A 115,343-nucleotide genomic window follows, 5' to 3' on the forward strand; every position below is an offset into this window, starting at 1 on the left:
TGCCAAGCTTCAGTTTGCTCTGCTGTTCGAGAGGTCAAAGTCAAACGAGAAACCGAACTGATACTCGCTAATGCCTCGCCACGAAAACCAAAACTTAAAATTGCATCTAAGTCATCTAAAGTACTCAACTTTGAAGTTGCATGCCTTGATAGCGCTAAATTCAGTTCTGACTTAGGGATCCCAGAGCCATTGTCTTGGATTTTTATTAGCTTACTGCCACCCTTATCGATCTCAATATCGACACGGGTAGCCCCAGCGTCTAGGCTATTTTCAACCAACTCTTTAATCACCGAAGCGGGTCGCTCGACAACCTCCCCAGCAGCGATCTGGTTTGCCAATTGTGGTGACAGTATCTGTATAGTCATATCGTTTTAATCTTAAATAGTTAAGTTTAAGAGGTAAACTCACCTCCAAGCCTACAGCAAACTACGCCCTAGGAATAACCAACTTTTGGCCTATTCTTAAGGTATTAGATTTTAAGCCATTAGCCCGTTTTATACTGGCAATCGACACTTGATATTTATGCGCTATCACAGATAGTGACTCACCTTTACGGACATTATGCTTAAACGAACCCTTACTGGCCATCAAGGAGTTAACCGGCGGGTTAGCCTCAAAATATTTCAGCACACCTTTATGTACCGCCTTAGCAATATTATTTTGATGCTCTCGCTGCGAGAGTAACCGCTCCTCTTTGTGGTTCGAAATAAATCCTGTTTCGACCAAAATTGAGGGAATATCAGGAGATTTCAATACCGCAAAACTCGCCGACTCCGGCTTATGTTTATGCAACTTGGTCACTCTTCCTAAATTTGACAGTACATCATCAGCAATATTGTGGCTGATCGCCATAGAGCGATCCATGGACATGTCGAGCAGCGTCATCGCTAAATATTGCTCGTTATCCGTATTCTGGATTATCTCACCTGCGCCACCAAGCAACTCTGAATGCTTCTCTTTATGCTCAAGCCAACGACCGATCTCACTGTTAGCACGCCTCATAGACAAAACCCACACAGAAGCTCCTCTAGGTTGAGGCGAAGTGAAGGCATCCGCGTGAATAGACACAAGTAGATCGGCTTTACTGGTACGGGCGATTTCAGAACGTTTATTAAGATTAACGAAGTAATCTCCGGTACGCGTCATTACAGCCCTCATACCCGGCGTAGCATTGATTTTCGCCTCGACCTTCTTAGCGATCTCTAACACCACTTTTTTCTCATAAATTCCCGAAGGTCCAATTGATCCAGGATCATCACCACCATGACCCGCATCAATGGCAACCACTACATCTCTGAGCTTGGCTTTAGGCTGACTAGTCTGAACTACCTTCTTTGAGCCGCTATCATCAAGATCAACAACTAACCTATTACCATAAGGGGCCGTTGGAGGCAGAGAAAACAGGTTTGATTTAACAGGCTTTGTCAGATCAATAACCAGCCTTAAAGTGCCCTTCGAGGGTGGCTTACTAATGCGAACTCTTTTGACTAATTTACTATTATTTGCAAGTTTGCTGAGATTAACTGAGGTGGAGGTCCCCTTCAGGTCAACAACAAGTCGATAGGGACCAGTTAACGTGAAATAACTGAAATCAGGAGCCTTATTCAGGTCAAAAACGACTCGAGTCGACTCAGGTGCAGCCCAAATTCTCACTCCATCCAGTTTATTAGCACTATGGACAAAGAAAGATGAGCACAAGGTCACCGACAATAGAAAAAATTGTAAAAACGACGCTATTTTTATCATTATTATTTGAATTTACTTAGTAACAACTGCCCTTTTTCAGATCCTGAAACTATCTCAACCTCACGACCTGCATCCAGATATTTTATGTGACAACTTATATCTGCTTCGGGCATTAACCCATGACCACGATCAGGCCACTCAACGATACAGATACTATTTTCGGTGAAATAATCTCTGATCCCCATAAACTCTAACTCTTCAGGATCGCTTAAACGATAAAGATCGAAATGAAATAGATCGATGCCAGCTAGCTCATAGGGCTCTACTAAAGCATAAGTAGGACTCTTTACCGCACCTTGATGGCCAAAAGCCTGTATCAATCCACGACTTAAGGTCGTTTTACCTGCACCAAGCTCACCCGATAGGTTTAAGATCAATGGAGGCGTAATGATTGCCGCTAATCGCTTCCCTAACTCGACCATATCTTGCTCATTATCTAAGTAGACTTTAACTGATGTCATGGTATCTATCTTTAACACTCTAAAGTTAATTCGAACCCGTTACTTTATATTAAATAGCTTACTAGCTAAACAGCTTTCACTCAATTGCAGTTAAACTTTACTAAAATACTAAAGATTATTAACTAAGTGTCTAATATGTGGCATTAAGTCACTTGCTAACATTCCTCTTTCCCCCTCTAATGCTGCGCGATCAGCTGCCTCACCATGGATAACCACTCCCATCTTGGCTGCGGTGAAGGAGTCGAAGTCTTGAGCCATAAGCGCTGAAATAACACCTCCTAAGGCATCACCAGCTCCACCACTTGCTAAGCCTGGGTTTCCTACTGGTGCGACAACACACTCTTTAGCGCCACAAATCAATGTGCCGGGCCCCTTCAGCACCGCCACACCACCATATTTAGTCTGTATTGCTTTAACAGCCGCAAACCTATCTTGCTCCACCTCACCAGTCGTAATACCTAAAAGCTTTGCCGCTTCAGCAGAATGTGGCGTCAATACCCACTTTTCCTGTTTATAGGGCTCACGGCTTAACATATTTAATGCATCGGCATCCAATACGCAGGGCTTATCACTTAATCCTACAGCTTTAAGTAAATTATAGCCCCAATCTTGCTGTCCAAGTCCGGGGCCAATCAAGAGAACATCCGCCCAACCTAGTTTGAGGTAAACCTCCATATCAACCAGATCACAACCCCAGAACATCAATTCAGGTCGAGTCGCGTTAACTGCTAATTGGTGTGCAGGCTTTGAGATAACCGTAACCAACCCACTACCAGCTCTTAAACAAGCTTCAGCTGCAAGCCTAACCGCTCCAGCCATGCCTGTATCGCCACCTATGATAGAAACCTTACCCGAGTCCCCTTTATGAGAGTCCCTTGCTCTGGGAGCAATCTGCTCCCTTACAAAGTCTAAAGAGATCATTTTTGATGATGGCGGAGATAAATACTCAGTTAAACCGATATCAGCGAACAACAGCTCTCCCACGCAGACTCTTGCTCGGCCAGTTAATAGTCCCTGCTTTACTGCCCCAAAGGTAAGCGTGACATTTGCGATAACAGCCCCCTCTCCCGCTCCAGTGTCAGGGTTCAGTCCAGAGGGGATATCTAAGCTGAAAACCTTAGCTTTACTTAGGTTTACCGCCTCTATTATCGGCTTAAACTGCCCTCTTAATTCCCCTTTACACCCGACTCCTAGCAGACCATCAACAATGATTGACGCTGAAAGGATTTTATCGATATCAGAACACTCTACTCTACCGCCCACTCTACGAAACTCAGACTGAGCAGATAACACTTCAGTTCCCATCTGTGTTTTATCAAGCCCCATTAAGGAGATCTGATAACCCGCTTCAATCAATAAACGAGCACAAACATAGGTATCAGCGCCGTTATTACCGTAGCCTGCCAGTAACAGTATTGGGGAAGCTCTGTCTATTGATGAGGAGAGTAGCTCGAAAGCTTTGGTTCCAGCAGCCTCCACTAATTGATTTATGCTTATATCTTTAGCTCCAACAAAGGCTTTTTCCGCATCTTCCACCTGAGAAGCGAGAAACAGATTAACGGGTAAATGAATCATAGAAGTGTGTATCCCTGCCTCGTTAAAATTTGATTAAAAAATATAAACAATTGAATTGAGTCTTAGATTCGTAAAGATTAGCAAGTATCACTACACTATAAGTAAGAGATACTTGACCTCAAATTTTTCACTCAATTGGAGCAAATGGATGAAGCTCTTTACCTTAGCTATTTTAGCACTGTCTCTATTGCTAATTAGCTTGCCATTACAGTCAAATATTTTAATACAGGCACTACTACTTATCTGCATAATATTAGTGGCTTTAGGTATATATAAAGCTTTAATTCAGCTAGATAGTGACAAAGATCAAGATTAAATTTAGATAGATAGCTTTCATTATCAACCAGCCCTACGACTTTAAAGCAATAAAAAAGGCACCCTAAAGGTACCTCATTGCGAGTAACACATACTTAATCTAGCGCAAATTAGTTAAAGATCATCCATTCTAATTGAGCTATGTACTAAACGCTGTTGCTGGATTTTTTCGACGCGTACCAAGTCATTTAATGCCCCTGATATCTCACTTGATGAGGAGTGTTCCGCAGTTTTTTGCAACAGATCAATGAGGCGATTATCCAGATCCAGATGCGCTTCTAAGATATCCTCCTCAGACATATTTGCAGTCAGCGTTAACTCATGACACCTTTTGATAAAATCTTCAAAAGTAATATCTTTATACCAGGTATCCAATACCTTCTTAGGCGCTTCATCAATATAGTCTTCTAACTGCTCTGCCACAGCCTGTTGATGCTGCTTAAAGTACTCAAGCATCATCTTCACACGTGAAGAGTCTGCATCACTCAGCAGTCTTCCGTATAGCTGAGACATTTCATGTCGGCAAGTAGCAACATAGCCTAGCAGTTCTCTTAGTTGTTGAAATCGCATTATATCCTCTCCCAAATACTCGCCAAATGCTTTGGCTAAATTGATCAGTGGATTCATTATGCGGTCAAAAAATATGGGAATATTTGAACAAGCTCAAACTTTAAGATCTTTCAAAAGCACTACATTAGGCCTTGTTAAAGAAATCACTAGCTCATCACGCTATACCTAATAAAGTGAGCTAAGTTCTAATAATTAAGGAAGTTTGAATCAGGAAGGAGATTGGAGCGATCATTCTTTTGTAAAGAGTGGTTCGAACCGGCTTTGGGTTTAACGAGAAGCTATACCTTGGCAAAAAAGAGGGTATCAACTCATTCTAAGAGCACAACTGAGCTAATGTCGCGTAATCTTTTAACATTATCTGAGGTCTATTGGAATTTGTTGGAAGTTTGAAACAAGAGAGGAGATTGGAGCGACCTTTCTTTTCATAAAGAGTGGTTCGAACCGGCTTTGGGTTTAACAAGAAGCTATACCTTGGCAAAAAAGAGGATATCAACTCATTCTAAGAGCACAACTGAGCTAATGTCGCATAATCTTTTAACATTATCTGAGGTCTATTGGAATTTGTTGGAAGTTTGAAACAAGAAAGGAGATTGGAGCGACCTTTCTTTTCATAAAGAGTGGTTCGAACCGGCTTTGGGTTTAACAAGAAGCTATACCTTGGCAAAAAAGAGGATATCAACTCATTCTAAGAGCACAACTGAGCTAATGTCGCGTAATCTTTTAACATTATCTGAGGTCTATTTGAATTTGTTGGAAGTTTGAAACAAGAAAGGAGATTGGAGCGACATATCGGGTTCGAACCGATGACCTATACCTTGGCAAGGTATCGCTCTACCAACTGAGCTAATGTCGCGTAACCTTTGCTATTTAAAGAGTTTGGTAAACCTTTAAACTTTAATTTGGAGCGACATATCGGGTTCGAACCGATGACCTATACCTTGGCAAGGTATCGCTCTACCAACTGAGCTAATGTCGCAAATTTTTCTAACAACTTTAACTGTAACCATTGCCCAAAGGTATCGTATTTTCACCTTTAGCAACTGAGCTAATGTCGCGTAATCTTTGCTATTTAAAGAGTTTGGTAAATCTTTAAATTTTAATTTGGAGCGACATATCGGGTTCGAACCGATGACCTATACCTTGGCAAGGTATCGCTCTACCAACTGAGCTAATGTCGCGTAATCTTTGCTATTTAAAGAGTTTGGTAAGTCTTTAAATTTTAATTTGGAGCGACATATCGGGTTCGAACCGATGACCTATACCTTGGCAAGGTATCGCTCTACCAACTGAGCTAATGTCGCAAAAATTATTTCTAAGTGAAGTAACTGTATCGCCAGTTAGTCACTTATATCAACTCTAATCTGCTACAGCAGTAAAGTTGAGGCCGCATTATATGAGAATTTCATATTGCTGCAACCCCTTCTTGAAAATAAAATGACTGATCGGTCAAATTTTAAATACTTTTGCTCGATAATACTGCAATTCAGCGATAGATTCCTGAATATCGATCAATGCTTTGTGGGTACCTAGCTTGGAAAAGCCGTTCATTACCTCTGGGTCCCAGCGGCGAACTAGCTCTTTTACTGTACTGACGTCTATATTTCGGTAATGGAAAAAATCTTCCAGCTCCCGCATATATAGAGTCATAAAACGACGGTCTTGCCCAACACTGTTGCCACACATAGGAGAAGATCCCTTGGTGACATGCTGAGAAAGAAACTCAATAGTCATAGCGACAGCTTGCGCTTCGCTATATTGACTCGAACGAACTCTATCCACTAAACCTGATTCACCATGATGTTTTTTATTCCAATCATCCATCTTGGCCAATTGTTCATCAGATTGATGAATAGCAATGACAGGTCCCTCTGCAATAATATTGAGTTCTTTATCTGTCACAATTGTTGCAATCTCAATAATTCTGTCAACGTCAGGCTCAAGCCCGGTCATCTCCAAGTCGACCCAAATGAGATTGTTTGCGTCTGCAGCCATAAATCTGCCTTTTTCCCTATTTGCCTAAATTCAGGCTTTTTTGTTTAAGACCGTGTATCATACTGCTTTTTTAAGCGACACAAAATCACCTTATTTAACGATGACAAAACTGTGAGTAAAAAGAAACCCCTAAGTCAAGGTCAGCGACGCCGTATGCGAGCTAATCAAGAGAAAAGACTCCAACGGCAAGATTCAGGTAACAATGCCCCTGAGTTACAGGATAGTTCACTTGGGCCAGAACAGCTCGGAACTGTTATATCTCGTTTTGGTCAACATGCCGATATAGAAACAGAATCTGGCCAAATTGTCCGCTGTAATATGCGTCGAAATATACAAAGTTTGGTCACTGGCGATAAGGTTATTGCCAGACTAGCTCAGGATATTGAAACAGGCATAGCTGGAGTGGTAGAAGCCGTTCATCCGCGCCATTCCTCACTTTCACGCCCTGATTTGTATGATGGAATTAAAATAATTGCAGCCAATATTGACCAAATATTGATTGTCTCCTCTGTTGTTCCAAGCTTTACCACACAGATAATAGATCGCTATCTGGTTGCGGCTGAAGACACAGGAATTACCCCTGTAATTATTTTAAATAAAATTGATCTCATCTCTGACGAAGAGCGAACGTCCATTGAAGAGGCGTTGCAAAGGTATCGTGATATTGGCTACCCAGTTCTAAAGGTTAGCAGTAAAACAGGTGAAGGAATCGATCAAATAAAAGCACTACTTAATGCGAAAGTGAGTGTTTTTGTTGGCCAATCGGGTGTTGGAAAATCTTCACTGATCAACTCAATGATGCCTGATGCGGAACTGTTAATCGGAGACGTTTCTGAAAACTCAGGATTAGGGCAACACACGACAACGACTGCAAAGTTACTTCACTTTGCCAGTGGTGGAGACTTAATTGATTCTCCAGGCGTTCGTGAGTTTGCACTTTGGCACTTACCCGCTGAACGAGTAGGTTGGTGCTTTATCGAGTTCAGAGACTACTTAGGTACCTGTAAATTTAGAGACTGCAAACATCAAAACGATCCTGGCTGCGCAATCACCCAAGCCTTCAATGAAGGGAAGATCACCGAAGATAGATATAATAACTACCACAGAATCATCGCCAGTCTAGATGAGCAACGTCACGCTCGCCATTTTAGAAGTGATACAGATCTGTAACTCGGTTAGCAACAGAAAAATTAGGGAAGTAAAAAAGTGGATAAAATAAAAATCGCGCTGCAGTATATGATGCCTAAACATTTAATCTCACGCCTTGTTGGTAAACTAGCAGCGGCAGAGATGGGAAGTGTCACCACAGCAGCAATCAAGTGGTTTATTAAACAATACAAAATAGATATGAGTGAAGCGGCTCAAAGCTCACCAGAGGCGTACAGCACGTTTAATGACTTCTTCACCCGCGCTCTTAAGCCGGGCATCCGCCCTATTTCAGATAAAAAAGACTACATAGTTCACCCTGTTGATGGTGCTGTGAGCCAATGTGGTCCGATAAAACATGGACAGATATTTCAAGCTAAAGGACATGAATATTCATCACTTGCGCTTTTAGGCGATCGAGCTGATGATGCAAAACGGTTCGAAGATGGTGACTTTGCAACTATCTATCTGGCACCGAAGGATTACCACAGAATTCATATGCCAATTAAAGGAACCTTGTCAAAAATGACCTATGTTCCTGGCGAACTGTTTTCAGTCAACCCGCTAACAGCGGAAAACGTTCCTGGTCTATTTGCTAGAAACGAGCGCGTCGTGGCAATCTTCGAAACCGAGATAGGTCCAATGGCGATGGTATTAGTTGGTGCAACAATCGTTGCCAGCATAGAAACTATTTGGGCAGGCACAGTTACACCGCCAACAGGTAAGAAAGTATTTACTTGGGATTATCCAACCGAAGGACCTGCTGCACTTACCTTAGACAAAGGTGCAGAGATGGGCCGATTTAAGTTAGGTAGTACGGTTGTCATGCTATTTGCCAAAGATGCTTTAGATGACTTTGCTGATGATGTCACTCCGAAAGCCGTCACACGTATGGGACAGCCTTTCGCAAAAATCGAAGATTAATGACCCAAGCTGAGAGCAATAGACAATCAGGTTTATTAGAGTTACACATCGCAGTGCTGCTTTTTGGTGGCACTGCACTCTTCTCAAAACTCATTCCTCTTGGCGCATTGGATATCACTCTACTGCGCTGTCTCATCGCTGCGACAGCCTTAGCTTTACTTGTTAAAGCCAGTAAAAGTAGATTACGACTCGACTCATCAAAAGACTATTTTATCGCCATTGGACTAGGCATTGTCGTCAGCCTTCACTGGGTCACTTACTTTGCTTCAATGCAACTATCCTCAGTCGCTATCGGCATGATAGCTTTCTTCACTTACCCAGTTATGACTGTGTTAGTGGAGCCTTTTTTTACTGGGAGTCCTATTAAAAAGGTCGATATCATTAGTGGTCTAGTTGTACTTACTGGCGTAATACTCCTGATCCCTGAGGCTAACTTAGGCAACGATGTGACCTTAGGAATTGCGATAGGTATTCTGTCTGCTATCTTTTTCACCGTCAGAAACTTACTACACAAACGGTACTTTTCAGCCTACTCTGGCTCTAAAGCCATGTTCTATCAAACAGCTGTTGCCGTTATTTTTTTAGCTCCTTGGCATACGATAGAGCTAGGCCAGATAGAGCAAAATGTGTGGTGGATGATACTTCTATTAGGCGTCGTTTTTACCGCTGCACCCCACGCACTTTTTACCGCAGCACTAAGACACCTAAGTGCTAAAACAGTCAGTTTAGTCTCTTGTCTTCAGCCTTTTTACGGAGCTATGCTAGCCTTATTATTTCTTGGAGAGACCTTAGATCTAAAAACAACAATAGGCGGGTTCTTAGTCGTGGCAACCTCTATATTTGAAACACAACAGAGTCGAAAACAACCTAAAGTGGCCCCCTCTAAAAATTAAATAGAAGCGCGCTAAAACAGAGCCAGAAGATAAACCGGTAGCTTTGAATTAAATTTATTTGAAAATAGATCACCAGCGATTTCAATCTTCCATTTTATTGGTACTATACACGAGTCGCTTTCTCAACCAGCACTAGGCTATGTTTCAAACTATCCGCGCAATTTTACTGCTTACCTTTTTCCTCTTCACCTTGAGTGCTCACTCTGCAAATCCTTTAGATTTAAACAAAAAATTAGGGATAAATCAGACGCAAGGCGAAAACCTAACCGCGGAAGAGAAACTCGCTCACATAGAGCGCAATACCAATGAACTAGCCGAAGTAGAGAAGAACTATATTGATTTAATCAATAACTATGAGAGTCATAAGCTCAATATTGAACATCAACTACAGGAAGCACAAGCTCCATTAATCTGGTCTAAAAACCAGGGGTTAACACAACAAGCCTCATTTGCTTACTTGCGCTTATCTGAATTAAAAGAGATAGAGGCTGAACTTCACGGCAAAATCACCCTTCTATTAAAAGAGCATAATCAACTTCCAAGTAAGATCATCAGTGCAAGAAAAGCACTCACCGCCCACAGCAAGAATAAGATCAAAGAAACAGGCAATATTGAAGAGAAACTTCTGGTTGCGCAACGCCAACTCTATACTCAAAGCCTATCGACACTTGAAGCTGAGCTTGCCAGTAGTCAAAAGCGAATCAACCTCAATCAGCAGCAGATGCAACTTGTTAGGAAACAGCTCTCTCAACAAGAGAGCCTCATTGAGTCGATTAATAGCGAGATGGCACAACAACGCCAACACAAAACAGACTCAACCATTGCCAAGAGTCTGATCGAAACGGCTAACGAACAGAACCCACTGACACAAGAGCTAAGCCAGAAAAATCGTGAATACGCAGATGAGCTAAAAAAATTAACTCTCCTAACTAATGAGGCCATTAAGCAGCAAGAGAAGGCTGAAAACCTTTACCAACAACAAGCAAAACAACTAACAAATATCCAGCAACAGATCAGTTGGATTAAATTAAGCTCAGCCTTTGGCGAACGCTTTTTACAGATACTGCAATCGCTCCCCTCTGTACCAGATCAAGAGAAGCTACAAACTAAAATAGCCAATAGCAGACTGATAAAATATCAATTAGAGCAAGATCAAACATTAAATGGCCAACAGCTACAGTCAATAGGCTCCTTTACTCTCATTCAGAATCAGTTACTTAATTCACAACATGATCTATTGGTGCAACTGCTTCAAGGTTACGATCTCTATCTGAGTGAGCTTGCCGATCTTAGAGTTATTTATGAGCAACTAACTCAGCAAAATTTAACCATAAAAAGTACTCTTAATGAGCACCTATTTTGGGTCCCTAATGCAAACTCAATAGGCAAGTTATGGTTCACTGATCTGCTGCAAAGCACTCAATGGTTGATTGCTCAACAGCCATTAACTCAAGTATCAGCCTCGATCAGTACCCAAAGTACCCTATGGTCATGGTGGCTTATTCTTTTAATTGTTAGCTTAATTGCTCAAGACATTCTGACACCCAAGTTTAATAAAACCTTAGAGCAAGATGCAGCCTTTGTGGGGAACGTGACTCAAGATAGCTTTTTCTACACTTTAAGAGCACTCGTTAATACCTTTATCTACAGTATCTTTAAGCCATCTCCCATTGTACTCGCTGGTATCATCATGCTGAAGTCAGAGCAAAATATGGTATCAGCAATTGGCATGGGGGTCTTAGTCATCGGCTTAGTCTATCTGCTATATCGTTTCTCTTACTTACTTGCACTCAATAATGGCTTATTAATTAGTCACTTTAAAGGTCATGAAGCGCTCATACGTAAGGGGCAGCTCAAGCTAAAGGCGTTTACACTCACCACGATTCCTTTCTTCGGAATTATGGGAGTCACTGAGGTTATCAATAACTCAGTCTTGAGAAACAGCATAGGAAGAGGCGCCTTTATTATATTCTGTATCTTACTGTTTATGTTCTATAAAGAGATACTGTCAATTTCCAAACGTGAATATCATGCCCATCAGGATGGCAAGAATAAGAAACTATTACAGCGGTTGTTATGGGCAATTCTTCTACTCGTTCCGCCTGTTTGTGCCGTTTTAGCTTTCAAGGGGTACTACTACACAGCCTTTCAAATGCTGCTGCAGTTACAGATCTCACTCCTGCTCTCTCTCGGCTTCATGTTGCTTTACCAGTTAACTAAACGCTGGATGTTAATCGAACGCCGGCGCATTGCATTCGATCGCGCTAAAGCTCGACGAGCAGAGATACTGTCACAGCGAGAAAGGGGGGAAGAAACACAAAGCAGCAGTGATCCTTTAGATACCTATGAGGAGCCTCAGGTCGATTTAGAGACAATTTCAAGCCAATCCCTTGGTTTGGTTCGTTCCTTGTTGATTTTAGCCTTCCTGGTGAGCTTAGTGGGCCTATGGACTCAAACTCATACAGCATTGTTCTCTTTACTCGATGGGATCACTCTCTGGACCAGTAATACAACTATTAATGGCATAGAACAACCTCTACCAATAACCCTTAAATCTCTGCTGCTAGGACTGATAATCGTCGGCTTCTCACTCATGATAGCCACCAATTTACCCGGCCTCATAGAGTTAACCATTTTACAGCGGCTGGATCTGACCCAAGGAACTGGCTTTGCTATCACCACGGTCAGCCGCTATTTAGTTATCTTCTTTGGTATTTTAAGTGGCTTCTCCACCTTAGGAATGGAGTGGTCGAAGCTTCAATGGCTCATTGCTGCGCTCTCTCTTGGCTTAGGTTTTGGTCTACAGGAGATCTTTGCCAACTTTATCTCCGGTCTGATAATTCTATTTGAAAAGCCAGTACGTATTGGCGATACCGTCACTATTAGGGATCTCACCGGAACCGTAAGTAAAATTCAGATCCGTGCAACAACCATTATCGATTGGGATAGAAAGGAGATAATTATCCCCAATAAGGCGTTTATTACCGAGCAGTTGATTAACTGGTCTCTCTCCGATCCTATAACTCGAGTGATTGTTTATGTCTCAGTAGCTCGAGATTCTGATCCCGCTCGTGTTGAAGCCTCGCTTTACCAAGCTGTCAAAGAGTGCGATGAGGCTTTGGAGATCCCAGAGCCTGAAGTCTGGTTTGCTGGCTTTGGTAAACACACCCAAGATTATGAAGTTCGAGCGTACGCTAAAGATATGAATACCCGATGGCCACTTCGTCATAAACTCCATAAAGAGATCAGTAAAAAACTGAGGGAAAATAATCTGGAATTAGCCTTCCCACAACTGGAAGTTCATATCAGCAACACCCACAATAAAGACACTCAAGGACTGATAAGAACCTAATGATTATTTTTGCTCACAGAGGCGCTAGTGGCTACGCTCCCGAAAACACCTTAGCTGCGATGAAAAAAGCCATCGAGCTGGGTTGTCGCGCCATCGAGCTGGATATTCACAGTGTCGAGGGGGAGCTGTATGTTTTTCACGACAGAAGGTTAGATCACAAAAGCGATGGCAAAGGTGTGATTGACCAAGTCTCTCAACAGTACCTGAATACTGTTTCAGTGCAAAATGAGCCAATCCCGACACTTTGGGAGGTGATGGCATTCCTGAGTAAATATGATTGCATCGTCAACATTGAGCTCAAGGGGATGACCTGTTTAACGCCATTTATTTCACTTTATCCCAGACTCTTAAATGAGCTAAACTTCACACCAGATCAACTACTCATCTCATCTTTTCACCACGGTTTTTTACAACAGTTTCGCCAATCATATTCAGATGCCTACATTGCTCCCCTAATCGAGGGAGTACAACTTGATAACACCCACACAGCATCACTTCTGAACGCTTACTCAATCCACTTGAGCCTAAGTTTTATTAATCAGGCGCTTATTGATGAGGCTCATGCTAAAGGATTGAAAGTTTTTGTTTACACTGTCGACCATATTGATGATGTAAAAATGTTATCAAACATGGGGATCGATGGTATATTTAGCAATTATCCTGATAGGGCGTCCAAAATCCTAGAGGAAAGTGGCATTCGCGCCTAAGCTTTATCTAGGTAAAGTCAAACTTGGCGATTTTTCTGTGCCCAACTACCAATTAGTAAAAAAACCAAGATCACAGACCATAACAGCCAAGGAGCAGGCAGTTTAGCCATGCTCCTAGCCAGTAGTGGGCTGACGGTCACGATCAACATGCCATAACCAAAAGCATTAACTAAAACAAAGGTAAATGTACGCAGAATAAAGGAACGACCTAATAATTTCCGTCTTAGGAAACGGTTGATATCAGCACCAAAGGCCACAAGGAAACAGGCTATAATTGCGGTAGCGACCTCATTCAGCCAAGGGTATAACAAGCTACCAACTTGATGAAAAATTGAAATAATTTGTTCCATATTAGGGTCCATTAACAAAAAATCGAGTTAAGAATAAGCGGAGTAAGTATGAGACACAAGTTACTATTACTAACCAGTAAAAATGAACGTTATAGGGAGTTGCTTGCTTCTTGCCACCTTCCTGAGATCGTTTTACTTGGTGACGAACCTAGTAGCATTTTAGAGGCTAATGTTTGGCTGGCAGAACCAGCATTGGCAGCCCCCCTACTTCCTCATGCTAACAATTTAACTTGGATGCAATCGACCATGGCTGGAGTCGATGCCCTAGTCAAACCTCGCCAACGAAAAGATTATCAACTCACAAATGTTAGAGGCATATTTGGCCCATTAATGAGTGAATACCTTTTTGGATACCTGTTAGCCCACCAACGTGAACATCAAAAATATAAAACCCAGCAAGCTGAAAAAATCTGGCTTCCTGGCAGTTTTAAAACACTGCAAGGTCAAAACCTACTACTTTTAGGGACAGGAAATATAGCAAAACACTTGGCTCAAACAGCAAAACACTTTGGTATGCATGTCACAGGGATAAACCGCGGCGCTAAGCCAACCAAAGGGTTTGATAAAGTTGATACGCTAGCCAATATCTCACAACACCTTGCACAAGCAGATGCCGTCGCCAGCATCTTACCTAGTACCCCTCAAACAAGAGGGGCTCTCAATGCTGAGCTGCTCTCTATGATGAAACCTGGCGCTATCTTTTTTAACTTAGGCCGTGGTGACGTGCTAGATCTAGACGCCCTCTACATGCAGTTAATAGAGAACAGTGACCAACATGCTATTTTAGATGTGTTCAATCAGGAGCCTTTACCAAAAGAGCACCCCATCTGGACACTGGATAATGTGATTATTACCCCCCATATTGCCGCACCTAGTTTTCCAGAGCAGGTAGTTGAGATATTTTCAAATAACTACCACAAACTGCTTCAGGGAGAGCAGCTCACTCATGCAGTAAACTTTGCTCGAGGCTATTAAGCACAATCTACAAAACTGATATTCGCCGTATAGAAAAGGACGACTAGCGGCAAATAACACTCTTAAATGAGCCCCCTCTTATGTGCACCTCCTCCTTTGAGCCTCATACAGTTACCTCTTTAAGGTTTTAGACCACTAACTATATAAAAAAGGGAGGCCTAAGCCTCCCCTTTTGTTGTTATTAGTAGTGCTATAAAGCTTGCTTCTGACTCCGTTTAAGGAACTGCTCTACCAAGGCCTTCTGCGAGTTAATATTGGTCACCACTACATGATTTAAACCTATCATCTCATCGCCTAAATCATTGGATGAGCCATTCAGTTGAGAGATGTTAACCATACTGCGATTCACCTCATTAGAGACGCTTGATTGCTCCTCAACTGCACTGGCGATATGGTGAGTCATATCTGAAATAGAGGTAATAGCCTCTTTAATTGTCCTCAATGCATTACCCGCTTGAGCCGCTTGATCAACACATTGTGAAGCTGAATCTGCACCTTGATGCATACTCTGCACAGCTTTTTCTGTTCCCTGCTGCAGCAGATTAATCATATTCTGAATCTCAGTTGTTGAATCATGAGTTCGTTTGGCCAGTGCTCGTACTTCATCAGCAACAACCGCAAAACCACGACCTTGCTCACCGGCCCTTGCAGCCTCAATGGCAGCATTTAATGCCAGTAGATTTGTTTGCTCTGCAATACTTTGGATCACGTCTAAAACCGTTCCAATCCCTTTGCTCTGCTCCTCCAAATCTTTAATGACTAATGATGTTTCAGTGAGCTGGGAAGACATTAACTCTATTGAAGATATTGTTTGAGTCACAATAGCATCACCTGCATTTGCTTCATCAGAGGCAGATTGAGATGAGTTAGCAGCATCTGAACAGTTTGAAGCCATATCACCTAAAGTCGCGGTCATCTCTTGCATCGCCGTTGCAACCTGTTCAACCTCACGAGTTAAGGAGTCACTGTTATTTTTCACTTCCTCCCCCTTAGTCACAGATTCACTTGCTTTACATGCAGACTGCTCACAGGAGTCAAGAGCACGACCTAACATCGCTTTCATCTCAGATGACTGCATTCTCAATGCTAATTCAATTTGGGCTATATCATCTGTATGGCCAGTATATAGGTAGGACATTAAGGGACTAGTGTAAATAGCCTTACAATGATCAACGATTGCTTTATACCTTGAAAACAGCATATTTAAACCAAGAAGCAACACGAGTGCTGTTACGACAAACAGGCCTATTCCGAGTAATCCAGATTGAAGCGCAATATATAGCATAGGTAGCAATGCAATCACCGAAAGGGCCATAATTTTATTCGGCAAGCTCATAACACGCTTTAGCTTGGCAATGCTGCCCTTCTCGTTAAGCTCTTTATAGGACTCTTCTGCTCGGGTTATCTGTTCAGATGAAGGCTTAGTTCGAACAGATTGATACTCTACGACCTTTCCGCCTTCTGAGATCGGAGTAACAAAAGCATCAACCCAGTAATGATCGCCATTGGCACAACGATTTTTAACCATCCCCTTCCAAGGGTGACCGCCTTTGATAGTTGTCCACATATCTTCGAAGGCTGCTGGCGGCATATCAGGGTGGCGCACCATATTATGAGGTTCGCCAACCATTTCATCTAACTGGTAACCAGCAACTTCACAAAATGACGGATTTGCATATTTTATGATACTACTGGTATCAGTAGTCGAAAGTAGTATCCAATCTGCTGGGTAATCATAATTTTTCTGAGTGACAGGTAAATTTTGTCTCATGCCATGACTCCACTAATATAGTGTTCTTTTTAATCATTTACCTGTCAGAGTAGCTGCCACAGGCTCAAAAAACGATACTAAAAGCCAAATTAACAGAAAAAACAACTTATAGCGCTATAAACAGGTTTAAGTTCAACTTTTTGCTATTAAATAAATATAGCTCACACTTTTTAATAACGAGTAACTAGTTTTTTGTTTTTAATAATAATGAGCAGTTATTAGCATTGAGAATCGTTTTCATTTATACTTACAACAATCCAAATTGCAGGTTTAACTAAATGTACGTTTGTCTTTGCCATGCTGTAACCGATACTCAAATCAAAGAAGCTGTCAGCCAAGGTGACATCTCTCTCAATGATGTAAAAAAGCGCCTAGGTGTAGGCGATCAATGTGGCAAATGTGTAAAAATGGCGACTCAGATAATTCAAAGACAACTGGATGTTGAACCTAACTATTATGAAGTTGCCTAATGATTATGAAGCAGCCTAGTTAACAGACATAAAAAAAGCTGCGTATAGCAGCTTTTTTTATGTCTAGCATTAATCAATCACTATTCTGTTATAGCTTGTTGTGTCCCTTCACCGAGCTCCACACTATCAACACGCTGTAACCCTCTTGGAAGCTTAGCACCACGTCTGCCTCGTTCACCTCTATAGTGTTCAAGATCGCTCGGCTTAAGGGTGAGCTTTCGCTTACCGGCCCAAAGAGTCACACTGGTATCTTCTGGTACAACATAAAGATGAATTAAGAGCTCCTCACGCGCTTTAGCACGCTCACCAGGAATGCCGATAATCTTATTGCCTTTACCTTTAGATAGCTGTGGCAGTGCTTCCATAGAAAACAGCAACATTCGCCCTTCGTTGGTAATAGCCAGAATAGACTCAGGTCTTGACCTATCAACCAGCTTAGGAGAGATCACTTTCGAATTAGCAGGTAAGGTCAATAGTGCCTTACCAGCTTTATTCCTTGAGATCATATCTTTGTAGGAGCCGACAAAACCATAACCAGCATCAGAAGCCAATAGGTAATATTTATCTTCATCGCCCAGCAGCACATGCTCCATGATCTCACCAGGAGAGAGATTAAATCGCGTTGTAATTGGCTCTCCCTGACTTCTAGCCGATGGCAAGGTATGTGTTTCAGTTGCAAATGCACGACCAGTGGAGCCAATAAAGACACTCGGTTGATTACTCCGACCGGTGGCTGAACACAGGAAGCTATCACCCGCTTTATAGGACAAGGCTTTAGCGTCTATATCATGCCCCTTAGCACAGCGAACCCAGCCCTTCTCAGACAGAACGACGGTAACAGCCTCAACAGGTGCAAGTTCATGCTCAGTTAACGCTTTGGACTCACTTCGCTCAATTAAGGGTGAACGTCTATCATCACCATAAGTTTCAGCATCTTGCTTCAACTCTTTCTTAATCAAAGTCTTCATTCTTCTGTCAGAGCTTAGCAGTAGCTGTAACTTATCACGTTCAGCTTCAAGTTCACTCTGCTCAGTTTTAATCTTAAACTCTTCTAGCTTGGCTAAATGACGTAGTTTAAGATCCAAAATGGCGTCGGCTTGCTTATCAGATAAGTTATAGCGCGACATCAATTCAGCTTTGGGATCTTCCTCATAACGGATGATCTCAATCACTTCATCAATATTCAAAAATGCAATCATTAACGCATCAAGAATATGTAATCTTGCGAGTATTTTATCAAGTCGGTATTGAACTCGGCGAGTAACCGTTTGGAAACGGTACTCCAACCATTCATTCAATATCTGCAGTAGCCCCTTAACTTGGGGGCGGCCGTTTAAACCAAGAATATTCAGGTTAACCCGAAAAGACTTCTCAAGATCTGTAGTTGCAAACAGGTGAGCCATCACTTGATCGCAATCTATACGATTAGAGCGAGGAACGATGACGATACGAACTGGGCTCTCATGATCAGACTCATCCCTAAGGTCAACAACCATAGGAAGCTTTTTAGCCTGCATTTGAGCTGCAATCTGCTCTAATATCTTTCCGCCACTGGCTTGATGTGGAAGCGCTGTGATCACAATCTCGCCATTCTCAACCGCATAAACCGCACGGGCCTTTATCGAGCCGCGACCAGTGGTATAGATCTTAACAATATCAGCAGCAGGTGTGATGATCTCAGCTTCAGTTGGGTAATCTGGCCCAGGAACATGCTCCATAATCTCAGCAAGCTCGGCTTTGGGGTTATCCAAAAGCTCAATACAAGCAGACACGAGCTCTCGTGTGTTATGAGGCGGTACATCGGTTGCCATGCCTACAGCAATACCGGTAATACCGTTGAGCAAAATATGGGGTAAACGAGATGGAAGGACTAAAGGTTCCTTCATGGTACCGTCGAAATTCACGCCCCAATCGACCGTCCCCTGACCTAACTCGCTGAGTAATACCTCGGAAAACTTAGATAAGCGAGCTTCGGTATAACGCATTGCAGCGAAAGACTTAGGATCATCTGGCGCCCCCCAGTTACCTTGACCATCAACTAAAGGATAACGATAGGAGAATGGCTGTGCCATCAACACCATAGCTTCATAACAGGCGCTATCACCGTGGGGATGATATTTACCCAATACATCACCAACGGTACGAGCTGACTTCTTATGCTTTGACTGTGAAGTTAATCCTAACTCACTCATTGCATAGATTATTCGACGTTGAACTGGCTTAAGGCCATCACCAATATGGGGTAAAGCTCGATCCATGATGACGTACATGGAGTAGTTTAGGTATGCATCTTCCGTGAAGCGGCGCATCGGCATCTGCTCAACGCCATCAAGACTTAAATCTATCGCATCACTCATTATTCATTATCCTGTTCTGGCTCAGGTTCACTCTTTTCATTGATAGTTTCTTTATAATACAAACGATAGATGTTGCCTTTCAGATCATCTGAAATATACATAGCGCCATCAGGGGCGGTTAATACCGAGTAAGGCCTGGCGACTGGAAACTCTCCATCTAAAAAGCTAACAACTGGACTTCGTTTGATGACTTTATTGTTCTCAATTTCCAGCATCACGACTTGATAGCCAATTTTACTGGATCGGTTCCAAGAACCATTTTCCGCTACAAACATCTGATTATGATATCTAGGCGGGAACTGCTCGCCGCGGTAAAAATGTAACCCCATTGGAGCGACATGAGCAGGCAGCTCATAATTAGGTAAAGTGATCTTTAGGTTCTTAGGTTTCTCATAGGCAGGTTCAAGTACAGATTTTGCGTGTAGATAGGGGAAGCCATAATGGCCACCTACAGTTTCAACACGGTTAATCTCATCAGGCGGTAGCCTGTCTCCCATCCAATCTCTGCCGAGATCGGCGAACCATAAGCTTTGATCTTGAGGAGACCAATCAAAACCAGTGACGTTACGGATCCCAGAAGCTATCTGTTCACTGCTACCAGTTTCTATATCGATAGCAATAATACTACCAAAGGGGTCTTCTGCTTCACAGACGTTACAAGGCGCACCTATAGAGACATACAAACGCCCGTCAGGCCCAAAATTTAACGCTCTATGGCTCTTGTTTGTCTTACCTGGCAAGCGGTCATATACCTCTTTGCCACGCCCTGGCCGTCTCAAACGATTTTCAATATCTTTAAAACGTATGATCCGTTCGTCTACTGCAGCATAAAGATCACCATTATAAAATGCGATCGCTTCGGGATTATCTAAGCCTTTTGCTACCACATAACGTTTATCAACCCGGCCATCTTGATTACTATCAACTAGCGCAAGTATGGTCCCTTTTCTATGGGACCCAACAAACAGTGTACCTTTATCGCCTAACGCCATCTGTTTAGCATCACCCAAATCCGATGCATAGAGAGTGAGACCAAAGCCTTTAGATACCGTAATCATTTTAGGCTGCGAAGCGGCTTGTACCGAAAAGCTAAAAAGCCCTGAGATACAAGCCCAAAACATGCAGATCCATTTGTGATTCTTTGTCTGATTCAACAACATTATTATTATAAAGCCTACTTAAATATAGATTGGCATATAAGCTAACTTGGTCTAAAAGTCTGCCAGATCACCCTTAGTTTCTAACCAGGTTTTTCTATCTCCAGAACGCTTCTTAGCAAGCAGCATATCCATTACTGCCATTGTATCTTCTACATCATCAATCGTTAACTGAACGAGTCTACGGGTATTAGGATCCATGGTGGTCTCTCTTAACTGAAGAGGATTCATCTCACCTAGTCCTTTAAATCGGGTAACCTGCACTTTGCCTTTCTTCTTTTCAGCCGTGATCCGGTCTAAAATGCCATCTTTTTCCGCCTCATCCAGCGCGTAAAAAACCTCTTTACCTACATCAACACGGAACAGTGGCGGCATAGCAACATAAACATGGCCATGCTCAACCAACACCTTATAATGCTTCATAAACAGTGCGCACAGCAAGGTCGCAATATGCAGCCCATCAGAATCAGCATCCGCTAATATACATATTTTACCGTATCTAAGCTCGGAAATATCTTCACAATCTGGATCGCAGCCTATTGCCACAGAGATATCATGAACCTCTTGCGACGCTAACACTTGGCTTGCATCCACCTCCCACGTGTTTAAGATCTTACCACGAAGGGGCATAATTGCCTGAAATTCACGATCTCGCGCCTGTTTTGCACTTCCGCCAGCAGAGTCTCCTTCCACAAGGAAGAGCTCCCCACGCATTGGGTCTTGGCCACTACAATCAGTTAATTTACCCGGTAGTGCAGGACCAGATGTCACCTTCTTTCGCGCAACCTTTTTAGCAGACTTTAAACGCTTCTGTGCGTTGTTAATACACATCTCAGCGAGGGCTGCTGCTTGGTCTGTATGGGTATTGAGCCACAAACTAAAGGCATCTCTTACGATACCCGATACAAATGCCGCACTTTGACGGCTTGAAAGCTTCTCTTTAGTTTGACCTGCAAATTGAGGATCTTGCATCTTCACCGACAAGATAAAGCTACTACGATCCCAGATATCTTCTGGGGTTAACTTTATTCCTCTGGGAATAAGGTTGCGAAACTCACAAAACTCACGCATCGAGTCCAATAAGCCCTGCCTGAAACCGTTAACATGGGTGCCACCTAGAGGCGTAGGGATCAGGTTAACATAACTTTCATTAAGGTAATCCCCGCCCTCTGGTAACCAAGTAATAGCCCAATCAACCGCCTCTTGATTTCCCTTCATCGAGCCCACAAAAGGATCTTCAGGTAGCATCAAGGAGTCTTTTACCGAGGAGATAAGGTAATCGGTCAGGCCACTTTCATAGTGCCATTCTGTTGTCTCATCGGTCTGTTTATTGACAAACTTAATCTTAAGCCCAGGGCATAAGACAGCCTTTGCTCTTAACAGGTAGGTCAGCTTGGGAATGGAGAAATTAGCGGAGTCGAAATAGCTAGGGGTTGGCCAAAAATGCACTCGAGTACCTGTATTACGTCGACCACAAGTGCCAGTCTCAGTTAGATCTTCAACCTTATCACCATGCTCAAAAGCCATATCATAAACAAGGCCATTTCGGCGTACAGTTATCTCTACTCGGTTAGATAAAGCGTTAACGACTGAGATACCTACACCGTGTAAACCACCTGAAAACTGATAGTTGTCGTTAGAGAACTTACCGCCAGCATGAAGTTTGGTTAAGATAAGTTCGACACCAGGGATCCCCTCTTCAGGGTGGATATCGATCGGCATACCACGGCCATCATCGATAACTTCAAGAGAGTTATCTTTATGCAAAATAACATCAATTTTAGTTGCATGCCCCGCCAGAGCTTCATCGACACTGTTATCAATAACCTCTTGTCCTAAATGGTTCGGACGCGTGGTGTCGGTATACATACCAGGGCGGCGTTTTACAGGATCCAGTCCATTAAGGACTTCAATTGCATCAGAGGTATATTGATTTGTCATGGCACACATATTTTATAGTTATTAAGGCCATGTTGCGGCCCTGTATGGTTATTTGTCAAGAAACAGAAACTGACAGATCCTTTTCAACTTCTTATCATAGCCAACAAAGCTATGGTCACCGCCAGCCTCAAGTAGTAATTGGCAACAGTGATATTTCTGAACGGCTTGTCGATAATCGAGGACTTCGTCACCCGATTGCAGTAGGACTAAAAATCGATCAGGATTTAAAATAGCCTCTGTATTAAACGCTTTTACATCATCTTTATGCTGCGCAACCACTTGATAATGCTCGTCTGTATAGGGGTTATATTGAGACCCTATAAATTCATCAAACAGTTCAAACGGTTTTACTGCTGGATTAATCAGTACTGCTCGGCCACCATATTTCTCAACTAAGTAACTGGCATAGTAACCACCAAGAGATGAGCCAATAAAATTCAGCGTCTCACCTTGCGCTAATGCTGACTCTACGATCGATGATAACAGTGTCACGCCATCAGTTGGGTCTGGAGGTAGTTGAGGCTGATGGAAAGTAATATCAGGGTAAAATTCAGCCATAAACTGGGCTGTCACTATCCCCTTTTCCGATAGAGGGGAGCTATTAAACCCATGGATATAAAGCAGCATAATTCCTCATATATAAGATTATGCAAACACCCTATAATCTTAAGATATCAATTTAATTGAATTTTAAAAACTCATAAAACGATCGATTGAATGCTAACACTTGCTAGGGTTTCTACCAAGTACAATGGCCGAAATATGTCACTTAGAACCATTATATCGCTCAATTTGCGTTAAGTTAACGCCAGTTTAGCTCGAGGGTAAAATAACTCCTCTTAGCAAAGACCACTAAGCCTGATGTATCTAATACCCGCTAGCACTTTTATCCGGAGAGAAAAGCTCACCAGGAACTCGGTATACATTCGTTAAGATATTGCCATCGGCTTTAAGCTCAAGCAGACGATAGCCTGGCTGAACGGCATCCAATGCAAAATAGGAAGATTTAGGTTTGAACTGAATGCAAGTTGAGGGCGTAGCCATCAACTTTATCGGGCCGTGGTGCCCAGAATACTCTTGATCTATCTGTTGGTGTACATGCCCCCATAGCAGACCTTTAACTTGCGGGATCTTAGCAACCAATTCAAGAAACTCACTGCCGTTACTCATCCAGTGCTGATCCAGCCAAGCACAGCCCACTAAAATAGGATTATGATGCATAGCAAGTAAGATATGACGATCTGGTTGATCCTCAGCGGCCGCTTTAATAAGCTCAAACTCCGCATCAGACATGTAACCACCAGGCTTACCACGAACAGTTGAGTCCAACATGATAACCTGCCAGCTGCCGACCAAAATACGTCTATGACCAAAAATCTTAGGCCCCTGCATATTCAATCGCATGATCCTAGGGTCATCATGATTTCCAGGTAAGTAATGGCAAGGTAGGCCGAGAGGAGAGATCGCTTTAACAAAGTTATGATATGACTCAGCTGAGTAATCTTGACTAATATCGCCAGATGCCAACATAAAATCCGCTGGATAGTGAACAGCATCAATCGTATTCAGAACCGCACGCAAACTCTGGGCTGTATTGACACCTAATAGCTGTGCATCGTGATCGGCAAACAGATGTGGATCCGTAACTTGTACGATCTTCACGCTAGCTTCAACATCAATGGAATAAGAGATAGCCTCTTCTAACACATTCTAACCCTAAGATTCTGACAGACAAATGGCACTCATATGGCCACCTATCTTTAATAACTCTTCTAGAAAAGCATTCACTTGATACTTTTCGTCTCGATGGTACATACGTATATTTGGATAATCATATACTGGACTTAACCGAGAAATCTGTCGACTAGTTAACACTTCTGCTAATTTAGCATCATGATAAACACGAACTGATACGCAAGGTGAATGAATATAATCAGATTTACCTACGCACCTAGAGATCTCAATAAGCTGGGTATAACTGGTATTTTCGAGTAATCGTACATTCAGGCAACCAATACCCTCTTCAACCACCCAAGCATCTCCTTGGCTAGCATCACTAGGTAACCACCTTAAGATATGGAAATAATTTCGACCACAAAGTGATAAAAATTTATTGATATCAGGTTGGTATCTCTTAGTATTTAAATTTCCATTAAGAGGGCGCGCCATCTTACTCACTACTCGTTCCTTCAATACGACAAAAGTTTTAGGGTTATTTTTGCAAATTCTGATAGTTCAGTTCAAGCCATTGAAGCCCAATAACAGTAGATGCATTATTGATTATACCATCTTTAACTAAAGTAAATGCTTGTTCGCGGCTCATTACATGCACTTGAATATCTTCATCCTCCTCATCAAGCCCATGAACGCCTTGCGCTAAACTGGCATCCACTTCAGCCCAAAAGAAGTCAAACTTCTCACTTGTGCCACCAGGACTTGAAAAATAGCTAGAGATTAAATTGACCTGTTTGGCTTTAAGTCCCGACTCCTCCAGTAATTCTCGATGTGCAACATCAAGGGCTACTTCATTGGGTTCTATCATCCCCGCCACTAACTCTAATAACCAAGGGGTTTGCCCCGAGCGGATAACAGGGATACGGATCTGCTCTATCAACACAACTTGATCTGTAACGGGATCATAGGGAAGTACCACGACAGCATCCCCACGCTCAAACACCTCTCTTTTTACCTCACCACTCCAACCACCTTTAAACAATTTATGCTTAAATCGATATTCATCCATGGTAAAGAAACCATTAAATATACTCTTCACTTCCAACAGTTCGATATCTTGGCGATTGAATTTCTGTTTCATTCCTATCCCTCTATTTAATCTGGTTACAACAAGCCAGAATAAAAAATAATATAATAAGTCCTTAGTATTAAGAGTAGAGCCAATTTTAAGAGAAAAAACATAATTAAAATTAAAAACTGTTACACTTCCGAGTTGACTTAAAAACTGGTAATTTCTTAATATCTATCTTTAAAAGATTACCACCATTAAGTTTAGATGTATCGGGAAGCGTCGGGAAGCGCAAACCGCCTCGCATTGATGTGCAAGGTATCATTTAGCTCTAACAAGTTAATTTGCTCCTCCAGTGGAGGATTTTGTCTAAAAAGGACAACTAATGAAATTCAAGATCCGAACGATATGTGCAGCCCTAACGCTTGCAGCAACCTCTTCAGCGGTTCAAGCCGATGACTTATTGCAGATATATCAACAGGCGCTAACAAGCGATCCCGTTGCGCTACAAGCTCAGGCTCAACGTGATTCACTGTATGAACAGATAGAAGAGAATCGTGCACCTTTACTTCCAACAATCAGTGCAAGCGTTGGTTACGGTAAAAGCTGGCGTGATGAGCAAACTCTACCTCAAACAGACTCTAGCGGGCTCAAGGCTGCTATCAGTTTAAACCAAGTGATCTATGATCACAGCGCTTGGGTAGGATTAAGCTTAGCAGAGCTAGCCGCTTCTCAGGCTGACTCTATTTACGCATCCACCTTACAAACCTTAATTATCCGTGTAACTACGGCATACTTCGATGTGCTTTCTGCAAAAGATAATTTCGAGTTTAAAGGCTCTGAAAAACGTGCAATTGAGCGTCAGTTAGAGCAAACAAAGCAAAGATTTGCTGTAGGTCTAACTGCAATTACCGATGTACATGAAGCTCAGGCTCAATACGATTTAGCCCGCGCATCTGAGATTTTAGCTGAAAACCAGCTTATCAATAGTTACGAAGCCTTACGTGAAATCACTGGTATCGATCATAAGTCTATCAATATTCTAGACACTAACCGTTTCACCGCTGTCACCCCGACACCAACACTATCGAGTGATTGGTTAAAGATGGCTGAAACAAACAGTGTCGATCTGATGACTAATCGCATCGGTAAAGATATCGCCCAAGAGACGATTACGCTTTATAAAGCTGGCCATATGCCCTCTTTAAGCTTAAATGCTGGTTATGATACCAACATTGAGCAGGAGAACCAAAATGGCTCTCAAAATGATTTTGATAATGCCAATGTAGCATTACAGCTTAGTATTCCTATTTTTGAAGGCTTTAAAGTCAGCTCAAAAGTGAATCAGGCTCAATACCAGTTTGTTGAAGCAAGTGAGAAGATGGAGCAGACCTACCGTAAAGTGGTTAAAGATGTCCGCAACAACTTTAATAACGTCGGTGCTTCAATCAGTTCAATCAAGGCTTATGAGCAATCTGTCGTTTCATCTGAGAGTGCACTCAGTGCTACCCAAGCAGGTTTTGAAGTGGGTACTCGTACAATTGTCGATGTACTAAACCGTACTCGTGATCTATATGACTCTAAGCGTCAGCTATCCGATGCAAGATACAGTTATATCAAATCAATTCTCGCGCTAAAGCAAGCGGCTGGAACCTTGAATGAAGATGATGTAATCGCCATCAACAATGGCCTAATAGCTCAAACTACAAACCCATAGGTCATAATCAGCTTGGCTGTGACAGCAAGCTGTCTTATACCGATTGATATTAAATAAAAAACCGCCAGTTAATCAGATTAACTGGCGGTTTTTTTAATGTTAAAACATTAGAAAACCAGTTCAACACCAGCGAAGTAACCTTTGAATTGAGAGTTTGTGCTCACACCATCAAAGTCATTCACATCGAAGCTAAAATCACGGTAACCTAGGCGCACCTTAGTATCGAGTGCTACGCCATCAAACTGCCAGCCTAGACCCACAGAGTAATCGTAAACACTTGTCTCATCGACACCTAGCATCACCTCAGCAAAACCATAAAGTCCAAGACCTGGCACGCCAACTTGTGCATCTGCGTAAGCCATTACGATACCGCTATCTAGATCTTTCTCTGCAGAGACACGACCTTGAGTCTCTGTATGGTTAACACGCAGTGAGCCATGCATCTTCTTATAAGCTGCACCTAAATCTAGTGCCACTAAGTCGTTGTCTAACAACTCATAGTAAAGAACGAAGTCAGTATTGCTTAAGTTAGTACTCGTGCTCACAGCACCATCAAAAGTGGTTCCACCAAACTCAAAGCCATCAACAGTCGCACTACCGTTATCATCCAAACGGTTTTCTCTAATTTTCACATTAGGAACCAATGGAATAGGATGCTCTACTGCAACCCAGATACTGCCCTGAGAAGATGAGCTGTAGTTAAAATCTTGTTGAGGTTGACCGCTCTCAGCAAAAGTACCACTGGTATCAGCTTGCCAGTAGTCACCACCAACTTTAAAGCCGACAAGAGTTGAAGCCTGTGCAGAAGTTGCAGCCAATGAACCCAATAGCGCACACGCTAGTAATGTTTTTTTCATTTTGAAATTAACCTTTAGTTAATAAGTTAGTTAGATCAATCACCGCAGCGTTCGCGCGGGAAATATAGTTAGCCATCACTAAAGAGTGATTAGCCACAACACCAAATCCAGAACCATTTAAAACAATAGGACTCCAAACCGCTTGCTGTGTCTCCTCCAGTTCACGAATAATTTGCTGCAAACTGACCTCGGCATTCTTTTTACGCAGTACATCAGCGAAATCGACCTCAATCGCCTTCATAAAGTTCAGCAGAGCCCAAGTGGCACCACGAGTCTCATAAAAGACATCATCAATTTTCCACCAACTTGTTTTAATCTGCATACTGGCAAGATTAGGGGTAGATTGCGACGCCTCGCTGTCACCAGCAAGATCGGTATTTAAGCGCTCCTGACCAACACTTGCAGATAGTCGTTGTGACATGCTACCAAGGCGCTTCTGCACCTCTTTAAGCCACTCATTTAAGTTGTCTGCACGGGCATAAAACTGTGCATCTTGATTATTCACATCGGCAATTTTTGCACGATAAACCTTAAGCAGCTTAATCGCATCTTTATACTCACCTTCTGCACTAGGAACAAGCCAGCTGGTGTGCTCAATATTCAGTTTAGAATGTGCGGCAAGCAAGTCTGCATCAGCAGCAGACTGGGATTGAGAGCGGCTAAACTCTTTACGCATAATAAGTGCAAGATCTCTGGCTTGCTCTAACGCACCAAACTCAAACGCCGGCATATTATCCATAAAGATTGAAGGGGGCAAAACATCATTGGATAGCCAACCGCCACTTTTTCCTAAAAGTGTCTCCATCGTCAAAATTAACGATGTCGTTGTTGCATAGCCAACCACCTCATGATTGCTCTGACTTCTTAGCTCTTGAGGCTTAATCGTATCAGGCTCAATGCTCCACCAAACACTAATAAAGTAACCAATTAACAATATAAGCACTGCAATTCCAGCACCTTTTTTCCATGTCATCTGCATCTGTTGCGCTCCTTATCTATATCCAAAATTCAATTAATGGTGATGATCATGACTGTGCATTTTAGCCATTCCTTGCTTACTCACCACTAAGTTGATGGGGAGTTTACTACCATCATCAAAGATTAAAACTAGCTCAAGAGTTTCACCGGAAACCAACGGCTGCTTCAACCCCATCAGCATCACATGTTCACCAGACTCATTTAGGGCTAACGTGCCGTGCTTAGGGATCTCAAAGCTAGATACCTGACGCATCTTAACCATGCCATCCTCATCTAACACCGTATGTAATTGAGCCTCATCAGTAAAAGTAGTCTCAACACCAACTAGTTTTATGCTTGGGCCATGATTCATCAAGGTAAAGTAAGCTGCGCTGTTTGGTACACTAGGTGGCATCGCTCTGATATGCCCATCCACTAACATTACACTAGCTAGAGAGGAGAAAGAGATTGACATCAGGACGAGCAAATTAAACACTTGTTTGAATATCTGTTTCAATGTATTAAACTCCATTTAACCCCATTCGTCTAAGAGGATATAACGAAATGAGTACAATTCAGGTTCAGGATGAGCAAGGCGTTAGAATAATTACAATTAATCGCCCCGAAAAGCGTAACGCACTCAGCCTTGAGATGTACACTAGCCTCACAGAATACCTTATCCAAGGTGAGTCGGACAACGCAATTCATGCCTTTTTAATCAAAGGGCAAGCAGAATGTTTCACCTCAGGCAATGATGTTGCAGACTTTTTAACAAATAGTAATCTGGACGCAGAACATCCTGCTTTTCGTTTCTTGTTCACGCTACTGGATCTAACAAAACCAATTGTTGCCGCAGTAACAGGAGCTGCAGTGGGGATCGGCACCACCTTATTACTCCACTGCGATCTTGTTTACGCCGCGCCCTCTGCAAAATTTCAACTACCTTTTATTAACTTAGCCCTTGTACCTGAAGCTGGGGCAAGCTTATTACTTCCTCAACTCGTTGGTTTGCAGAAAGCCTCTGAACTTTTGCTCCTTGGCGAGAGTTTTGGGCCAGAAACGGCTAAATCACTCAATATCATTAATGAGTTAGTGCCCGGTGATAAAGTATTTGAACACTCACTCTCTAAAGCAAAAAAATTAGCTAGCCAGCCACCTCAAGCACTCCAAGCAACACGTGCGCTACTTCGTCCCAATAAAGAACAGATACGGGATCAGATGAAGATGGAACTTAAAGAGTTTGAGACAAGATTGAAAAGTGATGAAGCTAAAATGCGCTTTCAGGCTTTTCTAAAAAAATAATAAAACTCTCGATAAAAAACTAGATATTGAACGGAAAAGTTAGGCTAGTCTATTTGGCTAGCTTGGCTTACACCCCAAGTCGCGAGCAGAAGAAGTAACACTGGCCACAATAGTGAAAAACCAGTAAAAATCATAACTAGCGCAGCTGCAATACACAGCGCAGAAACCAAAGCGATAACACTAAATGCTAAGGTTAACCAAAGCAGTACAATCAGTAATATCACACCAGCAAAGAGTAAACTCCACACACTAAAACCCATCCAGAATACAGGTTCAGCACCTAAAACGACGCCAGTAAATAGCTCAGCAGTTCCCCAAGTTTGTACCGCCGCGATTAAGATACTCACAGCCAAAATGACGATACTAAATCCAATCAGTAGATCCAAAATTCTTTTCATTGTTATGCTTCGCTTTAACTTCATAGAGGCGTACGCTGAATTAGCATAGCGATGTTCCATGAATGATTAAGCCTATTCTCAGTAGCCACTTTTTTGCCATTTAGGTAATACCAAAGCTAATACAAAGTAGACTAACAGTCCCAAACCAGGATTCATGATCACAGCTAATGCCCAAACTACCCTCGTCCACAAGCATGACCAATCAAACTTATCAGCCATCATGGCTGCCATACCACATACTAGCGTATCGGGCTGCTTCATCCTTGAAATATAGCCACTTAACGAATCTAAACTACTCATAAATTTCTCCATACATTAAAAATATCTTGCTAGAAAGCTCAGTTACCAGTCTTAAACTTTGTGCCAATTAAATCTGCATACTATTAAGGCACAAAGCGCAAAACTAAATACAGGGGTCAATAACAGGGCCACAATGTCCGACGTAAATAACATATTTATTCCTTAACCATGGCACTTGTAATTGCGAGTTCAGTTGGCTCTTGAGCAAGTTGCTCTGCTTCATCTGACTCTTCTGCATCGAACATGCTTGAAGAAAGTTGTGCTTGTAGTGAGATGCTTAACTCTCTTTGAGCTACCTGCATCATATCTTGCATCTGTGCAGCAATATTCTGCTCAAGATTACTGGTTAAATCTGTAGGAATAAGTGTGTCGGCATTTGCTGTTGCACTTGCTCCCATTAATACTGCTACGACTAAAGATGACTTTGCTATTTTGCTGATAGTTGAATTAAACATGATTCCTTCCTCTCTATGATTTAAGTAATTTGTAGAGTGATTAACTCTTTGACATAGAAGGTATTGCGAGGAGCGTGCCAACTTTTTAATAACAAGGTAAATAACTGTAAAGTAACAACAATTATCATAAATAAGGATAAGGTAAAACAAAGTTGCAACTGAGATTATTTAGGTTTTGGTGAATTTCACTATGGGCTAGTGAAATTCACCAAGTAAATAAGATGATTGCAAAATAAATGGAGACGAAAACAAAAAAACCGCCTTTATTGGCGGTTTTTATTTAGCAATTACACTTAAGAAGTCATATTTTTTCTTGCTTGTTCAATGACTTCTATACCGGAACCTGGCTTATGCGCATTTTCACTTATATAGCGCCTCCAGATCCTAGAACCCACTTCCCCTTGAAACAATCCAGTCATATGGCGAGTAATATGATTCAAACGACCACCGGCTTGCAGGTGTTTCTCTATATAGGGAATAAATTTCTCTAAAACAGCATCTCGGCTTAATACAGGTTTATCTAATCCACAAAGCTGCTGATCGACCTTAGCCAAAATATAGGGGTTTTGATACGCTTCACGCCCAACCATCACACCATCTAATTTCACCAAATGAACCTTGCACTCCTCTAATGACTTCACACCGCCATTAATAGAGATGCTTAAATCGGGGTAATCACGCTTAAGTTGATATACTCTATCGTAGTCCAGTGGTGGGATCTCACGGTTCTCTTTTGGACTTAAGCCCTGCAACCAAGCTTTTCTGGCATGAACAATAAAGGTGTCGCAACCTGCATCTCTAACTGTTTCTACAAACTCAGTTAAAAACTCATAACTATCTTGTTCATCGATACCAATACGCGTCTTTACGGTCACCGGAATATCAGCCACTGCCCGCATAGCCGTCACACATTCAGCAACTAATGAAGGCTCTGCCATCAGGCAAGCACCAAAACGCCCACTCTGTACACGATCTGAAGGACAACCAACATTTAAGTTGATCTCATCATAGCCTCGCTCAACTGCCTGTTTGGCACAAATCGCCAAATCATGTGGATTAGAACCGCCGAGTTGCAAGGCTAAAGGGTGTTCCTCCTCGTTATACGCGAGGTAATCTCCCTTACCATGAATAATTGCCCCTGTGGTGACCATCTCAGTGTAAAGAAGCAGTTCTGCTGACATCAAACGAGCTAGATAACGATAGTGACGATCGGTCCAATCCAGCATGGGCGCGATTGAGAAGGTGCGATTGAGAGGTTTTACTGATGATTTTGTGTTTTGCGACGACATATGACTAACCAATAAATAAACAGAGCAGAACGAGCATAGCCGCGCATTTTACACTGACAGAGGAGAAATGCACAGCGGATTCCCCCATTGCAATCCCATAGTCTGTAGTCGTTAAAAGGCTGTCATAGATTCTTTATCAGCCGATTAGCACTTGTTTTTTAGCATAAGAGAGTGATTTTACCGCACTACTTTTCATTACAGAATACAACTTTAAAGCTGAACTCTAGTCCAAAATAGCCTAACCTTTACTAGAGCAGCGGAAAAATATCACTATCATCGCCATACCATTTTTTAATTAGGGGATAATGAATATATGAATGTTAATTTTATCAACCCTTTTCTTGAGTCGTTAATTAACGTCATCTCTACCATGGCCAATATGCAGTTAACACCGGGTAAACCTGGGTTAAAACAGGGTAACTTAGCTAAAGGAGATGTTTCAGGCCTTATCGGTATGGTGGGCCCACAAACAAAAGGCTCACTCTCTATCACCTTCGAACTCAACCTTGTGCTTGAGATCATGCAAAATATGCTGGGGGAAAATCCCGGTATGATGAATGAAGAGATCACAGATCTTGTTGGCGAGATCACCAATATGGTGACAGGAGGTGCTAAAAATAAACTAGGCGATAAAGGCTACGAGTTTGATATGGCGACGCCCATTGTCGTATCGGGAATAGGCCACACCATCTCTCATAAAGCCAACGGTAAAAAAATTATCATGCCTTTTACCAGTCCACATGGCGCTGCTTATATTGAGATCTGCTTCGAAGATGTCAATAAAACACCAGAAGCAACTTCGACCGATGCCGAGCCAAATGAAGCCGAAAATGATGAGGCTAAAAGTGAAAGCGACAACAAAGCTGCCACTAATGAAGATACCAATAGTAAAGATAACACTGACGAAGAGGCAGCTCCCAAATCTTAATGACTCAATAAGAGGTGCCTCAGTACATAAAGGTGGAGTAACTTAAAAGGGTTGATTTACCATGACCCAAAACTGGCTTTCCTCACCGCTATAGGCAAACTCAGTTCTCACCACCACACTTTCAACTTCAAATCGAACCCCCGCTCCTAAAGTCCACTTCATATCTTGATGTAGCTCATTAAAGCTAAACTTGTCACTCACTTGTCCAGTTTCTGCAAACACAACCCACTGCCACCAAGGAACATTATATAGATTAAATACAGGTAAGCTTTGTAGCGGTTGCCACTTCGGCTGCACTCTATATTCAGCGGAGTAAAGCACTGCACTGCGCCCTACAAATTCATCACTAGAATACCCCCGCAAACTATCGAAACCACCTAAGCTGATCCCAGCAAAAGCCGGGGGTCGATGATACTCACCAGTTATATAATCTCCATCATTCCAAGTTGGAGTGTCGGCTAAATAAAGGTTGAGCGCTAATGTTTGCTGCTCGAACCAGCTATTATTACCTATCGAAAGAAAAGCACTCTGCTCAAACTCCCAAGTTGTCCAGCTTTGACGATCATCGGCGTTTCTGCCAGAGTCCCCACCAAAATCGCGACTCAGGGTAAAACTGGTGCGACCGCCGCTATGGCTATTTTTACCATTGTCTCTGTTATCCCAATCCAGCTTTAACTTGAGCCCCTGTGCCTTGGTTGGCAAATCATCAAAGCCTGTAAGGTCTTGGGTTTGGATAAAAGGAGTTAAGGTAATACTCGACACACCTGACTCTCTAGGATCCCAGCTAATAGCTCCCCCTTTAGCAAGCAGACTTCTGGCCGCCCCTTGTGAGCCTCTGCCCCATGGCAACACATACTTAAGATGTAACTTGGCATAGGTCTCATCGCCAACAGTGACCACCTTATCAGTCGGCAATCCCACATTATGGTGGGGTTCTTCACCATTAGGGACAAAATAGATCCCTTGTTTATAACTCGCTCTATAGTACTCAGCAGAAAAAAGCCACCGCTCTAAACTAGGCAGTTGATAGTTATACGCACCTAAGTATGTCAGCCAACTGTCATTCTTACTGTAGAGGCCAATTCCCAATAAAGAGGCTTGCACCTGCCCAGCGTGTTTAAGTACTCCAGCACCACCTACGGTGGTACTTAAGGTTTCAGTAGAAAAGATAAAAGGAACCGCCTCAAAGTCAGCTTTGTACTCCCTTTTCTCATCGTATTGTGAAGAAGTTTGCTCAATCTCGACAATGGGGTCTAGCACAGAACCTGCAGTTGGAGAGTCTGACTCAGCGGCTTTAGTAGACGATAAATTAAAGGCGCAATAAAGCGCCAATATCACTTGGTAATTCAATATTTTTTTCAACAATACTTCCACTCAATAATAGGTAACAGACCTAAAAAATTGATACAACTAAGAAGATAAGTATATCTAAATAAGCGACTTATTTTTATATTGCTAGTCTAAGCAAACAGCGACTCTAGGAGTGAGCTTAGTGACCAACTCGTAGGCAATCGTGCCAATATGTTCAGCCACCTCCTCAACGGGCAACTCCTTTCCCCATAAGACGACATCATCACCAATACTATCTTTGGCATCGATGCCAAGATCCACTGTCAACATATCCATAGAGACTCGCCCCACAACAGGAACGCGGCGGCCATTGACCCAAACGGGCGTTCCCTCAGGGGCATTACGGGGATAGCCGTCGCCATAGCCTATTGCGACGACACCTAGTCGAGTATCGGCTTTTGCATGCCAAAAGCAGCCATAGCCAACAGGTTGACCCGCTTTATGTTCTCTGACCGCAATGAGCTGAGACACAAGCTTCATGGCAGGTTCTAAACCATGATTACGTCCAAGATCCCCGATAACAGGGGAAACACCATAAAGCGCAATACCAGGCCTTATCCAATCAGCTTGGCTATCAGGCCAATACAGAGTGCCGGCAGAGTTTGCCAGTGTACGGTAGCCCTTTGAATTTTTTGTCAACGCCTCAAAAACCTGTAGCTGCTCCTGTGTCATCGGATTATCGGGTTCATCGGCGCAGGCAAAGTGAGACATGATATTGATAGGTTTGGCCACTTGAGGACACGCTTCAAGGCGTGCGTAGACCTGTGCAAACTGCTCAGGTGTAAAGCCAAGTCTGTGCATACCAGAATCTAATTTTAACCATACCGTGACAGGCTTAGAGAGGGAGGCATTTTCCAACATATCCAACTGCACTTCGTTATGGATAACGGTATCGATACCATGCTCAACCAAAGTAGTGAGATCCACCTGTCTGAAAAAGCCCTCCAGCAAAACAAGTTTTGCCTTCACGCCACCTGCTCTTAACGCTAACGCTTCCTCTAGCCGAGCAAGCCCGAAACCATCAGCCTCGGTAAGGCAGCTAGCGACATTGAGTAAACCATGGCCATAACCATTCGCCTTTACCACCGCCATAACACTGCTATTGGGCGCAATTTGGCGAAGGCGCGATAAGTTATTTTTTAATGCTTGCGCACTGATCTCTGCACGGGGAAAGGGTTTCAAGCCATAACCTTAATCTTCTTCAAACTGCGGACCTGCATAATTGTCAAAACGAGAAAACTGACCTTGGAAAGTTAAAGGTACGCGCCCAATAGGGCCGTTACGTTGCTTACCAATAATGATCTCAGCAACACCTTTATGTTCAGAATCATCATTATAAACCTCATCACGATAGATAAACATGATGAGGTCGGCATCTTGCTCAATCGCTCCAGATTCACGAAGATCCGAGTTTACTGGACGTTTATCCGCACGTTGCTCCAAAGAACGGTTAAGCTGAGAAAGCGCAATAACTGGGATCTCCAGCTCCTTAGCAAGCGCCTTAAGCGAGCGGGAAATCTCGGAGATCTCTAAGGTACGGTTGTCTTTTAGCGCGGGTACCTGCATCAACTGAAGGTAATCGATCATGATCATAGACAGGCCACCATGTTCACGGGCAATTCGCCTAGCACGACTTCGAACTTCCGTCGGTGTTAAACCTGAGCCATCATCGATATACATCTTACCCTGTTCGAGCATAATCCCCATGGTAGAGGACACTCGGGCCCAATCATCATCATCGAGTTGACCGGTACGAATTTTAGTTTGGTCAACGCGGCCCAATGAGGCCAACATACGCATCATGATCTGTTCTGAAGGCATCTCCAGACTGAAAATAAGCACAGGTTTGTCTTCATTAAGGGCGGCGGCTTCACACAGGTTCATCGCAAAGGTGGTTTTCCCCATAGATGGACGGGCAGCCACAATAATCAAGTCACCGGATTGGAAACCCGCAGTCATCTTATCAAGATCACCAAAACCACTTGAAACCCCTGTCACACCGCCAGTTGGGTTGTTATATAGTGCTTCAATCTTATCCACAGTCTTTTCGAGGATCACCTTGATCCCTTCGGGACCTTCATTGGCATTGGCGCGAGATTCGGCAATCTTAAAGACTTTAGTTTCAGCAAGGTCGAGCAGTTCACTTGAGTTACGCCCTTCTGGATTAAAACCTGCATCGGCTATCTCATTGGCAACCTTGATCATGTCGCGAACCACCGCTCGCTCACGAACAATGTCACCATAGGAGAGAATGTTACCTGCACTTGGCGTATTCTTAGCAATCTCGCCTAAATACGCGAAACCACCCGCTTCTTCGAGTTGATCTTCAACCTCTAACTGCTCAGAAACGGTGATCAAATCCAGAGGTTGACCGGCAGCAATCAAGGCTTCCATCGCATTGAAGATCATTCGATGAGAGCGTGAATAGAAATCTTCCGCCACAACCGCTTCGGCCACTCGATCCCAAGCATCGGAATCTAGCATGAGTCCACCCAGTACAGACTGCTCCGCTTCTAATGAATGCGGCGGCATCTTGAGTGCATCCATCTGGATATCTCTAGGCTTCTTTTTGGCCTTGAAGGCACCTTGTTGTGACATTTAATCTCCAAATTCCCAACGGTTAAGCAAAATATGGTATAAAACCGAGTCAAGCAAAAGGAACCTTATGTTCCCATCCATACAACAACTAAAATAAGGAAAGAACATGCGCAATGCATTGATCTCAGCAGTCTTGCTGTCATCTGGTGTCGTATTGGCATCGAGTGACGCATCTGCCGATGAGGGCCAGTGGCAACCGTATCAGATGCCATCCATCGCTGATAAACTCAGTGAACGTGGCATTAAGATCCCAGCTAAGCAACTTGCCGACCTCACACAATACCCGATGAATGCTGTTGTCGGACTCGGGTATTGTACCGCCAGTTTCGTATCACCCCAAGGCTTAGTTGTCACAAACCATCACTGTGCATATCGCGCCATCCAATATAACAGCAAAAAAGAGCATAATTACATCGCTAATGGCTTTTTAGCCAAGAGTAAAGAGCAGGAGCCAAGTGCGGGTCCCAACGAACGTCTTTACATTACCGAAGCGGTAACCGATGTTTCTGCACTGGTAACCCAAGGGTTAAGCCAAGCTCCCTTAATTCGATATGAAGAGATCCAGTCCAAGCGTAAGGCACTCATTAAAGAGTGTGAAAGCGATGAAAACTACCGCTGCTCGGTTCGTAGCTTTCATAGCGGACTCGAATACTACCTCATCAAACAGCTAATCATTCGCGATGTTCGCCTCGTCTATGCACCACCAAACAGTGTCGGCGCTTTTGGCGGAGATATCGACAACTATGAGTACCCTCGCCACTCTGGCGATTTTACCTTCCTTCGTGCCTATGTCGGTAAAGATGGCAAGCCTGCCGCCTACTCAACAGAGAATGTGCCCTTTACACCTAAGAGCTACCTAAAGATTAATGCCGATGGCGTGAAAGCGGGTGATGGCGTCTTTGCTGCAGGCTACCCCGGTTCTACCAGCCGTTACCGCTTAACCAGTGAACTTAAATTTGCCAGTGACTGGCTCTACCCAACATCAGCCGAGCGCTATCAATTGCGAATAGACACCATCAAGGCGATGGGTGACGCAGATAGTGATATCGCCATAAAATATGCGGGCACTTTGGCGTCTATGGCCAACCGCATGAAGAAATATAATGGTCTGCTAGATGGATTCAAAGCCACCGATATCATAGGCATTAAACAGAGCCGTGAAGATGATTTTCTAACTTGGCTCGCTGGCGATAGCACCTATCAGTCATACCGCACTCAATTCGATCAACTTGAAACTCTATTAGAGAGAAAGCGTATCGGCATGCAAAGCCGTCACTACTTCAACAATGCCCAATCGAGTGATCTACTTAATGCAGCCAATAAACTGTATCGCTTAGCTAAAGAGAAGAGTAAGCCCGATAGCGAACGTGAAGAGGGCTATCAAGAGCGCGATATGAAAATGTTTACAGCGCGCCTAAAGCGCATCGACTCAAGCTTTGATGTCTCTGTTGATAAAACACTTTGGCAGCAAGACCTAGAAGCTTATATGGCCCAAGAGCACCGTGTTGCCGCCTTAGATAAGATGCTCAATGAAGAGGGAAGCTCAAGTATATCCGATAGACTCGATGGGCTCTACGCACTTACCTCTTTAACAAACCAAGAGAAACGTCTGGCTTGGATAGATGCCGATGCCAACGCATTTGAAACCAGCTCAGATCCTTTTATCAGGCTCGCGGTCGCACTCTACCAAACTAATATGGCTCAAGAGAAAGAGAATAAGACACTTCTGGGTGAACTCTCTCAAGCCAGGCCTGGTTTTATGAAAGCCATTATCGCCTATAACACGGCCAAAGGTTGGCCTGTTTATCCAGATGCCAACGGTACATTACGTATCACCTACGGCATGGTCGATGGCTATCAATCACGTGACGCTCTCTATAAGCAACCATTCACCCGACTTGAAGGGATCACTGCCAAGCACACAGGTATTGAACCCTTTAATGCACCTACAAAGATGTTAGATGCTATTAATGAGCAGCGTTATGGCAGCCACAAAGTTGCATCGGTAATTGAAGACCCAAGCAGCTGGATCTGTAGACTCTTTTCATGTCTTGATAAACCAGAAGAGTTTAACTCAGTGCCAGTCAACTTCCTCTCCAGTGTCGATACCACGGGAGGTAACTCAGGCTCCCCCGTATTTAATGGCAAAGGTGAGCTGGTAGGGCTTAACTTCGACTCCACCTATGAGGCGATCACCAAGGACTGGTTCTTCAACCCAACTATCACACGTGCTGTCCACGTCGATATTCGCTATATTCTTTGGATGATGGATGAAGTCGACCATGCTGATAACTTACTTGAAGAGTTGGAACTGGTCAGGAATTAAGGTTGAAGGGGCTAGAGCTCAGGTTCTAGTCCCCAGCCTTTAGTTCCTAGGTTCTAGGTTCTAGAAGCTTTTCTACAAACATAAAAAAACACCGCCTAATCAGATTAGTGCGGTGTTCTCTTTTAAAGCTTCATCTCAACGCCTAAGCATTAATACTCGGCTTTAAACTAATATTAGTCTTCTGCAACAACAGAAAGCTTAACAATAGCTTTAACTTCAGTGTGAACCTGAACTTCAACTTCGAATTCACCAGTAGTACGTAAAGCACCTAGTGGAAGACGAACTTCGCTCTTAGCAAGTTCAACACCAGCAGCTGTAACTGCATCAGCGATATCACGGTTACCAATTGAACCGAATAGCTTGCCTTCGTCACCAGCTTTAGAAGCGATAACAACAGACTCAAGTGCGTTGATTTTATCAGCGCGCTCAGTAGCAACCGCTAGATCAGCAGCTAACTTAGCTTCTAGTTCAGCACGACGTGCTTCAAAAACTTCAGTGTTAGCAGCATTAGCAACAACAGCCTTACCTTGTGGCAGAAGGAAGTTACGTGCGTAACCAGCTTTAACTGCAACTTGGTCACCTAGATTTCCTAGGTTAGCGATTTTATCAAGTAAAATAACGTTCATTATTAATTCCTCTAAATTGTTGCGTATTACTGATGTAAATCAGTGTACGGCAGTAGAGAAAGATAACGAGCACGCTTAATAGCGCGAGCTAGTTGACGTTGATATTTAGCATTTGTACCAGTGATACGACTTGGAACAATTTTACCACTTTCAGTGATATAGTTCTTCAAAGTAACGATATCTTTGTAATCGATCTCGGTAACACCTTCTGCAGTGAAACGGCAGAACTTGCGACGACGGAAATAACGTGCCATGTGACAGTCTCCTAAGTTTTCAATTCGACATTTTCAGCGTGTAATACCAAACGGTTTTGACCATTTCGACTCTGTTGAAGAGCGATAAAGCCTTGCACTTCGATATCCACACCAATTTTCAGTTTATCTGTAACGCTTTCAAAGCGTTCGCCACTCAAAATCACTTGCATCTGACAGTATACGTTTCGAAGCATCTCTGCTTCATAACACTGAGATTTGTGTTCCAACATGATCACACTATGCGCGATACCTGATGGGCTATGAAAGCTTCTAGAACGCGTAATGGTTCCCGATAACACCAAATGGTTTGTGGCCACAAAAAAACTTACTCAGCTGTTTTTTCAGCGGCTTCTGTAACTTCTTCAGTTGCTTCAGCTGGCGCACTACGACGCTCGCCTTCGCTAGCACGGCGTGAATCACGCTCGTCTTTAGCTTTAGCCATTGGAGATGCTTCAGTGATAGCAGCTTTAGTACGCATAACCATGTTACGCAGTACAGCGTCGTTGAAACGGAAAGCTGTCTCAAGTTCTTCAACCGACTCAGCAGTTGCTTCTACGTTCATAAGAACATAGTGAGCTTTATGCAGTTCGATTATTGGGTAAGCCAGTTGACGACGGCCCCAATCTTCTAAACGATGGATTTGACCGCCAGCTTGGGTAAGAATACCCGTGTAACGCTCAATCATGCCAGGTACTTGTTCACTCTGATCAGGGTGAACCAAAAATACGATCTCATAATGACGCATTTTTTGCTCCTTACGGTTATCTAGCCTCGTTGTTGGCTCAGTCAGACCAAATAGAGGCAAGGAACTAATTAAAGTGACTGATTTAAGCCGCGGAATAATACATAAGAAATCAAACCAACTCAAGCTAAATCGTTTATATAATCACTTTACCCATTAGCGGCATTGTAGGTATGATGTTGGCTCGCCAAAATAGATCCTCACCACATTAAAAAACAATAGTAAGAATAAGAATAATGTTTAGAGCTATCGCAGTACTATTTTTAACTTTCCCCATGACAGCTTGGGCCTTAGTACCACCTGATTATCAAGAGCCGCCAAGCGACTTCACCGCTGAGATTGAAGCAGGCTTTCAGCTCAATACAGGTAACACAGATTCGAGCAGCTTTAACGGTCGCACTAAACTGGTGTACGACACTAAGCAAACTAAGCAGGAAGCGACCTTTAAAGCGTACTTCGCCTCAGATGATGAGAAGACCACATCCGAGAAGTACGATATTCAGCTACAGTCTAACTACAAGTTACAGAGTGACTGGGGCGGCTATGTTTTTGGCCGAGGTGACTTCACCTCTGACAGATTTGGTAGTTACACTCAAATATCCACGGTATCGACCGGTTACGGTTTCGATGCCATTTCAGATATCGATACTAAGCTCAGCTTAGAGATAGGCCCAGGTTATCGATATAATATGCCCATAGAAACAGAAGCTGAGCCAGACCCTGAAGCCAATGCCGATGTGATCATACGTACCGCAATAAAGTTCGAGCAGAAACTGCAAGAGTACACTAGCTTAAATGCCGATCTGACCGCCGAAGCAGGTGAAGACAACAGTACATTAACTCTCGATATGAACTACAAGAATACGCTTTTCCAAGACTGGGCATTTAAGATAGGCGTTAACGTCAAGTACACAGATGTAGTGCCAGAGGGCACTAAGCAGACAGATACCATCACCACATTTAACTTACTCTACACCTTCCAATAAGCTGTAAAATCTAAGTAAAAAAATGCCATTAGATAATGAAATCTAATGGCATTGTTATCCAGTAAAACTACACTAATCAGCCTTTTGATTCGGCCAAATCAAGTCATTACTTTTTCTCTAAACGCTTTTTAAGGTTAAGTGCAGCATCGGCCGCCAATAAGCGCATAAACTCAGAGCCATTACTCTGCTCACCCTGTCCACCACCTATCATGATCTCAGGCACCAAACGGCTATTGCCTAAGCTATTAAACAGCGCAGTCTGAATTTTTATCTCAGCCTTTAATGTTTCATCGAACACATATTTAGGATCCAGTGCAGCAGACTTCGCACGTTGACGCGCTTCAGCGAGTACATCCATCCCCATCGCTTCGAGGCGCTGCTGCTTAAGGATCTCGGCTTGCTCTAACGCTAATTGCGCTTTTACTTCAACACGTTGCTGGGCCGAGATAATCGCATTAGCCTTAACCCTCTCAGCATCGATCTGCTCCTTAATCTTCAGCTTTTCAGATTCTGCTCTCTGCTTAGCGATAGCCTGCTCACCCAGTGCCACTTCAGTGCGCGCTTGCTGCTCAGCCTTCTTCAGATTTTGCCTTGCCAGCGCTTCATCTGCTGCAGCTTGTTTTTGCGCTTCAAGCCTAGAGTTCACTTTACTCTCGTAGTCGATATCGATAATACTCGCATCAACAACTGTGATCCCATAAGCTCCTAAAATCGGTGCATTACGTAGCTTCTTGCCGTTGCTGCCCTCTTTTATCTTAATCGTGACACGCTGCTGCTTACTTAGATTACTCAGCTCCTCAGATTTCTCATTGCTACTGGTACCAAATATCTGCTCAGTAACAAAAATACCGTTCACTAGCTGATCGGAGAAATCTTGACTTAGTTGACCATTACCACCTGAGTAGTGCTGCTCAACCGACATCATTCTGGCTGATGCTTTTACATTCTCTGTGGTTGCACGCAGTAGCAGGTTCGAAACTAATGTTTCTTGTGAGCCAAACTCCTCATGAATTTTAAGTAGCCCTCTTAACTGTCCCGACTCAGTAGCAGGCACATTACCTGGTAGCCTAAAGCGAGCCACCCCTCTTGCATCACCAGTCGTTGTATCAAGAAAGCGGATAGGAATTAATGGCACCAAGGCACTCGCCTTAGCCGCGCTATTACCCGTAAAGTTAATCGAGATAACCTTGTTATAAGCTGAAACAGTACCAAAGGCTTTAAAATAGGGGCCAGCCTGATTAATCACAGTGAGGTTACCGGTAAACGCCGATTGATGAACCAATCGTTCATCGGCTTCATTCCACGCGATCATCTGCGAAATTAAGGTCGCAATCACGACTAATACGGTAACAAATGCCGAAATTAAGATGATATTGCGACGGCCAATTCGCCTTACTAAGCTTCCTTTAGTCTCTTGCACTTGACTCTCCATGTGTACTGCTCTCCAGATTTAATTTCTTTTTGACAAAATAGATGATCTCTTCTTCGCTCAAGTGAGCGCAGAAACTGCCGGACCTATGTAGGTCGATAAAGGTCGCCAGTATGTCCTCTTTACTTTGTGCTGTTTTATCTTCATTTTCTTGATGTTGATTCTTCTCGATAAGTTGCGTGATTAACTCATCAACAACCGTATCTTCATCAAATAACACATTATACTCTTTCGCCCTCTTTACCCGACCGCTATGCATATTGCGGTAGATAACATAAAGCGCGGCGCACAAGATAATAATGAGTACACTTAACCCTGTAATATAAAAAAACATAATGTCTACTTATGGTGTTTTGAATATTTGGTGTTGCCGAACAGCGCTACATTAACGCACATATGTTACGACAAACACCATTTTACAGGTTTAAAATGTAAAAAACAGGTTGTAACTGGTATACCCTACTGATTAACAATGGAAATCAATATCTCCATCAGCCGACTGGAGTTTAAGGGGAGAGGATGTTGCCCTATCTAACAAATTTAATGACTTGTCAGATAACAAGTTTCAAGTATCTTTTTAAGTTTGTTTCATTGAGCGAACTTGATACCTAGTTCGTTTACCAAGGCTCAATTCTTCATTGATGTTTATCGCCTGCAGCGTGCAAAGGTGCTCCATGCACGGCAAGTGATAGCTCACAATAAAGGTGAGACCTTCAACAGTCTTATGCAATTCTAAGTCAGATCATGGTTTCAACCGAAAGCAATCACTCACCATAGATCCTGAGACAAGTTCAGGATAACGGATGAAGAGAACTAACACAGTATTAGCTAAAGGGGTCATAGCGTATTAGCTGATGGTAAAATCAAAGAGGTAACCTTCTTGGAAATCAACCAGTGTAGATGCAGCTGCGAGCTTCGATTTCAGGGATGAAATCGCAGAGCGTATAGGGATATATTTACAGCGGCTCGCTGAAGTATCTACACATTAGCACGCTGCAGGCGATTAATACCAATATGGGCACGGCATCCAATCCACCATCAAGTAACTAATAACCAGACACAAAAATGCCGATGAGGACTACTCCACATCGGCACTCAATAACGCTAACTAACACCTAACGAGCTTGCCAAAACCGAATTAACCTAGTCGAATTCGCGACTATAAACGCTGGCGTACAGCCTCAAACAAACAGATACCTGTTGCAACCGAAACGTTCAAGCTTGAAACAGATCCAGCCATAGGGATAGAGGCAATCGAGTCGCAGCTCTCACGTGTTAAGCGGCGTAGGCCTTTATCTTCTGCGCCCATTGCAATCGCCAGTGGGCCCTTAAGATCTGTCTTGTATAGGTCACTATCCGCTTCACCAGCGGCACCCACTATCCACACACCTTTCTCTTGTAAACTCTTCATGGTGCGCGCTAAATTGGTCACCTGAAACAGGGGCACCACTTCTGCAGCACCACAGGCGACTTTACTCACTGTTGGTGTTAAACCTACTGAGTTATCACGTGGCACGATAACGCCGTGCACACCTGCGGCATCAGCATTACGTAGGCATGCGCCTAAGTTATGTGGGTCTGTCACACCATCAAGAATCAAAAAAAACGGCGTTTCTGTCTTCTCAACTAATGAAAGTAGATCGTTGTCATTAAGTTGTTTCACCGCTTTTACACGGGCTAAAACCCCTTGGTGTTGACCACTGTCTGATTTGTCATCCAATACTTTACGTGCAGCTTTTTGTACGGAAATACCATACTCGGCAGCCATCTGAAGAAGTGATGCCAGACGTTGATCATCACGACCCGCCTGCACCCACATCTCGATAACTCTTTCAGGGCTATGCTTTAGTACTGCTTCAACAGCGTGGATCCCGAAGGTGATATCTTGTTTTTTCATCTAATACTGTCTCTACTCTACGACTTACTGACTTTAGCTTTGCGCTTAGCCGAACTCTTTTTCGTTGAAGACTTTTTCGCCTTCGACTTCTTAGCTGCTGACTTTGCTTTACCTGCAGAGCTTTTGGCTCCACCGCTTTTATCTGTTTTAAAGCTCTTTTCACCCGTGGCTTTAGCAGCACCAGACTTTGAGCGCGAACCGCGACGTTTAGGCTTATCACTCTTATCCGCCTTGGCGAGTTTTGCTCCCTCGGCATTTACACGCTCTCGTGCAGTCATCGGCTTCTTACCACGATTTGGGCGTTTTGATCTGCCCTCTTCGCCCGCCATCATCAGATCAATTTGACGATCATCAAGATTAACGCCTGCGACCTTAACCGTGACAGAATCGCCCAGTTGATAGGTTTGGCCTGAAGCCTCGCCCACAAGGCGCTGACGCATATTATCATATTGATAGTAATCGCTGCCTAGACTTGAGATATGCACTAAGCCATCGATAAACAGCTTATCGAGACGAACGAACATGCCAAAGTGAGTCACGGAAGCGATGACAGCCTCGAACGTATCACCAACATGATCGCGCATAAATTCACACTTAAGCCAGTCGCTCACATCACGAGTCGCTTCATCGGCGCGGCGCTCAGTGGTTGAACACTCTTCGCCTAACAGATCTAACTCCTCAATCTGATAGTTGTAGCCACCATCTGGCGTCCACTTCTCTTTGGCTTCTCCACGCTCTTTCGCCAGCAGATAACGGATCACTCGGTGTAAAATAAGATCCGGGTAACGGCGAATAGGCGATGTAAAGTGGGAGTATGCTTCAAGTGCTAAACCAAAGTGCCCCTCGTTATCTGGGGTATAGGTCGCCTGCTTCATAGAGCGAAGCAACATGATCTGAATAAGCTCAGCATCTGGCCTGTCAGCAACTTGCTCCATAATCGCTTGATAGTCTTTAGGAGTTGGCTCTAAGCCTCCCTCCATCGTCAAACCACGCTCTTTAAGGAAATCCTTGAAGTTAGTTAACTTCTGCTCAGAGGGCGATTCATGTACACGGTAAAGTACTTCGCCTTTGTGCTTCTTAACAAACTTCACCGAGGCAACGTTAGCCAAGATCATACACTCTTCGATGATCTTATGGGCTTGGTTACGGTTACTCGGTACTATGCTGTCTATCTTACGATCTGCATTAAAGACAAACTTGGTCTCAGTGGTTTCAAAGGCGATAGCACCACGCTCAGCACGGGTCTCATCTAAGGTTAAGTACAGAGATTGCAAGGTCTGCAGATGCGGGAAGATAGGCTTAAGCTTGTCACTGACCTCTCCTCCCTCAAGCATATCGGCAACTTGAGTGTAAGTAAGGCGTGCATGTGAGTGCATCACTGCTGGATAAAACTTATAACCTGACAGTTTACCCGCTGCAGAGATAGTCATCTCGGCCACCATACAGAGACGATCAACTTCTGGCATTAATGAACATAGTCCATTAGAGATCTTCTCCGGCAGCATTGGGATCACTTGCGATGGGAAGTAGACAGAGTTACCACGACTACGCGCTTCTCTATCCAGTGCAGATTCGGTGCGAACGTAATGGCTCACATCGGCAATCGCCACCCATAAACGCCAGCCGCCACTCTTTTTCTTCTCCGCGTAAACCGCATCATCGAAATCTCGAGCGTCTTCACCATCTATGGTAACTAATGGTAGTTGACGAAGATCGACGCGACCTTTTTTATCATCTTCAGTCACTTCATCGGGAATAGCACGCAGCTTCTTCTCAATCAGACCAGACCATTTATGGGGTAGATCGTAGTTACGCAGCGCGATCTCAATCTCCATACCTGGCGCCATCTGTTGTCCAAGCACTTCTGTCACCTTACCCGCAGCTTTTACATAGCGTCCAGGGCGACGAGTCAGTTCAAGTACAACAATATCTCCCTGACGGGCACCAAGGCGGTCCTCATCAGGAATTAATATCTCTTGAGTAATGCGTTTGTCATCGGCAATAACAAATGCCATGCCAGAATCCATATGGAAGCGGCCCACTAATGCAGCGGCTCTTTGCTGAACCAAGCGCACGATTCTGGCTTCGCGACGTCCTTTGCGATCAACACCGGCTTTCTGAGCCAATACCTTATCGCCATGAAAATACATCAGCATGTCACGGTTATTAATAAAGAGGTCATCACCCCCCTCTTCTAGCTTGAGGAAGCCAAAGCCATCTTTATGCCCTATGATGGTTCCAGTTAACAGATCCATTCTTTCTGGCAGGCCATATGCTTGGCCACGGGTAAAGACAAGCTCACCGTCACGCTCCATTGCACGAAGTCGACGTCTTAAGGCTTCAATGTGTTCTTCACTTTCAAGCTTAAGTGCTGCGGCAATGCGTTCACGGTTAAGGGGTGATTTTTCAGAGCGCAGGTAATCTAAAATGTACTCGCGGCTAGGAATTGGGTTTTCGTAATTTTCTTGTTCACGCTTTAAATGCGGATCTTTGATCATTCAATGTCTCAAATTTATGCCCAGAACACTATCTGGGTAATACAAATCAATTTGTATTATTTATCGGGATTTCAGGTGTTGCAGCTTAATCTTCGCAACTATGCTCGGTGGTATTTTCTCTTCGAGCACCTTCAATAATTCGTAGGCTTCTTTCTTGGTCGCCTCATCACTAAATACGTCGTTGTACAGCCAGTGGTATCCCAGCTCAAAATCTCTGTAGCTGCCATACCCTTCACCAAACAGTCTCACTAACAACATACGGGCGGGGAGATCGCCGCTTGCCGCTGCCGGTAACACATAGTGCACGGCGCGCTCTTTATCCTGGAATACAAAGGTACCATGATAATAATATTCAGCAATTCTCACCATCGCCTCGGCACTGCCTTGAGCCACTGAATCTCTCAATAGTGCCATCCCTCTAGGAGGGTTTGCTTTTACACAGATGCCATAATTTAACATCTCACCCCAGAGATATTGATAGAGCGGCTGTTTTAGCACTTCGGCTCTTGCTTCAATATCCTGAACTAACTGGCAATCATCCCCTTCAACACGGGTCAGATATTGCTTGCTACGAATAAGTTCAATAAGCTGCTCCTGACTGTAAATATCTACAGCTTGGGTTTCTTCAGCCTGACTAGACAAAGGCGCCAGCAGCATCAAGATCATTATCGATGCTGAGCGTGGCAAACTTGCTATAAAACCTATCGATGCTTTTAAAAACATGGCTTTTCTCACAAAATATTTATCAGTGTAAGTAGCGATGAGACACAACACTCAAGGTGTTAAATGTGTTGTCTCATCCATACTTACTCTCCCTATCCATAATAGCTCATCGGCAATATGGTTTTTTTCTTAAGGCTTGCGATACCCAAGTGACTTAAAAGTGCACCTCCTTAAAATAAAAAGGCCGCTTAACGCGGCCTCTATACATTAACTAAACGGATTCACTAGAATCATGGTCTCGTTTCTGTCGGGACCCGTTGAGATAATATCGATTGGCGTATCAAGTAACTCTTCTAGACGCTTGATGTAGTTTAGCGCTGCTTGTGGCAGTTGCTCTACAGATGTTGCGCCGAAAGTGTTCTCACTCCAGCCAGGCATAGTTTCAAGTACTGGAGTAACCTGCTCGTAGCCTTCAGCTGCAAGTGGAGTCACAGTAGCAACACTGCCATCTGGGTATTGGTAACCCACACAGATCTTAACCTCTTCAAGACCATCTAGCACATCTAGTTTGGTCAAGCAGAAACCGCTAATGCTGTTGATCTGTACTGCACGCTTCATGGCAACAACGTCTAACCAACCTGGACGACGCTTACGACCAGTAGTTGCACCAAACTCGTGACCTTTAGTACCTAAGTGATCACCAATTTCACATTGAAGTTCAGTTGGGAATGGACCAGCACCAACACGCGTGGTGTAGGCTTTCATGATACCCAAAACATAATCAAGGTGACGTGGGCCGAATCCAGAACCTGTCGCAACACCACCTGCGGTAGTGTTTGAAGAGGTTACAAATGGATAAGTACCATGGTCGATATCAAGCAGTGTACCTTGAGCACCTTCAAATAGAATTGGCTCACCAGCTTTACGCGCCTGATCAAGAAGCTCAGTTACGTCAACACACATGCTCTTCAAGTAGTCAGCAATCGCAAGCGCATCTTTCAATGTCTCTTCATAATCGACTGCTTCACACTTGTAGTATTCAGTCAGCATAAAGTTGTGATAAGCCATCACCTCTTTTAGCTTCTCTGCAAACAGCTCTGCATCAAACAGATCGCCAACACGAAGACCGCGGCGTGAAACCTTGTCTTCATAAGCAGGACCAATACCACGACCCGTTGTACCGATAGCATTATTACCGCGCGCTTTTTCACGAGCAATATCTAGAGCACAATGGAATGGAAGGATGAGTGGACATGCTTCAGAGATAAGTAGACGCTCCTCAACAGGAACTCCACGCTCTTTAAGCATTTTGATCTCAGTCATCAGCGCGTCTGGTGCAAGCACCACACCGTTACCAATAATGCATTTTACATTATCGCGTAAGATCCCTGATGGAATAAGATGGAGAACGGTTTTTTCGCCATCGATCACAAGTGTGTGACCAGCGTTGTGGCCACCTTGATATCGAACGACATATTTTGACTGTTCGGTAAGAAGATCGACTATCTTACCCTTTCCTTCGTCACCCCATTGGGTGCCGAGAACTACGACGTTTTTGCCCATTATTTGCTGCACGGTAGTGGTTAAAACGGGATTTTAGCAGATCTATAGGGGCGGTAGGCAAGCCCTTTATGAAAAAATAATCAACAAAACGACACCTGCAGTGACTAAAGCACCACCTAATCGTTGCAGAAGTTGCTGATTTTGGTTAGAAATTTCCTTTAAATACGCCTTCCATCGATTGGGAAATAAAAATGGTCCAATTCCCTCAATAATGAGCACAATTCCCAACGCAAGCATGATTAGCTGTAGAGACATAATTTAGAATTCCGGGTAGCGTACAGTCATTAAGTTTAGATTAAGAAAACAGCAGGTTTTACATGTCGACATTATACAGAATACATAATCTGTCGGCATAAATTTCAGGTAATAAAAAACCCAGCATAAGCTGGGTTTTTTGTATTCTGAAAGCGAAAAATTAACGCTTAGAGAATTGTGGCTTACGACGTGCTTTGCGTAGACCAACTTTCTTACGCTCAACTTTACGAGCATCACGGGTAACGAAACCAGCGGCACGTAGAGAAGGACGTAGAGACTCATCAAGTTCCATCAACGCACGAGTAATACCGTGACGAATAGCACCTGCTTGGCCAGTGTTACCACCACCCTTAACAGTTACAAAGATGTCTAACTTGTCAGTCATTTCAACTAGCTCAAGTGGCTGACGAACAACCATACGAGAAGTTTCACGACCAAAATATTGATCTAGAGGAAGTTGGTTAACAACGATGTTACCAGTTCCTACTTTCGCGAATACGCGAGCTGTAGATGTTTTGCGACGGCCTGTGCCGTAGTACTGAGTTGCAGCCATTAGCTTAATCCCGTTTAGATATCAAGAACTTGAGGTTGTTGTGCAGCGTGGTTATGTTCTGTACCAGCGTAAACTTTAAGTTTACGGAACATGGCACGTCCTAAAGGACCTTTAGGTAACATACCCTTAACTGCTTTCTCGATAATCATTTCAGGCTTATGATCTTGCAGCTTTTCAAAAGTGATTTGCTTAATACCACCGATGAAACCCGAATGCGAGTAGTACACTTTGCCTTTCGCTTTATTACCAGTGACAGCAACTTTCTCAGCGTTAATAACGATGATGTAATCGCCGGTATCAACATGAGGTGTATACTCTGGCTTATGCTTACCACGTAGACGTGTAGCAATTTCAGTAGCGATACGACCTAAAGTTTTACCTTCAGCGTCAACGACAAACCACTCGCGAGTGACTGTCTCTGGTGTAGCAGTAAAAGTAGTCTTCATTTACAAAAACCCAATGTTAAAATTCTGTCTCAAATGTTTTCACCATCATTGGTAAAAAACACAAATAGTGCCATTCCCCGCCCCTTCGAGCAAAGAATTAGGCTTTACAACTTCCGTCATATCGACGGAGTAACGAGGGCAGGTGGCGGATTATAGACAAAGCTGAGCTAAAAATCACCTAATTTTTACAATCTAGGTAAATTAATTCTTCGTTAATGGCCCTCTCGCCAATATGAGTTGCTAACCGTCTCTTTTGTCAGGCTATGGCAGGTGCTCTAACGCGAGATAATCATGGGATTGCATCTCGGTTAAACGAGAGCGGCAGCGCCTAAACTCAAAGGTCAATAGACCTTGAGTATAGATCTCCTCTAAAGAGACCTCGGCCGATAGGATCAGTTTGACGTTTCGTTCATAAAACTCATCCACCATAGCTAAGAATCGCCGTGCGATATCATCTCCAGTGGATTTATCACCCATCTGCTCAACCCCACTGAGCAACACTGTGTGGTATAAACAGGCCAGCTCCATATAGTCGCGTTGACTTCTGGGTCCATCACATAGATCCCTAAAGTCGATAAGCAATACGCCTTGAGCCTGCTGTCTTATCCCTATGTTACGACCATCGATATCGATATCACTCCTTGATATCTCTGACTCGGGAGCCAACTTTTCAAAATAGCTCAGTAGATTCTTATCCGCTTGGGTATCTAGAGGGTAATGATAGATCTCCGCTTGCTCTAACGTACGTAAACGGTAGTCGATACCTGAGTCGACATTTAAGATTTGGCAATGCTTATTAATAAGTGCAATTGCAGGCAGAAAACGCGCCCGTTGTAGGCCATTACGGTAAAGCTCATCTGGAATAATATTTGAGGTAGCAACCAGTGCAACTCCCTCTTTAAACAGGGCTTGAAATAGTGTCCCCAACAACATGGCATCAGTAATATCTGAGACAAAAAACTCATCAAAACAGATCACTTGGTATTTATCCGCCATCTGCTTAGCAATAATGAGCAGAGGATCCCGTTGCCCCTTTAGATTATCAAGATCGACATGGACTTGATGCATAAAACGGTGAAAGTGCGCCCTAAGCTTCTTATCACCTGGCAGTGAGTCATAGAAGGTATCCATCAGATAGGTCTTACCGCGCCCCACCCCGCCCCACAGGTATAATCCCTGAACCGTTTGCTCTTTTGCCCCAAGAAAAGAGAACAGTTGACGAAAACCCGTTGGCTTACTGTTAGCAACTTGGATCTCATCATAAACACGCTGCAGGCTTTTTACGGCTTGCTCTTGCGCACTATCGTGGGAAAAGTCATCTCGGGTCAGATCTTGCTGATAATGTTGCCATGGTGTTGGTTGGGGCACGTCGATTGATCTCTTCTATCCTTAAAATTCATCTAAATGGTACCATGCTAAGAATAGTCAATGTTACTATTGTTTTAATCATCACTGTCGATGATTTATATAGAGGATTCATATATGGAATGGCCATTAGTTGTTGCCACTTTTGTACTGGGCATTGTTTTAGGTTATGTGATCAGAACCATTTTCGCGAAAAATCACGAATCCAACGATAAAGATGAGGCCCTTGAACAAACTCGCTTAGAACTAAGTCAACATAAGCAAGAGGTGACAGATCATTTTGAGGATCACTACCAGCAGCTTGCTGAACTGACCGAGCAGCTTAATAAAGTCAATAAAAAGTGGAATGAAGCCGCAAATACTTTAGCGCCTAAAAACAGCGTTAAACCACTGGCCACACTCACAAGTGACAAAGCGGAACACTCAAAACAGCAAGATCAAGCAAACGAACTCGACAGCCAAGACGTCATCATAGTGAACCCAAATAATTAACCTTTGTTAATAAAGGTGAACTTTCATTACATCTCTTAGGTCGGACTCTGTAACAATTGATTTGTGATCACTTCTTGAAAAAATACAGGTAATCCCTAATATCCATTAGTGATCATATTTCCATATCCGACATTGGAGCCATGAATTGATGAAAACGAAATTAAGCTTACTCTCTGCCGCATTACTAACGGCATCCCTAACCTTAACGCCAGCGATAAGCCAAGCCGCTATCCCTATGGCTGTTAATGGCGAGTCAATTCCAAGCCTCGCGCCTATGCTTGAGCGTACAACTCCTGCGGTCGTCGCCGTTGCTGTTGAAGGCACCCATGTATCTAAGCAGAAACTTCCCGATGCTTTTCGCTATTTCTTCGGCCCTAATGCACCACAAGAGCAGGTGCAAGAGCGCCCATTTAGAGGCTTAGGCTCAGGCGTGATAATCGATGCTAATAAGGGCTATATCGTCACGAATAACCATGTGATTGATGGCGCGGATGAGATCTTAATCGGCCTGCATGACGGTCGTGAGGTTGAAGCAAAACTGATTGGTGCCGACGCTGAATCTGATATTGCACTGCTGCAGATAAAGGCTAAAAACTTAGTGGCGGTGAAGCGTGCCGATTCTGATGAGCTTAAAGTAGGTGACTTTGCTGTCGCTATCGGTAACCCCTTTGGCTTAGGTCAGACGGTCACATCAGGTATTGTCAGTGCAATGGGCCGCAGTGGTCTGGGCATAGAGATGCTTGAAAACTTTATTCAAACCGACGCAGCTATCAATAGTGGTAACTCTGGTGGCGCACTCGTCAACCTTAATGGCGACCTTATCGGTATCAACACAGCCATTGTTGCGCCTGGAGGCGGTAACGTAGGTATTGGATTTGCTATCCCAGCTAACATGGTCAACAACTTAGTCGATCAGATCATTGAACATGGCGAAGTACGCCGCGGCGTATTAGGCGTATCGGGCAGAGATCTCACCAGCGAACTTGCTCAAGCCTTCGGTCTCGATACCCAACATGGCGGGTTTGTCGATCAGGTGATGGAAGACAGCGCCGCTGAAGATGCAGGTATCAAAGCCGGCGACATTATCGTTAGTGTAAACGGACGCAAGATCAAAAGCTTCCAGGAGCTTCGAGCAAAAGTCGCCACGATGGGCGCTGGTGCTAAAGTCAAATTTGGCTTAATCCGCGATGGTGACTCCAAAACAGTATCGGCCACATTAGGTGAAGCGAGCCAAACCACAGAAGCTTCGGCAGGCGCTGTTCATCCTATGCTCGCAGGAGCTGCACTGGAAAATGGAGATGATGGTGTCGAAATCACCGATATTGCCCAAAATTCACCAGCCGCAGCTAGCGGGCTGCGTAAAGGAGACGTCATTGTCGGCGTAAACCGCAGCTCAATAGATGATCTCAATTCACTTAAAGCTAAGCTAAAGGAGCAGCAAGGTACGGTGGCGCTTAAGATACAAAGGGGCCACAGTAGCCTTTTCTTAGTACTCAGATAAAGCGATAACTCTCTCATGGCTAACCTCTTGTGTTAGCCATGATGAATAGATGAGGGGGATATCATTCCTCTCATGCTTATTCACAGCAATCGTGTTAATCTAATTCAAATTTTGCTTAACTCTCTCAAATATGGCTATAAAAGACACACTCTTATACGTCGGTAAGGCAGTTACGTTCGGCCTAATTATGGCGGCTGTCTTTCTGTTTGTTACCCCGCTTCTCACCGATAACGGCTCTTCAAATCTATTTTTTCAAAAACGTGGTGATAATGGCTTTGAGCTCTCATTCTCTAAAGCTGTTCGGCGCGCAGCGCCAGCAGTAGTCAACATCTATAGCTTAAGCGTTAATCGCAATCAGCCACTCAACTCAGGCTCACTTCAAGGGCTTGGGTCAGGTGTTATCATGAGTAAAGAGGGCTATATTTTGACTAACTATCATGTTGTCAAAAAAGCCGATGAGATTGTTGTAGCGCTTCAGGATGGACGTAAATTTACCTCTGAAGTTGTCGGTTCAGATCCTGTCACCGACCTTGCCGTATTAAAAGTTGAGGGTGACACCCTTCCAATAGTACCGATTAACTTAGGTGTACCAGCTCAGGTTGGCGATGTGGTGTTAGCGATAGGCAACCCATACAACTTAGGACAAACCATTACCCAAGGCATTATCAGTGCAACGGGACGAAACGGTTTAAGCTCTGGCTATTTAGACTTTTTACAAACCGATGCCGCCATTAATGCCGGTAACTCAGGTGGAGCACTTATCGACACCAGTGGCCAGCTTATAGGTATCAATACTGCCGCTTTCCAGATTGGCGGAGAGGGAGGCGGACATGGAATTAACTTTGCTATCCCCATCAAGCTCGCCCACAGTATTATGGGGAAACTGATTAAAGATGGTCGAGTTATTCGTGGTGCTCTGGGAATAACTGGTGAACCTGTTGGTCCTGTTATCGCCCAGATCCTTAATCTACCAGATCTAACTGGTGTGGTGATAACCGGCGTTGATCCCCATGGTCCAGCGGCTCAAGCTCAGCTGCAAGCTAGAGATGTGATCACAAAGTTTGAGGGCGAAGCGGTTCCTGGCGTCGAGATGTTGATGGATAGAATTGCTGAATCTACACCGAATAAACAGGTCACCATGACCATTATTCGTAAAGGAAAGGTATACGATGTACCTGTCACCATTGGTGAAAATGTCGTTGAAGAGACTGAATAGTTGATATAACTTTATCGGCATAACAAAATAAGAAAAGGCCTGCATCATGCAGGCCTTTCCGTGTCAATAATCACGACCAGAACGGTTAACTCACGCGAACAACCTGTCCACCTAAGCCTTTGAACTTATCTTCGATATGTTCATAGCCACGATCTAGGTGATAGATACGATCAACAATCGTTGTTCCCTCTGCAACTAGGCCCGCAATGACTAAGCTTGCAGACGCTCTCAGATCTGTTGCCATCACCTGAGCACCGTTGAGTCTCTCTATACCCTGAATAATGCAGGTATTGCCCTCAAGCTCCATATTTGCCCCCATACGGATAAGCTCAGGCACGTGCATAAAGCGGTTCTCAAAAATAGTCTCTGTAATCGTTGAGGTTCCCTCAGCTAACACGTTCAACAAGCAAAACTGTGCCTGCATATCGGTAGGAAAACCTGGATAAGGTACAGTCTTAATATTGACAGCCTTTGGACGTTTACCTTGCATATCAAGCTCAATCCAATCACTACCTGTAGTAATGGTTGCGCCCGCATCTTCAAGTTTAGCCAAAACAGCTTCAAGAGTTGATGGATCAGCATCGACACAGCGTATCTTGCCGCGAGTCACAGCAGCAGCAATTAAAAAGCTGCCAGTTTCGATTCTGTCAGGCATCACTCGATAGTGACATCCATTAAGAGATTCAACACCCTGAATACGGATAGAATCGGTGCCTGCACCTTCAATTTTTGCGCCCATAGCGATCAAGCAGTTAGCCAGATCGATAACTTCAGGTTCACGAGCCGCATTTTCAATAATGGTCTCACCGTCGGCAAGCGTCGCAGCCATCAGCAAGTTTTCAGTAGCGCCAACGCTCACCATATCCATAAAAATATGAGCGCCTTTAAGACGACCATCAACTCGCGCCTTAATGTAACCCTCTTCAACTTCGATTTTAGCGCCCATCTGCTCTAGACCGTGAAGATGAAGATTCACCGGGCGGGCACCGATCGCGCAGCCACCAGGCAAAGACACATCAGCAGTACCAAATCGTGCCAACAAAGGCCCTAAGATAAGGATCGACGCTCTCATGGTTTTAACTAAATCATAAGGCGCGCAAAAATGATCGAGTGAACTGGTTGAGATACGCACTTCACTATTATCACTGCGGGTCACTTCAGCGCCTAAGCAACGAAGCAGCTCACAGCTGGTATTGACATCTCTAAGGTTCGGAACATTTGTGACCACAAAATCGGTTTCAGCCAATACACCCGCCATCAAAATAGGCAGGGCAGCATTCTTAGCCCCCGAAATAACAACATTCCCGGCAAGTGCTTCACTTGCCTCAATCTTTAATTTATCCACTTTAGCTCTCAGCTTACATGTTAAATACTTTTTCACGCTTCCATTGTGTCGGCGTAAAAGCATTGATCGTTAGTGCATGAAGTTCACCACTGGTGATGCGGTCCATTAACGGCCCATAAATGGTTTGCTGCTGCTTAACACGCCCCATACCTTCGAAACACTCGCCGACGGCAACGATTTTGTAATGGGTTCCAGCTTGGGTCACATGAACTTCATCTAATGAAAGTGCATCCAATAACAGCTGCTCTAGCTCTTTAAGTTTTGCAGCATCGTCGTTAACTTGTTCGGTCTCGTTAGCATTCATGGATCTATTTACCTTGTTTTGCTTCTTCATTGAAGAAGAGTTCTAAATCATATAAATCAATTAATTTCGAAAGTTGCTCAGAGGCAGAAGTGAAACTCAAGCTCCGCTTTTCCGCTCTCGCAACACTCATCAGCTCTAAAATAAACGCAATTCCTGCGCTGTCACTGTATGAGAGTTCAGAGAGATCAATAACCTCAACCTCTCTATTTAACAGCGACTTTCTGCGCAGCCACAATGCCGGTATCTCCTCCTGAGACAAACGGCCACTGATATGACAAATCGAGCCCTGTTGAGTAAACTCAGCCACTTAGGCCTTCTTATCCGCAGATCCGCGATGGATAGACACCTTAGTGCGCTCATCAAGTTCAGCAATCACAGCATCAATCCCTTTTTGACGGATAAGATTGGAGATCTCTGAGCTTTTTGAGGCAAGTAAACTCACACCTTCAGCCACCAGATCAAATGCTTTCCAACTATCATCCTTAAGACGACGAACCCGGAACTGCAATTTAATGGGAGGGCGACCCGCATCAATGATCTGCACATCCACACTGACCATCTTCTCTTTGCTGAAATCTGCAGCTCGTGCAAAACTCACCTTTTGATCTGTATACTCAGTAAAAGCCTGAGCATACGTAGAGATGAGGTAGCCTTTAAACGCTTCAACAAAACGTTCACGCTGCTCTTTTGTTGTCTTTCTTAGATACGTACCCATCACCTTATAAGACGCATACTTAGTGTCGATATAAGGCATCAACTCGTCCGATACTATCACCTTAAGGTGGTCAGGGTTGGTCTCAATAATGGCAAAGTCATGATGAAATCTGTCAAAAGTATTATTGGCAACGGTTTCCACCATAACATAGGGATCCATGGTGTTCACCTCGACCTCCTGACTATGAGCGGTCGCGCTAAAAACCAGCAAAAATAGTGAAGCTGTGAGCTTGAAAATTTGATTAAACATTCTCATTCCTTAATCCTTTGACGCACTATACAAAAACTGGCCAATTAACTCCTCTAGCACTAGTGCAGAGTGAGTATCATCGATGCGATCACCATCGACTAACATGGCTATATCATCATCGATAAAGCCAGGGGTCAGGCCTAAAAACTGCTCTCCTAATAAACCCGAAGTCAAAATAGACAAACTACTGGTTTCAGGGAACTGATTAAACCTCTTATCCATAGAGAGTTTAACCACGGGCACAAGCTCAGTCGGGTCGAGATTAATCTCACTCACACGCCCAACGACGACGCCACCGACCTTGACAGGAGAGCGTACTTTTAGCCCGCCTATGTTGCTAAATTTAGCGTATAGGGTGTAATTACTGCCATTGGCTTTCACTTCTACATTGGCGACATTGAACACCAAAACTAAAAATGCAGCTAAACCAGACAGAATAAACAGACCCACTAATATTTCGATTTTACGCGTTAACATACTCTTATTTCCATTCTCTTATTGCGCATATTATTCAAGAATAATCTGCCAATGTTCATCCATTAACGACCAAACATCAGTGCGGTAAGCAGGAAGTCCAGTGCTAACACAGCCAGACTAGACTGAACTACGGTTTGCGTTGTTGCCTTGCTGATCCCTTCAGGATTAGGGATCACCTGATAACCGCGGTATAGCGCAATCCAGGTCACCACCACCGCAAACACTAAACTTTTAATTAAACAATTTACAATATCTTGTCGCCACTCAACAGACGCCTGCAAAATAGACCAGAAACTACCACTGTCTATCCCCTTCCACTCGACACCCACGATATGACCACCATATATCCCCACCGCAGTGAAGATAAGGGCTAACAGAGGAAGGCTTACCACCCCGGCCCAAAACCTTGGGGCGATGATCTGTCTTAAGGGATCTATTGCCATCATCTCAAGACTGGAAAGCTGCTCAGTGCTCTTCATCAAACCTATCTCAGCGGTCAATGCTGAACCTGCTCTTCCAGCAAACAAGAGGGCTGTCACTACAGGCCCTAACTCACGCAGCAGACTCAACGCCACCATGGGCCCTAAGCTCTCTTCGGTGCCAAAGCCCACAAGAATATTATACCCTTGCAACGCCAATACCATGCCGATAAAAAGCCCCGACACAAATATCAGCACCATAGATTGCACGCCGACAACGTACAGTTGTTTAACGAACAGGGGAAAACCTTTGGCTCTAGGTTTACGGGCTATCGCCCCCCACAACATTAACCCTGCGCTTCCAAATCCAATCACCAGCTCAATTGCTGCTCTTCCCAAATTGGCAACTCTATCTAGCAAGTTCATCGTTAAACCCCACCATCATCAAGGTGGAAAAACTTACTAACCACATATTCAATATCATCATGCTAGCCTATCAGCTCCTTTTGATAATCTTCAGCAGGAAAATGAAAAGGAACAGGCCCATCCGGCTCACCGCCAATAAACTGTTTTAACTGTGCCATATCAGAGGCTTTAAGCTCTGCGGGAGTTCCCTGTGCAATCACACGCTTATCTGCCATAACATAAACGTAATCGGCAATACTAAGCACCTCCTGCACATCATGGGAGATCACAACTGAGGTCAACTGTAACGCCTCTGATAACTCACGGATCAGTTTAACCAGAACCCCCATAGAGATAGGATCTTGGCCTGCAAAAGGTTCATCATACATCACCATTTCAGGCTCAAGCGCTATCGCCCTTGCCAGTGCTGCACGTCGCTGCATACCACCTGATAACTCGTTGGGCATCATATTCGCAGTGCCACGTAGACCTACCGCTTCTAGTTTCATTAATACGATACGTTTGATGATCTCTTCCGGCAGTCCTGAGTGTTCCCGCAGTGCAAATGCGACATTATCAAAGACATTCATATCGGTAAACAGAGCCCCACTTTGAAACAGCATGCTCATACGTTTACGCAATGTAAACAGCTCCTCTCGACGACACTTATGCACATCGACACCATCAAACAATACATGCCCGATATCTGGCGTCAGCTGCCCGCCCATCAATTTGAGCAAGGTGGTCTTTCCAATACCACTTGGCCCCATGATAGCCGTCACCTTCCCTCTTGGAATAGACAGGCTGATATCGTCAAAAATTACATGCTCACCACGACTAAAACCCAAATTGTGGATCTCAACCAAAGGTTTTGGCTCAGCTAACACCTGATGATCCATAACGATTCCATCCACTAAAAGTGAGTTATCTGTCTCGATGAACAGATTAACGAAAGAAAAAGAGACAAATTGTACGTAATTGGACTATTAGGTACAACTGAATCAACACTATCTTGCCGCAATACTTTCAATTTTGTTCAATTCCAGCGAAAATGCGCGTCGGGCTCACTTACTGAAATGCAATTTAATGTTATTTAATATTTTCATGCTTATCGCCGGATTAGTCGCTCTAGTCTGGAGTGCTGACAAATTTGTCTATGGCGCTGCAGCTTTTGCCAGAAATCTTGGCCTCCCTCCTATGTTAATTGGATTAACCATCGTCGCCATGGGCAGCTCAGCCCCGGAGATGTTCGTCGCTGCGACCGCCTCGATGGAAGGGATGACAGATACCGCAATTGGAAATGTTTTAGGCTCAAATGTTGCAAATATCACACTGATTTTAGGGATCACCGCCCTACTTGGTGCCATTGCTGTTAGCTCGCAAACGTTAATGCGAGAGATCCCCTTGATGATTATTGCCACCGTTATCGCTGGCTACTTCCTCCATGACGGTATGCTGACCCGTATAGAGGGCTTTATGCTATTAGGCCTCTTCTTTATGTTGATGGGCTACTTTATCTGGCACGCCGTCACGAATAAGAAAAAAGATGCATTGGAAGAAGAAGCTGACAGCGAGATCCCAACTGGTGTTCCCACATCCAGAGCAATACTCTGGCTTATTGTCGGTATTGTACTTCTACCACTCTCAGCAGACTGGATGGTACAAGGGGCTGTTGGTATTGCCAAAGCCTACCACCTGTCAGACCTAGTCATAGGCTTAACGATTATTGCTATTGGTACCAGCCTACCTGAACTGGCAGCATGTGTTGCGGGCGTAATGAAAAAAGAGGATGATCTGGCAATAGGGAATATCGTAGGCTCAAACCTATTCAATATTTTAGCTGTATTAGCCATTCCGGGAATAATTGCTCCCGGCGCCGTTGATGCAGCCGCCAGTAGTCGTGATTTTTATATGGTACTGGCTACCAGCAGTGCACTTGCTGTATTTATATTATTAAGTGGCCGAGCAAGAGCATTAAAACGCTGGCATGGTGTAGTACTACTATGCACCTTTATCGCCTATCAGTTAATCCTGTTTCAGGCTTAACGAAACTGGTTTTCAGAAATTAAGTCGTCGACAGATTGATTAAGCAAAATCTAACGACACAGAGCCTTGATTAAATAGAGAGAGCAAGATGGTAGATGTAACTCAACTTCGCCAATGGGGCAGAACTGTTATCGACATCGAGCGCAACGCACTCGATAACCTTTACCAGTACGTCGACTCGGAAGAGTTCACCCAAGCCTGTAAGCTAATTCTTAACTGTACAGGTAAAGTTATCGTAATGGGCATGGGTAAATCAGGTCATATCGGTAACAAGATCTCTGCAACATTAGCCAGCACTGGTACCCCAGCCTTCTTTGTTCACCCTGGAGAGGCGAGCCACGGAGATCTCGGCGTTCTCAGTGAAAATGATATTATCTTAGCCATATCAAACTCAGGTGAAGCCAGTGAGATACTCACCTTAATGCCTGTCATTAAACGCATGGGATTGCCAGTTATCGCTTGTACGGGAAACCCTGATTCAAATATGGCTAAACTCTCTGTTGTGCATCTGTGTATAGAGGTGCCAGAAGAGGCGTGTCCATTAGGGTTAGCACCAACATCGAGCACCACAGCAACCTTAGTCATGGGCGATGCCTTAGCCGTTGCGCTTTTGCAAGCTAGAGGCTTTACCAAAGATGATTTTGCCCTCTCTCATCCCGGTGGTAGCTTAGGACGTAAGCTGCTACTTAAGGTCAGTGATGTGATGCATAAAGGCAAAGATCTGCCCTCGGTAAACCATGATATCTGCATCACTGAAGCCCTCTATGAGATCTCTAAAAAAAGCTTAGGTATGACAGCTGTCGTCGATGAGGCAAATAAACTGGTAGGTATCTTTACCGATGGCGACCTAAGACGCGTTATCGACAGTGAAGTCAATCTTCGCACCACCTCTATCAGTGATGTAATGTCTAAAGGGTGCGTCACTGTTTCTGCCGACATTTTAGCGGCTGCTGCACTGAAAGTGATGGAAGATAAAGATATTAATGGTTTGATCGTTATCGATGATCAGCAGCATCCAATAGGTGCCTTAAACATGTTAGATATGGTCAAGGCTGGCGTTATCTAATATTAGGGATTGCTCCCTTTTTACCAATTTAGGCCAACTTAATGAGTTGGCATAGCAATTAGCCCTTCGATGAACAAACGGCTAGCGCGATAATGGAGATACTGTATGTCACACCAAGGTTTTTACGGTCCAATAGAGGATACTGTTTGGCAAAAGGCCAGTAAGATCAAGCTTCTAATATGTGATGTAGATGGAGTATTCTCCGACGGTTTAGTCTATATGAGTAACACGGGCGATGAACTTAAAACCTTCCATACCCGTGACGGTTACGGCGTCAGATCTCTGCTCACCAGTGATATTCCTGTCGCCATTATTACCGGCAGAAAATCTAAGATTGTCGAAGATCGCATGACAGCCCTAGGGATCACCCATATCTATCAAGGCGTCGATGACAAACTGACTCCCTATCAGGAGCTACTCTCTTTATACAAGGTAACGCCAGAAGAGGTCGCATATATCGGCGATGATATGGTTGACCTACCAGTGATGAAACAGGTTGGTTTATCGGTATGTGTTGCTGACGGCCATCCTTATGTTCAGCAAGGTGCCGATTTTGTTACTCATATCAAGGGAGGCCACGGCGCCCTACGTGAGTTGACAGATCTACTGCTTCTTAGCCAGAATAAGTTCGAAACGGCTCATGGAATGAGTATATGAATAGAGTCACCCTCGCCATTATCGCCTTCTTTGGTACCGCACTTCTGCTCTACTGGCAGGTGCAATCCAAACGAGGAGATGAGGGGTTAGCTGTCGATGTTAGCGCCCGACCCGATTATATTGCTGATAACCTAAAAAGTGTTGAATACAATGAACTTGGCTTAGTTAATAGCCGGGTTAGTGCTAAACATATGGAGCATTATGAAGAGGATAATATGACCTACTTCACCGAGCCTATCTATCTGGTGTACCCTGAGCAAGGCGAGGCTCAGTGGCAGCTACAATCGACCAAAGGCACCATGAATAAAAATTCAGGAAAAGTCATACTCGAAAACAATGTTATCATCAACGCCATAAACAGCAATGAGCCGATACAGTCGATCAAAACAAGCTATCTTGAGTTGGATCTCAATACCATGATCATGACATCCGATGACAATATCTATATCACAGGTAGCGACTTTATTATTGAAGGGGTTGGTCTATATGCCGACCTCAACGCTGAAAACGTAAAATTAACCAGTCAGGTTAATGGCACCTACTCAGCACACTAGTTAACGTCAACGCAAAATGGGTAAACATTTGGTTGATTAGCATTGACATTTTTTATGTCAAATTGAAGGGATATATGAAGCAAAATACAGGCATCATCACAGCACTACTCTGCTTAATAAGCTTTAGTAGTGTGGCAAAAGTCGATGATCTAAAACAAGAAGTTAAAATCTCTGCAGCAAGTCAGGAAGCAGATATTAAAAATAACCAGATCATCTTTAATGGCCCAGTTGAAGTCGTTCAGGGCTCAGTTAAAATCAATGCCGATAAGCTTAGAGCCTTTACCAAAGAGGGGTCTAACGGACGTATCTTAGTCGCTACGGGGAATCCAGCAACTTACTCACAGATAATGGAAGATGGCCGTCCAGCCAACGCCAGCGCAAAAGAGATCCGCTACGAGTTATCAAAACGCACTCTTATTCTGAAGGGTAATGCGACGCTTGAGCAAGATGGTAGCCAAGTTACAGGTAATCAGATTCAATATAACATTGAAAAGCAGCAGCTTATTGCTGAAAGTACAGGTAGCGAAAGGGTCATCACCATTATCCAACCTGAAAATTACCAGGATGAGTCTAAGCCTAAAACAGATAGCAACAAAGAGACTCAACCTGAAACAAAGCCAGAGATACCTGTAGAACCTGCAGTTAACGCTCAGGAGATCGAATGAGTTCTTTGACGTTAAAGGCTGTAAACCTAGCCAAAAGTTATAAAAGTCGCGCCGTAGTACAGGACGTGAGCCTCAGTGTAAAAACAGGTCAGATTGTTGGCTTACTCGGCCCCAATGGTGCAGGAAAAACCACCACCTTTTATATGGTCGTGGGCTTAGTACAAAGTGATAAAGGTCGTATCTTTATCGATAGTGACGATCTCACATTAGATCCCATGCATCTACGCGCCCGTAAAGGGATAGGTTACCTGCCCCAAGAGGCCAGTATCTTCAGAAAGCTCTCAGTGCGCGATAATATTATGGCCGTTCTCCAGACCCGTGATGAGCTAGATAAAAATGCTCGTGAGGAGCAGCTTGAACATCTGCTGGAGGAGTTCCACATTACCCATATCAGAGATAGCCAAGGGATGTCGCTGTCAGGTGGTGAGCGTAGACGTGTTGAGATAGCTAGAGCACTGGCTGCAAACCCTAAATTTATCCTGCTTGATGAGCCCTTTGCAGGTGTCGATCCTATCTCGGTTATCGACATCAAAAAGATCATTTTACAGCTCAAAAGTCGTGGTCTTGGTGTCTTGATCACTGACCATAACGTGCGGGAAACATTGGATGTTTGTGAGCATGCCTATATTGTAAGTCATGGAAACTTAATCGCTGAAGGTACACCCGCTGAAATCTTAGACAATCAGCAAGTGCGAGCTGTGTACTTAGGTGAACAATTCAAGCTATAGTTAATCTAGAGGAGCAGTTCTCCTCTAATTTAGAAATTCTACAGCATCGTTATGATTCATTCTTATGAAGTCAATTGAGGGAGCAAAGACTCCCCAAATAGCTCCAACAGGCTTTCTCATTTTATAAGTACAAAGTAGGGAATAGCAGTACATGAAAGCGTCACTCCAGCTCAAAATGGGTCAGCACTTAACCATGACTCCCCAGCTTCAACAGGCGATACGTCTGCTGCAGCTGTCGTCACTGGAACTGCAACAGGAGATCCAACAAGCATTAGATTCCAATCCATTACTGGAGTTGGACGAAGAGCAAGTTGATGCTAACGCTGACAATAGCGATGTCAAAAACAACAGCGAAACAGACTTCAGTGCTTCTGTCGAGAAAGAGGCCGATAAAGACAGCTCGTCACTAGAAACATCCGACGCACTGAATCAAGATTCCATGCCTGAAGACCTTCCTGTCGACACCACTTGGGATGAGGTCTACACCGCAACACCAAACTCAAGCTCTGGCGCGATGCGAGATGATGACCTTCCCTTCCAAGGCGAAACCTGTGAAGGTCTATATGAGCACCTAGAGTGGCAAAAAAACTTAACCCCATTTTCTGATAATGACTTAGCCATCGCGACAGCCATTATTGATGCGATCGATGAGCGTGGCTACCTCACGCAAAGTACCGATGATATCTTAGAAGCCATGGGCGATCCTGAGATAGAGCTCGATGAAGTTGAAGCGGTGCTTAAGCGTGTTCAGCACTTTGATCCTATCGGTGTTGCAGCCCGTGACCTCAGTGAATGCCTGTTTATACAGCTAGCTCAATATGCCAACACAACACCTCATATCGACAATGCCCGATTACTGATTAAAGAGCACCTTGATCTAATTGCAGGCCGTGACTTCCGCCTCTTAATGCGTAAAACCAAACTTAAAGAGGATGATTTAAGGCAAGCCATTGAACTGATTCAAACCCTAAATCCACGTCCTGGACTGGCCATCAACCCAAGTCGGGATGAGTATGTTATTCCAGATGTCACTGTGATTAAAAAGAAAGGGCGCTGGATTGTTGAACTCAACCCAGACTACATGCCAAAAATTAATGTGAATCAGCATTACGCTTCCATGGCTCGCAGCACGAAAAACCAAGCTGACAGTCAATTTATCCGTGGGCATTTGCAGGAAGCTAAGTGGTTTATCAAGAGCTTAGAGAGTCGTAACGATACTCTTTTAAAGGTCTCAAATTGCATCGTCAAGTTTCAACAAGGCTTCTTCGAATATGGTGAAGAGGCGATGAAACCTATGGTGCTAAATGACATAGCTGAAGAAGTTGAGATGCATGAATCGACCATCTCCCGTGTCACAACCCAAAAATATATGCATACCCCAAGAGGCATATTTGAGCTGAAATATTTCTTCTCCAGCCATGTGGGTACCGACGATGGCGGTGAGTGTTCATCAACAGCTATCCGCGCCTTCATTAAAAAGTTAGTGGCGGCAGAGAACCAACAAAAGCCTCTCAGTGATAGCAAGATGGCCCTTCTTCTTGCAGAGCAGGGCATTAAGGTGGCGAGACGAACCATAGCCAAGTACCGTGAGGCCATGTTGATCCCGCCATCGAATCAAAGAAAGAGTTTATAAGATATTTGAAAAGTGAATATATTGAGGTTGGTCATTGTGACGTAAAGTCTGTAAGTTCACGACATGCTAGATCCTGAATATAGAAGTGAGCTGGATATATATCCACACAGGATGCGGTGTTTCGAAGTAGCTTGAATATTTAAATGCAGTGTAAACCTCAAATCAGCGAGCGCGTTTTTAACACAAACGAATCTGAAGGAGTATCTCTATGCAAATAAACGTAACAGGTCATCACATCGAAATTACCACATCGCTACGCCAATATATTGAAGAAAAGTTTTCAAAGCTTGAACGACATTTCGATCAGATCAATAATGTGCACGTTATTTTGAATGTTCAAAAAATGCAGCAGAAAGCAGAAGCCAAACTCCATCTTGCTGGAGGTGAGGTTTTCGCCGCGTCACAACATGCGGATATGTATGCAGCAATAGACTCCCTGATTGACAAGCTCGACCGTCAGGTAATTAAACATAAAGAGAAGCAAACAAAACACTAACGATGGAATTAAGCACCATCCTGCAGCCGGAGTGCACAACTTGCGCCACTCCGGGCAGTAAGAAAAAGGTACTGGAACTTATCAGCGATCTTGCCGCTGTCCAGTACCCAAGCCTTTCCTCTCAAGAGATTTTTGAAAGTCTTTTAGCTAGAGAGAAAATGGGCAGCACAGGTATAGGTAACGGTATAGCGATTCCACATGGAAGGTTAACCAATATTAGTCAGCCCGTTGCGGTACTCATTAAGTGCGAAGAGCCTATCTCTTTCGACTCAATTGATAAACAGCCGGTCGATATACTATTTGCACTATTAGTTCCAGCTGATCAATGTGAACAGCACTTAAGCACCCTGTCGGCGATGGCAGAGAAGCTTAATGACAAGCTAATTTTAAAGCAGTTACGAAAAACACAAGACGAGTCAGAACTTTATCAGGTGATCACCCAATGAAACTGGTTATGGTATCCGGTCGTTCCGGATCAGGAAAATCTGTCGCCCTCAGGGTTTTAGAGGATCTCGGATACTATTGTGTCGACAATCTTCCTCTGCCTCTTATGGATACGCTATTGGAACAACTCAAAGATAGCACAGAGCTTGTTGCTATCAGTGTTGATGTCCGTAATATGCATGAGACAGAACTAGATAAACAGCTTTCAAACCTACCTGAAGGGACTGAGCTACTAAGCTTTTTCCTAAATTCAAGCGACGAAGTTCTCCTCAAGCGTTACAGCGAAACCCGTCGTCTCCACCCTCTTTCGAGAAGTAAAACTTCACTTAAAGAAGCGATAGATCATGAGCGGATACTGCTAGAGCCAGTCTCTAAACTCGTTGATCACTATATCGACACCTCTAATCTCAATATTTACGATCTTAGTAATCAGGTCAGAGAGATATTATTAGGTAGTGTAGATAAAGAGCTAGTCATTAACTTCGAATCTTTCGGTTTCAAACATGGCATGCCAGCAGAGGCAGATTTTATGTTTGATGTTAGGTTCTTACCAAATCCTCATTGGGAGCCAGAGCTTAGGCCGATGACAGGCTTGGATGAACCCGTTCAGCTTTTCCTTAGTCAGCAACCCACTGTCAATAAGTTTATCTGGCAAATAGAGAACTTGTTAGAGACCTGGCTACCGCACCTTGAGCGCAATAACCGTAGCTATCTAACAATCGCTATAGGTTGCACTGGTGGGCAACACAGATCTGTCTATGTCACAGAGCAGCTTGCTAAGCTGTTTAGTCAAAGCAAACACACAGTACAGGCTCGCCATCGCGAATTAAGCAATGACTAAATTAGAACGCCAAGTTACCATATGTAATAAGCTTGGACTCCACGCCCGCGCCGCGACTAAACTAGCCGTTCTAGCATCGGAATTCGACGCTAAAGTCACGATTGTACAAGGGGAGAAACAAGCTTCTGCAGCGAGTGTGCTGGGCTTGTTGATGCTGGAAACCGGAATAGGGAAAACCATTACCCTGCTCGGTGAGGGCCAAGATGCCTCTGCAGCACTAGATGCCATCTGCGCTCTAGTTGATGCAAAATTTGATGAAGCAAGTTAAACCTTACCACTAAGCTATCCCAGATATTTCTTATCAACACCGTGGTCTGTATTTAACCCAAAATACAGACAGCTTCATAGGGGGCCTGTTATGCCAATTGAAGTATTAGATAATGAGCTTACCGATCAGCGGTTAAACCAGTTAACACAAGCCCTTAGCAGTGGCATGTTTGTTCATGTCAGAAATATGCTCCATGATATGGCAGCCTCTGATATCGCCTTTATATTAGAGTCATCCCCACCTAGAACCCGTCAGGTTTTATGGCAACTGATCGATCAGGATCAAACCGGTGAGATCCTCGATGAACTTGGTGAAGAGCTTAAAGATAATCTCATCAAACAGATGAGCCCTGAGCGCGTTGCAAAAGCGGCTGAAGGGATGGACACCGATGACCTCGCTTATATATTGAGAAGCCTACCTGATAGTGTATTTAAGCAAGTGCTTCACTCCATGCGAAGTCAAGATAGAGCTAGAGTCGAACAAGCCCTAGCCTACCCCGATGACACCGCAGGCAGTATCATGAATACCGATACCGTCACCCTACGTCCCGACGTAAATATCGATGTTATCCTGCGTTACTTAAGAATACGAGGTAAGCTTCCGGAAGCCACAGATACTCTGTATGTGGTCGATAAACACGACCGCTTACTCGGCGGCGTCGAGATAGCCGACCTACTGACCTGCGATCCTAACTCATCGATACGAGATATTATGGATGCTGAACTGGAGGGTATTCCGGTCGGCATGTCAGATAATGAAGTTGCGCAGCTTTTCGAACGACACGATTGGATTTCAGCACCAGTTATCGGTGAAGATAACCAGCTCCTTGGCCGTATCACCATCGATGATGTTGTCGACGTTATTCGAGAAAATGCCGAGCACTCCATGATGGGGATGGCAGGTATGGATGATGATGCCGACACCTTTGGTCCAGTGCTAAAGAGTACTCTTCAACGCTCCCTTTGGCTAACCATCAATCTGTTTGCAGCCCTACTAGCGGCTTCTGTCAGTAACATGTTTGAAGGCACTTTAGAGCAGTTTGCCACCATAGCGATTTTGATGACTATTGTTCCCAGCATGGGTGGCGTAGCTGGAAATCAAACCTTAGCGCTTGTGATACGTGGCATCGCACTTGGCCAGATAGGACAAAGTAACTCCCGCTGGCTAATAGGTAAAGAGCTGGCCATCGGCTTCCTTAATGGACTGCTTTGGTCTGTGCTCGTCTTTGCAGCCATCTGGCTCTGGAAAGGCGATCTCGCATTAGGTGGACTCATTGGAGGGGCCATGTTGATCAATATGACAGTAGCTGGCCTCGCGGGTGCCTGTATCCCATTACTACTGAAGAGAATGAATATTGACCCAGCACTAGCTGGCGGTATGGTACTTACCACTGTCACAGACGTCATCGGCCTATTTGCCTTTCTCGGGCTCGCGACATTCTTCCTACTGAACTAATACCAGTCAGTATAAGAAGTTGATCTACTCAGAGTGTCTTTTGGCAAACTAATTCAAGGCGAATGGATGATGGAATGGTTGTTCCCTTGTGAGTTCATTCAACGAAGAAGTAGACAGCCAAAAACACTCCTTACAGGCGAGTTTTAGCGGTGCTGATCCTGCGTTAACGAGCTTAACCGTAGAATAACTATGCTCTTCACTCGTTGCAAGCCACATGGATGTGGTGAATGTCATTAATGCAGGAACAATTAAGGACCTTGCCTCAGAACCGCTAAACTCTCGCTGAGCGATCAAATCTTTATACTGATTGGTATAATACTTCGCAGAGAAAAAGGGAGCCATTGGCTCCCTTATGCTAAGCAGCAATACCAATCAGTAACTAGCGCAGTGGCGCATCGAAGCCATATTTAGCCAAAATATTTTGCCCCGGTTGAGACAGAATAAACATGGCAAATTCAGTGGAGTTCACGTTGGCTCCCTCTAGGATAGTTAAACCATAGTTAGCCCCAACAGATAGCGCTTGTGGGATCTGTACGATCTGCAAGGTAGGTAGCTCCTTTTGTGCCAGCACAGCATTGGTGCAGTAAGTTAAAAAAATATCGGCACGTCTATTTTCCATTACCCAGCCATAGGGGTTTCTCCCCTTAGGCGCTACCGCTGTGTTTGCACCACCAGTTAACTTTATCGCCTTATGCTCCAGCTTCTGTGTCGCCCCAAGTTGTACTTTATCGGCTCTACCAAATAAGGCCCAAGCATAATCACCAGCGGGATCCGCTTTAGGGGTGGAGATCCCCACCTTGATTGAATCTTGCAACATCTTCTCTAGCAATGAATCACTCGCAACATCGACTTCTGGCTGTGCAATGGCACATAGCTTGTTGCGCGCAAACATAACCACAGAACCACTTTTATCCGATGCATGTAACGTTTGAGGATGCTTCATATTAGCTGAAGCAAATAGATCGACTCTCTCCCCTTCTTCGATACGTTTACGCAAGAGTCCAGATGGGGCAAACTCAGCATTAACAGTCTCACTCTCCAGCTGTTGATATTCACTCACTATCTCTGCCATTGCCGCCTTTAAACTACCAGCAGCTCTGAGCTCTAACGGCGTTGAATTGGCCATAAATGGCAGAGTTAATACCGCGACAGCTATCCACTTTTTCATCTTATTATTCCAGCAAAATAAACCTATAGGGCCTATCAAGCCATAGCTCACACTCAGTCTCAATAGGCATAAAATGATGTTTATAACACTTGAGACATGAGTCTTACGTTTCAAGGCTTAGCTGGACAAATTGTCTAAGTTTATTCATATCAAAAACAAAAATGGCCTCCGAAAGGAAGCCATTTATAGACAAGGATAATACCGACCAATATAAGATGAAATTAAGAGAGTGGGCTCAAAATAATTTCAACACGGCGATTCTCCGCACGTCCCTCTTTAGTGGCATTTGATGCAATCGGTCTCTCTTCACCCATACCATCAGATTTCACTCTGACATACTCAACTTTCTGAGAAACAAGGTAATCAGCAACCTCAACAGCACGTACTTTAGAGAGCCGTAAGTTATAAGATTCAGAGCCTGAGCTATCGGTGAAGCCAAGCACATTCAAACGCGTCTTGTCATACTCTTTCGCCACTAATGCCACACTGTTTAGTACTCTCTTAGCACCCGCACTCAAGTGTGTCTCATCAACCCCAAAGGTAACTTCATTAGGCATATTTAAGATAATATTGTCGCCACTGCGAGTCACACTCACACCAGTCGATTGTAGCTGCTTTCTTAGCTCTGCTTCCTGAGTATCCATGTAGTAACCGATACCGCCACCTAGTGCAGCTCCAGAAGCAGCACCAATTAACGCACCTTTACCTCGATCACTCTTACTCGATGATGCAACACCAATCGCAGCACCCGCAATAGCACCTATAATGGCACCATTTGTTGCCTTAGCATTTTGTGATTCATTGGTATAAGGGTTCGTCGTTTGGCAACCAGTTAACGCTACCAATGAACAAGCTAGTACTGCTTTTACTGCAAAAAACTTCTTCAAACTCTGCATCTTTACTCCAAGCCTGTTTATGTAGATTCTCAAAAACATTCATAGACACAGAGACAGCGCTCTATGACTAAAAAAATTAAGCGAGCATTGTCTCATATCAAGACACTATTTCCAGTAATAACTCATACATAAGTCAGTTAATGGCGAAACACCAAAAGGTTAGATCCCAGCCAGTTCACAACCAGCCCTGACAATACACCTAACGCCAGATAAACGGGACCGGTGAGTCCACTTGGCTCTCTCAATTCACTCAATAGATAAAACACGCTGAGATTAACGCAAGCTGCACAGCATGCAAGCAGAGCCGCCATCAAAACTTGTGTGCCGATTGGTCGCCTCTTGCGATGGGAGAAGGTAAATAACCGATTCCCTATCCAAGTGAGCAGTAGAGCGACACAAAATGCCATCAATCTTGCGTGGGAAATTGGCCAATGAAGCACTTGGGAAAGATAGAGAAACAGTAATATATCGACAACAAAACTTCCTCCTCCCACCAATAAAAACTTCAGTTGAGTCAAAGTGAACGCCCCTTTAACTCTGACAACAAGCCCACCTACTTGCCACATAGTAGTAGACTCTTTTCAGTGGTTTCTGCAGCTGTTATGCACTCAGAAAACAGCGTTAAATCATGCAAGTGCTCACGACTAACTATGACATAGAGAGGAACTTTCATAACTTGATCCAGCTCCTGTTCCCCTTGTAATAGTTCAGCTTTACCCTGACTGTAAAAACGAGATGAGAAACGGCTATTAAGCCAGTAATAGGTGGCAATGTCCTGTGCTCTTTGCGCCAGCAACCACTTATCACTCTTCTCTTTTGCTGGGCCTAAATTCAGTATAATGACGGCTAAAAGTAGCAAGCCACTGACGCCAAGCGCTATGGCTTGCAGTTTAGGTATTGTCTCACCGCGCCATGCATAAACCAGTAACAGCCCCATACCGGGGATCCCAGGTAACACATAGGCGGGTAAAATATTGCCAGCAAAGGTAAACAGGATAAGTGGTGATAACATCCAGCAGATAAAGAACTTAGTCGCTTCATCAAAGCCCCTTTCCCTTCGCCAAAGGCGCCATAGCGCTCTAGGAATAAACAGGGACCATGGCAACGCCGATACAGCAAAAAATAACCAGATAGTCCCTCTCACCTCATCATGAGCAGAGCCATAAAGGTCTCCCTGCCAACCACTATCAACAAACCTTAACCAATGCTCTCCGACAATGAAGTAGTGCAAAAAGCCTGGAGTTGCTTGCTCAGCCAGTAGAAACCAAGGCAAGCTGAGCAACAATAGGAGAGAGAAGCCGCTCAATAGTGGCACCTTGGTATAGAGTAATCTCCATGGTTTAATCAGACCATATTGCCAAATCAGCCAAGGTCCCACAGCTAGCACCATCAAAACCAGCACAACAGGTCCTTTTGCCAGCAGACCTATGGCTAACCCTACAAAGCCCAAATATCCCCACAGGTATTTTCCATGCCAGCACAGGTAAAAGCCAACCATAGCTAGAGTCATGCCTAAGGTCAGGGCCATATCCGTCATCACTGAGCCAGCGCTGACATAGAACACGATTGTTGTGGTCAGCAAAATAGCCAGTTGCAAGGCCGATACCTGAACCCTCTTGGCAAGATAACTGACCAAAATCAATACCGCCACAGCGGCCAACCAGTGAGGGAGGCGCACCGAAAACTCTGAAACACCAAGGAGTTTAATTCCCACCGCACTCATCCAAGTATGCAGCGGTGGCTTGCCCCAAAAGGGCACCCCGTAATCAAACTGAGGGGTCAGCCAGTTGCCTGTATCCACCATCAATCTGGCCATTTCGCCATACCTTGCCTCAGTCGTATCCATCAGAGGATAGAGAGAGAGTGATATCAAACGCACACACAAAATTATCAACAAGACAACAAAAGAGCAGTGAGTTAATGATAATGAACGCTGACTAATCATCCCATAGACTCCAGATAACGGACCTTATCTCCCGCCTCATTTTGGCTTCGGCTACCTTTGTGCTCCACCTCGCTGATAAGATAGATAGGCCTCTGTTTTACTTCCATAAACACCCTGCCTAAGTACTCACCAATCAATCCCAAAGCCAGTAGCTGAACACCAGCTAGCGCCACCTGAACAATCATCAATGAGGGATAGCCCACCACGGTCTCTCCCCATAACATCGTCTTTAAAAGTACCCAGCCACCATAGGTGAATGCCGATAGCGCGGTGAGTATTCCAGCCCAAGTGGCCAAACGCAGAGGCTTAATACTAAAAGAGGTGATGCCATCCATCGCCAATCCGACGAGTTTACTGTAGTTCCATTTCGTCTCTCCCAAATAACGAGGATCACGATCGAACAATATCTCCGTTTGAGAAAAACCTGGCCAACTCAATATCCCTTTCATAAATCGATTTCTTTCTGGCAGGGAGTTAATGCAGTCCACAACCTGACGACTGAGCAATCGAAAGTCCCCTACATTTTCAGGAACTGGAGACTCCGCCATCCCATTAATGATCCGATAGAAAGCGGCGGCAGAAAAACGCTTAAACCAAGACTCACCCAAACGCTTTTTCCGTTTCATATTGACCACATCAAAGCCTGAGCGCCATGCTTCAAGCATCTGTGGGATCAACTCAGGAGGATCTTGAAGATCCGCATCAAGCAAGATCACAGCTAATCCTCTGGCTTGCTCTAACCCAGCAGTCATCGCCGCCTCTTTGCCAAAGTTTCGACTTAAACGGATACACTGATGTTCACAGGAGTTAACGGGTAGCTGTTGCAGTAACTCCCAAGTGTTATCACAACTTCCATCATCGATGAACACAATCTCAGCAGACTCAGGAATACTTGATAACACTCGACTTAAACGAGCAATAAGAGGGGGAAGTACCTCGGCCTCATTGTAAACAGGGATAATAATGGAAAGACATATCTGACCATCACTTGGATTAATTGATTTTATCTGCGCCATGCTGACCACCTTCAAAAATTGAATCAGAGGTGAACATACAGCTGGCGATGTGAATTTCTTATCGTCGACATTTCTTCTACAAAACTATGTAATAATTGGTATCTAACGTTAAGCAGAGAAACAGATGGCATTAACACAACTACTTATTGTCGAAGATAACCCCGATGTCGCAGGTATTCTGGCTGACTTTTTTGAGTCTAAAGGAGCCGTGGTCGATTTTGCTACTAACGGTGAGCTCGGCTATAAACTCGCACTCGAAGGCAGTTTTGATCTGATTATTTTAGACCTGATGTTGCCCAAGATGGACGGATTAACTGTGGCTAAGCAACTTAGGCATATGGGGTGCAACACCCCAGTGCTGATGTTAACAGCACTCAATGATAAGCAAGATCTGCTAAAAGGCTTTGCCAGCGGCGCCGATGACTATCTGGCCAAACCCTTCGATTTGGACGAACTAAATGCTAGGGTAACCGCCTTAATTAACAGGCATCATGGCAAAGTCGCTCGAGGCGTACTTAAGTTTGGCTCACTAGAGCTCGATATCGCAAAGCATGAGGTTTACCGTAGCGGTAAAAAGCTCGCCCTCACGCCAACTTGCTACCAAATCTTGCACCATCTCATGCATAAGGCCCCCAATATCGTGAAGCGAGAGGAACTTATCGAGGCTTTATGGAGCGATACACCACCAAGTAATGACATTCTACGTAGCCATATGTATCAACTGCGCAACCAGTTAGATAAACCCTTTGATAGCCCGATACTAACCACAGTGCCTAAAATAGGGTTTAAACTTGAATTAACGAGCAACTGATGCCGACAGCACCGAGGAAAAAAAGCTCAGTCAACACCATGACGAGTAAGCTCAGTATCTACTTTGCTTTTATTGCAATAATCATTGGGGCGACTCTCTTCGTCTTAAGCCAAGCCATATTGTATTGGCTTGAAGATGAGCTAAATCGCAGAACGTTGCAACAAAGTGCCGAAACAGCCATTGTTCAATTTAAGCATCAAGCTAGCTCTCCGGTTATCATCACTAACAGCACTAAAGCTTACAACCGAATCGAAGATCTACCTCAAAAATACCACGCCCTAACTCAATACCCACTAGGGTTTCTCGACGAGATCCATGACGCAGGCTTTGAAGACCTCTTCTTTTACCACACTGAATATACCCATGACGGTAAACGCTATCCGCTACTGCTCATCATGGATGCCGAACATGTAGAGCTCTCCTCCACTGAGTGGCGCAATATCAATCTTGTCTCGATCATCGTTATGCTAGTGCTTTTTGTACTCTTTGGTTACGCAATCACTAAGCTTGCCCGCAGGTTAATAACGCCAGTAACCCAATTGAGTCAGCAGCTCAAATCTACCGATCCTAAAACCCATTTTTCGGTGCCTGATGATGCAGCCACAGAGTTTACTGAGCTGGCCTCTAGCCTTAACTATTACCGCTCTGAAAACGAACTCCTTATTCGGCAAGAGCAAGCATTTGCCAAATATGCCAGTCATGAATTAAGAACCCCATTAACCATCATTCAGGGTGCAACTAAGTTGCTTGAACTCGATGGTGATGCCAAGTTTCATTGCAGGCAAAGAGAGAGAATAGCCAAGGCCGCGACCGATATGAATCAGACAATTGAAGCGCTATTAAGTCTGGTAAAACATGAGCAGTCAGAGGATGCAAACTACCGGGTATTTGAGCAAACTGAGATAGAACAGATCATCGAATACCTTCAGCCTTTAGCCGATTCGAAATCAATAACGGTCAAACTTGTTGTGAATGCTGAGCCTAAGATCCAGCCCAGTAGGCCAGTAATGCGCATGTTACTGAGCAACCTTTTGAGTAACGCTATTAATGCCAGCGATCCTAGCTTAATCACTGTAGAGATAGATAACAGTGAGATCCGCGTACTAGATCAAGGATCAAAAGTGAGCGAGCAAAACAAACAGGAGGGGCATGGATTGGGACTGCTTATCGTCGACGCACTTTGCCAACGTTACAACTGGAGGTTCAGCTTAGTTTCCCGAGTGCCTAGTGGCAGCATCGCAAGCTTAAACTTTAAAAACCATCTATAGTAAAAGCAAAAAAGGCACTCTATACCCATGGGTAAGGTGCCTTTGGCTTTGCAGGAAAATAGAGACGTATTTAACCAGTTGGCTAAATACGTCAACCTAACTAAAGAGTATGACCGTGGTGCGCCATAATCTTCTCAGGGCTATGACAAGTAGCACATGCTTCCTTGGCATCTTTTGCGTTAGCTGCATCATTCACATCAACCATATGGTCCGCATCTTTATTCGCGCCGAAGTAACCACCATTACTTCTGATATGAGACATTGCGGCATCAGATAGGTACTTCTGGTGACAGCTCATACAAGCAGCAGCATCAGAGGAGGCGTACCAAGTTTCAACCACTTCACCGACAGCAGGACTCTGAGTACTTGGGACTGCATGAGCTTGTCCACCATTACGGCCTAACTCGAAGCCATACTTCAGACCACCATAACCCTCTGTAGCAGAGTGACAAGTTGTACAATCTGTCTTAAGTATAGTGCCGCTTCCACCGTGGCCATTATCATGGCCAGTTGCCTTATGAGCTTTGTACATAAAGCTGGTAGATTTAAGCAGATCAACACCATTACTAGCCTGGCCGTTGCCTTTCAAGCTCTTATCATTGGTATGACACGCAATACAGTTCACACCATTTGAGTCATGGTAGAACTCATAGCTGTGACAGCCATGACAAGATGCATTATCAACAATCGAGCGACGCTCACCAACAACAGCGGTACTATCACCTAGCACAGTACGGTAAGCCGGGGTTTGCACATAGGCTGGATAGGCATTTTCAGCATCACATGCCGTGCGCTTATCACTACCCTCTTCAAAACAGACCTTAAGTACTGGCAACACTTCAAGTGAACGTGCGGCAATATCAACTGGGAAGTTAATCGTCACTGCAACACTAACCGTATTATCAGCATTCCAAGTCGCCTTAGTTGGATCTTTTATGTCAACACGACGGCTGCTATAAGAGGCTTGATTGTAATCTGGGTAGTCTTTCTCAACATCCCAGCTCACTACCATATATGGCTTGCTGTAACCCTGCTTGTAAACCTCAGCTTCAGAAACCAGTGCTCCTTCAGCATCCATAATCTTCATCTCAAATTCGATAAGATTAGCGGCACTGATAGTGACATCACTCACTTCTACACTGTAGTCTTTGGCAGCTTGATAAGGTTTCTCTCTGTCTGTATGTACCGCCGCGCTATGGCAATCAGTACAGACAAGTGCAGGGTTCTTATCTGACTTATGTTGAGCCGGAGAGTCAGTGTGACAACCAGTACAAGCGTTGGCATTAGCATTCGCTAACCACAGATCTTTATCCGCTAAAGCCTCATCCTGAACGTGGCACACGGCACAATCCATAAATGGTTTAGTCGGGAAAGCTGGATAATCAAAGGCGTGATCGCCACCATAACCCGCTATGGTGTATGGCATCTTCACAACATTGCCCTCAGCGTCTTTACCTTCACGCTCTGGCCCCATGTGAATGGCATGCACCATATGCCCTAACTCAACCGATACAGCATTAGGGTCAGTCACAATACCATTATGGCAAGATTGACAGTTCTCAAGATCCAGACGACGACCACCATGAGCCTCTAAACTATCTGGCTGATGACAGGTGTAGCAGGTTTCCAGCGTCACTAACTCACGCTTCTCTATCCCTTCAATTGAGTTTGTTGCAGGGATCCAATCATAATGAGCGTTTTCCGCCAACTCATGACCAGAAGCATACTCAAACTGCATCTCTATCGCGATCCTTTGGGTTAACGCCGGATCAAATACTACCCCAGCCGCATCAGTCGCTGACACGAGATTGGTTTTAAAGTTGTAGGTATAAGTACCATCTTTGTTATCGACTAAACATTCACTGCAGTCTTTGATTTTTTCAAAGCCTTGCTCGAACGTCGTGCCAGTATCATTGGTGGTTTCATTTAACAGAGAGATCCACTGCTTTAGTTCACTGCCTGTATCAGTTTCAAGCTGAGCTAAAGAGAAACGGAAGTCATGGTATTCATTGGTCCCACTTAGGCCAAATAATCCCACTCCTTGTTTATTTTCCAGATCAAAATCAACCGTGATTATGCCTTCTGCGTATGTCGCATTAGTGATAGTTGCAATCGCTTCATTGGCCATATCGATATGTAAACCGGACGTTCCCGCATCACCATCATTGCCATTACCGCCATTCTCACCATCACTACCATCTTTTCCATCATCACCCGAACATCCCACTACACCCATAGTCATAGCTGCAGCGAGTACTAACCATATTTTTTTCTTATTTGTTTTTATCATTGCTCATCATCTCCGTGGAGTCGTTCAAATTCAATAAAGTGAACAGTTCAAAAATACCCCAAAAGAGGTAGGGTTAATTTGAAGCCGGTCAAACTTTTAACAAACAACGCCACAAAAAGAACACCTAATTATTACATTAGAAACAACTACTTAATTTGTCATTAATTGAAATTGATAGAGATGTGAGAGAAAATTTGATTTATAAATTCAGTTCTAAAAATAAAACAGCACTATTAAAGTGCTGTTTTATAAGTTTTTAGATATAAAAATATGAATTAGCTAGTGAAGTTACTCAGACAGTACCACCCTAAACTGAGTTAACAATTCGACGTCATCCTGACGACCATACTTAATCAAAATATCATCTTTACCATCATAATTAAGATCGGCAATCGATAACATATCTCCCTCTTCTGGCAGGGTTACTTCCAACTTTTCCCCACGCTTACCAACTAACTTGCTACTCGATTCTCCTAGATAGACCCTTAAATTCGAATCACCATCAGAGAGCAGCAGATCTTGACGTTTATCACCATTAAAATCGGCCAGTTTAATCACAGGTTCACCACTCTGACCTGAGGTAAGACTAAAACTCAGCTCCACCTCCTTGGATGTATTTGGTTTTTTAGCGTAGCGGCCATTGCTGTCCATCTTAAACAGGTACACATCCTGATCGATACTGCCAGAGATAAGCGCCCCAATGATCTGAGAGAGACCGATATCAAAACCAGACACCATCACCTCGAGCTTCTCATCATCATCGATATCAATAAACTCAAAACCAGTTAATGTCCCCTCAGCATGGATCACGCTATTAGGCTCAATTGGAAAGCTTAATTTTCCCTCATTGTTTTCACCGAGAAATATCTCGTAATCATTAACCCTATCGAGCACACCTGAGCTTTTGGTATACCTGAGCACCAGATCTGTGATCCCATCATGATCGATATCTCGGATCTCCTCCACTTTTCGGTAAACCAATGAGCTTTGATCTGGTTGATCCCCAAAAGCATCTCGCTTAAGCCACCAGTCAACACCGCTGATCGCCTGTCTCATTGGGTGATAATTCGGGGTCTTTTTAAAGCCTCCCTCATCGGTCTGAAAATAGCTCTCCAGCTCACCTTCACCAATTTTAACGATATCCTTTCGGCCATCTAAATTCATATCAGCCAAATATATTTTAGACTCGGTATAGTTCACACTCTTCTTATACACATTGACAAAGGGCTTTATAGGTAAGGTTTGACGAGTAAAACCGCCCACCTCCTGAGCTAGCAATAGTGTAATGTCGGTAAAGTTAGTGATAATAATATCCGCTCGATTATCGCCATTGAGATCCCTAACAAAATCGCCACGACTAATGTAATCGGCACGGGATTTTAACGTCATAGAATCGATATCGGAGATCACCTTAAAAGGCGCTGTTTTGTCAGCAGCGATAAACTGCACTAAGTGCTCGCTGGATTGAAAATAGAGCTGCTGTTGCCCCTCGCCCTCACTGATATCAAAACTATGAAAAGACACTGGAAGCAGCACTTTTTGCGCTAGGCTATATTTCATTGAATCAGGGTTTAGGCTAAATACGCCAAGCCACCGCTGTTTACTGTCATCGACCCCCAGCGCCAATAGCTCCTTACCGGCATCGGGTAGAAGATCGACAGGAAGAAGTGTATGAGTCAATTCAAAAGGCGCTTGAATAGCTTGGTTTTTAAATGATAAATCCAAACTATTGCCTGCCGATAGCGCGTTAAATGAATAACTAGCCGCGCCTACCGCACTTGTAAGTATCAAGGCTAAGCGAGTGAATTTTCTTGTTATATTGACCATCTACACCAAACTCCCTTAAGGCGAATACTAATTGTTATAGCTATGTGATTTTTCGTCCCTCTAATCTATCGACTCTAGGATAAAAAGAAAGTTCATAGTTACCCCCTGTTACAAACTAAGACGATTAGACACAATAGCGACTCTATATACTGATTGGTATTATTTCCACGCTCGAGTCATCTCACGGCGTCCCAACGCACCAGGATAAGCTTTAACGGTAAAGCCAGAAGCTTTCAAATTTCGTTTAAACTGACCATTAGCACAATAGGAAACCAACATGGCTTGCTGCTGCATCATAGGAAAAAGTCGGTCAAAGTTATCTTGTTGCCAAAGCTCAGGCTGCTTACTGGGCGCAAAGGCATCGTAATAAACTAAATTGATGCTGTTTTCAGCAGAAGTAAACGACTGTAACTTCCCGTGCACCTTGTGCAGCATAAAACCTGGCACGATCTCCACATCACAGTCCCAAGGGGCCTGATGCAGCTTATCAAATAGCGCGGCAATCTCAGGCGTAAAACCAGCTTTATAGTTAAGCTGCTCCACCAGTTCCATGGGAATAGGGTAAGCTTCAATACTGGTAAAGCGAATTGGACGTTCAACTCTTCCCGTTTGGGCTAATGCGCTTCTTAATGTCAAGATGGCATTCATGCCAGTTCCAAAGCCAAGCTCTAATATATTAACCTCTGAAAACGTAGCAGATAACTGCTCAAACCCTGCTTGTATATACACATATTCTGACTCACTCATGGCCCCATTATGGGCATGGTAACTATCATCAAAAAGCGAGCTCATCAGAGTATGTGAACCATCTTTAGTCATCTTTACTTCAATCTTATTTATCACTTCACAACCTCAAACAGTCACAGCTTTATATACGGCATCGCAAATTATACTGAAAATGCCACCTAAGGATAAAGCGATACACAATATTGTATTAAGCGATGCCATGAGCCCCCAAAGCAGGGTATAGTTCACAAAAACATTAAAAACGTGACGTAAAAGGATGTTCCATGTTTAGCAAAAAACTTATCGGCCTCAGTGTGCTAATGACACTAGTTGGCTGTAGCAATGAAGAATCAACACCGACAAATGAGCTAACAGCTCCCAAAGTAAAGGTCGCCTCTACTCAAACCGACGCGTCAAAGCGGGCCAACATAGATGTTAAAGTCACCCAATTGACCCAAGACTACATCCGTTCGCAGCCCGCTTTAGCTACCTCTTTAAATCTTAGCCCTGAGATTGCAGGGGATTTTCAGCGCAAGCTTCCCGACTTCTCCTCTGCAGGTATGAAACAGTTGCAGTTAAAGATGAGACAAGCCGCAGCGCAACTTGCAACCATTGATAGAGAAGGGCTTTCTGAAGCAGATAAACGCCACGTAGACGTCAATGAGGTCATCGCCAATTATTACGCTGGTGATAATCAATTTGATGCGGGTTATATCGATGTCTGGGCTGGACACCTGCCCTATATCGTCAATCAGATTAACGGACCACTGATCGACACTCCCACCACATTGATTGATCAACAAGCCATTTTAAACCTAAATGATGCCGAGGATTACCTAGAGCGATTAACGGCATTGGCAACGATGACACTTCAAGTAAAAGCAAAAGTTGAAGCCGATGCCGCTAAAGGGGTGATCCTGCCAAAACCACTCTTTGCTAACACGCTGAAGTTTTTCGCCAACTTCACACAAAAGCCAGCCAGTGATCACCCATTGGTTAGCAGCTTCGAAGAGAAGCTTAACTCAATTGACACTTTAGATGAGAAGCAGCGACAGAAGTTGACTGCTCAGGCTGCAAAGGCCATTGAAGAACAGGTTTATCCAGCTTATCGAGAGGTAAGTGAGCTAATGACCCGTTTAGAGCCCAAGGCTCCAACAGATGTGGGAATATGGGCGCAACCTAACGGTGAGCGCTTCTATCAACATGGCATCACCTATCTGGCAGACTCTAACTTGAGCGCCGATGAGATCCATCAACTAGGTGTAGCAGAAGTAACCCGCATTACCCAAGAGATGGACAGCATCTTAAAAGCCAACGGCTATAGCGAGGGAAGTGTTGGGATGCGTATGGTAAAACTGAGCAGCGAGCCCCGCTTTCTCTATGAAAACTCAGATGAGGGCCGTAAACAGCTACTTAGCGATCTCAGCCGTGATATCGACACCGTAATGGAGAAAGCCCCACAACTCTTCTCTACCTTGCCCCCACAAAAGGTTGTGGTTAAGCGCGTTCCTGTTGAGGTCGAAGCTGGTGCTGCTGGAGGCGCTTACGTACCTCCAGCTCTTGATGGAAGTCGTGATGGTGTTTACCTAATTAACCTAAAGGATATGACCTCAATCGCTAAGTTCGACCTAAAAACCTTAACCTATCACGAAGCGGTTCCTGGCCATCACTTCCAGATAGCCCTTAACATGCTGCAAACCGATATCGGCTTAATGCGTCAAAACGCTTCCTTCAATGGCTACATTGAGGGCTGGGCACTCTACTCTGAACTACTCGCCTATGAGATGGGGATGTATGAGGGAGATCCATGGGGAGATCTAGGTCGACTAAAAGCTGAGGCCTACCGCGCAGCTAGATTAGTTGTCGATACTGGCCTGCACCATAAAAAATGGACGCGCCAACAAGCCATTGAATACTTTGCCGAAGCAACTGGCTCAACTCAAGCTAATGTCACAAGCGCAATCGACCGTTATATCGCTTGGCCAGCGCAAGCCCTAGGTTATAAGTTGGGAATGATTAAGCTGGTTGAACTCAGAGCGAAAGCTCAACAGGCGATGGGTGAGCAGTTCGATATCCGTCAATTTCATGATCTGATACTGCTCCCAGGTGCTCGCTCTATCAGCATGGTTGAAGCCGATATCAACCGCTGGATTGAGCAGCACACACAAACTACCAGCCTCAACAATATTCAATAAAAGAAGACGCAGTATCAATCACTCCCTGAGCCATCCCCATAGGCTCAGGGAGAGCCCTCTATTTTGCACACTAAGCGGTTAAAAATAATTCACTTCATTGGGTTATACCCAAACAACTTCAAGGTGCAGGATTCAGCATGTCGAGAAGTGACAGAGTTCAAGGCATGAAATAGTAGGACTAGTTATTCTAATTCAATATTTCATAACACAGAAAAATGTTGCTTCTCGCCATGCCCTACGGGAGTTCCCGTAGAATCCCTGTACTGCGTTAGTGATATCAACAAGGGAATAACCATTATCCTCAATCACTGCCTTGTTCAGCAATCCTACGGGAGCTCTGAAACGAGCATCTTGAGGTCGATTGGGTATACATAGTGATCAATATCACATTCTTATCTCAATTTCAGTGAGAGAATGCGCGCCTCTAAACAGTCCAATCTACTCAAGTTACCTTCTATGCATTCAACGACAGAAAAACAGGCAAGCTCCTCATTTAAGGGCAACGCACTGGCAGCATTTTCATTTTTGCTATGGGGCTTGATGCCACTCTATTATCAATATCTACCAAATGCAGATATTAACGAGCTGCTGGCGTTTAGAATTCTATTCTCCGTCCCCTTTATGGCATTGGTATTTCTGCTTTTAGGGCGAACTATGCCCTCAATGTCAGCACTGAAAGCGGACAAAAGATCGGTCGCTTTATGCGGCTTGGCATCACTTATCATGTGTGTCTCTTGGTATAGCTTCACGTGGGCTATCACCCATGGACAAGTTTTGGCTGCAAGCTTAGGCTTTTTTATCAACCCTCTGTTTGCGATTGGCTTAGGTGTTCTATTTCTTGGGGATAAACTCACCTCAGCACAAAAGCTCGCTGTAGTATTAGGCACCTGCGGTATCAGCTACATGGTCTATAGCTATGGTGAGCTCCCTTGGCTTGCACTAAGCATGGGCAGTTTTTTTGCGCTCTACGGACTATGCAAAAAGTTTATCCGTTTCGACTCTCTCACTTCGGTAACACTTGAAGCTATCTGGCTAATGCCTTTTGCAGCTATCTACCTCATCTGGCTCTGGAGCTCAGATCAAAGTGTCGCCATCTCTTCAGCGCTTTCAGGAGAGGTTTCAGTTCTGCTGCTCTACATGGGCACCGCGCCGTTAACTTTGCTACCTCTGGTCTTCTTTGCATTGGCAGTCAGAGCCACCAGCCTATCTATGATAGGTTTGATGCAGTATATCGAGCCGAGCCTGCACTTCCTGCTGGCTGTTATTCTATTTAATGAACATTTTGATCAAGTAAAAGCGGTCAGTTTTGCGCTGATCTGGACCGGACTTCTACTCTGCTCATTAGAAGCCCTCCCGACCTTAAGGCATAAACTGTTAGCTAACAGACACTCAAGTTAAGCTACTGCGCCTCTTAGCTCTGCAATAATCTCATCGGTGATCTTACGACTAAAGATCACCGACAGATGTAAGAAAATAAAGAAGCGTTTATTTTTAGCCCAAGGCCAAAGTGAGCTCGAACTCGGTACTATGGTGTAATCGATAGCCGTCCAGTAAGAGAACAAGTTCACCCCCTCCAGAGTCTCCTCATTCTCTTGTAAAAAACGCAATAGCTTACTGTTTGGTCTTAGCTGTTTAAATGTTTTTGAGGGATAGGGAAGATAAGCGGTATAAGTCCCATGATGGGGAGACGACAACGTAAAGAGATTCGCCACCCGTTTGGCTCCCCCTAACGCTTGTAGATAATATCTGGCAACTATCCCACCCATGCTAAAACCCACAAGCGTGATCATCTCATGCTCACCAAACCTTAGCTCTATCTGCTGCTTTAAACTGGTACTCGCATGTTCGATACCTAAGCTGCCATCAAACGGCGCTAATGTCGGAGCAAAACACTCATAGCCTTCGGCCTCAAAGCTCTTCTGCATCCGGCTCATCACTCTCCCCGTATTAAAGATCCCATGAACTAACACTATTTTCATCCACTAGCCCCTAAAATAATGCGAATCTAAACTTCCTATAGAAGATATCTGCTATCATGCGCCCCTATCAATACATGGCACTAAAAACGAGCCAAAAACTATGTCGATTTCATCTTTATTAACCAGCGCATTAGCGAAACGTCATGATTTATTAGCGGACGCTAAGTTGAACAATACCGACTGCTATCGTGTATTTCACGGCACAGTAGAGGGCCATAACGGTTTAAATATCGATAGGTACGGCGATGCTTGGCTAATTCAAACGTTTCATCAGACATTAACCCAAGATGAGCTCAATGAGATCAAGCTTATACTGGAAAATATAAACCCTCTGACTGTCATCTACAATGACCGCTCAGACAAGAACTCTCGGGTAATGAACGCCCTCGACACAACCGACGAGGCCTTTGCTCAATCTGCGCAAGTTATGCAGGAAAATGGCATTAAATTTACCTCCAAACTTCGCCATGAAGGACAAGACCCTCTGCTATTTTTAGATATGCGAGTCGGTCGTGAATATGTTCACGCTAACAGCAAAAATAAAACCGTGCTCAATCTATTCTCATACACCTGTGGTATTGGCACAGCCGCCGCAGTGGGCGGCGCAAAACGCGTGATCAATATCGATTTTTCATCTTTTGCATTGGAAGCTGGGCGTAAGAATGCCGAGCTAAATGGCGTATCAGAGGCGTGCCAGTTCATTCAAAGTGATGCCTTCCCTGCACTGCGTCAACTTGCTGGATTGAAAGTCGGTGGCCGCCGTAACCAAAAGCTGCCCGCCTATCCTAAGATGACCGCCACCCAATTCGATCTTGTGTTCCTCGACCCACCACGTTTCGCTAAAAGTGCCTTTGGCACGGTCGATCTGATCAATGATTATCAGGGACTATTTAAACCAGCCATGTTAGCCACTAAAAAAGGCGGCACCATCGTCTGTTGTAATAATGTCGCCAAAGTAGAGCGTGAAGCCTGGTTTAACGCCCTCAATCGCTGTGTGGAAAAACAGGGACGTAGTGTTGCCAGTCACCAATGGCTAGATTGCCATGAAGACTTCCCTTCGTTTGATGGGAATCATCCATTGAAAATAGTCGCTTTAACCTTAAGTTAAAGCTGTTCATTTTGGGTGGTTGATGACTTGTCGGATAACAAGTTTGTTCTACTTGTCGAATAACAAGTTTTAAATATTTTGAGGGTTGGGTTCATTGGGTGGTTTTGGTGTTTGGTTTGTTTGTGGCAAACCATAACCTTAAGTGTATTTATTGCTTCCAACAGACGAATTCAGACCTATCGGATAATTACTCTTTCTGAGACTGGGTTCATTGGGCGAGATTGGTACTTAGTGAGCTAGTTGTGAATCATCACTTCAATATTGTTTATTGCTTGCAGCATGCCTTATGTGTAAATACTTCTATGACACGGCGCCCTCTCTATTAACGGAAAAGGTCCCTATAGCCTCTACGACAGCGTCCTTGTTGTCGAAGGTCATAGCCGCATTCACACCTGATTGTTTATATCTTTGGGCTCTCTTGGCTCCGATACCTTTGCTATACCTATAAATCAAGATATATATTAAATTTCTTCTAAATTTAAAGACTTCCTAAAAAATAAATCCAGTTTAGTGTAAAATAGAACAATACTCTTTAGATATTTAAACCCATGGGCTTCACCTTCTAGTAGGACACTGTCATATTTTACTCCATAGATATCCATTATTATTTTCATTCTATAATAATGTTCAATATCAACAATAGTATCTTTATCTCCTTGCGCCAAGAATATTGGAACTGTAATTTTCTTTGCTTCATATACAGGAGAGTATTTCATCAATATATCTAATTCAGTTTCTGGATCCCCTACGATTTTACTTAATAAATTATTCGACCTTTCAGATTCACTTAAATTAACATTATTGAACAATAATGTTAGATCAGTAACTCCTGCATACGAAGCAGCACATTTAAATATGTCAGGTCGATTAATGGCTGAGATCAAAGCAGAATAACCACCATAACTAATACCATAAATACAAACTTTGCTTGGGTCTACAAGCCCTTGATTAATGACTTCATTGATTCCTGATTGAATGTCATTCTCAATTAAACGTCCCCACTGTTGCATCCCTTCATTTTTAAATTCTTTTCCATAACCCGAAGATCCTCGATAGTTTGGTTGGAGAACTGCATAACCCAATGATGCTAAAAATTGTACATGTGTATTAAAATGTCTTGTGTCCCTCACCGAGATAGGCCCACCATGAGGCAGCACTATCAATGGCGGATTTGTAGTCTTTGATGCTGGCAAAGTTAAATAAGACTCTATACTTTGACCATCAGTCGATTTGGAAATAATAACTTGACTACTTCCTAAATCATACTGCTTCAACCAAGGAGCTTTTGATGAGAACTTAATTAACTCCAATGAATCAATTCTAAATAAATGATAAGTTCCAGGATCTATGGAGCTTGATGTTTCAACTATAGCAATTGTTTTTTTTAAGTTGAAATCAATAACATAAGGTTTAGACTCATCAATAGCTAGCTTTAGTGCTCCATCGAGTACTTTATCTATTTCAGAGAAATAGATATGCTTTAGAAAGCCGTCCTCAATAAAAGATACACCTAGAATATTCTCTCTATCAATACTAACAATTGCAGAATGGATATCAAAACCTACATTATCATAAACTTTTTCTTTATATGTTTTATCAACAATATCATACTCATACAAGCTTATAAAATCATCTTGTTCGTTCGAAAGAATATAGAGCGTTTTATTATCCTTAGAAACAAGGACCGGCTGAAATGTAAATTTTTCTTCTCCCTCCCAAATCAAGTCCCACTTTCTAGATTTTAAATCTTTAACCCAAACTCTTTTTTTAGATTTATTTTCATCAACCCCATAACCAACTGTAACAATTCCATTGGAGTTTGTTAACCAGTGTGTGGCTTCTGGACCTCTTTTATTCAATTTGAATTTACTACGAAGTTGTCCTTTAAGACCCTCACGAGATATATCCAACCTATATAAGGATGTTTTACCTTCATCCCACTTACCAACTATAAATTTATTTTTAACGTCAGGTAACGGATTAGAAAGAAAAACATCATCTAATAAATATTTATTTTCCACACCTTTTAATTCAAGTTTATCAATAATTAACTTGCTTAATAACAAACCTCTTCCTTTACCTTCAATATATGCTTCCAAGACAATTGAAGAATTATCAATCCAGTAAAAATCTTCAATACTAATTTGATCATCAAACTTGTCTTCTATTATTAAACTTTTCTTGAAAGTCTCTGTATTTAATAGAACCAGTTGAGATAAAGTACCAGTATCTTGCATTAATAAAATAAAATTTCCGTCAGGAGACAACTTTACACTATTAACTTGATAAGCCTTAAAGAATGAATTTGCAATTTTCTCAGTCTTTTTAATATGACTTTCTTCTGAAATAGTAACTAACTCATTAGAGAATGTGTAAAAACTAATAAAGACTAGTACTAAAGTCGTTAAATACTTTTTCATATCACTCCCTCCCTCCCACTTTGGTACTCTTCAAGAAGTCAATAAATGGATCTTCAGAATTCGCAGTAAAATATAAGGAGTATTTAGACATTAAGTTATCACAACAACTTTCTAGCTCTTTTATAACCTGACTACTACGATTAACATAATTATATCTAGCAGTTCCAAACTGGGCGTTAAAATCAATAATCAAGTGGCCACCATAATTTACCACCCCTTTATTTACTTTGATATCATATCCATATTCTTCAAGATTAAAATAATAACTTTTATTAATTTGTATCTTAGTCCACTTGTAATCGCCAGCTGGTAAAGTTATTAATTCAAAGTTTTCACCTATTTTTATATCTTTAACCTTGTAACTATTACCAAAGACGCTAGCTTCTTCTAAAGTTATTGATTTAGGTAACATCCCTGAAATTACTAAAGGCAAAATAACATAACCTTCATTTTCATCTAATGATTCTAAATTATCTCCAGCAAAACAGTTAAAGCTAAAAAGTATAATACAACAATTAATAAACCTCATTTCAATCCCTTGTTAGTATAATAATACGATGAAGTTTTATGCATAATGCTACAAGAGTAAAATAATACTTATATAGCAAATACTTACCTATATTTAGTAAATTTAATATACATATGCAGCAAACCTGTTATTGAAGCTCAATCTCAATAAGCACTCTATCAAACTTCAATAAACAGTCCAATATTAATTCAGCCTGAATCAAAACAAGAAAATGTAATCAGTCTTCATTCGAAGACAAGGTAACTTTGTTAGCCTCAACATCATATCGATAGTGCCCTGTGATTTGGTAATCAAACAGCATATCTTCAAGTACTGGGCCGGAGCCGATATTGTGCACTACGTAGGGCTTTTCATTGTCACCAACGCCTTGGCTAACAATGATGCCGATATGCGGGAGGTTACCGGGTAGCATCCAAGTCACAATATCACCAGAACGGTAAGATTGAGCACTCTGACTAATTGGCAGTACTTCGCCATGGCGGGTAAAGAACGTCTGTAAATTTGGTACTCTACGATGGTCAATATTGCTGTCTGGACGTGTTAACCCCCATATTCTTTTTGAGGGATATTCTGAGAAGTTTGCCAGCATATCTTCGTGAACTAATGCTTGAAGATCGACGTTCAGCTGGCGGTAGCTTCGAATAATGACATCGGTGCACACGCCAATATTGGCCGGCACATCTCCATTTGGGTAACTAATGCTGTGGTAAGCACCATCATAGCGCACACTATGCTCCGTTCTTTCTAAAGCCGCATCAACCAAGCTTGAAGCTGATGCAGCACCACAAACAGCGGATGAACAGAGCAGGAACAGTGCTAAAGTTAATCGTTCCATGACAACTCCTAGGATCTTAGGTTTTATTCATATAGACCCATGTTGCGCTATATTCCACCCAAATAGCAAACCACCAACAAAACACTAGCTCCTACTTTTAGCAACAAGAGCATTTCAGGATGACAAATGAGATCAGCATCTAAAACTTCGGCAAAAAATCTGCCCACTCCTGATTCGAAAAACCTATCACACACCACCTAAGGTGAGTTTGGCAGGATCTAATAACCGCTCAAGTTCATCACGTGAAATATTGGTCTCCTCCTCGGCAACATCGAGTACCGCTCTGCCCTCTTTATAGGCTTTTTTAGCAATTTCTGCCGCCTTGGCGTAGCCGATAATGGGGTTCAACGCTGTCACTAGAATAGGATTACGAGCCAGAGCTTTCTGTAGCTGGGCCTCATTGACCTTAAAGCTGGCTATCGCTTTATCTGCCAGTAAGTAACTGACGTTAGCCAGCAAGGTAATGCTTGATAGCAGATTATCGGCAATCATGGGCAACATGACATTAAGCTCGAAGTTTCCCGCTTGACCGCCTACTGTAATGGCGCTGTCGTTACCTATCACTTGCGCCGCAACCATGGCGGCCGCTTCTGGGATCACTGGATTAACTTTTCCAGGCATAATCGATGAGCCAGGTTGTAACGCCTCCAACTCAATCTCCCCTAAGCCTGCTAACGGCCCAGAGTTCATCCAGCGGAGATCGTTGGCTATCTTCATCATAGACACGGCGGTCGTCTTCAATTGCCCAGAGAGTGAAACGGCAATATCTTGAGTGCCTATATGGCTAAAGAAGTTATCTGCGGGTGTAAATGCAAGTCCAGTGACATTACTAAGCTGACGGCTAAACTCTGCAGCGAACTCCTTATGGGCATTAATGCCTGTACCTACTGCGGTTCCACCTTGCGCCAAGCTTTGCAGCTTTGGTCTTATTCCCTCTATCAGTTCGATATTTTGCTCAATTTGACTCGCCCAACTCAGCAAGCTCTGACTCATACGCACTGGCATTGCGTCCATCAGGTGAGTGCGGCCCGTTTTCACAAAACGATCCACTTCATTCGCTTTGCTCTTAATCACTTGCAGCAAGTGCCTAAGCCCAGGTAGTAGCTGTTTATCCAGTTCAATAGCGGCGCTGATATGGATACAGGAGGGGATAATGTCATTGCTACTTTGGCCAAAGTTAACATGGTCGTTAGCGCCTACGGCTTGCTCTGTTAGCTCGGATGCAAGTGTGGCTAATACTTCATTGGCATTCATGTTCGAGCTTGTGCCTGAGCCCGTTTGAAATACATCCACAGGGAAGTGCTGCATCATATTCTGTTCATTGAGTAACTGGTTAACCGCACCAGAGATCCCATCGGCCATCTCTAGGGGTAAAAGTCCAAGTTTTCCATTAGCTTGAGCAGCGGCAGATTTAGCCAATAATAAAGCGCGAATAAACGGCTCTGGCATCGTCTTTCCACTGATAGGGAAATTATTTACAGCCCGTTGAGTTTGAGCACCATAAAGCGCTGAAGCTGGCACCTCTAGCTCGCCCATACTGTCTTTTTCAATACGTGTTGTCATGATTATCCTATCGCTGTTGGTCATGTCTTAACTGTGTTAACTATTTACTCTAGTGAGCTAAACCCGGTTTAAAAAACTGACTGGTTACCCTTAACTCATAAAATAATTTCTCCAACTCCTGCTTTTGCTCATCGGAACCTACGAGTCTAGATAGCGCGCTCAAGGGTTTATAGATGTTATCTAAGCACCAAAGGCGCCAATGCCCCGCCAACATGTCATCAGATAGAGTATCAAGCAATAATCTATACTCTGCTACATACAAAGACCAAGCCGCCTGCTTACAAGTGCTAGCCATGGCCTCCTCCATGGAGAACCAGATTAAAACTAAACTTGGATTATCTACCTCTTCGCCGTGCCGTATCTTATGGCGCAGCACATTAATCGCAGGATCTTGATGTTCAAACTGAGGGAAACATTGGCACATAAAAACCACTTAATGAGAATAACAATTAATATCATTAAGTGGTTTTAGGCTGAATATGTCAACGATATTTACGCAACTAACTTAAGGAGACTAAGTTAAGGGAGTTAGGCTAAGGGACAGCCTGTTTATTTTACATTCTGACGAGCAAACTCGTTTAGTTCAGACACTGTTCGGATCACAATCACCTCTTTGGTATTCGACCTCTCTTGTAGCTTAGAGACAAAGTCGTCATTCCAAAACTTTGGACATAACCTCAGTACCTTATAACTCTCCAAAGTCCCTTTCAGTACCGAGCTACCATCAGGCCAGCCCTCAGGTTTGACAACAAGCCCCTTTAAAAAACGCTTAGTCACAAACCAATAACTCATTAGATAAGGCAGATCGATGTAAACCAAGGTATCGGCAGCATCTAAGCGCTGATGAAAGGAATCTATAGGTCCAAAACCATCGATGATCCAAGTTTCACCTGAGAGGATTTTTTCATGTGTTTTATCAAACATCTCCCTAGGAACTAGTTTGCCACTAGGTTCATACACTATCGAATCGAGTTGATATAAGGGTATCCCTGTCGCTAAAGCAAGCGCTTTACTCATGGTGGATTTTCCGCTGCCAGGCTTACCAAAAACGGCGATTTTCTTCATATGAGTTCCTTAAAGTGAGAATTCCCATAAGGCAGAAACAGAAAACCCACCTCTATGGGGTGGGTTCAACTGATAAAAAGCATATCAAAATCCCACCATTCCTATGGAATGATGATAATGATTTTACACAGCTTAAGATCTATTTTCATACCATCATCCTCATGGATAAGAAACTGATTGTCAACGGATGTTTATTTAATGCTAGATCCTGAAACAAGTTCAGGATGACGACTTTACAGTGACAGAATTTACAGTGTCAGCCAGATGCTAAATAAAATGTAATCAGCCTTCATTCGATGGCCTCACTCTTATGGTGTAACAATATTAAACACACCTTTTGGCTTATCCAGTAACCCAAAAAAGCTCACCAGATCTAACTTACTTCCCTCGATATCCAGCTCATCAGAGAAAAGTAGATCCGACGCGCCAGCGCTGCCGATGATGATATCGATAAAGAGTTCATGACTGATATTCAATGTCACGCTGGCATCAGCACTTTTGGGGGATTTTTTATGGTTTAACACCGCATTTTTTAGGGTTAACACATAGTTTGTATCAAGATCGGTAAAGTGAATATTTAACACCATCTCCTCACCAAACGCCTCAGGGCCTATCACACGTGATGCCATGGATTGCAGGAAGTTCTCCACCGGCGATCGCAGCAAGACCTGCTTCATCGACACCAGATCTATCCCCTTCTCAGGAGCACCGTGTCTAAGTTCATAGGCAGCAGAAAGGTACACATCACGCCAAGGAGCTGATTCAGCCTGATAACCCAATTGATCATAGGTGCTAGCCAGTAGCGCTTTCCCAGCGCTGTTATCTGGCTCGGCAAAGACCAGATGATTGAGCAACTCAGCAGCCCAGCGGTAATCTCCTGCAGAGTAAGCCTGCTGGCCATGTTGCAATACCGCATCGGCGCCTCCCATCAACTTGACATACTTCACTGCAGCACGTGTTTGTGGCAGAGGGTCAAGATTAACAGGATTAGCGTCATACCAGCCAAGGTAAGCTTGATACACAGCTTTGGCATTGTGCTTAGCCGTGCCGTAATAACCTCGATTTGAGAATGTGTTAGATAGTGAAGGTGGCATCTGGATCTGTTCGGCAATTTCGTTCGGGGTTAAACCTGCATTGAGCATGCGCACCGACTGGTCATGAATGTATTTATAGGTATCTCTCTGCTTCTCTAAAAAGTCACCTATCGCCTCCTCTCCCCATATAGGCCAGTGATGGCTACCAAAATAGACCTTCGCTTGCTTTTGACCCGTTATCGCCTCATCGATTGAGCGACTCCACTGCAGTGCATCTCTCACTTTTGCACCTCTTAAGGTGTACAGGTTGTGCATGGTCTTAGAGACTAATTCAGCTCCACAATAAGCTTGTTGCTCAGGCAGATAGAAGGTGAATTCTGCAGGAGCTTCCGAGCCAGACACAATTTGAAAATCAAACTTAACACCATCGATTACATGGGACTCATCAGTCTCAACTGAAAGCGTGGGAGCAAGGATGCCGAAGGTACCAAACGCAGGCTCTTTACCTAAGCCTGAGTCAATATGCCCCCGCTCACTCCTTGGCAAACGTTTACCATACATGTACATGGCACGGCGGGTCATAGCTGTACCAGCCATCACATTTTCACTGGTTGCCTCATGCATAAATCCAGCAGGAGCAACAATATCAACACCCGCCAACTCAGCGTTAATATCGCCTTTGAAAAGTCCCAGAGCACCGCCAAAATGGTCCATATGGCTGTGGGTGAAGACAATGGCAGAGACAGGTTTTTCACCTAGCTGCTTATTCACAAAGTCGATAGCAACAGCGGCGGTTTCTGCCGTGGTGAGAGGATCGACAACGATCCAGCCGCTTTTACCTTGGATCAACGTCATATTGGCCAGATCGAAACCGCGGATCTGGTACACCCCCTTAGTCACCTCAAACAAACCTTGGATATTATTTAGGCTAGCCTGACGCCACAAACTGGGATTAACACTCGCTGGGGCTTCCCCCTCTATAAACTGATATCCAGGATTGTTCCAGATCGTCTCTCCTTTGGATCCACTCACTTTAAGATCTGGCAAACTAGCGATAAATCCCCTATTAGCATCGGTAAAATCTTGAGTGTCATCAAAGGGAAGTTTTTCAAGCTGTTGGCGGTTAGCCTCTATGGTGTAGCTTGATGCAGGTGTAAAACCAGTTGCATCAATTTCCCCTGGCTCACCGCCTGCTATATTTGCTTTGTTATCCGGCGAACACGCCACCAGTAGTACACTCACACCGCAGGGAAGCATCAATCGACGCAGGGCTTTAAGGCGGCTCACGCCAAGTCGATAAGTAGTAGATTCTCGCATCGAAAATGAAGTTTGACCTATCGTTGTGGGGGTTCCAAGATTAAACATATGGCTAAGCTCTATTGATAACAAGTCAGCCTAACCTATTACATCTTTACAACACTCAGGTTATCATTTTTCGCCAATGACAGATCTCGAACACAGCTCAGTCCATCGAAACTAACCTGTATCCTTGCCGTTATCGGCTGTAGATGATGACAGGCGTTGTGCCCGATATTCACTAGGGCTGATGCCATACCAAAGGTGGAATGCACGGGTAAAGTTGCTCAAACAGGTATAACCTAATTTATCGGCCAACTGGGTCACGCTCAACTCGCTTTGCCCTAAATAGTAATGCGCCAACTCCTTACGTTTATCCTGTAGTAGACTCCTAAAGCTAGTTTCCTCTTTCTTCAAATAACGGCTAAGGGAGCGCTCGCTGATATTGTAGAGCTGTGCCACTTTAGCAGCAGTTGGCTCCCCGGTGACTAACATGGCATGTATCGCTTGATAGCTTTTCTCCCTCCAGCTCAACGCCTGCATCTGATCTAAGTATTGGCGTACCTGATGCTCATTTTCAGCCGCTAATTCAGGATTTGCCATCAACGTGGAGCGCTCCAACATGCCCCTATCCATCCACATGCAGTTCTCCTGCCTATCAAATGCAACTGGAGCTTTAAAGCAGTCTCTCCAAGCAGAGGAGTCCTTTGGCTCTGTGCGCATCAAGTCGACACTATGAATAAACCTGGAGTCACCAATCATCAAGTCGCCGTGATGCATCAAGGTTGAAAAAAAAGCATCGATAGCCATGTGGCTTATCTCAACCCCATCGAGTGGTGTGATCGTAAAACCAATCAGTTGTGGCGTTCGCTGTAGCTTGATTGCTGCAGAATTGCTGATGAGAGCATAGTAACTGGGGAGGCGCTCAAATGCCTGAGCGAGTGTATCTGAGGTCATCATCAAACGGCCTAATGCCCTAAAGTGCATTGGATATGCGTACTGACCGACCTTCAGTCCAAAGGAGGGCAGTTGAGTCACCGCTTCAATATCACGCCAAAAAGGGGTCATAAGATCGATAGCGACCCGAGAATCCGGTGCAGATTCTAGCTGAGACAGGGACAAACCCGCCGCTTCAAATACTGGATTAGGCTCAATGCCTGAAGCGCTTAAGGTTCGAGCAACGGCTAATGACCAAGCAGCAATCGTAGTGTACTTAGCTGATGAAGTCGCTAGCTCCCCTTGAGAGGAGTGACCATTAACCCTATCTGAAATTAACGACTTCATAGGCTAACTTGGAAGCTGACGTAACATATGAAACTCATCTTGATCCTCACCTACGATGGTAAAACCTAATCTCAGATAGAGCTCTCTAGCAGGATTGGCTTTTAATACCGTTAAAAAGATGGGCTTACCCCGGTTTACTGACCAAGCAATTACCTGATTAAGCACCATTTTACCTAAACCATATCCTTGGTGAGCTGGCGATATTTGGATCTGCATAATCTCAAATTTGTCACTCATCTCACGATACTTCAACGCGCCTACCCGCTCATTCTGGTGAATAACCAAATGGTAGCAATCAAAGTCATCATTTAGACGAGTCAAGTGCTCATCTTGAGTCAAAAATATCCCAGCTTGCTCTAAATGCTCCACCATGGTCGAAAGCCTAAGCTGCAACAAAAAGTCATGATCGACTTGCTCGGCCCTCACTATTTCAAAATCCATTCACCTCATCCCTATTCTTTATCCATGGCTTTTAGGCTATCAGCTTTGAGTTCACATTTCCTCTTTGGTTTACTTCAAGTGTAAACCCTAACAAAACAGTCGATAACAACCACTACACCATAAATTTCCAATCAAACCAGACATACAACAACAAAACCTACAATATAAAGTCAATATGCAGTCAACTTTAGTTAACGCTAAAAACCTGAATTAATTTAAAAGAGATAATTAAAACCTTGTAAGAAAAACACTAAAAACAGCAAAAAACAAAACCATAAAACCACAATAAAACAAAGCAAAAACATGAGTTAACCGTAACATTTACAAAAATTAATCTTACAAGGCAATTTATCTTCTTTACTTCAGAATCAAATGGGAATACATTCGCCAAAAAATAACCAACAGTGGGTTATTTAAGACTCAAACACCATAGACAACCAAAGCTAAATTAAAACAAGCTAAAGGAGATGATTGTGATAGATAACATCATAGAAACACACAAAAATAGCACTTTCGTCCCGGTGGCAGGGCTATCGTTTTTTGCAATAGCATCCGGATTTTTAATGAGCCTAATTCCGCTCTCATTATCTTCATTCGGTATTGATAGCTCTATGGTGCCTTGGCTTGCCAGTATCTTTTATTTAGGTCTATTAATTGGTGCTACTTGCATCGAAAGTATTGTTGCTAAAATCGGGCACAGAGTTGCATTCATTGTATTTCTCTCTGTATTGATCTCGACAATTCTTGTCATGTTAGCGATTCCCAATGCAGTCACATGGCTAATATCACGCTTTGTCGCAGGTTTCGCTGTTGCGGGTATCTTTGTTGTGGTCGAGTCTTGGTTGTTGATGGCCGACAGCGCAAAACAGAGAGCGAAACGCTTAGGGCTCTATATGACCTCGCTTTATGGCGGCAGCGCCTTAGGTCAACTTGGTATAGGACCCGTTGGAGTGAATGGATTTTTTCCATACCTTTGTGTGCTTGGCTTGCTAATGCTAGCCATTCTGCCTCCACTTCTAGTGAAAAGTGGGCAGCCAAAAAATGAGCATAACCAAAAGCTAAAATTGAGTGAGATTAAAAAGCTAAGCCGTCCAGCGATACTAGGCTGTCTAGTTTCGGGCCTATTACTCGGCCCGATATACGGTTTACTGCCTGTGTACATCACAAGCCAAGTTGATAACCCAGAGCAAACTGGAGTACTAATGGCCACCATCATTTTAGGTGGTATGTTGGTACAACCTCTTGTGAGCTTCTTATCACCTAAGGTGAGTAAGAGCTTGTTGATGGCACTATTTTGCTTATTTGGTGCACTGGCTGTATTTGGTATTTTAGAGTCGCGCTCATTTATGGTGATGGCGGTAAGTTACATGCTGTTAGGCGCCTGTAGCTTCGCTCTCTATCCTATCGCTATCACACTCGCCTGTGATGCAATATCGATGGAAAAGATAGTTTCAGCAACAGAGGTGATGTTATTAAGCTACAGCGTGGGATCGGTTCTAGGACCACTATGCGCTACCAGCTTTTCAGATTCACCTGACTCTGTGATCTTTTATCTAGGCGGCTGCTTAACAACGACCTGCCTCTATATGTTCATCAAGAGCATCGAAAAGATCCACACAGGTCAAACGCCAATTCCAGGCGCTTAACTCTCAAAAATAGGAAAGGGGGACTCTTTAGTCCCCCTTTTTTATAGCACTCCCCTGTCTTTAGCTGTTAAGCAAAACAACTGCTCTACATCGCCCAGATCAGTTGAAAATGTAGTAACTGCGCAAATCTTAGTCTCACAATTGCAACACGCAACTAAATCTAAATTTATAAATACCTGATAAATATACCAATGATTTTTGGTTCAAAACTTGCCTTATCTAAACCAAGGAAACTGCAAATTACGCTAGAAAAAAGTTTCGAATGTAATTATAAAAATGCGTATGTAAACCGTAAACAATGAGGTAGATAGATATGAGTCAGCAAGATTTTCCAGATTTTGACACATTAATGGAGATGGCAAAAAACCAGCCAGAGAAACTTGAAAATATATTCAGAGATGAGGTGAATAGTGTGATAGAGAGTGCTTCAGAGGAGCATCACCATCGCCTTAGAGGATTACAATTTCAAGTGGATGCTCAACGTATATTAGCCAAAAACCCCATGGATGCCTGTATTCGAATCTCAAAAATGATGCACAGATCTTTAGGTGATCTACATACCACACTCAATGATTTCTCCCTACAACATGATCATAGCAATCAGGTATTGAATGACCTATCAGATAAGCAGCAGGATGTGAGTGATATTCTCTACTTTGAAGGCCGTAAGCAACCAGAAGCAACATAACTGATAGTAAGGATAACACCTTAATAAAAATCATCTAAAGCTATCTGTATTCACACCAATAGATAGGTTTGGTTTCATCCTCCAATGAAACCAAACTCATCTGATTCAAGCCCTCTTTGCCCCAGCCAAATACCATTTGTAACAATTTGTTTATTTATTCCTACTTATAAGATAGTTTGGTATTGGACTAAGTACTTTCCTAGGTGATTAAAAGAATAGGAGAGTCAAATAATTAAATGGAATTATTATGAAAATCAAGATGATTTTAGCTATATGCTGTCTTTTACTCCCATGGTTATCATTTGCAGAAACCTCCCCTGAACTCACAGAGCAGGAGCAATATGAGCTGTGGGCTAACACCCTTTGGAACTCACTCGACCGACAAACCGGCGAAATCGCACTCAAAGGTAATGTCGCAAAACTGCAAGTACCCGACGACTTTTACTACCTGAACCCAGCAGATACTGAAAAAGTATTAGTAGAGATCTGGGGAAATCCTCCCGGTAATCCCTCACTCGGCATGCTTTTTCCTGCGGATACAACCCCTTTCGACGCTGAATCTTGGGGAGTAACCATAGATTATGAGCAGGAGGGTTATGTATCGGATAAAGACGCTAACGACATTGATTACAATGAACTACTGACTCAAATGAAGTCTGATACCCGAGATAACAGTAATGCCCGAGTAGAGCAAGGTTACGAGCCTATTGAGCTTGTTGGTTGGGCAGCCGCCCCCTTCTACAATGCAGAAACTCACAAACTTTATTGGGCTAAAGAGATCAAGTTTGGCAACGCTGATACCAATACTCTCAACTACAATATCCGTGTCTTAGGCCGCAAAGGAGTTTTGGTGCTCAACTTTATTGCTAGCATGGATCAAAAAGCCATTATCGACTCCAAACTAGATAATGTACTTAATATTGCAGATTTTAATGAAGGCTCACAATATGCTGATTTTGATCCCGAAATTGATGAAGTGGCAGCCTACGGCTTAGGCGCCTTAGTCGCTGGAAAAGTGGTAGCAAAAACAGGTCTCATAGCTGGGCTAATTATCTTTCTGAAGAAGTTTGGCATCTTCATAGTTTTAGGAATTGGTGCGCTGTTTAAAAAGCTTTTTAGCCGTAAAAAAAGTGAAGTTTAATACAATAACCTCCGCTCTCTATTAGTCCAGAATCACCTTAACTCCACCATGCTCATCGAATACATAACCCTAGGTATTCGATGAGCAGATCTATATACCAGTTAACGCACCCTTATTAAAAATCGACACCTCAGTACAAAACTACTTACATAAAATAAGTAGCCTTCATAATATTGGCTATAATTTGGACAGGGATTAAGACTAAATCGTTAAAAAAACAGAAATTCAAGCACTTTTGATTGGCTAAACCAACAAGGAGGTGCACAACTATTCTTTTAGAGATAAAAAACTAAGAGGCAGATACTGATGACCAAATTTTTAAAGAATTTATTTTCTTCATCGAAAAAGCAGACAACCGATAATAGCTCAAGCGAAAAGCTTAAAGAACAGAAGATGCAGGAAGCTCTCTCGGCAGCTGGCAACAAAGCCGTTGAAAATGTATTAGGTCAATCAGTAGATGCTGTGATCATGATAGATGGAAACAACAATGTGACCTTTGTCAATGATGCCGCCATCAAGATGTGGGGATACCGTAAAGAGGAGGTCATAGGTAAAAATGTCAAGATGTTGGTCCCTCAAGAGCTTCAATCTCAACATGATGGATTTGTAAATAAAAACAGGCGTACAAAAGAAGACATCATAGTAGGTACTAGCCGCGACGTGGAACTTGTTCGCAAAGATGGCTCTAAAACATGGATTAACCTAGCTCTATCCAGATTAGAAAACGAAGGAGAGATAGGCTACGTCGGCTTTGCCAGAGATATCAGCGCCCAACGCCAAGCCAATGATACCATTCAGCAGGTTCTCGAGCAGGCACTCGATGGGGTTGTCACCATAGATAGCCAGAACATCGTTACTTTTATGAACTCAGCAGCAGAAAACTTATGGGGGATCACCAGAGAGGAGGTCATAGGAAAAAACGTTAAAATGTTGGTGCCCAGTGAGATAAGAAGCAATCATGATGCACTAGTCAATGCCAACCGCAATACAGGTATCAATAAGATAGTTGGAACCAGCCGAGATCTCGACCTCATCAGGGTTGACGGTAGTACGATTCAAGCAAACCTCTCACTTTGTAAAATAGAGGTAGGTGGCAATATAGGTTACACCGCCTTTGTCCGAGATATTACTGAGGCTAAACTTGCTCAAGACGCCATAGATCAAACTTTAGAGCAAGCATTAGATAGTGTTATCTCCATCGACGAAAATAATATTGTGACTTTATTCAACAAGGCCGCAGAAGAACTCTGGGGTTATAAAAGAGAGGAAGTCATAGGCCAAAATGTAAAAATGTTAGTTCCAGTAGAACTGCAAGCAGGCCATGATGGACTGGTCAATGCCAACCGAAATACCGGCGTTAACAAGATTGTCGGTACCGTTCGAGAGGTGCCTGTTTTCTGTAAAGATGGCAGTAAAAAATGGGGCTCACTCTCCCTCTCAAAAGTCGAAGTCAGTGGACGAATCCTCTACACAGCCTTCGTCAGAGACGTCACCGAAGAGGTAGAGATGCGTGATGGCATGAATGAGATCATGGCCAACGTAGCCAAATCCAGCAATGAAATCGCAGATATCGCCAAAGTTATCGATGGGATCTCAAACCAAACCAATCTACTTGCCCTTAATGCCGCTATTGAAGCGGCGCGTGCAGGCGAACATGGCCGAGGCTTTGCAGTCGTAGCCGATGAAGTACGCCAGTTAGCTTCTCGCTCTTCAGAGTCGGTGACTGAGATCAATAAGTTGTCAGAGGAGACTCAGCGTTTCCTAAAAGATCTCGCGATAAACCTCAAACTAGATAATTCTAATTAGATACTCAAAGGCACACTTTTCCCTCCCTTAGGGAAAAGTGTGCCTATAGGCCAAACATTAGCTCAAACTTAGGTCTTCACAAACTTATAGATAAATCTGTCAGTCTTACCTCGTGTCTCTTTTTCAAACACATTCATAGAGAGATCATCATCAGGATTTCTCAGATAAAAGGCTTCCTCTACAAGCTTAAAGCCAGCCTCCTTCATCTGATACTTCACAATATTTGAATCGATTCTATGTTCAGAATTAGGGGCATCATAGCCAGATCCCTTAATCGCTTCATGATCGATAATGATAAACACACCATCATCTTTGAGTGAGTCGCGCACCTTAGCCAATGCAGCTCTATGATCCACCGCCTGTTTACGGAACTGAGTTCTCTTTCCGGTTTTCTCATCTACGTTATGAGTAAAGAAAAGGTCATGATAATTCAATGCAGTAAAGGCAATATCGAGACTCTTTGCTGGAATATCCATATCGACAATATCAACTTTATCGAAACGCGTCAGATTCGCCAATCGATCTCCCTTTGTGCGCTCATTAATACGCTTTTCGGCAAAACGCCAAATCACATTGTCGTTTTGAGCATACACTTTACCTTTAGGCCCCACAGCTTTGGAGAAGAGCTCGGAATACCAACCACCACCAGCAAACAAGTCTAAGACGTTATCGCCAGCCTCGACGCCAGAAAAATACATCACTTGCGCCGGTTTACGCGCAGCATCCCGCTCACTATCTTTTACTGGACGATCACTGCTTACTAAAATCCCGTTAAGTTCGCTTAACGACAGCGGAGCCGCATCAACAGACACTAAACTAATGCCTGCAATCAAGCCTGCCAAAATAGGTAATCTCATCATTATCCCTTACTTAGTTAGGTTGCAGTTCGGATATAAACTTTTAGCAAGTTACCAGTAAAGCCATAAAGCTGGCGATAAGGATAAACTCGCTAATTGTTACAGAGCGTTTCAACCCAAGGCCTACACCTCACGAAACAGCCAAGCTCAAATTAATTTGTAACACTCAAAATTCTGGTTTTACGCAGTTATGACTTAAATTATCTATTACCTTCACAGTCAAGGTTGCCAAGGGTTATGAAGTCACTACTTAGTCTTACTATTGCCGCTACTTTAAGTTGGATGACAAACCTATCTAGCATAAACAGCTTGCAAGCAGCGGAACTTACTATTAATTATTCCGGGCTTTCCCAAGAGCAGATCGCAACAGTTGAAACCTGGATCCATTCAGGTATCGGCTCAGTAGAGCTCACACTGTCAACCATTCCTCAAAACACCCTTACCATAGAGGTGATGGAAAAAAGTGGTGCCAGAGAGCCTGTCCCTTGGGCTCGGGTCGTTCGAAGTCGCCCCATAAGGGTCGAACTTCATATCGACACTAATGCCAAACTCGATGAGTTTATTCAAGACTGGACCTTGTATCATGAATTGTCCCATCTATATCTTCCTCTGCTTAATGTGAACTCATTTTGGCTCAATGAGGGGTTTGCGACCTATATGCAGTATCTCGTAATGCTTCGCGCGCAGATCATCACGCAAACTCAATATCTTGCACGTATGGAGAATGGCTTAAGAAGAGGGAAAAGCACGACACTTAGCCATCCGGGGAAACTCAATGAAGTCGCAGCCGATATGTGGCGACGTGGCGCCTTTAAACGTGTCTACTGGTCTGGCGCAGCTTACTTTGCTCAAATCGATCAAGCCTTAATAGCCCAAGGCTCAGATCTCACTCAGGTCATAGAACAGTATTCTCGTTGCTGTTTAAGAAAGTACAGCTCCGGCTGGCAACTCGTGAAACAACTAGACAGAATAAGTGACAGCGAGCTCTTCACCAGCCACTATCTTCAATATTCACAACGCAGAGATTTTCCATCAATCTCAAAACAAACATTACAGCAGATAAGTTTGCACTATGGCACACGAACACAACTCCAAGCACTAACTAAACGTCCTAGGCATAGTGAGAGCGATTTAAAATAGTAGTGTTACAAATAGGGCACACCACATCCCCCAAAGAGTAAAACTCGCGATAATAAACGCGCAGGTTCGTCTCAATAAGTGATTCCCTCTTATATGTTCAAATGCATGCCAGTAGCGGGCTGTAACAAAAAGAGCTGAAGAGAAATACCATGCAACTCCCTGTAATTGAAAGTGCATAATAAACAACATTAAGAGTATAAAAAGCAGTGGTTGTTGATACTGATTGTCATGACTACGACTCAGTAAAGCGACTCTTTTAGGCATGGCATCGAGATTGACAAACATCACATCCGAGTACTTCACACTTCCTTCAGCCACTAACTTGATTCTCAATAATAGAGTCAATAGCCATAAACTAGCCACCAAAATAATTAGCAGACTCACAGGAAAAAGTGGCCATAGGAGTTCTATATTTTTGTCTATCTGAGGAAGCATATTTTTGTACCTAGTTCACAAGATACAAACCAGTATATCTGAGGGGAAATTGACAAGAAGTGTCATTAGTGACACTTAAGAGGCCATTAACGACATTTAAAAGCGTCAATAATTGAAAGTGCTAGTCCAAAAAAGTCCAACTATCTGCACCATCGAAATGCCTAACTTGAATCTCAGCCATTTCAGCCCTAGGGGCCATACGAAAGTTAATCCCATATTTTGGCTCAGGCACCTTATCTGTGGTCAAATAATGAGTTAAACAGCCACACTTTTGACAATGGAAAAACTCAATGCATTCATCACCAAAACGATAAGGCTTAGCAGATGGCATACTTGTTCCCAGTGAATCAGCGCTAAAGGTCAACTGAACTTCATCGGGTTTATAATAACCCCAAAGGGCACCATAACGATGACAGATGGAGCAGTTACAGGAGGTCAATGTAGTGGGAGGTTTCGCCACCTTGATCTTCACATTACCGCAATGACACATTAATTCCATCTACTCTCCCCTCTTTGGAATTTGAACACTGGCCGCCTATACCATTATTTTCTCAAAAATATTCAATGAAGGTACACTTGATAACATTAACCTAGTGCAATAATAACAAGACTAAATACTATTAACCCCCAATATGCAGTACCAAGAATAATCCAAAGCCAATTAAATAATGTTAACTTATCATTACTTGAATAACTAACTGTTTCCAAAGCAAAATTAATTGCTTTCTGTGCCTTATACAGAGGTAACACTACCATCATAGGTATGACAAAGGTCAAGGACCAAAGCAGTATATTAGTACTATCCTCATCGATAAGATTAGAAAAAAGGGAACCTACCACAACTAAGAAGACATAAAGGGTCGCATAACCAGTTTGATGCCAACTGTATTCCCTTTCTGTTTCCTTTATATATTCAGTTATATAAACAAAAAGAGAGTGAGTAAAAAAGATAGAAAAAAAACTACGGGCCACAGGCCAAGCATCTAATTGATAGAAGTTTCTTAACGCTTGCCACTGTTTAAATGCCCAATAAAGTTGATAAAGGCCAAATGTCATGACAAACATAATACAGAACTTACTTAAGGAGACATGAAATAGTGGAGCATCCACTATTTTGCTATATTCCTCAATAATTGATTGGCCCTCGATCTCGGCTCTTACTTTCTCTGAATCAACAATATCTTCCATTAAAAGACTCCTTTTTATAACTAAACCATCCACTTAAATAAAGGTGTGTTAACCAATATGCCACATCAAATCCCTCTCCAAAAGTTAATACTTTAGTGCTCTCTTAATAAGGGGGTACGACAACTGTGTTATTCATCACGATTTTAACTCTTTATAACTTATAACATCACCGATGAATGTATATTAAAAACGCTCAACATAAGCTTGATAGCATTAAGCTTTTTTTACCCTAAAGAAACAATTTTATTCAGTCATCATTTAATTTGAGAAGTAGTATGAATAACGATAATAAAGATGTCGCATCAGGTTTAAACCGCCGTAGTTTTTTAAAAACATCTACAGGCTTAGTACTGGCAGGGGCTGGTACTATGATGTTTCCATCGGTCGCAGCAGCTAAAGCAGATGAGCTAGGACCTACCCAGTTTAGAGGTCATAATTCAGACCATAAACTGTGGAAAAAAGTGCGTAAAGAGTTTGTGCTAAACAAGCGCACAACTTACATGAACGTAGGTACATCAGGCTCTATGCCAAAGAGCATTTTAAAATCTTATGCTAAAACTAATGAGATGATCTCTGCCAATCCTTGGCAGAGCAACATTCCAACCATTGAGCTAGCTAGGCAGGTCGCGCCTGGTTTCGGGGCCGATGAGCATGAACTAGTTTTGAGCCGCAACACGACTGATGGCATGAACTCAATCATCAATGGCCTCCAGTTTGAAGAGGGGGATGTCGTTTTAACCACTCACCACGAGCATCCAGGTGCAACCATTCCACTTAAACATGTAAGTGAGCGCTACAATGTTGAAGTGGTTGAGGTTGAGATCCCTGTATATACAGGCGAAAACCAAGTATCTGAAGATGACTTTGTTAATGCATTTGCCGATGCAGTCGCAGAGTACGGTAGCCGCGTTCGTCTGATCGTTTTCTCTCATGTAACTTATACAACAGGAACCAGTTTACCTGCTAAGCGCATCTGTAAAGAAGTGGCGATCCCTAATCGTATTCCTACTTTAATCGACGGTGCCCACACCCCTGGCATGCTAAACCTGAACTTCCATGATATCGACTGTGACTTTTACTCAGGTGCGGGTCACAAATGGCAGTGTGGCCCAGGTGCAACTGGCATCTTATATATTCGCGATAACGCGCAACGCTTAGCTGAGTTTTGGAACGATCGTCCAACACCGCTTTGGTGCATCAACTCATCTTCGTCCTCTACCGCTATACAGGCTAGATTCCAGTCTATCGGCCAAGATAACTACCCAGCAAAGCAAGCCTTAGCTGACGCTTGTGCTATGTGGGAGGAGATTGGCAGAGATGTAATTGAGGAGCGAGTGCTGGATCTAAGTGAGCTTTGTAAACAGGAGTTGTTTGATACCTTCCCCTATGCAAACTTCTATGCGCCGAACATCCGTGAGCTATCAAGTGGCCTAACAACGTTTAACCCATTCTACGATCAACATGATGGCGAACTGTTAACCCAATTCCGCGATCGTCTGCATGAGGAGTATGGTTACATAGTCCGTACCACCTCTTTCTATAACAAGAAAGATGATATGCAAAAAATCCAAACCATCCGCATCTCGACTCACCTTTTCCACGATGAAGATGATGTAATTGGGTTAGTTAAAGCGATGAAACGTCTTTATCGCAACATGGCTTAATAAGGCATAACTTACATTAGATAGAAAAATGGCCTTGAGAGCTTCAAGGCCATTTTATTAGAAGTGATATCAATAAAAATTAAGCGGTCGCGACGCCTAAGCTCTCCTGCTCCATCAAGAGCTGAGTAAATGCCTCCGCAGTGACTGGACGACTAAACAGATAGCCCTGACCAAACTCACAGCCGTGGCTTTGCAGGAATTGCGCCTGCTGCTCATCCTCAATCCCCTCCGCTACCACTTTCATCTCTAGCGATTTAGCCATAGCAAGAATTGCGGTAACTAGCGCTTTATCGGACTTACTGCTTGCCATCTTATTGATAAAAGCCCGATCAATTTTCAACTTCGAAAACGAGAACTTCTGCAGATAACTTAACGCTGAATAACCAGTACCAAAATCATCAATCGACATCTCAATTCCCAGCTGTTTCAAGTAAGCCAGCATGGTCATCAATCCGCTTTCTTGATCGATTAACAGGCTCTCTGTCACCTCCATATCGAGTTTGTCAGCGGGAAGGCCTGTTTGTGCTAATACTTCAACGATCCTTGCCTGCAACTGCTCACTATAGCGAAACTGAACACTGGAGAAGTTAATCGCCATTTTTAGTGGAGTGATAGATTGCCAACTCGCTGCCTGTGAGCACGCCCGCTGCAGAACAATATCTCCCAATTTATGGATCAAGCCGTTCTTTTCAGCGAGTGGAATAAACTCATCCGGTGATACAACCCCAAGTTCACTGTCGGTCCAACGCATCAATGCCTCAGCACCAATAATCTTACGACTCGCCAAGTCTAAAATGGGCTGATAGTAGATCTCAATATCATCCAAACTTATCGCTTGGTGCAGACGGACATTTAAGGTCAACTTACGCTGAATATCTTGGTTCATACTGTCGTTATAAAAACTAAAACCGTTACGCCCTGCATCCTTGGCTCGATAGAGAGAGGTATCCGCCTTCTTAAGCAGTGTCGCAGCCGTGTCACCATCTTGTGGATAGATAGACATACCAATACTGGTTGAGACAAAAAACTCCTGCCCTTCAATCTTAAATGCCTGTTCAAATAGCGTCAGTATTGAACTCGCCAACATCTTTGCCATATTTTGATGGGGCAGCTCAGGAATAATGATAAGAAACTCATCTCCACCAAACCTCGCCACAGTATCGGTATTACGTACTGAGTTTAATAGGCGCTTACTGGTGAGTTTTAACAGCTCATCTCCCGCATGATGCCCTACGGTATCATTGACCTGTTTAAAATTATCCAGATCGAGGAACATCACTAACACCTTAGTGTTATTAACCTGAGCAGACTCAATGGACTGAGCAAGCCGACTCATACTGTGCGTTCGATTAGCAAGACCTGTCAGTTCATCATGGGTCGCTTGATAGGCAAGCTTGTTCTCTGAGGCTTTACGCTTATCAACCTCCTCAAGTAACAGGACATTCTGATTGGTTAATTTCTGCTGCTGCTCAGAGACAGAAGCAACCTGAGTCTGAAGTACCAGGTTAGTATTATTCACCCTCATCAGATACAACAAACCTAACATCACAGGTAGGGCAAGCAGAGAGATCCCCGCAATAAACCAAGCAGATGTGAAGATATCCTGCTCATTAACAGGCTCAAACCAACTGGTCAGTTTAAAGGGCGTGCCTGAAACCTCTTTCTCAAAATAGATATTATGGGATGAAATATTATCGTGACTTTGTGCCTTTCCAGGATTAAACGCTGTACTGGCCCTAAATGGCTCGGTAGGCGTAAATTTCAAGATAGGATTCAGCCCAGTCAAAGGTTTAAGTGAATCCCAGACCAAGATCTCCCCAAGTGGCGTAACTAACTTCAAACAGCTGCCATTACTTTTATGTTCTTGAGTTGAAAGCTGATGAATAACGACATTATTATCTATCTCGGCAATCAGTATTCCTGCAGGTTTATCTTGATGATATATCGTGTGCAGCAAAGTAATAACCGGCCCCTCTGGGGTCGATAACATCAATATCTTAGTGCCCACCTTCTCCATCGCAGCCATGGGGATCTGACTCATATCAAAGGGAGAATCTAGCTCGGTATCGGCAATCACCGTTTTACCGAACCCCACAACGAGAAGCCTTCGATAGATTTGATGGTTATCAATCTTGCTTGTTTGAGCAAAGCTATTGATGGTTTGTCTAAGATTAAACAGGCTGGAACCTAGTCCGTACTGCATCGACATACCAGCCGCAAGATTGGAAAAATAGGCACTTATTGCCCTATTATTGGCAAGATTACCAATACTCTCCTGACTCACATCGAAGAAGAAACTTAAATTATCAGTGTAATTACTGATCTTTAAATCTAATGCGTTATTCTGTGACTCTTTTAGCCTGCTTTGACCTAGGTTTGTCACGGTCAAAATTAAAAATAGATAAGCGGTTAGAAGGATGCCAGCAACGATAATGGCAGTTTTACTGTTAAACCATTTCTTTATGTTCATAGATCTACTGCGATGTTATCGCCTGAGAAAAGTAATTGTTGTAATAGTGGAAAGCACTTGGATAGTATTTTTTCACCAGTTCGTTAAAGCTACCATCAGCCCTGATCTGCTTTAAATATTGATTAAACGCCTTCCTTAACTTGGGAGAATCTTTACGAAACCCCATAGCCATTCTCTGCTCTTCAGAGATGGGTCCTATCACTTTAATTTCACTTGGCCACTTCTCCAGTGCAATCAAGGAGTCAGCAACATCTAATAGCGTGGTTTCAGCTTCATCATTCAACATAGCTGGCACCATCTCATTAAGTTGCAACTGCTTGGTCGGCAATATCACATTAGCTTGAGTGAGATAAAGATCATATAGATCTGGATCTAAGCATGACTGCTTCATTGCCAATACATCACGCCCTTTAATCAAAGACTTAACCGCGATAATATCCTCAGTGAGTGAACCACTGGGTTTGATCGGTATTAAATCTGAACTGGTTCTGGCAATTAACCATACTGCAGAGGGAAAGTAATCATCGGAAAAATCAATGATCTCTTTGCGCCAATCTAAAATCGTCACACCATGAGCCATCACATCACCTTCAATGAGCTGAGGTGAAGAGTACACGACTTTGTTGTCGACAAACTGGCCATTTACTCCTGTTAACTTGCCGAAAACCGTTGTCCAAGTAGCAGGAATGAATTGGTAATCTACCCCTAGATATTTTGCAAAATTTTGCATCAACTCAATGTCTAGACCACTATGAGTAACCTTGTTTCCTTCGGTGTACTTAGCCACAAAGTTGGCATACGGCACACCAATGTGTCGAAGTACTCCTTCAGCTTTAATCTCATCAAGATCACGCGCTAAAAGTTGACCCGAACTGCCAATCAAGAAGATCATCAACAGGTACTTTGTGATTAACTTAGATTGAGCAAAAAATCGCATTATAAATATCTCTTTGTTTATTTAAACCACCGAACAGATTTCGCACGCAGTATACATTTCAAGCTCGTATTTACAACGATATCTCTTCTCGTTTTCGACATTTAAAGTAGAAAAATCAGGAACAAAAACTCAGCAAAGGTGATGACCTCTAAAGCAACAAATTCAGCTTCACAATCTGAAATAAAAATGCAACAACCTCGTTCATTGTCACACTTTTAATTAACCTATTACCCGATCTGTTATACAGATAATTTATGAGTTCAAAATTAATGTAAAAACAGTCGGTATTAAAAATAGATAAAAGGGGAGTGTAGTTACTCTGGACTTTGGCATAGCAGAGCGGAATGGTATAAAGAAAACAAGATTAAGAGGTCTGCTTGATAACAGTCACTTTCTCAATAATAAGCGTTTCTTGGGGTACATCATCATGACCAGCTTTCGAGCAGGTCTTTACCTTCGCCATCCTGTTAACCACATCCATCCCTGAGGTCACTCTACCAAAAACAGCATAGCCCCACCCCTGATTAGTCGTCGCAGTGTGATCTAGGAAGGCGTTATCAGCCAAATTGATGAAAAACTCTCCAGTGGCCGAGTGAGGCGCATCGGTTCGTGCCATCGCCAGCGTACCAATCGTATTTTTTAAACCTCGATTGGCCTCATTAACAATTGCAGCCCGAGTCGGCTTCTCATGCATCTGGGCAGTATAACCGCCACCTTGCACCATAAACCCTTTGATCACCCGATGGAAAATGGTGCCTTCATAAAAGCCATCTTCGCAGTACCTCAAAAAGTTCTTAGATTATACCAATCAATATAAAGATGTGATCGCTCAGCGAGAATTTAGCGCTTCTGAGGCAAGACAACGAGTGAAGAGCATAGTTGTTCTACGTTTAAGCTCGTTAACGCAGAATCAGAACCGCTAAAACTCGCCTGTAAGGAGTGTTTTTGGCTGCCTACTTCTGCGTTGAATAAACTCACAAGGGAATAACCATTCCATCATCCATTCGCCTTGAACTAGTTTGCCAAAAAAACTCTGAGTAGCTCACTTATCTATACTGATTGGTATAACTGGCGCACGCTCAAAATCGAGTGTTATCTCAATCTTGCCTAAGTTAGTCGTAAAAATGATCATAAAAACTCGTTTATCTTATCTCGACCGCTAAAGATCTATGTGGAAAATAGGGACTAAGTATACCTGATAAAAGCGTATGATAGTCACCATAGACATTACTGACATCAGCGACTCAAAGCATGGGAAAAATAGCCATAGTACTAGGTGCAACAGGCGTTGTGGGGCGAGCATTAGTTAACCACTTAGCCCTTAACAACCAAATAGAGGAGGTCATCGCCTTAACTCGCAGACCTGTTGACTACAACCTAGACAAGGTAACAAATAAAGTGGTTGATTTCGAACAGCTCGAGGAGTTTGCCAACGCTTTTAAAGGCGATATTTTTTTCTCCGGCTTATACCAATCAATATAAAGATTTGATCGCTCAGCGAGAATTTAGCGGTTCTGAGGCAAGGCAACGAGTGAAGAGCATAGTTATTCTACGGTTAAGCTCGTTAACGCAGAATCAGCACCGCTAAAACTCGCCTGTAAGGAGTGTTTTTGGCTGCCTACTTCTTCGTTGAATGAACTCACAAGGGAACAACCATTCTATCATCCATTCGCCTTGAATTAGTTTGCCAAAAGACGCTCTGAGTAGATCAACTTCTTATACTGATTGGTATTAAATACCACCTTAAAACTTGCAGGCTCAATCAAGCAGCAACGGCAAGTGGACGTCGAATATCAGTATCGAGCAGCAAAGCTGGCCTTGTCTGGTGGCGTAAACCAGTATCTATTGGTTTCATCCAGCGGCGCAAATCCTGACAGTAATGGCAGCTATTTGAAGATGAAAGGTGAACTTGAGGCCAAAGTCATAGCGCTTAACTTCCCTCAAACCAGCATCATTCAGCCCTCACTGCTCTTAGGTGAACGCGCAGATTTTCGCTTAGGTGAGAAGCTCGCAAGCACCCTACTGCCTGTTATATGTAAACTGCCAGCACTCAGTAAATATCGCCCAATTACAGGCGAACAGGTCGCCTCAAAAATGTGCCATATCGCACTACACCAAACTGCTCATAACAAGCTGCAATATTACCGACTCGATGAGCTATTTAATCTAAATTGAAAGTTAACTCTCACGATTAGTGGTGATATTCACTTTTTGGTGCTCCGCGACTAAGCTCGCAAGTTCATCCTGCTTCGCCGTGATTTGGGAACTGTCTAGAGCGAGTTGCTTTCCCAGTTCACGGGGCAGTTTCATCGGATACTGGCAGCTACCACACACCAATAAGTAATCTGGGGTAAAACGCCAAATGGTAATAAAAAATAGCGAAGCGAGTTCGGTTTCTTTATACAAAACCCACTCTCGATTCACACCACAAAATGAGCAGTGACAACTTATTGGTGGTTCTATTGGCTCATATTTCTTATCCATGCCAGCAAGAAAAAAC

The 115,343-nt window shown here is 43.5% G+C and carries 109 protein-coding genes, 4 tRNA genes and 4 pseudogenes (2 of these 117 cut by a window edge); 41 read left to right on the plus strand and 76 right to left on the minus strand.

Annotated elements, in window-relative coordinates:
• From mutL to orn, 10 genes are all read right to left on the minus strand, one after another.
• Positions 1 to 365, minus strand: the beginning of a protein-coding gene (gene mutL, locus SWOO_RS21390) for a DNA mismatch repair endonuclease MutL (protein WP_012326757.1). It extends 1,480 nt beyond the left edge of the window; only the first 365 of its 1,845 coding nucleotides appear in the window; it begins with the start codon at positions 363 to 365; its stop codon lies off the left edge, out of view.
• A 61-nt stretch (positions 366 to 426) separates the two neighbouring features.
• Entirely contained in the window at positions 427 to 1,746 is a 1,320-nt protein-coding gene (locus SWOO_RS21395) for an N-acetylmuramoyl-L-alanine amidase (RefSeq protein ID WP_012326758.1), read from the minus strand.
• A gap of 2 nt (positions 1,747 to 1,748) precedes the next feature.
• Positions 1,749 to 2,207, minus strand: a complete 459-nt coding sequence (tsaE, locus tag SWOO_RS21400) for a tRNA (adenosine(37)-N6)-threonylcarbamoyltransferase complex ATPase subunit type 1 TsaE (protein ID WP_012326759.1) — start codon at positions 2,205 to 2,207, stop codon at positions 1,749 to 1,751.
• Between the two features lie 108 nt (positions 2,208 to 2,315).
• The gene (locus SWOO_RS21405; RefSeq protein ID WP_407636073.1) at positions 2,316 to 3,794 is read right to left on the minus strand and encodes an NAD(P)H-hydrate dehydratase; all 1,479 of its coding nucleotides are present in this window, start codon (positions 3,792 to 3,794) and stop codon (positions 2,316 to 2,318) included.
• Positions 3,795 to 4,211: 417 nt separating this feature from the next.
• Positions 4,212 to 4,667 carry a hypothetical protein gene (locus SWOO_RS21410; RefSeq protein ID WP_041418340.1) on the minus strand — a complete coding sequence of 152 codons (456 nt, stop codon included), beginning with the start codon at positions 4,665 to 4,667 and terminating at the stop codon, positions 4,212 to 4,214.
• 777 nt (positions 4,668 to 5,444) lie between these two features.
• Positions 5,445 to 5,520, minus strand: a tRNA-Gly gene (locus SWOO_RS21415).
• A 47-nt stretch (positions 5,521 to 5,567) separates the two neighbouring features.
• Positions 5,568 to 5,643: transfer RNA gene (locus SWOO_RS21420), tRNA-Gly, on the minus strand.
• Between the two features lie 126 nt (positions 5,644 to 5,769).
• Positions 5,770 to 5,845 (minus strand) — tRNA-Gly (locus tag SWOO_RS21425).
• Positions 5,846 to 5,892: 47 nt separating this feature from the next.
• A tRNA-Gly gene (locus SWOO_RS21430) sits at positions 5,893 to 5,968 on the minus strand.
• A gap of 145 nt (positions 5,969 to 6,113) precedes the next feature.
• Positions 6,114 to 6,659: an oligoribonuclease gene (gene orn, locus SWOO_RS21435; RefSeq protein WP_012326763.1), complete on the minus strand. Its 546-nt coding sequence runs from the start codon at positions 6,657 to 6,659 to the stop codon at positions 6,114 to 6,116.
• 111 nt (positions 6,660 to 6,770) lie between these two features.
• Here orn and rsgA point away from each other — a divergent pair, with 111 nt between their 5' ends.
• From rsgA to SWOO_RS21460, 5 genes are all read left to right on the plus strand, one after another.
• A complete protein-coding gene (rsgA, locus tag SWOO_RS21440) occupies positions 6,771 to 7,829 on the plus strand; it encodes a small ribosomal subunit biogenesis GTPase RsgA (RefSeq protein WP_012326764.1) in 1,059 nt (352 codons plus the stop codon).
• 36 nt (positions 7,830 to 7,865) lie between these two features.
• The gene (asd, locus tag SWOO_RS21445; protein WP_012326765.1) at positions 7,866 to 8,729 is read left to right on the plus strand and encodes an archaetidylserine decarboxylase; all 864 of its coding nucleotides are present in this window, start codon (positions 7,866 to 7,868) and stop codon (positions 8,727 to 8,729) included.
• A complete protein-coding gene (locus tag SWOO_RS21450; protein WP_012326766.1) occupies positions 8,729 to 9,622 on the plus strand; it encodes a DMT family transporter in 894 nt (297 codons plus the stop codon). Before asd ends, SWOO_RS21450 begins: the two co-directional genes overlap by 1 nt.
• Positions 9,623 to 9,761: 139 nt before the next feature.
• Complete coding sequence (locus SWOO_RS21455; protein ID WP_012326767.1) at positions 9,762 to 12,974, plus strand: mechanosensitive ion channel domain-containing protein; 3,213 nt, start codon at positions 9,762 to 9,764, stop codon at positions 12,972 to 12,974.
• The gene (locus SWOO_RS21460; RefSeq protein ID WP_012326768.1) at positions 12,974 to 13,681 is read left to right on the plus strand and encodes a glycerophosphodiester phosphodiesterase; all 708 of its coding nucleotides are present in this window, start codon (positions 12,974 to 12,976) and stop codon (positions 13,679 to 13,681) included. Before SWOO_RS21455 ends, SWOO_RS21460 begins: the two co-directional genes overlap by 1 nt.
• Positions 13,682 to 13,698: 17 nt before the next feature.
• On the opposite strand, the gene SWOO_RS21465 is transcribed toward SWOO_RS21460, so the two are convergent.
• Positions 13,699 to 14,031, minus strand: coding sequence for a DUF3392 domain-containing protein (locus tag SWOO_RS21465; RefSeq protein WP_012326769.1), 333 nt, complete (start codon positions 14,029 to 14,031; stop codon positions 13,699 to 13,701).
• A gap of 48 nt (positions 14,032 to 14,079) precedes the next feature.
• On the opposite strand from SWOO_RS21465, the gene SWOO_RS21470 reads away from it, so the two are divergent.
• Positions 14,080 to 15,006 (plus strand): D-2-hydroxyacid dehydrogenase, encoded by a 927-nt coding sequence (locus SWOO_RS21470; RefSeq protein WP_012326770.1) that lies wholly within the window; start codon positions 14,080 to 14,082, stop codon positions 15,004 to 15,006.
• A gap of 190 nt (positions 15,007 to 15,196) precedes the next feature.
• On the opposite strand, the gene SWOO_RS21475 is transcribed toward SWOO_RS21470, so the two are convergent.
• Positions 15,197 to 16,777 carry a methyl-accepting chemotaxis protein gene (locus tag SWOO_RS21475; RefSeq protein ID WP_012326771.1) on the minus strand — a complete coding sequence of 527 codons (1,581 nt, stop codon included), beginning with the start codon at positions 16,775 to 16,777 and terminating at the stop codon, positions 15,197 to 15,199.
• A 278-nt stretch (positions 16,778 to 17,055) separates the two neighbouring features.
• Between SWOO_RS21475 and SWOO_RS21480 the strand changes: the two genes are divergently transcribed.
• Positions 17,056 to 17,247, plus strand: coding sequence for a bacterioferritin-associated ferredoxin (locus SWOO_RS21480; protein ID WP_012326772.1), 192 nt, complete (start codon positions 17,056 to 17,058; stop codon positions 17,245 to 17,247).
• Positions 17,248 to 17,327: 80 nt separating this feature from the next.
• On the opposite strand, the gene parC is transcribed toward SWOO_RS21480, so the two are convergent.
• The 7 genes from parC to nudF all read right to left on the minus strand — a co-directional run bounded on the left by parC (position 17,328) and on the right by nudF (position 25,517).
• Positions 17,328 to 19,604 carry a DNA topoisomerase IV subunit A gene (gene parC, locus SWOO_RS21485; protein WP_012326773.1) on the minus strand — a complete coding sequence of 759 codons (2,277 nt, stop codon included), beginning with the start codon at positions 19,602 to 19,604 and terminating at the stop codon, positions 17,328 to 17,330.
• Positions 19,604 to 20,725 (minus strand): PQQ-dependent sugar dehydrogenase, encoded by a 1,122-nt coding sequence (locus tag SWOO_RS21490; RefSeq protein WP_012326774.1) that lies wholly within the window; start codon positions 20,723 to 20,725, stop codon positions 19,604 to 19,606. Before SWOO_RS21490 ends, parC begins: the two co-directional genes overlap by 1 nt.
• Before the next feature lie 90 nt (positions 20,726 to 20,815).
• Positions 20,816 to 22,702, minus strand: a complete 1,887-nt coding sequence (gene parE / locus SWOO_RS21495; RefSeq protein WP_041417822.1) for a DNA topoisomerase IV subunit B — start codon at positions 22,700 to 22,702, stop codon at positions 20,816 to 20,818.
• Positions 22,703 to 22,750: 48 nt separating this feature from the next.
• A complete protein-coding gene (locus tag SWOO_RS21500) occupies positions 22,751 to 23,329 on the minus strand; it encodes a YqiA/YcfP family alpha/beta fold hydrolase (protein WP_012326776.1) in 579 nt (192 codons plus the stop codon).
• Between the two features lie 240 nt (positions 23,330 to 23,569).
• Positions 23,570 to 24,409 carry a 3',5'-cyclic-AMP phosphodiesterase gene (cpdA, locus tag SWOO_RS21505; RefSeq protein ID WP_012326777.1) on the minus strand — a complete coding sequence of 280 codons (840 nt, stop codon included), beginning with the start codon at positions 24,407 to 24,409 and terminating at the stop codon, positions 23,570 to 23,572.
• 9 nt (positions 24,410 to 24,418) lie between these two features.
• Positions 24,419 to 24,871: a DUF1249 domain-containing protein gene (locus tag SWOO_RS21510; protein WP_012326778.1), complete on the minus strand. Its 453-nt coding sequence runs from the start codon at positions 24,869 to 24,871 to the stop codon at positions 24,419 to 24,421.
• Between the two features lie 43 nt (positions 24,872 to 24,914).
• The gene (gene nudF / locus SWOO_RS21515; protein ID WP_012326779.1) at positions 24,915 to 25,517 is read right to left on the minus strand and encodes an ADP-ribose diphosphatase; all 603 of its coding nucleotides are present in this window, start codon (positions 25,515 to 25,517) and stop codon (positions 24,915 to 24,917) included.
• Between the two features lie 313 nt (positions 25,518 to 25,830).
• Here nudF and tolC point away from each other — a divergent pair, with 313 nt between their 5' ends.
• The gene (gene tolC / locus SWOO_RS21520; protein WP_012326780.1) at positions 25,831 to 27,162 is read left to right on the plus strand and encodes an outer membrane channel protein TolC; all 1,332 of its coding nucleotides are present in this window, start codon (positions 25,831 to 25,833) and stop codon (positions 27,160 to 27,162) included.
• Between the two features lie 107 nt (positions 27,163 to 27,269).
• On the opposite strand, the gene SWOO_RS21525 is transcribed toward tolC, so the two are convergent.
• The 3 genes from SWOO_RS21525 to SWOO_RS21535 are packed head-to-tail and all read right to left on the minus strand — an operon-like array spanning position 27,270 to position 29,508.
• Positions 27,270 to 28,019 carry a TIGR04219 family outer membrane beta-barrel protein gene (locus tag SWOO_RS21525; protein WP_012326781.1) on the minus strand — a complete coding sequence of 250 codons (750 nt, stop codon included), beginning with the start codon at positions 28,017 to 28,019 and terminating at the stop codon, positions 27,270 to 27,272.
• Positions 28,020 to 28,026: 7 nt separating this feature from the next.
• Positions 28,027 to 28,998 carry a DUF2333 family protein gene (locus SWOO_RS21530; protein ID WP_012326782.1) on the minus strand — a complete coding sequence of 324 codons (972 nt, stop codon included), beginning with the start codon at positions 28,996 to 28,998 and terminating at the stop codon, positions 28,027 to 28,029.
• A gap of 33 nt (positions 28,999 to 29,031) precedes the next feature.
• Positions 29,032 to 29,508 carry a copper chaperone PCu(A)C gene (locus tag SWOO_RS21535; protein ID WP_012326783.1) on the minus strand — a complete coding sequence of 159 codons (477 nt, stop codon included), beginning with the start codon at positions 29,506 to 29,508 and terminating at the stop codon, positions 29,032 to 29,034.
• Positions 29,509 to 29,540: 32 nt separating this feature from the next.
• Between SWOO_RS21535 and SWOO_RS21540 the strand changes: the two genes are divergently transcribed.
• Complete coding sequence (locus SWOO_RS21540) at positions 29,541 to 30,278, plus strand: enoyl-CoA hydratase-related protein (protein WP_012326784.1); 738 nt, start codon at positions 29,541 to 29,543, stop codon at positions 30,276 to 30,278.
• A 44-nt stretch (positions 30,279 to 30,322) separates the two neighbouring features.
• Here SWOO_RS21540 and SWOO_RS21545 read toward each other — a convergent pair whose 3' ends face one another.
• The 4 genes from SWOO_RS21545 to dusA form a co-directional block, all read right to left on the minus strand.
• Positions 30,323 to 30,676 carry a hypothetical protein gene (locus tag SWOO_RS21545; protein WP_041417823.1) on the minus strand — a complete coding sequence of 118 codons (354 nt, stop codon included), beginning with the start codon at positions 30,674 to 30,676 and terminating at the stop codon, positions 30,323 to 30,325.
• Positions 30,677 to 30,754: 78 nt separating this feature from the next.
• Positions 30,755 to 30,976 carry a PspC domain-containing protein gene (locus tag SWOO_RS21550; protein WP_012326786.1) on the minus strand — a complete coding sequence of 74 codons (222 nt, stop codon included), beginning with the start codon at positions 30,974 to 30,976 and terminating at the stop codon, positions 30,755 to 30,757.
• A 155-nt stretch (positions 30,977 to 31,131) separates the two neighbouring features.
• Complete coding sequence (locus SWOO_RS21555; RefSeq protein ID WP_012326787.1) at positions 31,132 to 31,431, minus strand: hypothetical protein; 300 nt, start codon at positions 31,429 to 31,431, stop codon at positions 31,132 to 31,134.
• Positions 31,432 to 31,724: 293 nt separating this feature from the next.
• Positions 31,725 to 32,720 (minus strand): tRNA dihydrouridine(20/20a) synthase DusA, encoded by a 996-nt coding sequence (gene dusA / locus SWOO_RS21560; protein ID WP_012326788.1) that lies wholly within the window; start codon positions 32,718 to 32,720, stop codon positions 31,725 to 31,727.
• 313 nt (positions 32,721 to 33,033) lie between these two features.
• Between dusA and SWOO_RS21565 the strand changes: the two are divergent.
• Positions 33,034 to 33,495 (plus strand): annotated as a pseudogene (locus SWOO_RS21565) (chemotaxis protein CheX); the annotation flags it as partial.
• Between the two features lie 195 nt (positions 33,496 to 33,690).
• Here the strand turns inward: SWOO_RS21565 and SWOO_RS21570 are convergent.
• The 3 genes from SWOO_RS21570 to dnaB all read right to left on the minus strand — a co-directional run bounded on the left by SWOO_RS21570 (position 33,691) and on the right by dnaB (position 37,596).
• Positions 33,691 to 35,013 (minus strand): BamA/TamA family outer membrane protein, encoded by a 1,323-nt coding sequence (locus SWOO_RS21570; RefSeq protein ID WP_012326790.1) that lies wholly within the window; start codon positions 35,011 to 35,013, stop codon positions 33,691 to 33,693.
• Positions 35,014 to 35,103: 90 nt separating this feature from the next.
• Positions 35,104 to 36,180: an alanine racemase gene (alr, locus tag SWOO_RS21575; protein WP_012326791.1), complete on the minus strand. Its 1,077-nt coding sequence runs from the start codon at positions 36,178 to 36,180 to the stop codon at positions 35,104 to 35,106.
• A gap of 9 nt (positions 36,181 to 36,189) precedes the next feature.
• Positions 36,190 to 37,596 (minus strand): replicative DNA helicase, encoded by a 1,407-nt coding sequence (gene dnaB / locus SWOO_RS21580; protein WP_012326792.1) that lies wholly within the window; start codon positions 37,594 to 37,596, stop codon positions 36,190 to 36,192.
• A gap of 106 nt (positions 37,597 to 37,702) precedes the next feature.
• Here dnaB and SWOO_RS21585 point away from each other — a divergent pair, with 106 nt between their 5' ends.
• Positions 37,703 to 39,922: a S46 family peptidase gene (locus tag SWOO_RS21585; RefSeq protein WP_012326793.1), complete on the plus strand. Its 2,220-nt coding sequence runs from the start codon at positions 37,703 to 37,705 to the stop codon at positions 39,920 to 39,922.
• 173 nt (positions 39,923 to 40,095) lie between these two features.
• Here the strand turns inward: SWOO_RS21585 and rplI are convergent, their stop codons facing one another.
• The 4 genes from rplI to rpsF are packed head-to-tail and all read right to left on the minus strand — an operon-like array spanning position 40,096 to position 41,547.
• Positions 40,096 to 40,548: a 50S ribosomal protein L9 gene (gene rplI / locus SWOO_RS21590; protein ID WP_012326794.1), complete on the minus strand. Its 453-nt coding sequence runs from the start codon at positions 40,546 to 40,548 to the stop codon at positions 40,096 to 40,098.
• 26 nt (positions 40,549 to 40,574) lie between these two features.
• Positions 40,575 to 40,802 (minus strand): 30S ribosomal protein S18, encoded by a 228-nt coding sequence (rpsR, locus tag SWOO_RS21595; protein WP_005497284.1) that lies wholly within the window; start codon positions 40,800 to 40,802, stop codon positions 40,575 to 40,577.
• Between the two features lie 11 nt (positions 40,803 to 40,813).
• Entirely contained in the window at positions 40,814 to 41,119 is a 306-nt protein-coding gene (priB, locus tag SWOO_RS21600; protein WP_012326795.1) for a primosomal replication protein N, read from the minus strand.
• 8 nt (positions 41,120 to 41,127) lie between these two features.
• A complete protein-coding gene (gene rpsF, locus SWOO_RS21605; protein WP_012326796.1) occupies positions 41,128 to 41,547 on the minus strand; it encodes a 30S ribosomal protein S6 in 420 nt (139 codons plus the stop codon).
• A gap of 233 nt (positions 41,548 to 41,780) precedes the next feature.
• Here rpsF and SWOO_RS21610 point away from each other — a divergent pair, with 233 nt between their 5' ends.
• Positions 41,781 to 42,530 carry a DUF481 domain-containing protein gene (locus tag SWOO_RS21610; protein WP_012326797.1) on the plus strand — a complete coding sequence of 250 codons (750 nt, stop codon included), beginning with the start codon at positions 41,781 to 41,783 and terminating at the stop codon, positions 42,528 to 42,530.
• A 106-nt stretch (positions 42,531 to 42,636) separates the two neighbouring features.
• Here SWOO_RS21610 and SWOO_RS21615 read toward each other — a convergent pair whose 3' ends face one another.
• The 10 genes from SWOO_RS21615 to zapE form a co-directional block, all read right to left on the minus strand.
• Positions 42,637 to 43,962, minus strand: a complete 1,326-nt coding sequence (locus SWOO_RS21615; RefSeq protein ID WP_012326798.1) for an SPFH domain-containing protein — start codon at positions 43,960 to 43,962, stop codon at positions 42,637 to 42,639.
• Positions 43,937 to 44,293, minus strand: coding sequence for a hypothetical protein (locus SWOO_RS21620; protein WP_012326799.1), 357 nt, complete (start codon positions 44,291 to 44,293; stop codon positions 43,937 to 43,939). Before SWOO_RS21620 ends, SWOO_RS21615 begins: the two co-directional genes overlap by 26 nt.
• An 825-nt stretch (positions 44,294 to 45,118) precedes the next feature.
• Complete coding sequence (gene rlmB, locus SWOO_RS21625) at positions 45,119 to 45,856, minus strand: 23S rRNA (guanosine(2251)-2'-O)-methyltransferase RlmB (protein ID WP_012326800.1); 738 nt, start codon at positions 45,854 to 45,856, stop codon at positions 45,119 to 45,121.
• A 17-nt stretch (positions 45,857 to 45,873) separates the two neighbouring features.
• Positions 45,874 to 48,354, minus strand: a complete 2,481-nt coding sequence (rnr, locus tag SWOO_RS21630; RefSeq protein WP_012326801.1) for a ribonuclease R — start codon at positions 48,352 to 48,354, stop codon at positions 45,874 to 45,876.
• Between the two features lie 60 nt (positions 48,355 to 48,414).
• Positions 48,415 to 49,020, minus strand: a complete 606-nt coding sequence (locus tag SWOO_RS21635) for a tetratricopeptide repeat protein (protein WP_041418344.1) — start codon at positions 49,018 to 49,020, stop codon at positions 48,415 to 48,417.
• Between the two features lie 264 nt (positions 49,021 to 49,284).
• Positions 49,285 to 50,580 carry an adenylosuccinate synthase gene (locus tag SWOO_RS21640; protein WP_012326803.1) on the minus strand — a complete coding sequence of 432 codons (1,296 nt, stop codon included), beginning with the start codon at positions 50,578 to 50,580 and terminating at the stop codon, positions 49,285 to 49,287.
• 66 nt (positions 50,581 to 50,646) lie between these two features.
• The gene (locus SWOO_RS21645; RefSeq protein ID WP_012326804.1) at positions 50,647 to 50,835 is read right to left on the minus strand and encodes a DUF2065 domain-containing protein; all 189 of its coding nucleotides are present in this window, start codon (positions 50,833 to 50,835) and stop codon (positions 50,647 to 50,649) included.
• Between the two features lie 160 nt (positions 50,836 to 50,995).
• Positions 50,996 to 51,388 carry a 30S ribosomal protein S9 gene (rpsI, locus tag SWOO_RS21650; RefSeq protein WP_012141096.1) on the minus strand — a complete coding sequence of 131 codons (393 nt, stop codon included), beginning with the start codon at positions 51,386 to 51,388 and terminating at the stop codon, positions 50,996 to 50,998.
• Positions 51,389 to 51,402: 14 nt separating this feature from the next.
• Complete coding sequence (gene rplM / locus SWOO_RS21655) at positions 51,403 to 51,834, minus strand: 50S ribosomal protein L13 (protein WP_012326805.1); 432 nt, start codon at positions 51,832 to 51,834, stop codon at positions 51,403 to 51,405.
• A 261-nt stretch (positions 51,835 to 52,095) separates the two neighbouring features.
• The gene (gene zapE / locus SWOO_RS21660) at positions 52,096 to 53,202 is read right to left on the minus strand and encodes a cell division protein ZapE (RefSeq protein WP_012326806.1); all 1,107 of its coding nucleotides are present in this window, start codon (positions 53,200 to 53,202) and stop codon (positions 52,096 to 52,098) included.
• A gap of 114 nt (positions 53,203 to 53,316) precedes the next feature.
• On the opposite strand from zapE, the gene SWOO_RS21665 reads away from it, so the two are divergent.
• The 3 genes from SWOO_RS21665 (at position 53,317) to degS (ending at position 56,408) form a co-directional block, all read left to right on the plus strand.
• On the plus strand, positions 53,317 to 53,691 hold the full coding sequence (locus SWOO_RS21665; RefSeq protein ID WP_012326807.1) for a ZapG family protein: 375 nt from the start codon (positions 53,317 to 53,319) through the stop codon (positions 53,689 to 53,691).
• Positions 53,692 to 53,839: 148 nt separating this feature from the next.
• On the plus strand, positions 53,840 to 55,192 hold the full coding sequence (degQ, locus tag SWOO_RS21670; protein WP_012326808.1) for a Do family serine endopeptidase DegQ: 1,353 nt from the start codon (positions 53,840 to 53,842) through the stop codon (positions 55,190 to 55,192).
• A 130-nt stretch (positions 55,193 to 55,322) separates the two neighbouring features.
• Positions 55,323 to 56,408, plus strand: coding sequence for an outer membrane-stress sensor serine endopeptidase DegS (gene degS, locus SWOO_RS21675; protein ID WP_012326809.1), 1,086 nt, complete (start codon positions 55,323 to 55,325; stop codon positions 56,406 to 56,408).
• 85 nt (positions 56,409 to 56,493) lie between these two features.
• Here degS and murA read toward each other — a convergent pair whose 3' ends face one another.
• The 7 genes from murA to SWOO_RS21710 form a co-directional block, all read right to left on the minus strand.
• Entirely contained in the window at positions 56,494 to 57,753 is a 1,260-nt protein-coding gene (gene murA, locus SWOO_RS21680; RefSeq protein WP_012326810.1) for a UDP-N-acetylglucosamine 1-carboxyvinyltransferase, read from the minus strand.
• A 13-nt stretch (positions 57,754 to 57,766) separates the two neighbouring features.
• Entirely contained in the window at positions 57,767 to 58,057 is a 291-nt protein-coding gene (locus tag SWOO_RS21685; RefSeq protein ID WP_012326811.1) for a BolA family protein, read from the minus strand.
• 4 nt (positions 58,058 to 58,061) lie between these two features.
• The gene (locus tag SWOO_RS21690) at positions 58,062 to 58,364 is read right to left on the minus strand and encodes an STAS domain-containing protein (protein WP_012326812.1); all 303 of its coding nucleotides are present in this window, start codon (positions 58,362 to 58,364) and stop codon (positions 58,062 to 58,064) included.
• Positions 58,365 to 59,027, minus strand: coding sequence for an MlaC/ttg2D family ABC transporter substrate-binding protein (locus SWOO_RS21695; RefSeq protein ID WP_012326813.1), 663 nt, complete (start codon positions 59,025 to 59,027; stop codon positions 58,365 to 58,367).
• Positions 59,028 to 59,030: 3 nt separating this feature from the next.
• Positions 59,031 to 59,498, minus strand: coding sequence for an outer membrane lipid asymmetry maintenance protein MlaD (gene mlaD / locus SWOO_RS21700; RefSeq protein ID WP_012326814.1), 468 nt, complete (start codon positions 59,496 to 59,498; stop codon positions 59,031 to 59,033).
• 62 nt (positions 59,499 to 59,560) lie between these two features.
• A complete protein-coding gene (mlaE, locus tag SWOO_RS21705) occupies positions 59,561 to 60,343 on the minus strand; it encodes a lipid asymmetry maintenance ABC transporter permease subunit MlaE (protein ID WP_012326815.1) in 783 nt (260 codons plus the stop codon).
• 62 nt (positions 60,344 to 60,405) lie between these two features.
• Entirely contained in the window at positions 60,406 to 61,221 is an 816-nt protein-coding gene (locus SWOO_RS21710) for an ATP-binding cassette domain-containing protein (RefSeq protein WP_012326816.1), read from the minus strand.
• Between the two features lie 187 nt (positions 61,222 to 61,408).
• Between SWOO_RS21710 and SWOO_RS21715 the strand changes: the two genes are divergently transcribed.
• The 12 genes from SWOO_RS21715 to mgtE all read left to right on the plus strand — a co-directional run bounded on the left by SWOO_RS21715 (position 61,409) and on the right by mgtE (position 71,175).
• On the plus strand, positions 61,409 to 62,368 hold the full coding sequence (locus SWOO_RS21715) for a calcium/sodium antiporter (protein ID WP_012326817.1): 960 nt from the start codon (positions 61,409 to 61,411) through the stop codon (positions 62,366 to 62,368).
• A gap of 88 nt (positions 62,369 to 62,456) precedes the next feature.
• Entirely contained in the window at positions 62,457 to 63,434 is a 978-nt protein-coding gene (locus SWOO_RS21720; protein ID WP_012326818.1) for a KpsF/GutQ family sugar-phosphate isomerase, read from the plus strand.
• A 105-nt stretch (positions 63,435 to 63,539) separates the two neighbouring features.
• Positions 63,540 to 64,091: a 3-deoxy-manno-octulosonate-8-phosphatase KdsC gene (gene kdsC, locus SWOO_RS21725; protein ID WP_012326819.1), complete on the plus strand. Its 552-nt coding sequence runs from the start codon at positions 63,540 to 63,542 to the stop codon at positions 64,089 to 64,091.
• Positions 64,088 to 64,645 (plus strand): LPS export ABC transporter periplasmic protein LptC, encoded by a 558-nt coding sequence (gene lptC / locus SWOO_RS21730; RefSeq protein ID WP_012326820.1) that lies wholly within the window; start codon positions 64,088 to 64,090, stop codon positions 64,643 to 64,645. Before kdsC ends, lptC begins: the two co-directional genes overlap by 4 nt.
• 74 nt (positions 64,646 to 64,719) lie before the next feature.
• Complete coding sequence (lptA, locus tag SWOO_RS21735; RefSeq protein WP_012326821.1) at positions 64,720 to 65,310, plus strand: lipopolysaccharide transport periplasmic protein LptA; 591 nt, start codon at positions 64,720 to 64,722, stop codon at positions 65,308 to 65,310.
• Positions 65,307 to 66,038 (plus strand): LPS export ABC transporter ATP-binding protein, encoded by a 732-nt coding sequence (gene lptB / locus SWOO_RS21740; RefSeq protein ID WP_012326822.1) that lies wholly within the window; start codon positions 65,307 to 65,309, stop codon positions 66,036 to 66,038. Before lptA ends, lptB begins: the two co-directional genes overlap by 4 nt.
• Before the next feature lie 151 nt (positions 66,039 to 66,189).
• A complete protein-coding gene (locus SWOO_RS21745) occupies positions 66,190 to 67,671 on the plus strand; it encodes an RNA polymerase factor sigma-54 (protein ID WP_012326823.1) in 1,482 nt (493 codons plus the stop codon).
• Between the two features lie 208 nt (positions 67,672 to 67,879).
• Complete coding sequence (gene hpf, locus SWOO_RS21750) at positions 67,880 to 68,167, plus strand: ribosome hibernation promoting factor (protein ID WP_012326824.1); 288 nt, start codon at positions 67,880 to 67,882, stop codon at positions 68,165 to 68,167.
• Positions 68,168 to 68,169: 2 nt separating this feature from the next.
• Complete coding sequence (gene ptsN / locus SWOO_RS21755; RefSeq protein WP_012326825.1) at positions 68,170 to 68,613, plus strand: PTS IIA-like nitrogen regulatory protein PtsN; 444 nt, start codon at positions 68,170 to 68,172, stop codon at positions 68,611 to 68,613.
• Positions 68,610 to 69,452 (plus strand): RNase adapter RapZ, encoded by an 843-nt coding sequence (gene rapZ, locus SWOO_RS21760; protein WP_012326826.1) that lies wholly within the window; start codon positions 68,610 to 68,612, stop codon positions 69,450 to 69,452. Before ptsN ends, rapZ begins: the two co-directional genes overlap by 4 nt.
• Complete coding sequence (locus tag SWOO_RS21765) at positions 69,445 to 69,720, plus strand: HPr family phosphocarrier protein (RefSeq protein WP_012326827.1); 276 nt, start codon at positions 69,445 to 69,447, stop codon at positions 69,718 to 69,720. Before rapZ ends, SWOO_RS21765 begins: the two co-directional genes overlap by 8 nt.
• A gap of 90 nt (positions 69,721 to 69,810) precedes the next feature.
• Positions 69,811 to 71,175, plus strand: coding sequence for a magnesium transporter (gene mgtE, locus SWOO_RS21770; RefSeq protein ID WP_012326828.1), 1,365 nt, complete (start codon positions 69,811 to 69,813; stop codon positions 71,173 to 71,175).
• Between the two features lie 379 nt (positions 71,176 to 71,554).
• Here the strand turns inward: mgtE and SWOO_RS21780 are convergent, their stop codons facing one another.
• The 5 genes from SWOO_RS21780 to SWOO_RS21800 all read right to left on the minus strand — a co-directional run bounded on the left by SWOO_RS21780 (position 71,555) and on the right by SWOO_RS21800 (position 76,200).
• Complete coding sequence (locus tag SWOO_RS21780; RefSeq protein WP_012326830.1) at positions 71,555 to 72,343, minus strand: molybdate ABC transporter substrate-binding protein; 789 nt, start codon at positions 72,341 to 72,343, stop codon at positions 71,555 to 71,557.
• Between the two features lie 221 nt (positions 72,344 to 72,564).
• Positions 72,565 to 73,239 carry an OmpA family protein gene (locus tag SWOO_RS21785; RefSeq protein WP_012326831.1) on the minus strand — a complete coding sequence of 225 codons (675 nt, stop codon included), beginning with the start codon at positions 73,237 to 73,239 and terminating at the stop codon, positions 72,565 to 72,567.
• A gap of 137 nt (positions 73,240 to 73,376) precedes the next feature.
• Entirely contained in the window at positions 73,377 to 73,805 is a 429-nt protein-coding gene (locus SWOO_RS21790) for a GtrA family protein (protein ID WP_012326832.1), read from the minus strand.
• Entirely contained in the window at positions 73,793 to 75,184 is a 1,392-nt protein-coding gene (locus tag SWOO_RS21795) for an ArnT family glycosyltransferase (protein WP_012326833.1), read from the minus strand. Before SWOO_RS21795 ends, SWOO_RS21790 begins: the two co-directional genes overlap by 13 nt.
• Entirely contained in the window at positions 75,181 to 76,200 is a 1,020-nt protein-coding gene (locus SWOO_RS21800; RefSeq protein WP_012326834.1) for a glycosyltransferase family 2 protein, read from the minus strand. The genes SWOO_RS21795 and SWOO_RS21800 overlap by 4 nt, the downstream gene beginning before the upstream one ends.
• Positions 76,201 to 76,324: 124 nt before the next feature.
• Here SWOO_RS21800 and SWOO_RS21805 point away from each other — a divergent pair, with 124 nt between their 5' ends.
• Together SWOO_RS21805 and SWOO_RS21810 are read left to right on the plus strand one after the other, a co-directional pair.
• Positions 76,325 to 77,011 carry a response regulator transcription factor gene (locus SWOO_RS21805; RefSeq protein WP_012326835.1) on the plus strand — a complete coding sequence of 229 codons (687 nt, stop codon included), beginning with the start codon at positions 76,325 to 76,327 and terminating at the stop codon, positions 77,009 to 77,011.
• On the plus strand, positions 77,011 to 78,279 hold the full coding sequence (locus SWOO_RS21810; RefSeq protein ID WP_012326836.1) for a sensor histidine kinase: 1,269 nt from the start codon (positions 77,011 to 77,013) through the stop codon (positions 78,277 to 78,279). Before SWOO_RS21805 ends, SWOO_RS21810 begins: the two co-directional genes overlap by 1 nt.
• A gap of 100 nt (positions 78,280 to 78,379) precedes the next feature.
• Here the strand turns inward: SWOO_RS21810 and SWOO_RS21815 are convergent, their stop codons facing one another.
• The 3 genes from SWOO_RS21815 to mnmD form a co-directional block, all read right to left on the minus strand.
• On the minus strand, positions 78,380 to 80,569 hold the full coding sequence (locus SWOO_RS21815) for an OmcA/MtrC family decaheme c-type cytochrome (RefSeq protein ID WP_012326837.1): 2,190 nt from the start codon (positions 80,567 to 80,569) through the stop codon (positions 78,380 to 78,382).
• A 288-nt stretch (positions 80,570 to 80,857) separates the two neighbouring features.
• Positions 80,858 to 82,396, minus strand: coding sequence for an FG-GAP repeat domain-containing protein (locus SWOO_RS21820; RefSeq protein ID WP_012326838.1), 1,539 nt, complete (start codon positions 82,394 to 82,396; stop codon positions 80,858 to 80,860).
• A gap of 159 nt (positions 82,397 to 82,555) precedes the next feature.
• A complete protein-coding gene (mnmD, locus tag SWOO_RS21825; RefSeq protein ID WP_012326839.1) occupies positions 82,556 to 83,239 on the minus strand; it encodes a tRNA (5-methylaminomethyl-2-thiouridine)(34)-methyltransferase MnmD in 684 nt (227 codons plus the stop codon).
• A 167-nt stretch (positions 83,240 to 83,406) separates the two neighbouring features.
• Between mnmD and SWOO_RS21830 the strand changes: the two genes are divergently transcribed.
• Positions 83,407 to 85,317: a DUF885 domain-containing protein gene (locus SWOO_RS21830; RefSeq protein WP_012326840.1), complete on the plus strand. Its 1,911-nt coding sequence runs from the start codon at positions 83,407 to 83,409 to the stop codon at positions 85,315 to 85,317.
• 456 nt (positions 85,318 to 85,773) lie between these two features.
• Entirely contained in the window at positions 85,774 to 86,715 is a 942-nt protein-coding gene (rarD, locus tag SWOO_RS21835) for an EamA family transporter RarD (protein ID WP_049774501.1), read from the plus strand.
• Here the strand turns inward: rarD and SWOO_RS21840 are convergent.
• On the minus strand, positions 86,712 to 87,296 hold the full coding sequence (locus SWOO_RS21840; protein ID WP_012326842.1) for a lipase family alpha/beta hydrolase: 585 nt from the start codon (positions 87,294 to 87,296) through the stop codon (positions 86,712 to 86,714). The two genes, rarD and SWOO_RS21840, sit on opposite strands and share 4 nt — an antisense overlap.
• 100 nt (positions 87,297 to 87,396) lie before the next feature.
• Between SWOO_RS21840 and SWOO_RS21845 the strand changes: the two genes are divergently transcribed.
• Positions 87,397 to 88,404 (plus strand): class I SAM-dependent rRNA methyltransferase, encoded by a 1,008-nt coding sequence (locus SWOO_RS21845; protein ID WP_012326843.1) that lies wholly within the window; start codon positions 87,397 to 87,399, stop codon positions 88,402 to 88,404.
• A gap of 461 nt (positions 88,405 to 88,865) precedes the next feature.
• On the opposite strand, the gene SWOO_RS21850 is transcribed toward SWOO_RS21845, so the two are convergent.
• From SWOO_RS21850 to SWOO_RS21895, 9 genes are all read right to left on the minus strand, one after another.
• On the minus strand, positions 88,866 to 90,824 hold the full coding sequence (locus tag SWOO_RS21850) for an alpha/beta hydrolase family protein (protein ID WP_012326844.1): 1,959 nt from the start codon (positions 90,822 to 90,824) through the stop codon (positions 88,866 to 88,868).
• A gap of 1 nt (position 90,825) precedes the next feature.
• Positions 90,826 to 91,353 carry a hypothetical protein gene (locus SWOO_RS21855; RefSeq protein WP_012326845.1) on the minus strand — a complete coding sequence of 176 codons (528 nt, stop codon included), beginning with the start codon at positions 91,351 to 91,353 and terminating at the stop codon, positions 90,826 to 90,828.
• A 217-nt stretch (positions 91,354 to 91,570) separates the two neighbouring features.
• Positions 91,571 to 92,188 carry a DUF1287 domain-containing protein gene (locus SWOO_RS21860; RefSeq protein ID WP_012326846.1) on the minus strand — a complete coding sequence of 206 codons (618 nt, stop codon included), beginning with the start codon at positions 92,186 to 92,188 and terminating at the stop codon, positions 91,571 to 91,573.
• A gap of 186 nt (positions 92,189 to 92,374) precedes the next feature.
• Positions 92,375 to 93,754 carry a class II fumarate hydratase gene (locus SWOO_RS21865; protein WP_195743004.1) on the minus strand — a complete coding sequence of 460 codons (1,380 nt, stop codon included), beginning with the start codon at positions 93,752 to 93,754 and terminating at the stop codon, positions 92,375 to 92,377.
• Positions 93,755 to 93,800: 46 nt separating this feature from the next.
• Positions 93,801 to 94,175 (minus strand): hypothetical protein, encoded by a 375-nt coding sequence (locus SWOO_RS21870; protein ID WP_012326848.1) that lies wholly within the window; start codon positions 94,173 to 94,175, stop codon positions 93,801 to 93,803.
• 125 nt (positions 94,176 to 94,300) lie between these two features.
• Complete coding sequence (locus tag SWOO_RS21875) at positions 94,301 to 94,816, minus strand: P-loop NTPase family protein (protein ID WP_012326849.1); 516 nt, start codon at positions 94,814 to 94,816, stop codon at positions 94,301 to 94,303.
• Between the two features lie 308 nt (positions 94,817 to 95,124).
• Positions 95,125 to 97,215 (minus strand): alkyl/aryl-sulfatase, encoded by a 2,091-nt coding sequence (locus tag SWOO_RS21885; RefSeq protein WP_012326850.1) that lies wholly within the window; start codon positions 97,213 to 97,215, stop codon positions 95,125 to 95,127.
• Between the two features lie 111 nt (positions 97,216 to 97,326).
• Entirely contained in the window at positions 97,327 to 98,430 is a 1,104-nt protein-coding gene (locus tag SWOO_RS21890) for an AraC family transcriptional regulator (RefSeq protein WP_012326851.1), read from the minus strand.
• A 3-nt stretch (positions 98,431 to 98,433) separates the two neighbouring features.
• Positions 98,434 to 98,871: a GNAT family N-acetyltransferase gene (locus SWOO_RS21895; RefSeq protein ID WP_012326852.1), complete on the minus strand. Its 438-nt coding sequence runs from the start codon at positions 98,869 to 98,871 to the stop codon at positions 98,434 to 98,436.
• A gap of 467 nt (positions 98,872 to 99,338) precedes the next feature.
• On the opposite strand from SWOO_RS21895, the gene SWOO_RS21900 reads away from it, so the two are divergent.
• The 5 genes and pseudogenes from SWOO_RS21900 to SWOO_RS26540 all read left to right on the plus strand — a co-directional run.
• A complete protein-coding gene (locus SWOO_RS21900) occupies positions 99,339 to 100,517 on the plus strand; it encodes an MFS transporter (RefSeq protein WP_041417826.1) in 1,179 nt (392 codons plus the stop codon).
• Positions 100,518 to 100,830: 313 nt separating this feature from the next.
• Positions 100,831 to 101,205, plus strand: a complete 375-nt coding sequence (locus SWOO_RS25645) for a DUF3135 domain-containing protein (protein WP_012326854.1) — start codon at positions 100,831 to 100,833, stop codon at positions 101,203 to 101,205.
• 247 nt (positions 101,206 to 101,452) lie between these two features.
• On the plus strand, positions 101,453 to 102,346 hold the full coding sequence (locus SWOO_RS21910) for a DUF2167 domain-containing protein (protein ID WP_012326855.1): 894 nt from the start codon (positions 101,453 to 101,455) through the stop codon (positions 102,344 to 102,346).
• Positions 102,347 to 102,739: 393 nt separating this feature from the next.
• Positions 102,740 to 103,846: pseudogene (locus SWOO_RS21915) on the plus strand (PAS domain S-box protein); the annotation flags it as partial.
• Positions 103,847 to 103,918: 72 nt separating this feature from the next.
• Positions 103,919 to 104,048: pseudogene (locus SWOO_RS26540) on the plus strand (methyl-accepting chemotaxis protein); the annotation flags it as partial.
• A gap of 172 nt (positions 104,049 to 104,220) precedes the next feature.
• On the opposite strand, the gene SWOO_RS21920 reads toward SWOO_RS26540, so the two are convergent.
• Entirely contained in the window at positions 104,221 to 105,012 is a 792-nt protein-coding gene (locus SWOO_RS21920; protein WP_195742828.1) for a class I SAM-dependent methyltransferase, read from the minus strand.
• 234 nt (positions 105,013 to 105,246) lie between these two features.
• Between SWOO_RS21920 and SWOO_RS21925 the strand changes: the two genes are divergently transcribed.
• Entirely contained in the window at positions 105,247 to 106,149 is a 903-nt protein-coding gene (locus SWOO_RS21925) for a M61 family metallopeptidase (RefSeq protein ID WP_012326858.1), read from the plus strand.
• Here SWOO_RS21925 and SWOO_RS21930 read toward each other — a convergent pair.
• From SWOO_RS21930 to SWOO_RS21940, 3 genes are all read right to left on the minus strand, one after another.
• Positions 106,141 to 106,584, minus strand: a complete 444-nt coding sequence (locus tag SWOO_RS21930; RefSeq protein ID WP_012326859.1) for an MAPEG family protein — start codon at positions 106,582 to 106,584, stop codon at positions 106,141 to 106,143. The genes SWOO_RS21925 and SWOO_RS21930 overlap by 9 nt on opposite strands.
• A gap of 121 nt (positions 106,585 to 106,705) precedes the next feature.
• On the minus strand, positions 106,706 to 107,083 hold the full coding sequence (locus SWOO_RS21935; protein ID WP_012326860.1) for a GFA family protein: 378 nt from the start codon (positions 107,081 to 107,083) through the stop codon (positions 106,706 to 106,708).
• 86 nt (positions 107,084 to 107,169) lie between these two features.
• The gene (locus SWOO_RS21940; protein ID WP_012326861.1) at positions 107,170 to 107,772 is read right to left on the minus strand and encodes a hypothetical protein; all 603 of its coding nucleotides are present in this window, start codon (positions 107,770 to 107,772) and stop codon (positions 107,170 to 107,172) included.
• A 275-nt stretch (positions 107,773 to 108,047) separates the two neighbouring features.
• Between SWOO_RS21940 and SWOO_RS21945 the strand changes: the two genes are divergently transcribed.
• Positions 108,048 to 109,436, plus strand: a complete 1,389-nt coding sequence (locus tag SWOO_RS21945) for an aminotransferase class V-fold PLP-dependent enzyme (RefSeq protein WP_012326862.1) — start codon at positions 108,048 to 108,050, stop codon at positions 109,434 to 109,436.
• Positions 109,437 to 109,515: 79 nt separating this feature from the next.
• On the opposite strand, the gene SWOO_RS21950 is transcribed toward SWOO_RS21945, so the two are convergent.
• From SWOO_RS21950 to SWOO_RS21960, 3 genes and pseudogenes are all read right to left on the minus strand, one after another.
• Positions 109,516 to 111,906, minus strand: coding sequence for a putative bifunctional diguanylate cyclase/phosphodiesterase (locus tag SWOO_RS21950; protein WP_012326863.1), 2,391 nt, complete (start codon positions 111,904 to 111,906; stop codon positions 109,516 to 109,518).
• A 4-nt stretch (positions 111,907 to 111,910) separates the two neighbouring features.
• Positions 111,911 to 112,843, minus strand: a complete 933-nt coding sequence (locus tag SWOO_RS21955) for a transporter substrate-binding domain-containing protein (RefSeq protein WP_012326864.1) — start codon at positions 112,841 to 112,843, stop codon at positions 111,911 to 111,913.
• 364 nt (positions 112,844 to 113,207) lie between these two features.
• Positions 113,208 to 113,642 (minus strand): annotated as a pseudogene (locus SWOO_RS21960) (peptidylprolyl isomerase); the annotation flags it as partial.
• 452 nt (positions 113,643 to 114,094) lie between these two features.
• On the opposite strand from SWOO_RS21960, the gene SWOO_RS21965 reads away from it, so the two are divergent.
• Entirely contained in the window at positions 114,095 to 114,325 is a 231-nt protein-coding gene (locus SWOO_RS21965; protein ID WP_041417827.1) for an NAD-dependent epimerase/dehydratase family protein, read from the plus strand.
• A 297-nt stretch (positions 114,326 to 114,622) separates the two neighbouring features.
• Positions 114,623 to 115,018, plus strand: coding sequence for a Rossmann-fold NAD(P)-binding domain-containing protein (locus SWOO_RS21970; RefSeq protein WP_229377261.1), 396 nt, complete (start codon positions 114,623 to 114,625; stop codon positions 115,016 to 115,018).
• 3 nt (positions 115,019 to 115,021) lie between these two features.
• On the opposite strand, the gene SWOO_RS21975 is transcribed toward SWOO_RS21970, so the two are convergent.
• Positions 115,022 to 115,343 carry the 3' portion of a zinc-ribbon domain-containing protein gene (locus tag SWOO_RS21975; protein WP_012326866.1) on the minus strand. It continues 2 nt past the right edge of the window, so only the last 322 of its 324 coding nucleotides appear in the window; its start codon straddles the right edge of the window (only 1 of its three bases is visible, at position 115,343); its stop codon occupies positions 115,022 to 115,024.

This window comes from Shewanella woodyi ATCC 51908 (genome assembly GCF_000019525.1).
GTDB lineage: Bacteria > Pseudomonadota > Gammaproteobacteria > Enterobacterales > Shewanellaceae > Shewanella > Shewanella woodyi.

Excerpts from the sequence above, each read along its gene's own strand:
- tolC (WP_012326780.1), top strand. The coding sequence starts at position 25,831 with ATGAAATTCAAGATCCGAACGATATGTGCAGCCCTAACGCTTGCAGCA.
- SWOO_RS21545 (WP_041417823.1), bottom strand. The coding sequence starts at position 30,676 with ATGAAAAGAATTTTGGATCTACTGATTGGATTTAGTATCGTCATTTTG.
- SWOO_RS21450 (WP_012326766.1), top strand. The coding sequence starts at position 8,729 with ATGACCCAAGCTGAGAGCAATAGACAATCAGGTTTATTAGAGTTACAC.
- SWOO_RS21790 (WP_012326832.1), bottom strand. The coding sequence starts at position 73,805 with ATGTGGCAAGTAGGTGGGCTTGTTGTCAGAGTTAAAGGGGCGTTCACT.
- SWOO_RS21715 (WP_012326817.1), top strand. The coding sequence starts at position 61,409 with ATGTTATTTAATATTTTCATGCTTATCGCCGGATTAGTCGCTCTAGTC.
- SWOO_RS21490 (WP_012326774.1), bottom strand. The coding sequence starts at position 20,725 with ATGTTTTGGGCTTGTATCTCAGGGCTTTTTAGCTTTTCGGTACAAGCC.
- SWOO_RS21940 (WP_012326861.1), bottom strand. The coding sequence starts at position 107,772 with ATGGAAGATATTGTTGATTCAGAGAAAGTAAGAGCCGAGATCGAGGGC.
- rarD (WP_049774501.1), top strand. The coding sequence starts at position 85,774 with ATGCATTCAACGACAGAAAAACAGGCAAGCTCCTCATTTAAGGGCAAC.
- mlaE (WP_012326815.1), bottom strand. The coding sequence starts at position 60,343 with ATGAACTTGCTAGATAGAGTTGCCAATTTGGGAAGAGCAGCAATTGAG.
- parE (WP_041417822.1), bottom strand. The coding sequence starts at position 22,702 with ATGACAAATCAATATACCTCTGATGCAATTGAAGTCCTTAATGGACTG.
- SWOO_RS21720 (WP_012326818.1), top strand. The coding sequence starts at position 62,457 with ATGGTAGATGTAACTCAACTTCGCCAATGGGGCAGAACTGTTATCGAC.
- SWOO_RS21455 (WP_012326767.1), top strand. The coding sequence starts at position 9,762 with ATGTTTCAAACTATCCGCGCAATTTTACTGCTTACCTTTTTCCTCTTC.
- rlmB (WP_012326800.1), bottom strand. The coding sequence starts at position 45,856 with ATGAAAAAACAAGATATCACCTTCGGGATCCACGCTGTTGAAGCAGTA.
- SWOO_RS21640 (WP_012326803.1), bottom strand. The coding sequence starts at position 50,580 with ATGGGCAAAAACGTCGTAGTTCTCGGCACCCAATGGGGTGACGAAGGA.
- mgtE (WP_012326828.1), top strand. The coding sequence starts at position 69,811 with ATGCCAATTGAAGTATTAGATAATGAGCTTACCGATCAGCGGTTAAAC.
- SWOO_RS21850 (WP_012326844.1), bottom strand. The coding sequence starts at position 90,824 with ATGAAAAAGTATTTAACGACTTTAGTACTAGTCTTTATTAGTTTTTAC.
- rpsR (WP_005497284.1), bottom strand. The coding sequence starts at position 40,802 with ATGGCACGTTATTTCCGTCGTCGCAAGTTCTGCCGTTTCACTGCAGAA.
- rnr (WP_012326801.1), bottom strand. The coding sequence starts at position 48,354 with ATGATCAAAGATCCGCATTTAAAGCGTGAACAAGAAAATTACGAAAAC.
- SWOO_RS21585 (WP_012326793.1), top strand. The coding sequence starts at position 37,703 with ATGCGCAATGCATTGATCTCAGCAGTCTTGCTGTCATCTGGTGTCGTA.
- SWOO_RS21470 (WP_012326770.1), top strand. The coding sequence starts at position 14,080 with ATGAGACACAAGTTACTATTACTAACCAGTAAAAATGAACGTTATAGG.
- SWOO_RS21555 (WP_012326787.1), bottom strand. The coding sequence starts at position 31,431 with ATGTTTAATTCAACTATCAGCAAAATAGCAAAGTCATCTTTAGTCGTA.
- SWOO_RS21395 (WP_012326758.1), bottom strand. The coding sequence starts at position 1,746 with ATGATAAAAATAGCGTCGTTTTTACAATTTTTTCTATTGTCGGTGACC.
- SWOO_RS21410 (WP_041418340.1), bottom strand. The coding sequence starts at position 4,667 with ATGCGATTTCAACAACTAAGAGAACTGCTAGGCTATGTTGCTACTTGC.
- SWOO_RS21645 (WP_012326804.1), bottom strand. The coding sequence starts at position 50,835 with ATGTCTCTACAGCTAATCATGCTTGCGTTGGGAATTGTGCTCATTATT.
- SWOO_RS21695 (WP_012326813.1), bottom strand. The coding sequence starts at position 59,027 with ATGAGAATGTTTAATCAAATTTTCAAGCTCACAGCTTCACTATTTTTG.
- SWOO_RS21910 (WP_012326855.1), top strand. The coding sequence starts at position 101,453 with ATGAAAATCAAGATGATTTTAGCTATATGCTGTCTTTTACTCCCATGG.
- kdsC (WP_012326819.1), top strand. The coding sequence starts at position 63,540 with ATGTCACACCAAGGTTTTTACGGTCCAATAGAGGATACTGTTTGGCAA.
- SWOO_RS21930 (WP_012326859.1), bottom strand. The coding sequence starts at position 106,584 with ATGCTTCCTCAGATAGACAAAAATATAGAACTCCTATGGCCACTTTTT.
- SWOO_RS21780 (WP_012326830.1), bottom strand. The coding sequence starts at position 72,343 with ATGAAAAAGTGGATAGCTGTCGCGGTATTAACTCTGCCATTTATGGCC.
- SWOO_RS21795 (WP_012326833.1), bottom strand. The coding sequence starts at position 75,184 with ATGATTAGTCAGCGTTCATTATCATTAACTCACTGCTCTTTTGTTGTC.
- rapZ (WP_012326826.1), top strand. The coding sequence starts at position 68,610 with ATGAAACTGGTTATGGTATCCGGTCGTTCCGGATCAGGAAAATCTGTC.
- SWOO_RS21550 (WP_012326786.1), bottom strand. The coding sequence starts at position 30,976 with ATGAGTAGTTTAGATTCGTTAAGTGGCTATATTTCAAGGATGAAGCAG.
- SWOO_RS21965 (WP_041417827.1), top strand. The coding sequence starts at position 114,095 with ATGGGAAAAATAGCCATAGTACTAGGTGCAACAGGCGTTGTGGGGCGA.
- SWOO_RS21475 (WP_012326771.1), bottom strand. The coding sequence starts at position 16,777 with ATGAGACAAAATTTACCTGTCACTCAGAAAAATTATGATTACCCAGCA.
- SWOO_RS21710 (WP_012326816.1), bottom strand. The coding sequence starts at position 61,221 with ATGGATCATCAGGTGTTAGCTGAGCCAAAACCTTTGGTTGAGATCCAC.
- SWOO_RS21875 (WP_012326849.1), bottom strand. The coding sequence starts at position 94,816 with ATGAAGAAAATCGCCGTTTTTGGTAAGCCTGGCAGCGGAAAATCCACC.
- SWOO_RS21685 (WP_012326811.1), bottom strand. The coding sequence starts at position 58,057 with ATGAATGCTAACGAGACCGAACAAGTTAACGACGATGCTGCAAAACTT.
- lptA (WP_012326821.1), top strand. The coding sequence starts at position 64,720 with ATGAAGCAAAATACAGGCATCATCACAGCACTACTCTGCTTAATAAGC.
- lptC (WP_012326820.1), top strand. The coding sequence starts at position 64,088 with ATGAATAGAGTCACCCTCGCCATTATCGCCTTCTTTGGTACCGCACTT.
- degS (WP_012326809.1), top strand. The coding sequence starts at position 55,323 with ATGGCTATAAAAGACACACTCTTATACGTCGGTAAGGCAGTTACGTTC.
- SWOO_RS21525 (WP_012326781.1), bottom strand. The coding sequence starts at position 28,019 with ATGAAAAAAACATTACTAGCGTGTGCGCTATTGGGTTCATTGGCTGCA.
- ptsN (WP_012326825.1), top strand. The coding sequence starts at position 68,170 with ATGGAATTAAGCACCATCCTGCAGCCGGAGTGCACAACTTGCGCCACT.
- SWOO_RS21830 (WP_012326840.1), top strand. The coding sequence starts at position 83,407 with ATGTTTAGCAAAAAACTTATCGGCCTCAGTGTGCTAATGACACTAGTT.
- SWOO_RS21845 (WP_012326843.1), top strand. The coding sequence starts at position 87,397 with ATGTCGATTTCATCTTTATTAACCAGCGCATTAGCGAAACGTCATGAT.
- SWOO_RS21870 (WP_012326848.1), bottom strand. The coding sequence starts at position 94,175 with ATGTGCCAATGTTTCCCTCAGTTTGAACATCAAGATCCTGCGATTAAT.
- SWOO_RS21810 (WP_012326836.1), top strand. The coding sequence starts at position 77,011 with ATGCCGACAGCACCGAGGAAAAAAAGCTCAGTCAACACCATGACGAGT.
- SWOO_RS21925 (WP_012326858.1), top strand. The coding sequence starts at position 105,247 with ATGAAGTCACTACTTAGTCTTACTATTGCCGCTACTTTAAGTTGGATG.
- dnaB (WP_012326792.1), bottom strand. The coding sequence starts at position 37,596 with ATGTCACAACAAGGTGCCTTCAAGGCCAAAAAGAAGCCTAGAGATATC.
- tsaE (WP_012326759.1), bottom strand. The coding sequence starts at position 2,207 with ATGACATCAGTTAAAGTCTACTTAGATAATGAGCAAGATATGGTCGAG.
- rplM (WP_012326805.1), bottom strand. The coding sequence starts at position 51,834 with ATGAAGACTACTTTTACTGCTACACCAGAGACAGTCACTCGCGAGTGG.
- SWOO_RS21610 (WP_012326797.1), top strand. The coding sequence starts at position 41,781 with ATGTTTAGAGCTATCGCAGTACTATTTTTAACTTTCCCCATGACAGCT.
- SWOO_RS21535 (WP_012326783.1), bottom strand. The coding sequence starts at position 29,508 with ATGGAGTTTAATACATTGAAACAGATATTCAAACAAGTGTTTAATTTG.
- SWOO_RS21480 (WP_012326772.1), top strand. The coding sequence starts at position 17,056 with ATGTACGTTTGTCTTTGCCATGCTGTAACCGATACTCAAATCAAAGAA.
- rplI (WP_012326794.1), bottom strand. The coding sequence starts at position 40,548 with ATGAACGTTATTTTACTTGATAAAATCGCTAACCTAGGAAATCTAGGT.
- SWOO_RS21955 (WP_012326864.1), bottom strand. The coding sequence starts at position 112,843 with ATGCGATTTTTTGCTCAATCTAAGTTAATCACAAAGTACCTGTTGATG.
- SWOO_RS21935 (WP_012326860.1), bottom strand. The coding sequence starts at position 107,083 with ATGGAATTAATGTGTCATTGCGGTAATGTGAAGATCAAGGTGGCGAAA.
- SWOO_RS21885 (WP_012326850.1), bottom strand. The coding sequence starts at position 97,215 with ATGTTTAATCTTGGAACCCCCACAACGATAGGTCAAACTTCATTTTCG.
- SWOO_RS21920 (WP_195742828.1), bottom strand. The coding sequence starts at position 105,012 with ATGATGAGATTACCTATTTTGGCAGGCTTGATTGCAGGCATTAGTTTA.
- SWOO_RS21805 (WP_012326835.1), top strand. The coding sequence starts at position 76,325 with ATGGCATTAACACAACTACTTATTGTCGAAGATAACCCCGATGTCGCA.
- SWOO_RS21620 (WP_012326799.1), bottom strand. The coding sequence starts at position 44,293 with ATGTTTTTTTATATTACAGGGTTAAGTGTACTCATTATTATCTTGTGC.
- SWOO_RS21950 (WP_012326863.1), bottom strand. The coding sequence starts at position 111,906 with ATGAACATAAAGAAATGGTTTAACAGTAAAACTGCCATTATCGTTGCT.
- SWOO_RS21895 (WP_012326852.1), bottom strand. The coding sequence starts at position 98,871 with ATGGATTTTGAAATAGTGAGGGCCGAGCAAGTCGATCATGACTTTTTG.
- parC (WP_012326773.1), bottom strand. The coding sequence starts at position 19,604 with ATGAGTGATGCGATAGATTTAAGTCTTGATGGCGTTGAGCAGATGCCG.
- nudF (WP_012326779.1), bottom strand. The coding sequence starts at position 25,517 with ATGAAACAGAAATTCAATCGCCAAGATATCGAACTGTTGGAAGTGAAG.
- rpsI (WP_012141096.1), bottom strand. The coding sequence starts at position 51,388 with ATGGCTGCAACTCAGTACTACGGCACAGGCCGTCGCAAAACATCTACA.
- SWOO_RS21635 (WP_041418344.1), bottom strand. The coding sequence starts at position 49,020 with ATGATCTTGATGCTGCTGGCGCCTTTGTCTAGTCAGGCTGAAGAAACC.
- orn (WP_012326763.1), bottom strand. The coding sequence starts at position 6,659 with ATGGCTGCAGACGCAAACAATCTCATTTGGGTCGACTTGGAGATGACC.
- SWOO_RS21765 (WP_012326827.1), top strand. The coding sequence starts at position 69,445 with ATGACTAAATTAGAACGCCAAGTTACCATATGTAATAAGCTTGGACTC.
- degQ (WP_012326808.1), top strand. The coding sequence starts at position 53,840 with ATGAAAACGAAATTAAGCTTACTCTCTGCCGCATTACTAACGGCATCC.
- hpf (WP_012326824.1), top strand. The coding sequence starts at position 67,880 with ATGCAAATAAACGTAACAGGTCATCACATCGAAATTACCACATCGCTA.
- SWOO_RS21945 (WP_012326862.1), top strand. The coding sequence starts at position 108,048 with ATGAATAACGATAATAAAGATGTCGCATCAGGTTTAAACCGCCGTAGT.
- SWOO_RS21510 (WP_012326778.1), bottom strand. The coding sequence starts at position 24,871 with ATGGCGCGCCCTCTTAATGGAAATTTAAATACTAAGAGATACCAACCT.
- SWOO_RS21665 (WP_012326807.1), top strand. The coding sequence starts at position 53,317 with ATGGAATGGCCATTAGTTGTTGCCACTTTTGTACTGGGCATTGTTTTA.
- SWOO_RS21785 (WP_012326831.1), bottom strand. The coding sequence starts at position 73,239 with ATGCAGAGTTTGAAGAAGTTTTTTGCAGTAAAAGCAGTACTAGCTTGT.
- SWOO_RS21900 (WP_041417826.1), top strand. The coding sequence starts at position 99,339 with ATGATTGTGATAGATAACATCATAGAAACACACAAAAATAGCACTTTC.
- SWOO_RS21860 (WP_012326846.1), bottom strand. The coding sequence starts at position 92,188 with ATGGAACGATTAACTTTAGCACTGTTCCTGCTCTGTTCATCCGCTGTT.
- SWOO_RS21465 (WP_012326769.1), bottom strand. The coding sequence starts at position 14,031 with ATGGAACAAATTATTTCAATTTTTCATCAAGTTGGTAGCTTGTTATAC.
- SWOO_RS21500 (WP_012326776.1), bottom strand. The coding sequence starts at position 23,329 with ATGCTGCTTTATATCCATGGGTTTAATAGCTCCCCTCTATCGGAAAAG.
- SWOO_RS21840 (WP_012326842.1), bottom strand. The coding sequence starts at position 87,296 with ATGAAAATAGTGTTAGTTCATGGGATCTTTAATACGGGGAGAGTGATG.
- SWOO_RS21855 (WP_012326845.1), bottom strand. The coding sequence starts at position 91,353 with ATGAGGTTTATTAATTGTTGTATTATACTTTTTAGCTTTAACTGTTTT.
- SWOO_RS21820 (WP_012326838.1), bottom strand. The coding sequence starts at position 82,396 with ATGGTCAATATAACAAGAAAATTCACTCGCTTAGCCTTGATACTTACA.
- SWOO_RS21540 (WP_012326784.1), top strand. The coding sequence starts at position 29,541 with ATGAGTACAATTCAGGTTCAGGATGAGCAAGGCGTTAGAATAATTACA.
- mlaD (WP_012326814.1), bottom strand. The coding sequence starts at position 59,498 with ATGTTAACGCGTAAAATCGAAATATTAGTGGGTCTGTTTATTCTGTCT.
- dusA (WP_012326788.1), bottom strand. The coding sequence starts at position 32,720 with ATGTCGTCGCAAAACACAAAATCATCAGTAAAACCTCTCAATCGCACC.
- lptB (WP_012326822.1), top strand. The coding sequence starts at position 65,307 with ATGAGTTCTTTGACGTTAAAGGCTGTAAACCTAGCCAAAAGTTATAAA.
- SWOO_RS21615 (WP_012326798.1), bottom strand. The coding sequence starts at position 43,962 with ATGGAGAGTCAAGTGCAAGAGACTAAAGGAAGCTTAGTAAGGCGAATT.
- SWOO_RS21745 (WP_012326823.1), top strand. The coding sequence starts at position 66,190 with ATGAAAGCGTCACTCCAGCTCAAAATGGGTCAGCACTTAACCATGACT.
- SWOO_RS21890 (WP_012326851.1), bottom strand. The coding sequence starts at position 98,430 with ATGAAGTCGTTAATTTCAGATAGGGTTAATGGTCACTCCTCTCAAGGG.
- SWOO_RS21460 (WP_012326768.1), top strand. The coding sequence starts at position 12,974 with ATGATTATTTTTGCTCACAGAGGCGCTAGTGGCTACGCTCCCGAAAAC.
- SWOO_RS21815 (WP_012326837.1), bottom strand. The coding sequence starts at position 80,569 with ATGATAAAAACAAATAAGAAAAAAATATGGTTAGTACTCGCTGCAGCT.
- SWOO_RS21800 (WP_012326834.1), bottom strand. The coding sequence starts at position 76,200 with ATGGCGCAGATAAAATCAATTAATCCAAGTGATGGTCAGATATGTCTT.
- SWOO_RS21530 (WP_012326782.1), bottom strand. The coding sequence starts at position 28,998 with ATGCAGATGACATGGAAAAAAGGTGCTGGAATTGCAGTGCTTATATTG.
- rpsF (WP_012326796.1), bottom strand. The coding sequence starts at position 41,547 with ATGCGTCATTATGAGATCGTATTTTTGGTTCACCCTGATCAGAGTGAA.
- SWOO_RS25645 (WP_012326854.1), top strand. The coding sequence starts at position 100,831 with ATGAGTCAGCAAGATTTTCCAGATTTTGACACATTAATGGAGATGGCA.